The organism is Arthrobacter sp. JUb119, assembly GCF_024807995.1.
In the GTDB taxonomy this organism is placed as follows: domain Bacteria; phylum Actinomycetota; class Actinomycetes; order Actinomycetales; family Micrococcaceae; genus Glutamicibacter.
The window spans coordinates 1-115343 of the sequence record NZ_JANUFE010000002.1 but is presented as its reverse complement, the minus strand read 5'-3'; the positions used below and the strand labels follow the sequence as shown (position 1 = coordinate 115343).

Sequence of the window (115343 nt, the reverse complement as noted above, 5' to 3'; positions counted from 1 at the left end):
ACGGGAACCTCGTCCGCTTCGCTGCAGAAGATGGCAGTGCAGTCGCCGAAGGGCAGAGCATTGCCATCGTCGAGGCGATGAAGATGGAATCCACCATCACCGCGCACCGTGATGGCATCTTCCGTGCAGCGGACTTGAGCGCAGGGTCAGCCGTACGCCGCGGCGACACCTTGGGCACCATCGGCTAGCGTCCAGGCCATGAAGTCCGTACCCGCAAGCCAGTTGGGATAAATTGGAAGCATGAAAGCCACCAGCAGCACCTCGCATCCAGCCAAGGCCCCTCACGCGCACAGCGGGCTCTGGGCTGCCAATGAGCTGCGCCGCCGCATTGCCGAAGGCGAGCTATTGCCCGGTGACAAGCTTTCCGAACAGACCCTGGCTGAATCGTTGGGGCTCTCGCGCAATACCTTGCGCGAGAGCTTCACCTTGCTCAATAGCGAGCTGATCATCACCCGGATCCCCAACCGGGGTGTTTTCGTGGCTTCTCCGGATGCTGATGATGTGCGGGAAATCTATGCGGTGCGCCGCACGGTCGAGCCTGCATGCCTGGCATGGGGCCAAGACATTGATCTGGACCGGTTGGGCAAAATCATCGAGGAGGCTCGCACAGGTCTGGCTGCCGGCGACGTGCCGCGGATGGCCAATGCCAATCAGGCTTTCCACAAGCAGCTGGTGGCCTCCTCCGACAGCGAACTGCTCCAGGAGCTGATGAGCCGCGTGCTGGCTCGTATGCGCCTGGTCTTCCACGCCATGAGCGACGCCCCGGATTTCCATTCGCACTACGTAGAACGCAATGCGAATCTGCTGGCCATGCTCCGTGCCGGAGAGCGCCTGGAAGCCGCCCAGACCCTGCGCGGCTATCTCGACACCGCTGAAGCTGAATTGCTCAGCCACATCGCCCAACGCCCGGAGTAGGCATGGAGCAGGGACTCGGCCCATTCCGCTTGCGATTTCCATCTCATCCGCGCCGTGCATTCCTCACTGCTTTGCGGCAAATGACAGCCTCCAGCGCATGCCTCATCGGGTTGCGCACTCTTGTTTTCCACGGATGCCCCAGAGGCCAAATCCGGGCTTGCCCCGCGGAATTTCCACTGCGATCACCGATTTTCCGGATCTTTGATGCTATCGCCGCCGCCAGCCTGCCGGTGCGGGCAGCCGCAAGCCCAGCGCCCTGCGGGTTTCCTCGACGCACGGACAAGCCAAGCAAGCACATAGATAGCCAACGTATGGTTTAACGAAACCATTGCGCGCCACGGCCGTTTCATCACGGCCTAGGCCCTCGTCCCCTGCTTGGAAGGTCGCACCACCCGTGAAATTGCCTGTAGCCGAATTGCACATCCACCTTGAGGGAACGCTGGAACCAGAAATGATCATGGCGCTGGCGGCAAAAAACGGTGTTGAGCTGCCCTATGCCACCGTTGACCAGCTGCGTGCCAAGTACCAGTTCAGCAATCTGCAGTCCTTCCTCGACCTGTTCTATGCGAATATGGCGGTCTTGCGCACCGCTGGAGACTTCCACGAAATCACCGTGGCCTACCTGCAGCGCGCCCATGACTCCGGCGTGCGCCATGTGGAATTGTTCTTCGATCCACAAGCTCACATCCAGCGCAGATTGGGCCTGGGCGAGGTCATCGCCGGCATCCGTTCCGGCCTGGCCGAGGGCGCAGAACGCTGGGGGATCTCCCACAAGCTCATCGCGTGCTTCTGGCGCCATGCCCCAGCGGAAGAAGCGATGGACTTGATGAAGGTGCTGGTCGCCGAGAAGCACGATATCGATGGCATCGGCCTGGATTCCTCGGAGGTGGGTTTCCCTCCCGAGCTGTTCCAGGAAGTCTTTGCCTATGCCCGCGCCCACGGCCTGCACGTCGTTGCCCATGCGGGCGAGGAAGGCCCTGCTGACTACATTTGGCAGGCGCTGGACTTGCTGGAGGTTGAGCGCGTGGACCACGGCATCCGTTGCCTGGACGACCCGACGCTGGTTCAGCGCTTGGTCGACGAGCAGATGCCTTTGACTGTCTGCCCGCTATCCAACATCCGCTTGCGTGCGGTGGACACCATGGCCGATCATCCGTTGCCGCAGATGCTCGAAAAGGGCTTGAAAGTTTCGGTGCATTCCGATGACCCTGCCTACTTCGGCGGCTACATGGATGCCAACTTTGCCGCGCTCATGGCAAGCTTCAACTTCAGCACCGGGCAGCTGGCTACGCTGGCAAGGAATTCTTTTGAATCCGCATTCCTGGATGAAGAATCCAAGCAGGTACTGCTTGCCGAAGTCCAGGCCTGGGTTCAGCGGCAAAGCCTTTAGACATGGGAACGCGGCGGCCTCTTGGGGGAAGGCCACTGCGTTCGATCCAGGGCCAAAGGCCCTGGCGGGAACTTGGCGGCCCCCTTGGGGTGAGGCCGCCTCGTTCGGTCTATGGGCTAGGGAACCTGGTATTGGGAATCCCTGATATCCGTAATGAGCATGTGCCCCGGTGCGTGGCCGATGGCCAAAGCCGGGCGGGACTCCATCACGGCTGCCTGCGGCGTGACGCCGCAGGCCCAGAACACCGGAATCGTCCCTTCCGGGATCTGCACTGCATCTCCGAAGTCCGGTGACCCCAGATCTGCTATGCCCAGCTCTTGGGGGTTCCCGATATGCACCGGAGCCCCGTGCACAGCTGGATAGCGCGAGGTAATGCGTACCGCGTCGGCAACCTGCGAGGCAGGAATCGGACGCATGGAGACCACCATCGGACCGGACATCGTGCCTGCCGACTGCGAGCGGATATTGGTCTTGTACATTGGCACGTTCACGCCCTGGTCGATATGCGCGATGGAAATGCCGCTTTCCATCAGTGCGCTCTCGAAGGTGAACGAGCAACCGACAATGAAGGTCACCAGATCATCACGCCAGTACATGGACAGGTCGGTGGGCTCATCCACCTTGACCCCGTTTTCGTAAACCATGTACTTCGGCACGTCGGTACGGATGTCCCCGCCTGCCAGCAACTCGTTGCTGGTCTGCCCCGCCTCCAGGACACCGAGGATCGGGCAGGACTTGGGGTTGCGCTGGGCAAAGAGCAGCACATCGAAGGCCAGTTCCCGTGGAACGATGATCAGATTTGCCTGCGCATATCCAGCGCTGATCCCGGCGGTAGGCAGCACCTGCCCGGCACGGAACAATTCGCGAGCTTCGCTCGGGGCCATCGCCGCACGTTCGGAATGCCCGAGATTCTTCAAGTCCTTCATGGTTGCTTGGCTCCTAGCCGTTCCAGAGGGCTGCCAGACCCGAAATCGAGTTCCAGCCGAGGTACACGCTGAGCAGCCAGGTCAAGGCGCCGATGACCAGCAGGGCCTTGGGGTAGTTGTATCCGTTCATCAGGTCGCGGCGGCGCCATGCGACCCAGAGCAGTATTGCGAAGCCCACCGGAAGGATCAGACCGTTGAAGGCTCCGGCGAAGATCAGCAGGGTTGCCGGCGCCTTGCCCAGGAACAGGTAGATGATCCCGCAGACCACGATGAAAGCCACGGTGATCAGGTTGCGGGTGCGCTCCGGGGTGGTGCGCTTGGTGATGAAGGAAACCGAAGTGTAGGCGGCACCGATCACACTGGTCAGCGCAGCGGCCCAGAGGATGACGCCGAAGGCACGGATGCCGATGGGGCCCGCGGCGTGGCCGAAAGCTTCGGCAGCCTTGTTGTCGCTGGTCAGCGCTACGCCTCCAGCCACAACGCCGAGGATCGCCAGGAAGAGCAGTACGCGCATGACACCGGTGACGATAATTGCCAGCGTCGAAGTGCTGGAGATCGCCTTGACATGCTCCACGCCCGATGTGCCCGAATCGATCATGCGGTGGGCGCCGGCGTAGGTGATGTAGCCGCCAACGGTGCCGCCGATCAGGGTGGTGATGATCAAGAAATCGATCTTCTCGGGGAGCACCACGTTGCGGATCGCATCGCCCACCGGTGGGGCAGCGACAATTGCCACGTACAGCATCAGCAGGATCATGACGGCTCCCAGCATCACCACAATGCGGTCCAATGCCATGCCGGCTTTCTTGGAAAGGAAGACCAGAATGGCGATGGCCGCGGAGATGGCGCCGCCAATTTTGGCGTCAACACCCAGCATGGCGTTCAGCCCCAGGCCTGTGCCGGCGATATTGCCGATGTTGAAGACCATGCCGCCGATGAATACCAGTGCGGCCAGTACCCAACCGATGCCAGGGACGACTTTGTTGCCCAGTTCCTGGGCACGCATTCCGGATACCCCGATCACGCGCCAGACGTTCAGCTGGACCGCGATGTCCACAAGGATGGAGACGACAATGGCGAAGGCGAAGGCCGCGCCAATTTGGACCGTGAACTCTGTGGTCTGGGTGATGAAGCCCGGTCCGATGGCGCTGGTGGCCATCAGGAACATGGCGCCTAGGAGCGCCGTGCGCCGCGCCTTGCTGCTTTGGGATGTTGACTCAGGAAGTGCCATGATGACGTTCCAATGCGATAGTGGTGACAGCTGTCACAGAATCAATGTAACGCACAAGACAATACAGGTTGTTGAACAACTATTGCAACGGGTTGTTCAACAATTTTCGAATTTTTGCGCTTTTAAATTACTGTGGCAGCTCACCCGCATGCCGGTTCAGCTGAAAACGCCAATATGAAGGTGATCAGGGCTCCGTGCGGCGATCAGGCAAATGGGGCCGCGCGGGCCTTCGATTACTCGGTGCCCTGCCCGGCCCCAAAGGTTTCTTGCCGCTGCATCCCAGGAAGCGCAGCGTTCAGGACTGCTTCGAATCGCCAAGCTCCTCGTGCTTGGCCTCGATTCCCTTAGGCGTCGCGGACTCATCGGTCAGTTCCTTTTTCACTTCCACGATATCCAGCACTCCGGTATCCGTGTACCACTCGGTTAGCGCCGGGTCATCGCTTTCGAAGTCCGCGCCCGCACCTTCCTCCTCGGGCACTGCGGCCACGCCGAAGACGAAGTCATCGCCATGCTCGTCGATGCCCCGGCGGACACCGCCGCGGATCGCCTCGACCGCATAGCGGTGGCGGATCATCAGCGGATCATTGCTCAGGTCCATGGCCCAGGAGATCATCACGCCGATCAGGATCACGGTGAACGGCAAGGCGCAGGTTACCATGATCGACTGCAAGCCAGACAGCGCGTTGCGTCCGCCGGCCAGCAGCAGAAACATGGCAATCAGGCCGAGGGCGACAGCCCACACAATGGTCACGGGCTTGGAGGGCTCGGGTCGACCGGACTGGGACATCGAGCCCATGACATTGGCTGCGGAATCCGCTGCCGTCACGAAGAACACCAGAATTGCCACCAGACAGACCACCCACATCACCGGGCTGAAGGGAAGATTCGAGAGCAGATCGAACATGACATTCTCACCTGAGTTCTTCACCTCCATGTCTTGCCCGGTCATCCGCATCCAGATGGCACTGCCACCGAAAACGACGAACCAGATGATGGAAATCGCGGCCGGCACAAAGACCACCACGGTCACGAATTGGCGCAGGGAGCGGCCCTTGGAAATCTTTGCAATGAACATGCCCACGAATGGCGACCACGAGATCCACCATGCCCAATACAGAGTCGTGTAGGCGGTCAAGTATTCCTTCTGCACCTCGCCCTGACTCGCGGCAACGGTAAGCATCTCAGGCAAGTTGCCGATCAGGGCAATCAGTGAGGTAGGAACCAAGTCCAGGATGAAGACCGTGGGTCCGGTGACCAGCACGAACAAGGCCATGGCTACGACGAGGGTCATATTCGCATTAGAAAGCAGGCGAATGCCCTTCTTGATGCCGGCTACGGCCGACAGCGTGAAGACCGCGGTCAGAATGCTGATCACGACGACAACATATCCGTTGCCCAGCTCCAGCCCGGTAATGATGTTCGTTCCGGTACGAATCTGCAGCGCGCCGATGCCCAGCGAGGTTGCAGTGCCGAACAGGGTCACCAGCACCGCGAAGATGTCGATGATCTTGCCCAGGACCTTGTTATTTCCTCCGGGGAATACCGGTTCGAAGAGCGAGGAGATCAGAGGCAGGCGACCGCGACGGTAGGACGCATACGCCAAGGCTCCGCCCACCAACGCATAGATGCACCATGCGAAGCTGGCTTGATGCAAAATCGAGTCGGTCATGGCTGGAAGCACCGCTGCCGCGGATTCCGCTTCGGCAGTTGTCGAAGGCGGCGGCGTGATGAAGTGGCTCAACGGCTCAAGCGGGCCGTAGAAGATCAAGCCAATGCCCAACCCCGCAGCGAAGAGCATCGAAATCCAGGAAATTGTCGAGAACTCGGGAACGCTGTCATCGGCGCCGAGGCGGATCTTCCCCGTCGGACCATAGCCGACCACCAGCATGAAAATGACGATTCCAACCACGGTGAGATTGAAGAGCCAGCCGAAGTTTTCCACGACCCAGCTCTGCATGGTCGTTCCCACCAGGTTCAGATTGCTCGGCGCGAAAATGGCCCAGACCAAGACCGCGGTTGAAACCAGCAACGCCACAACGAAGACGCTGCGGCGCGTCGAAAACTTGATTCCGGTGTCCTCAACGCTGATCCCCGGAATCAAACCTGGGTGGATCCCAAATGCTGGTTCCTTCGCGACACCGCGCAATGCGTTCTTAACCTTGTTGGCCTTCTTCCCCGAACTTTCTTGCATATCTGGAGAAGCCGAAGAAACTTCTCCAGACCTGTCTGCTGAACTTCTTGGACGTGACTTATCAGTATCCATAACTTCACATAATATTGCGTCGGACCCGATTAATTCCATTCCACCTGCTCGACCCCCGAAGAGAACCCTACCCATTAGGCTGTTCAGAAACTGGCATTCTCCCTAGGCAATCAGATGGATTAGTCGATTTGCCGCTTTGCACCGAGGACGGGAGCAGAGCCCGCATACGGCGGCCGTCATAGTGAGCTTGGTGCCTATCTGCTGGCAGCTTGCCAGCAAGCGAAGAAGGCTGCTGCTAAGACATTTGGATGTCTTGGCAGCAGCCTTCCTCACGACGCGGATCGACTAGTGGAAGAAGTGGCGTGCACCGGTGAAGTACATCGTGATACCGGCTTCGTTCGCTGCCGCGATGACTTCCTCATCGCGCACCGAACCACCGGGCTGCACGACAGCCTTCACTCCGGCATCGATCAGGATCTGCAGGCCGTCGGCGAATGGGAAGAACGCATCCGAAGCGGCCACGGAGCCCACGGCACGCTGTTCCGAAGCAGCCGCGTCAGCGTTCTCAGCGCCACCGGCTGCATCCGCGCCGGACTCGACCTTCACGCCCAGGGTGTTGGCACGTTCCACGGCCAGCTTGCAGGAGTCGATGCGGTTGACCTGGCCCATGCCGATGCCCGTTGCTGCACCATTCTTGGCCAGCAGAATCGCGTTGGACTTGGCAGCGCGCACGGCGCTCCAGGCGAATTCCAGATCTGCCAAGGTAGCAGCGTCAGCTGCTTCGCCGGCAGCAAGGGTCCAGTTCCCCGGGTTGTCGCCCTCGGCGTCGATCTTGTCGCCGGCCTGGACCAGCATGCCACCGCTTACCTGGCGGAACTCGTTCTTGTTGCGGCCATAGCCTTCTGGCAGGGCCAGCAGGCGGATGTTCTTCTTGGCGGAGAGGATCTGCACCGCTTCGGCCTCGAAGTCCGGGGCAATGACTACCTCGGTGAAGATGCCCTTGACGGTTTCTGCCATTTCCCTGGTGACCGTGCGGTTGGCGGCGATGACGCCGCCGAATGCGGACACCGGGTCGGTAGCGTGGGCCTTGCGGTGCGCATCAGCGATTGGATCTGCAGCGTCATCCGAAGCGACGGCCACACCGCAAGGGTTGGCGTGCTTGACCACAGCCACAGCCGGCTTCTCGAAGTCGTAGGCGGCACGCAGTGCTGCATCTGCGTCCACGTAGTTGTTGTAGCTCATTGGCTTGCCGTGCAGCTGATCAGCCTGGGCGATGCCGGCTGGAGCGGCTTCGTCAACGTAGAGTGCTGCCTGCTGGTGCGGGTTTTCGCCGTAGCGCAGCACATCGGCTCGCTGCAGGGCCACGCCTGCGTAGGCTGGCCAGTCGATGACGCCGTCGCCGTCCTCATCCAGGAACTGGCTTGCGGTCCACGAAGCTACCGCGGTGTCGTAGGCTGCGGTGTGAGCGTAGGCCTTGGCGGCCAGGCGCTGGCGGGTCTTCAGATCGAAGCCGCCCTCGGCTGCTGCTGAGATGACCTGCGGGTAGAAAACTGGATCAACCACGATGGAAACGGCGGCGTGGTTCTTCGCTGCCGAGCGGACCATGGCTGGGCCCCCGATGTCGATCTGCTCGACGACTTCATCCTGCGAGGCACCCGAGGCGACGGTCTGCACGAAGGGGTACAGGTTCACCACCACCAGGTCGATCTGCTCGATATCCATCGTGGAGAGGGTGTCCATGTGCTCGGTGACGCGGCGGTCCGCAAGGATGCCGCCGTGGATGCGCGGGTGCAGGGTCTTGACGCGGCCATCGAGCATTTCAGGGGAACCGGTCACCTGCTCGACCTCGGTCACGGGAATTCCAGCGGCAGCGATTTTCTTGGCTGTGGATCCGGTGGATACCAGCTGCACGCCTGCGGCGTGCAATCCAGCGGCCAGCTCCTCCAAGCCGGTCTTGTCATAGACGGAAATCAGTGCGCGACGGATAGCGACTTTGTCCAGCACGGTCTTACTCACGAAATTTTTCTCCCGGCGGTGAGAATGAATGGGGCGGGCAGCGCAGAGGCCACCGCCTTCATTCTAACCAAGGAAGGCACCGGAATTTCAGTTCGTGTCAAGCCCCTTCCGGCAATGAGGAAAGGTGCGGGAAATATGAAGAAAGCTGCTTGTCAGTCAGGCAAAGCTGCAGAAGTTTTTCTGCATGTTCTTCATCTGCGACATAGGCCACGAGATCTGCCTTGGTCCGTTCGCCCAACTCTTCGCGCAACGACCGGGCTACCGCAACCAGCGTGTGATAGTAGCGCTTAATAGTAGGTTCCCAGCCATCACGCGCTGCCAGTCCGGTCATCGCCTCGGACCATAGCGTGGCCGCGGGATCTTCGCATAAATCAATGGATGACCAGTGCCAATCGCTGGGTTCCCACTTATCCGAGTAGAAGCTCTCCTCGTCGCTGTCTTCCAGATCCGCTTCCAAGGAGGCCAAGACATCGTCGAGATCTTCCCCGTCGGAATCCTCGTCATCCGGCTCGTCTTCGTCTTCATCATCGGAATCCGTGATCAGCAGCGAATCGTCTTCCAATGTGACGGTTTCAGGTTCAAGGCTTCCATCGCCGTCGGCATCGGGACGGTCCTCGTAATCGGCAGGCTCATCGGCGTCTTCACCGCGTTCCACCAATTGCTCGCGAGACTCCGTGAGGCGATCTCGTTCCAGGGCCTGCACCGAGTTCAAGGCCAGCAACGGCATGGCGATGCTTTCGCTTTCCTCGGTGCTGACTCCATGCAAGGCAATGGCATAGAAGTCCTGGTCGGGGTGTCCAGCTATCACTTCCGCTGCGTGTCGAAGGGCAGTCACCCGTATAGCCTCTTCGAGAGCGGTCCAATCTACTCCCATGTCCAGAGATTACCCCCTTGCCGGCGCAGACAACAGGCCTTGACGTGGCGGGAGAAGAAGCGTAGAGAGCTACACCTGCAACCTGGTTTTCGGCTATGCTTCACGCGGTACAAACCATTTCTGCTCGCACACCGAAAGGTGCACCACTGTGTCTTCCGCACCCCTGCCTTCTGGCACATCGATCGTGCAAGAGCTGCCGTTCAAATGGAAGGTGCAGGGCACCATTTTCATTATCGGCGGACTCGGCTTCATGTTCGATGCCTGGGACGTGACCCTCAACGGCGCGTTGATTCCATTGGTCGCCGAAGAGTGGGGGCTTGACCGTCCCACCGCGGCCTTGCTGGGCACTTCCAATCTGGTGGGCATGGCCCTGGGCGCCTTCCTCTGGGGCGGGATCGCCGACCGCTATGGACGCAAGAACGCCTTCAGCCTGACGCTTCTGATGTTCTCGCTATTCACCATCCTCGGCGCGCTGTCCCCGAATTTCGGCTTCTTCGTCGCCTTCCGCTTCCTGGCCGGCGTCGGCCTGGGAGGCTGCATCCCGGTGGACTATGCGCTCGTCGGCGAGTTCACCCCTGCCAAGCTGCGCGGACGCGTGCTCACCGCCATGGATGGCTGGTGGCCGGTGGGCGCGGCACTGTCCTTCTTCGTTTCCGGGTGGGTGATGGCCACCGCCGATAATTGGAGGCTGATCCTGGCGGTCATGATCCTGCCCGCGTTCATGGTGTACCTGGTACGACGCTCCATGCCCGAATCCCCGCTGTTCTTGGCAGCCAAGGGCCGCGACGCCGAGGCCCGTGCGGTCATCGACCAGCTCGTGGAACGCACCGGGGCCACTGAGCGCGAGTACGTAATTGCACCTGTGGAATTGGAAAAGGCTCCGCGCTGGTGGGAGCAGGTCGCTTCGCTGTGGCGGTACTCCTGGAAGATCACCGCCACCAGCTGGCTGCTGTTCATGACCATTTTGCTGGTCTACTACCTGGCCTTGACCTGGTTGCCATCGATTCTGACCGAGGCCGGAATGGCCCAGTCAGCGTCGTTCTTCGCTACCGCGGTGATGGCCCTGATGGGGCTGGTGGGCGTTGTTCTGGCAGCATTGCTGGTGGAGCGGGTTGGCCGTAAATGGCTGCTGGCGATCTCCGCGCCAATCTCAGGCATCGTGCTTGTGATCGTAGCCCAGAACCTGCATATCCCAGCGACCGCGATCGCCTGGGTGCTGGTCTTTGGCGTGGTGGTCCAGGTCGCTATTCCGGTGCTGTATGCCTACGTTTCCGAGCTGTACCCCACCGAATTGCGCGCCAGCGGTTTCGGCTGGGCCTCGACCATGTCCCGCTTTGCCGCCGGCTTCGGTCCCCTGCTCTTCGCGGCCCTGTGGCCAGTGGTCGGGCTGGGCTGGCTCTTTGCCGGCGCGACTGCGCTGGTGCTGGTAGCCGTCGTCTTCATGTCGCGATTCGCTCCAGAAACCCGCGGCATGAGTTTGGATTAAGGATCATCTGCCAGCGGCGAATGCCAGCACCTTCTGGTGCTGGCATTTGCTAGTCCTGCGTAGTTTGCGGGCGCAAGCCATCGCGCATGATCTGCACGATGCGGTCCTCCAAACCAGGTTGGCTCTTGCTGAAGGCCCGCGGCAGTGGACGGGTCATGGCCCCGATGGTGGCAATCAGTTCTATCTCCGTTACGTCTTTGCGGACCAAATTCGCGTTTTTGGCCAAGTCCAAGGCGGAGTGCAGGGACTGGCCGGCCTGTGCCTGGACCTCCAGAATGCGGGGGCTGATCTTCTTTGGCAGTTGCAGCCCGAGTGCTTCGCTCAGTGCCCCGAGATTCTGCTGGACCAGCGTGCCAAGCAGAACTTCCCAAGCGTCCGTGTCGCCGTCTTCAAGCCGCTGAACCGCTGATTGGGAAGCGATTCGGATATCCCCAAGCGTGCCGAGGGTGACTTCTTCAACCAGCGCATTCCGGTCAGCAAAGTTTCGATACAGTGTGCCGATGCCCACTCCGCTGGCCTCTGCAATAGTTTCCATCGCAATCTGGGCGCCGTGTTCTGCAAATAATTCACGAGCTGCTCGAAGGATGTTCTCACGTCGCCGAAGAGCATCTGAACGCATGAGTGGAATCCGATCTGAAGGAAATTCTGGCGCACGACTTGCCACCTGACGATTTCACGATAGCGGACAGGCAGTGCTCTGACGAAGCGGAAATCAACTTTCCAGAACTAAAAGTTTGCTCCCCGCGCCCGCGCCCAGCCATTCCGCATTTCCAGAAACCGTGCTATCCCTAGGATCTAGAACCTCAAGGCCAAGGAATCCTCGGATATGCGTTTTCAGCTCATCAGGCACGGACAAACCCCATCGAATGTTGCCGGGCAGCTTGATACCGCTTACCCGGGTGCCAGCCTCACTCCGCTGGGGCATCGCCAGGCTCGTGCCCTGCCGCAGGCATTCAGTGGCGGGCAGCTGCAGTCCATCTATGCCTCGACGCTGAACCGCACGCAGCTGACGGCCCAGCCATTGAGCGAATCCACCGGACAGAAGCTGCAGGTCATTGACGGCCTCGAGGAGATTTCAGCCGGGACCTTGGAGATGCAGGCCGACGAGGCCTCACGCTATGCCTACGGCATGTGCCTGCATTCGTGGATGCATGGCGACTGGGAGCAGAAGATGTCCGGCGGGCCGAACGGCTACGACTTCATTGAAAGATATTCCAAGGCCCTGGAAACCATCGCCCGGGCACAGGACTACTCCGGCACGGTCGCGGTATTCAGCCATGGTGCCGCCATTCGCGTCTTCAGCGCATGGGCTACGAAGATGGCGCCTGCCGATGCCGCAGAGCTGCATATCGAGAATACCGGTGGCTCCTTGCTGGAATTGGGCATCGGCGGAACGTGGGCCTTGGAACGGTGGAATCCACAACCGCTCGGTGGCGACTTCGTTCGCGATGTTCTCACCGAGGACGTAACGGGTGGCGAGGACGGCATCCCCTGAGTACCCCGCTCCACCGGGGATCGCGAGTTGCACCAACTCAGCATCTATTTTTTCGGTAGTCTGGCAGGGGAGCTCATTTTCCGCTGAGCGCACAAACGGAAGGCCCTCATGCACGACGACATTTCCCTGACCACCGGACGCGTCCGCCGCGTTCTGACCGAACGTATCCTTCCAGCGATATATTCGGAAACCATGCCATTGGCCCTCTCCTGGCACGAATTGCCAGGAGAGCCGATAGCTCCTGCGCAGGGCCTTGCACTGGACTACCAGCCCACAGAGGTTGGTACCCCGTGGGGCGCGGCCTGGGGCACCACATGGTTCCATTTGCAGGGCCAGGTTCCGGCGCATTGGGCCGGACGCCGGGTGGAAGCCGTGATTGATCTGGGATTTGACGTCAACATGACCGGCTTCCAGTGCGAGGGCCTGGTTTACCGGCCGGACGGCATCACCATCAAGGCGATCAACCCGCGCAACCAGTGGGTGCCCATTGCCGGTCAGGCCGAAGGCGATGAGGTCATCGACTTGTACCTGGAAGCGGCATCCAACCCGGTGCTGCTGGACTACCACCCGTTCCTCCCCACCGAGCAGGGCGATATCCTTACCTCGTCTTCGCGCCGGCTGTACACCACCCGCCGCATGGACCTGGCGGTCTTTGAATCCGTAGTACACGAGTTGTCGCTGGATCTGGAAGTGCTGCTGGATCTGCAAGAGCAGCTGCCGGCCGGCCCGCGCAAGATGCAGATCCTGCAGGCCATGGACAACGCGTTGGACGTGCTCGACCTGCAGCGGATTACCGAGACCGCACAGGCCGCCCGCAAGGAGCTGGCAGAGGTCCTGGCCGCCCCAGCCGAGCACAGCGCGCACCAGATTTCCGCGATCGGCCACTCGCATATCGACTCGGCCTGGCTGTGGCCGCTGCGCGAAACCATCCGCAAGGTCTCCCGCACCTGCTCCTCGATGGTGGAGCTGCTGGGCGACGAGGAAGAATTCCTCTACGGCATGTCCAGCGCCCAGCAGTACAAGTGGCTCAAGACCCATCGCCCCGAGGTCTGGGATCGGGTGAAGAAGGCCATTGCCGACGGGCGCTTCCTGCCGCTGGGCGGCATGTGGGTCGAGTCCGATACCGTGATGCCCTCGGGTGAATCGCTGGTCCGCCAGTTCCTCTACGGCCAGAAGTTCTTCCGCGACGAATTCGGCATCGCTTCAAAGGGCGTATGGCTGCCCGATTCCTTCGGATACTCCCCTGCCCTGCCCCAGCTGATGCGCCGGGCCGGCTTCGAATGGTTCTTCACCCAGAAGATCTCCTGGAACCAGCAGAACAAATTCCCGCACCACACCTTCGATTGGGAAGGCATCGACGGCTCGCGCGTATTCAGCCACTTCCCGTCGATGGACACCTACAACTCGCAGCTCTCCGGGCAGGAAGTCGCCAAGGCCTCGCGCCAGTTCCGCGAAGCCCGGCTTGCCAACAACTCCATCGCACCGGTCGGCTGGGGCGATGGCGGCGGCGGCACCACCCGGGAAATGACCGGCAAAGCCAAGCGCCTGGCCAACCTGGAAGGCAGTGCCAAAGTCCGGTGGGAACACCCGAACGACTTCTTCGACCGGGCCAAGGCCGAGGTGCCCAACCCTCCGGTATGGGTGGGAGAGCTCTACCTGGAGCTGCACCGCGCCACGCTGACCAGCCAGCACCAGACCAAGTCGGGCAACCGCCGCACCGAGCAGCTGCTGGTCGAGGCCGAACTGTGGGCAGCCACCGCAGCCATCCGCACCGGGGCCGAATACCCGTACGAGCAGCTCGACGAACTGTGGGAAACCGTGCTGCTCCACCAGTTCCATGACATCCTGCCCGGCACCTCCATCGCCTGGGTGCACCGCGAAGTGGTGGCACGCTACGCCCAGGTCATCGAGCAGGCCGAGGCGCTGATCCGCGCCGCCCAGCAGCAGCTGGCTGGCGAGGGCTCCACCCCTATTGCATTCAACGGTGCGGCGTTCACGCGCAATAACCTGGCCTTCGGCCAGGCCAAGGAAGTGGAAGCCGTTCCTGTTTCCGCGGTCCGGGCAACGGCAGCCGATGGCGGCTACATCCTGGATAACTCGGTCATCCGGGTGGCGGTCAATGCCCAGGGCCTGATTGCCTCCGCGGTGGATCTGGCTACCGGCCGTGAAACTATTGCCGAGGGCCAGGAAGCGAACCTGCTGCAATTGCACCAGGACTTCCCGAACATGTGGGATGCCTGGGACGTGGACAAGTACTACCGCAACCAGGTCACCGACCTGCGCGAGCTCGATAGCCTGGAGCTGTCATCGCGCGAGGACGGCAGCCAGGTCATCACGATTGCCCGCAGCTTCTCCAAATCCACGCTGGTCCAGGAACTATCGCTGGCGCCAGGCTCGCGGACCGTGCAGATCTCGCAGAGTACCGATTGGCATGAGGCAGAGAAATTCCTCAAGGTCGCCTTCCCGCTGGATATCCGTGCCGAGCATGCAATTGCCGAAACCCAGTTCGGCTACCACAAGCGCGTTACCCACGTGAATACCAGCTGGGAAGCGGCGAAGTTCGAAACTTCCATGCACCGCTTCGTGCTAGCCGAGGAACCCGGCTTCGGCGCGGCACTGGTCAATGATTCCATCTACGGATTCGATGTCACCCGCGATGCCAAGGACGCGGCCGTCACGACAACCATGCGCCTGTCATTGCTGCGCGCCCCGCGCTTCCCGGATCCTGAAACCGACCAAGGCCTGCAGGCCCACCGCTACGGTTTGGTCATCGGCGCGGACGTGGCCCTGGCAACAGAAGCCGGCGCCTTGCTCAACAGCGCAGAGCGCGTCGTCCAAGGCGCCCACGGCGTGGACCCGCTGGTATCGGTCACCGGCGAAGGCCTGGTGATTTCCAGCGTGAAGCTGGCTGCGGACCACTCCGGCGATTTGGTGGTGCGGGTCTATGAATCCCTGGGGCGCCGTGCCAGCGGCAGCCTGTTGGTCAACGCGCAGGCCTTGTCTGCAGCCACCGCGAGCCTGCTGGAAGATGAGCTGGCGGGGCAAGTCCTCGAGCTTTCCGATGGTGCAGTGCCGCTGAAGCTGGGCGCTTTCGAAGTGCGCACCCTGCGCTTCGCCCTGGCCAGGTAACCGCGGGTTCCGGGGCTGGACCTTCGCACGCCATGGCGTGCGAAGGGCCAGCCCCGCTGCAATCCACGGTCCTGGCTTGCGGGAATCACTGGATCAGTCTCCCGTCCGGAGCAACCGCATATCCGACCCCGCCTACGCCCTGGCCGTTGGTATCACCGGGCTTGGCGTCCTAGCCGGGGAGGATTCCGCCGACCCCTACCAGGGCGATGGCTCATAGTCCTTGAGGAAGCAGCCAAACAGGTCAATGCCGCGTTCCCCGTCAACGATCGGCTGGTACACCCGGGCCGCGCCATCAATCAGGTCCAAGGGGGCGTGCCATCCGTCGGCAACTTTCCGGACCTTCGCATCATGCGGGCGCTCATCGGTGATCCACCCGGTGTCCACCGCGCTCATGAGGATCCGGTCGGTCTTCAGCATCTCTTCCGCGCTGGTGCGGGTGAGCATGTTCAGCGAGGCCTTGGCCATATTGGTGTGCGGGTGCCCGGCCCCCTTGTAGCGGCGGGAGAACTGGCCTTCCATCGCCGAGACGTTCACGATGTACTTGCGCCGGGCCCCGCTGGCGGCCAAGGCCGGGCGCAGCCGTGAAGCGAGCAGGAACGGGGCGGTGACATTGCACAACTGCACTTCGAGCATTTCCAGGGCATCAACATCACCCAGGATCTGCGTCCAGGAATTCTCCGTCACCACGTCCGGGATCAAGCCCCCGGCATCGATTGCGGTTCCCGCTGCGATTCGTTCCAGCGATGCGGAGCCGGCCCGCATGGCCAGAACTGCCAGTTGCTGCGCATCGTAGCTTTCCGATGCCGCAGGGGCCAGCAGTGCTGATTCTTCCAGGCTGAAGGCACTGGCCAGGGCCTTGGGATGCTCGGAGGGCGGGTTCGCTTCGCCCCACAGCTCCGGTCCCCCGTTGCCAGGCAGCAACTGCGCGGCCAGGGGCTGCTGCTCGGATTCGACCAGATGCTGGTAGGAGTTGGCCGTGCGCCGCACGGTCTGGGCGGCGTTGTTGATCAGGATATCGAGCGGTCCTTCGGCAGCGACGCGGTCGGCCAGGGAGATGACCTGTGCCGGGTCGCGCAAGTCGATGCCGGCAATGCGCAGCCGGTGCATCCATTCGGCACTGTCCTCCAGTGCCGCGAAGCGCCGTGCGGCGTCCTTGGGAAAACGCGTGGTGATGGTGGTGTGGGCTCCATCGCGCAGCAGCCGCAGCGCGATGTACATGCCGATTTTGGCTCGCCCGCCGGTCAGCAAGGCGCGCTTGCCGCTCAGGTCCGCGCGCGCGTCTCTGCGTTCGCGTCCCTGTGCGGCGCAGTCAGGGCAAAGATAATGGTGGAAGGCATCCACGGTGGTGTAGCGCTGCTTGCAGATGTAGCAGCCACGCGGCTTGCGGAATTCCCCGGCGCTTGCGCTTCCGGTTGAACTGCTCAGGTCCAGGCCGAGGGTTTCGTCATCCAGCCGTTGCGGCGAGCCGGTGGCGGTGCGCTCGATCACTGCCCTGTCCGCGGCACTGATCTCGGCACGCTTTTGGGACTTGCGGTAGCGCTTGGCCGCCTTGAACATATTGCTGGTGGCCCTGCGCACGGCAATGTGCCGTTCATCCTCGGGATCCAGCTGGTGCACCACCGACAGGACCTTCAAAGCGGCGGATAGTTCTGCTTCGGTAAACAGTTCGGTTTCTGGTGCCTGCAAGGGCAGCGGCGTAGGTTCAGTCATCTCCCCACCAATTTTACGCGGTGGGCAGCGCCCTATTTTCCCTTGGCGAGATCGGCGAGCGTGGCAATGAGCAGGCGGCGCTCGACGAGCTTGATGCGCTCATGCAGCGATTCCTCGGTGTCGTGCTCTTCAATCGGCACGGCTTCCTGGCGCAGGATCGGACCGGTATCGACCCCGGCATCGGCAATGTGCACGGTGCAGCCGGTGACCTTCACGCCGTAGGCCAGCGCATCGCGCACGCCGTGGGCGCCGGGGAAGGACGGCAGCAGCGCAGGGTGGGTGTTGATGTAGGTGCCGTCGAAGGCGTTGATGAATTCCTCGCCGACGATGCGCATGAAACCGGAGGAGACAACATAGTCCGGGGCGTAGGACAAGCACTTTCCGGTGAGCGCATGGTTCCATTCGCCGCGATCCGCGTAGTCCTTGAAGTTCACGACGAACGTTTCGATTCCGGCTTCAGCCGAACGCTGCACGCCGTAGGTGCCGTGCTTATCCGCTCCCACGGCCGCAATCTCGACATTGTCCAGCTGGCCGTCGGCCACTGCATCGATGACTGCCTGGAGATTAGAACCGGTACCTGAAACTAAAACCACAATGCGCATGAATTCAATTCTACGGTTCGCCGGGGCCGGCGCTTCATCCCGGACGCAATGTTGCATGGCGTTTCGATCCGCAAGCCTTTTCCCGGCACCGTTGCCGCGCCGGCCCTAGACTGGCCGTAAGAGCGCCATTCGAAGTGGAGAAGTTGATGAGCCAGATAGTTCCCGACGGCAAGGACTGGACCGTTGTCCTGGATGCGGTGTGCGCGCAGTGCGCCGTCGATGTGCGCGGCATCTCGCCCGGCGATGCCATGGCCCAGCTTCCGGTGTGCGTGGACCGCTACATCGAGGTACTCGCGCGCCCCGATGCGCAGACCCGCACGAACCCTGCCCGCTGGAGCGACCAGGAGTACGTGGCCCACGTCGCCGAAATGCTGCAGGTGATGACCGGGCGCCTGGACCTGATGCTTGAGCACGATGACCCGGAGTTCCCCAACTGGGACCAGGACCGGGCCGCCGACGAGGGAAATTACAATTCGCTGCCTGCAGGGCAGGTCGCCGAGCTGTTGCGCGAAAGCGCCGCCCGCTACGCCGCGAAGCTGTCGAGCATCGACCCGGCGCAGTATTCCCGCCGCGGCCTGCGCTCGAACGGTGCCGCGTTTACCATTGAAACGCTGAATCAGTATGCCTGGCATGACGTCATGCATCATCTGTGGGATCTGGCTCCGCAGACCAGCTAGGCGCGCCCGACACAAACGAAGGGGCCAAATGGCAGGTGCACTGCCCTTTGGCTAGACTTCTTGGCGTACGCGCGAAAACAGTTCTACATAAGGAGCCAGGCAGTCATGCCCAAGGCATATTTCGGGAAAATTTCTGCACTGGCTTTCACCGGGCTGCTGTCCTTGACTGCGTGTTCTGCCGGGATTCCGCAGACCGGTGAATCCGCTGCTCCAGTCCCATCGGCTGAAGAATACATGCCGCTTCTGGTGCAAACGCAGGATGATGAAGACAAGCTTCCTGAAGGCTTTGAGGATACCGAGTCCTACGACGCGGAAACCCGCCACCTGCTGGCCACCTCGGACTTCGGCAGGCACTACGTCGCAGTAGGCAGCGAAGGCCAGCTGTGCATGATCGCCGTTCCCAAGCCCGTGGAAGAAGATGGCGATTACGAGATCGCCGGGACCACCTGCCCGACGATGGATTATGTGGTCCAGAACGGTATTCCGCTCAAGGTCGATGGCGGCGAAAACAGCTTCAAGACCGTCACCTACCTGATGCCGGCTGGCATCAGCGACGTGACGGTGGAGAACTCCATCTCCGAGCTTCGCGCCGAGCATCCCGAACTTGAAGCCGAGGATATCCAGGTAGTTGCCGAGAATGATTCGGTGCTGCTGGTGATGGAGGAGTCGACTGCCAGTGTGCTGGGGACGATCACCATCAACCGCCCCGATGGCGATCCGCTGGTCCTGGCCAGCCTGACCTAGGCCAACAGCGGCAAGCCTCTAGCCTTCGAGTACCGGGTCGGTCTCGAACAGCGGGGCAATCAGGTAGCCGATCGCGGTGCCCACGCCGATTTGCAGTGCCAGGGCACCTGCGGTCGCCCACATGTTCGGGCCGATCTCTACCAGTCGCCCAATGGCCAGGGAGCCGGATGACAGCCAGGAACCGATCAGGCTCAGCAGCCCGCAGACAATGCCGGTGAAGACCGCCAAGGACGCGGTCGATGCCGCCAGCGACAGGGCATTGAACGGAATGCGACGGGCAAACCAGTCTTCGAGGTGGTTCTCGCCAACGCGCAAGAAGTACCAGCCGGCCACGATGCCCGCGGCCACGGGAATCAGCAGGAACAGCCATTGATGGGCCATCTCTCCTGAAGGAAGGGAAGCCAGCATCGGAATCGACGGCAGCGGACCCACCGTGGTTTCCAAGGTGGACAGGGTGCTGCCGGTACCGATGCTGAAACCGCCACCGCTGATCCAGGACAAGACCCAGAACACTGCGTTCGGGATGAAGGACAACTGCACCGTGGTCAGCGCGGCCGAGCCGATCGGGCCGGGGCGCAGCTCCTGCGACACGTTGGCGACGTCGGTCCAGTGCACGCCCAGGTTGATGGCCAGCAGCAATCCGGAGATTCCCACGGCAGCGACATAGCCGAGGAACCCGGCCACGATCACATGCCATACGTAGGATCCGGCCCAGCGGCGATGCGGTGAGATCCGCTGGATATAGGCGGCCGTATCGACACCGAAAAGGCGAGCCCAGGAGCCTGCTTCGCGCCGCGCGCCAATGATCAGGCCCACGAGCGCGATGATCAGCGGAATGAAGGTCGCCGCGATGATATTGACCCGCGCATGCGCGTTATTGGCGAGGAACCCGATACCGGTACCGATGGCCCCGTAGGCCACGAAGGCGCCGAGCAGCCCTTGCCAGAGCTGGTCGGTGTAGGAAGCGCGAGCGATGCGCCGTCCTGCACGCAAGCAGAACAAGAACGGCAACAGCGATAGTCCCAACGGGATCAGCGTGACCCATCCGGTCACTGAACTGGGGTCAGCTTCGGGGCCGAGATTCAGGATCTCCACCGGCACGCCGTGGATAAGCAGCCAAATGAGGCCGCCGAACTGCAAGATGGCCTCAAACGAGTCTTCGAGGAAGCCTCCGCTGAAATAGACGGCGACCAGCGGCAGGGTGATCAGGGCAAGGCAAAAGACCACGGATTGCAGTATCTCGAAGACCCCCTGCAACGCCAGGGGCATTGGCCAGCCGTTGCGCAGGCGCAACATCACTGCCTTCATGGGTTTCTTTTCGCGGCTCATCATCTTCAATGTTGCCATCATTGGCGCCGACCGGCCTCGATCGACGCGCAATGATGACCTGAAGGGTTGCCTAGAACACTGGGCTAATAGCTGTCCGGAGCAGCGCTTTGGGCCTCGGAATTGAAGCTTGCAGCCAGTGCTTCGGTGGCACGCGCCAGCAGTGCCACGTCGGCACCCACGCCGACGTAATCCGCGCCGGCGGCCATGTATTCGCGGGCGCTCTTCTGGTCGAAGGCGTTGACCCCGGCATACTTGCCTGCGGCCTTGGCGGCATTGATGGACTTGATCACCGCAGCGACCACGTCCGGGTGGCTCTGCTGGCCGATGACGCCCATGGAGGCGGCCAGGTCCGATGGACCGATGAAAATCCCGTCAACACCTTCGGTGGCAACGATTTCCTCGACGTTCCGCACCGCTTCATCCGCTTCGATTTGAACCATGATGGTGATGGTCTCATCAGCGCGGGTCAGGTACTCGGGGATGCGGTTCCAGCGAGCCGAGCGGGCCAGGGCGGAACCGACACCGCGTACGCCCTTGGGCGGGTACTGGCAGGAGGCGACGGCAGCGGCGGCTTGCTGGGCATCATTGACCATCGGGATGATCAGCGACTGCACGCCCAGGTCCAGGAACTGCTTGATCACCACCGGATCGTTGACCGCAGGGCGGACCACTGGAACGACCGGGTAGCTGCGCACGGCCTGCAGCTGGGCCAAAATGTTCTGCAGGTCGTTGGGCGAATGCTCGCCATCGATGAACAACCAATCGAACCCTGCACCTGCGCAGATTTCAGCGATCAGCGGGGAAGCTGAACAGACCCAGATGCCTGCCAACGAGTGGTCGGCGTCCTTGAGCGCATCCTTCAGCGACGGATCCGCTTCTACTCGAAATGACATGTCACAGTTCCTAGCGGTCCGTAATCGGCAAAGACGGTATCCCCTGCATTGACCCACATCGGGCGGGTGAAGGATCCGGCCAGGATGATTTCCCCGGCCTTGAGCTTGTCGCCGTGCGGGGCAATCTTGTTGGCGAGCCAGTACACGCCAGCGGCAGGGTGGTTCAGCACACCGGCTGCGACACCGGTTTCTTCGACGGTCTGGTTCTTGAACAAGATCCCGGAGACCCAACGCAAATCGATGTTCTCCGGCTTGACCGGGTTGCCGCCGATCACCATGGCACCCATGGCGGCGTTGTCGCTGATGGTATCCACAATGGTGCGGCCTTCCATCTCCACGCGGGCATCGAGGATTTCCAAAGCGGGGATGACGTATTCGGTAGCTTCGAGCACATCGAAAATGTTCGCCCTCGGGCCTTCGATGTCCTTCTTGAGCTTGAAGGCCAGCTCCATCTCCACGCGGGCACCGGTGAAGTCTTCCCACTTCAGCTTCGCGCCGGAGTCGTAGACCATGTCATCGAAGATGATTCCGTAGTCAGGCTCGGTGATTCCGGTAGCCATCTGCATGGCGCGGGAGGTCAGCCCGATCTTGCGGCCGACCAGCACGCGGCCAGCGGCTTCGGAGCGCTGGCGCCACAGGTTCTGGACCCGGTAGGAATCTTCTACCGTCATTTCTGGATAGCGTGCGGTCAGACGCGGCACGGGAGTCCGTGTCTCGCCGGCCTGGACCAGCTCATCGGCAATGGCCGTGATTGTTTCCTCGGATAGCATCGACGGCTACACCTTTCACTACTGTTCAAACCTCTTGGGGCTGCCGCCATCTCGAAGAGATGACTTAGCTCACGGTTCTTGATCGTACCGAGGTTCGAGATTGAAGGCACATCGTACTAACATTCTGCTCGACTTTTCGTGGTCCTTCGGGCTCCTTTTCGCAAAAGATTTGGCCCACCGCCATGCGCCCCGGTGCGGGTGCATGGCCGTGGGCGCAACCTGGCGGAACTGCCGACTCAGGATCCGGATTTGAGGTTTGCCAGCAACGCTTCGAAGGGCAGTGAGGAGAGTTCATCATCGGGGTCGGCGAATTCGCTGACCGAGGGAGCGATGGAACGGGTATCCCCCAAATCCGCATCAGCGGAGAATTCCCCTTCGTTCAGGGACAGCGCCAGGACGACTTCTCGCGCAACCCGGCGAGCGCGATCTGCCAGCGTGCCGGTCAACCCCTGTCCCCCGAAGTCTTCCGAAGCCGCGAAAACCGTTGTCGGCATGATGTGCGCCCTGAGGTAGGAGAAGATCGGACGCATGGCGTAGTCAACCGCGAGCTGGTGCCGCTGGGTTCCCGCGGTGGCAGCGAGCACGACCGGTTTGCCGTTGAGCGATTTAGGGTCCAGGATATCGAGGAAGGACTTGAAGAGGCCTGAGACCGAGGCCGTGAAGACCGGGGTGACGGCAACGAGCACGTCGGCATTCACCACTGCGTCGATAACTTTTTGCAGGCCCGGGGCGGCGAAACCGGTCAGCATATTATTAGTGATTTCACCAGCATGCTCACGCAGTTCGATATTGCTCACGTCGGCTTGCACGCCGGCGGCAGCTAGCTGCGCGGCAATATTCTCTCCGATTTGCTGGCCCAGCAGCGAGGAGCTCGATGGGGTTCCCAGCCCACCGCTGATGACGACTACTGACTTGCTCACTGTTCTTGCCTTTCACTATTTATATGCGTATGCATGTATCAACAGCGGGGGCGCCGGACGTATTCCCGGCATCGGCAGATCTTTTCGCCTCGTCGGCTCAATTCGGTTTTTCACTATTGTGACGGTCGCAATCTTATTGATAATATCTGCATATGAGCACTCCGAAGCCACAGACCGAGAATCAGCGCGCGATTGAAGATGGCGTCCGCACTGACTTCAAAAACACGATGTCCTACGGCGGCTACCTTGATCTGGAACGCATCCTGTCAGCGCAGCATCCGGTCAGCGTTCCCGAGCACCACGATGAAATGCTCTTCATCATCCAGCACCAGACCAGCGAACTGTGGCTCAAGCTCATGCTCCATGAACTCCTCGAAGCACGCCGCCTGCTGGGCCTCGATGACTTCGGCAAGGCCCTGAAATGCCTTGCCCGTGTAAAGCACATCCAGAAGACCCTGACCGAGCAGTGGTCGGTCCTGGCGACCTTGACGCCGCGCGAATATGCACAGTTCCGCGACTTCCTCGGCTCCTCCTCCGGTTTCCAGTCCTTCCAGTACCGCGCCGTGGAGTTCATTCTGGGCAACAAGCATGAAGGCATGCTCAAGGTCCACGAGGCAGATCCAAAGGCCCACGAGCTACTGTCCAAACTGCTTCACGAGCCAGGTCTCTACGATGTGTTCCTGGCCGCCTTATCCCGCCACGGTTACGACATTCCCGAAGAAGTGCTTGCACGGGACGTCACCAAGCCTTGGGCATTCCAGGAGGCACTGGTGCCAATATTCAAGGATATCTACGAGTCCGAGGACACCCGCTGGGGCTTCTACCAAGCCTGCGAGGACCTGGTAGACGTCGAGGACAACTTCCAGGCATGGCGCTTCCGCCACATGCGCGTTGTCCAGCGCACCATCGGATTCAAGCGCGGCACCGGTGGCTCCTCGGGCGTTGACTTCCTCAAACGCGCCCTGGACCTGACCTTTTTCCCAGAGCTGTTCGCGGTGCGTACCGAAATTGGCAAGTAGCACCTCCCTCACGGCTCTGAGCCTCGATGATTTCGAGGCGAGATGCGGAAGCGCCACCTCGATTATCCGCACGATTACCGGCCTTTATATACGGCATGAGAAAACTCCGGTGGCGCGCACCAGAATAGTGGAACTGGCACATGCTGCCGGAGTTTCGGTCCCTGCGGCGCAAACCGCCATCTCCCGACTGATTGACCGGGAAGTGCTGGAAGCAGCGCAATCTTCCACCTTGCGCGTTTCGAGCGCGGCGCAACAGATGTTCGAACGTGGCACCAGAAGAATATTCACCCCGCGCCAAATGTCAGGCAGCGATCCCTGGTGCCTGGTGGCCTACTCGCTGCCGGAGACCTTGCGCTCCCTGCGCCACCAGGTACGCAAGCATTTCGTGCAGCTTGGCGGCGGCACGCTCGGCTCCGGATTATGGATTTTCCCCGAGTACCTGCGAGAGGAAGTATCGGCGGTGCTCAATGCCCTGGGAGTCAGGGAACACGCGACGCTTTTTACCGCCCAGCAACCATACTTCCCCGGAACACCGCAGCAGGCTGCCGGGCAGTGGTGGGATCTTGAGCGCCTGGGCACGTTGCATCGAGCGTTCCTGGAGAGCACCGCTTCCCTGGATTCCAGCGACATTGCTCCGCCCAGTGCTTATCGGGGGTATGTCACGATGGTCGATTCATGGCGTGCTCTGCCCTACCTTGACCCCGGCTTGCCGGAGTTCATGCTGCCCGCCCACTGGCCTGGCGATGAGAGCAGGGAACGTTTCTTGGCACTGTCCACCGCATTCCAGGAATCGGCCTTGCTCTTCGCACGCTCGCTTCTGGCTTCCTAGTTCCAGACTGGTTCATCTTCTCCATACGGAGCAGGCGGACCAGGGTAGTCCAGCCCCTGGCCTGCCATGCTGAAGGGCGGCGGGACATACTCAAGGGTGCCGAAAGTACTTTCCACCCGCTTCAGCCGCACGCCACCGTCGAATTGAGCGGGGCGTTGCGGGGCGTCGAAGGCGAACAGCGCATGAGCGGTCCGAGCCAAGGAGAATCGCACCGACCCGGTACGCCCTTGGACACTGCGCGCCCGAACCAAAGCGATGACGGCAGCAGCGAGCCCGTAGCCAGTGGCGTGGTCCAAAGCCTGCACCGGCAATGCGCCCGGTGATTGCCCGTTACCACGGTAAGCCTCCGAGATGCCGGTGGCAGCTTGCACGATACTGTCGAACCCGCGCCGTTGGGCCCAGGGCCCTTCGAAGCCCCACGCACCTAATTCAGCAACAACGAGCTGCGGGTACCGCTGGGCTAATTCATCCCCGCCAAGACCTGCATTGGCCAAGGCCCCGGGGCGATAGCCCAAGAGGACGGCATCAGCATCCTGCAGCAGTTCGTGGATCCGCGCCTGCCCTGCTGCGTTTTTCAAATCCAGCAGCGTGCTGCGCTTGCCGAATCCGGTATCAACATATTGCCAAGGCAATTCGGGGAGCAGCGGTCCGTCCACGCGCAAGACCTGGGCGCCAAGTGCTGCCAACGTCCTGGTTGCGGTGGGGCCAGCGATGACCCGTGTGAGGTCCAGAACCTTCAACCCTCGAAGGGGCATTGCTGCACGCGGGTCAAATTTCCAGACCGGAGCCGAACCTGTTGGGCGCATGCGGAATTGAGCCCAGTGCCCGCTGCCGGCCGCTTGGCCCTCTGCCGAGCTGAGCCACTGTTGACGGGATCGCACCTGCGCGGCTATTCCACCAGCGGCAATAATGCGTTCTTGGGCATCGTGGGCACAAAGGCTTGCCACTGCGTCGGCGATGTCAATCCCCGAAGATGTTCCCAATGCAGAGTGGAGCGAGCGTTCATGGTGAGGGTAATTCGCGTGGGTTCTGATCCAGCCGTCGGCCGTTCGGTAGAATCCCGAATATCGAGCAAAACCTTGTGGTTTCTGCCCCGCGATGCGCAAGTGGGCAGAGGACGCGAAGGCCGCTGCGATATCCGGCGTCGCTGTGGCGAGCCATGGTGAGGCAGCGGCAAGATCATTAAGGGCGGAACATACCAAGCCAACGGATCGAGCTGCGAGCTTCTCCGCGTTCAAAGGACCAGCCCACCAAACCGCGGGCCCCGTAACAGGGCAATCACCTGCCGTCTCGAGCAATCGGTGCGCGGTGAACCCCGAACCCAGGATATGGCCTTCGGCCACGCGCTCATCTTCGGAATGCAGCATGAACCTCAGCCTATACCCGGAAAATCACCACTTCGATGCAGGCAGTTGGAAAACGGAAAACCCGCGTCGTGTAAAAAATACGCGACGCGGGTTATCTGAAGCTCTGCGGAATTAGTTCGCTGGAACGTTCAGGGTCTGCCCGACCATGATCAGGTCTGGGTTGCTCAGCTGATCGTCATTCAAGACGAACAGGCCACGCCAGTCCTTGACGCCAAGCTGGTCGGCAACCTTAGCCAAGGTATCGCCGGACTTGACGGTGTAGTCCTTGCCCGAATCGGTCACGTCAATGTTGAACACTGGTGCCTTTGGAGCTGGAGCAGCGTGCTTTGGAGCTGCCTGCTGCTTGGGAGCCTGCTTCTGGACCGGAGCGGCCTGCTGCTTAGGTGCTGCCTGCTGCTTTGGGGCCGCCTGCTGCTTAGGAGCGGCCTGCTGCTTTGGTGCTGCCTGCTGCTGAGGAGCCTGCTTCTGAGGAGTCGCGGAACCCGAAGGGGAACCGCTAATGCCCAGCTTTGCGGTACATGCTGGCCATGCGCCCCAACCCTGGGATGCCTGGACCTTGGTTGCAACGCGAATCTGCTCGGCCTTCGAAGCCTGGTGAGGCATGCCCGAACCGCCAAACGCCTTCCAAGTGGACAGCGAGAACTGCAGGCCACCGTAGTAGCCGTTGCCGGTGTTGATGGACCAGTTGCCACCGGACTCGCACTGAGCCAGCTTGTCCCAGGTGCCTGCGGCATTAGCTGGTGCGGAAGCTGCAACGATTGCGGTGCCGGCAACTGCAACGGCGGCCAGCGAGGCTCCACCGCGGCGGATCAAGTTCTTGGTCTTCTGCTGGATCATGATTCTCCAGTTGCTCTTCCCGCGCTCAGGTCTTCCTAGACCATCCTCGTGCACCACTCAGCGTCGCATTTCGACTTTGATTAAATACTGCCCTGGTGAGCGGTTTGGAAGTCCCGGCAGTACCTGTTTCCCCATAACACTGCGAGTGTTATCGAAACGTTATGAATGACCATAACGCACCAACCCACCACCCTCGCAACTCAGGAAACGGTCAGAAACCCCGTAAATACAGGTCAATTGGCCAGAAAAAAATTTTGAATCGGGTCCGAAAATCACCATGATCCCCATATCAAGCAACGAAAATGTTACTTTCCAAAAGTGGAGATTATCCAGCTCGCTGTGATATAGCTTGCAATTCATTTCTGGGCCGTGCCCAGCTCCCTTCAAGGTTGCATTCCGCCTTCGCCAAAGCTGGAATAGCGGCGTCCGAAACCCAAGGCGTCAGGCAATCCGAAGGGGCAATTTTTCCCCGGCAGACGGCCTTTTCCTCGCTGCCACCTGCAAGGCCTCCCGGGCGATGGACACACCGCGGCGTTCAAGCAACAGGACAGCTGAATTGCCCTGAGGTAATTTGTTTCAAGAAGCCAGCGCTGTAGGTTTGATTTCATCAGTCAGACAGGGGAACTCAATGCCAGTACAAGGCAGCACAAGCAAAGACCGATTCATGGAATCCTTGACCTGCTACCCCCGGGCCCTGCGGGAATTCTTTCGCAACGATGGACTAGACGTTGCCGCTTCCCTGTCCTATTTCATGGTTCTTGCCATGTTCCCCGGATTACTGGCATTGATCTCGCTCCTGTCTTTGGCCGGTGCCAGCGAAAGCGGCACCAAATGGATTATGGAGCTGCTAGAGCAGAGCCTCGCCCCGAACGGACAATCTGCAAGTAGCGACTCCCAGCAATTGCTCGACACGGCCGAACAGCTGCTCGCTGGCTTGGCATCCCAAGCTAGCGGAACGTTCTGGGCAATCCTGGCCGGTTCACTCGGCGCGCTGTGGAGTACATCTGGATATGTCACGGCATTCAGCCGCGCGTTGAACCGGCTGTATGGGGCACCGGAAGGCCGCCCCCAGTGGAAACGGCGTCCTCAGATGTTCCTGATTACCGTGCTGATCATGCTGGTTGCCGTCGTGACCCTGGTGCTGCTGCTCGCTTCTGGCTCCGTCGCCCGCGGAATCGGCAATATTATTGGCATGGGCGACAGCTTTGTGCTCGTGCTGAATATCGCCAAGCCGCCATTGATGCTCATTATGCTGCTCCTGGTTCTAGCCTTGCTTTACTACTTCACCCCCAACGTCAAGCCAACGAAATTCCGCTGGTTCTCGCCCGGCACACTGACAGCTCTGGTGATCCTGGGACTGTCGGTATTCGGTTTCAGTATTTATGTTTCGCAGTTCGCCAGCTACTCCGCCACCTACGGAACCATTGGCGGGGTGATCATCTTGATTCTTGCTTGCTGGATCAGCAACATCGCTTTGCTCCTCGGAGCCTTGGTGGATATCGAATTCATCCGCCTCCGCCAGCTTCGCACGGGCATGCCTGCCATAGATGACGTACTTCTTCCACTGCGTGATGACACTTTGGTAGCCAAGCAGGAATTGGCAACATACAAGGATCTCGTCCAGGCCCAGGAAATCCGTATCAAGCACGGTGGCGACCCGCTGCAAGATATGGAGAGGGATCCATCCACGAAGCCTAAGCGCAAGACGAAGCTGCTCCCCATGGGGCTGGTTGCCGTGGCGGCCTGGACCGCTAGCCGCATGAAAACCAAACGCGATCTGCGCAGGGGCTCAGAATAGTCCCGACAAGCTCTGCAGTGCCCACCACAGGCCGCCGGAACCCAGAACAAGAATCACCACCACCCACAATGAGGCGAAGGTCCGGGTAGCCTCGGCGATCAGGTACGCATCGGACTGGGCGATATCGTGGCGTCTCCAAACATGTACCGAAAGAAGCTTGACGAAGTCTTTTAGGCCAGCCAGCAGCAAGAACCCGGCGATAAGCAAAGCCAGGTACAGGTACGCTTCGACCGGCGCAAAGAAGACCACTGCCAATGCCACGAGTGCACTAATAGTGCACACAATAAAGGCCGGCCAATTTCGGACAAAGATCAGCGCCAGCAGGAACAGCAACGCGTAGATGCCGAGCGCCCGCCCGGAATAGCCCGTGGATATGCCCCACAGCATCAAAGCTGAAACCCATATCGGTGCGGGGTACCCGAAAATCCCGGAGATGATGACAGAAATCTTGCCCCGTCCAATGCTCCGCACTTCTCCGGAATGGTCCCAGCCCAGCCGCAAGCCAGCCACGTATCTGCCCGTGAATAAGGCCGCGATGATATGGCCGAGCTCATGAATCAGCGTGGAGTACAAGCCGGTGATCCGCCAGACCGGACGAGGGACCACCAATAGCAGGATCAAGAACGCAACGATCAGCCACTGCCACTGGTTCAGGGCCACGTTCACCGGCTGCGAGAGCCGCTCCCAGGCCTGGGCAATATCTAGATTCATTCCTGCTCCTCATCGGCGTTCGGTATTACTCATTCTTGCAAGCCCCACCGGCCACAAAGTGACCGGCGAGTGCATTTCCCGACTTTCTGGGAAACATCACAGGTGACGGGCATAGTCTGCAAAGCGGAACACTGTGCCGTATATCTGGAGGAGTCTCATGTCTCGCATCGTTTCAACCGCCTTGGCCACCACCGGTTTAGTGGGCGGTTACGCTACCGGTCGTGCCACCAAGAAGCGCCCGCTGGCTGCCGTTGTGCTCGGTGCTGCAGGTGCCGGCGCCTTCCTGCTTTGGAAGAAAGATGCTGGAACCGCTAAAGCCATTGCCTTGATCAGCGCCTATCTCGGAGGCTTCGGCGCTTCGCATCCGCTGGCCAAGAAAATCGGTGCGTGGCCAGCGGTGAACTCGGTGACTGCCGGCGTTGCCATTCTCTCGCTCGTTCTTGGCGGCCCCAAGAAGAACAAAGACGAGCTGTCCTAAGCGGCATCAGCGAATCTGTCGGGGTCTAGTGCTACGTTGACTAGGTAGGAAACAAGTCAACGAAAGGCCCAGGCCCCGTGTTCTTTCTAGATGATCAGTTCATCTTCTCAGCGAGTGACCTGTCAGTCTCCGTTGACTGCAATTACCAGTCCCTGTACCTGCTGGACGTGAAACTCGGCCTGCGTCCCAAGCCTGACAAGGCACGAGACGAAATGCTGGAACGAACAGCGGTGCTCGGCGACGCCCATGAGCAGAACGTCCTCAAAGACCTGATAGCTGCCTATGGCGAATACGACCCGGCGACGGGAACCGGCGTCAAGCAATTCACTGATCGCCCGCAGATGTCTGCGGCCGGTCTTCGGGCAGCCCACGAAGCGACCATGCACGTGCTTCGCAACGGCGCCGATGTCATTTTCCAGGCCACCTTCTTCGATGGGGCTTTCATTGGCTTTGCCGACTTCCTAGTCCGCCAGGAAGACGGCACCTGGGCCGTATGGGATACCAAGCTCGCCCGCCATGCAAGGGTCAGTGCCCTGCTCCAGATCGCAGCCTACGCGGATCAGATGCTGGCAGAAGGGCTCCCCGTGTCCACCTCGGCAACGCTGGTCCTCGGCGACGGGACACATTCGGTGCATCGGGTTGACGAAGTGCTGCCAGTCTTCCGGGCCCAGCGTGAACGATTCGTGAAGATGGTGCAGGAACACCGTGCGGCCAACCAGCCAGTTCGGTGGAACTCCGATGAACTGCGATTATGCGGCCGTTGCGATTATTGCGAAGAGCAGGTCCAGGAAACCCGCGACCTTCTATTGGTCGCTGGCATGTCCATGGTGCAGCGAGAAAAACTTCGCGCCCGCGGCATTTCCACCATTGACCAGCTCGCCGGGCTAGAGGATGGACCAGGCACCTCGCTGCACCGTGCCGCGGAGCAGGCCAGAATGCAGCTGGGGCTGGCCCAGAGCGATGGCGTGGTCCACGGCGTCTCCTACCGGGTGAAGAACGAAGGCCCGATCTCTTCGCTGCCGCGGCCTGATCAAGGCGACATCTTCTTCGATTTCGAGGGCGACCCGCTCTACCAGGAACCTTCCGACGGCTCCTGGGGCCTGGAATACCTCTTCGGCGTCATCGAATATGACACCGGGGTGCCGGTGTTCAAACCCTTCTGGGCCCATAGCCGCGCCGAAGAACGCCAAGCCTTCCTGGACTTCATTGCCTATGTCGAAGAACGCCGCCAGCGGTTCCCGCGCATGAAGGTCTACCACTATGCGCCCTATGAGAAAACTGCCCTGCGCAAGCTCTCGCAGGTGCACATTGCCGGTGAGGACGAAGTCGACCAGTGGCTGCGTGAGAACCTGCTTGTCGATCTCTACGAGACCGTGCGTAACGCCCTGGTGGTTTCCACCCGCTCATACTCCATCAAGAAGCTTGAACCGTTGTACATGGGAGAGCACCTTCGCTCCGGGGATGTCACCGATGCCGGAGCATCGGTGGTCGCCTATGCCCAGTACATGCTGGCGCGGGATTCGAAGAACGACGGGGCCGCTGAAGCGATCCTCGAGTCGATTGCCGATTACAACGAGTACGACTGCCTTTCCACTTTGCGCTTGCGGGATTGGCTGCTTTCGCTCAGCGATGAGGCGCCTGGCACCCTGCCGGATATGCCTGAGCCAGGCCCGGCCGCAGACGAATACGAGCCCACCGCCGAAGAGCTTCGGCTGCAAAACTACCTTGCGCAGCTTCCCCACGCCCACGCGCTGAGCAACGATGACCGCGCGATCGCGATGGTCGCCGCTGCGACCGGTTACAACCGGCGTGAAAAGAAGCAGTTCTGGTGGGAACACTTCGACCGCTTGTCCGCGCCAATGGATGATTGGAGCGACGCCCGGGGAGTGTTCATTGTGGACACTGCGGAAGTACTCGAGGATTGGCATAAGGCCACCCCTCGGGCGCGCACCTCTACGCGCGTGACGAGATTGCAGGGAACCTTGGCGGAAGGATCTCTGCTCTCCCCCGGCTCATCAGTGTTCGCCATGTTTGATGCTCCGTTGCCTGAAGGCATGGCCGTTGACGACTCCGTGCGCGGCGGCGCATTCAACGCCACCGTAGTCGAGCTCGGCCCGGGCTGGATTACCATTGCGGAGAAAACCAGCGGCAAGATCCCTGCCTACGGTGCCCATCCATGCGCATTGGCTCCGGATAAGCCGTTGGCGACGATGAGCATCGATGCAGCGCTCAAGGAGATCGCCCAGCGGGTGGGCTCCACCGTACCGGTGCTTCCGGAACGGCCGGGCATCGACATCCTGCGGCGGATTCCGCCACGCCTGAAAACCCTTGCGGCACCGGTGGATCCAGCCCTGGTTGATGGCCAGGCGCAGATCTATCCTGCCGTGGTCGAGACGTTGAAGGATCTTGATAATTCCTATCTTGCGGTACAAGGCCCTCCGGGGACCGGCAAGACCTTCGTCGCTTCGCATGTGATCCGTGAACTCGTTGATTACGGATGGAAGATTGGCGTGGTTGCCCAGTCCCATGCAGTAGTTGAAAACGTCCTGCGGAAAGCGGTGCAGGCCGGGGTCGATCCCGAGGCAGTAGCCAAGGAAGTCAAGCACGATGATCCGGTCCCCTGGGCCGGCACGTCCAAGGATTCCTTGGCTGAAGTTCTCCACGCATCGGGCGGCGGGCTCATTGGAGGTACTGCCTGGACGCTGACCGGTTCGAAAGTCCCCGCGGATAGCCTGGATTTGCTGGTGATCGATGAGGCCGGGCAGTTCTCACTGGCCAATACCTTGGCGGTTTCACGAGCAGCCCGCAATTTGCTGCTGCTCGGTGATCCCCAGCAGTTGCCCCAGGTCACCCAGGGCACTCATCCTCAGCCGGTGGACGAATCGGCGCTCGGCTGGCTTTCCGGCGGCGAACCAGTGCTGCCAGCCGAATTAGGGTACTTCCTGGCAGCTTCATGGCGAATGCATCCAGCGCTTTGCGCCAAGGTTTCGGCATTGAGCTATGACCACCAGCTATTCTCGGCAGACGCCGCCGGGTTGCGGCAGCTCGAAGGCACACCGGCCGGGGTCGAGACGGTGTTCGTTGAACATCGAGGCAACACGGTCAGCAGCGCCGAAGAAGCCGGGGCTATTGTCCGATTGGTCCGCGAGCATCTGGGTATGATGTGGAGTCCGGGGGCAGGCATGCCTGCCCGTCCATTGGGCGCCGCTGACATCCTGGTAGTTGCTGCCTACAATGCCCAGGTAAATCTGGTGCGCGATGTCCTCGAAGCTGAAGGCCTATCGGCGGTCAAGGTGGGAACGGTTGACAAGTTCCAGGGACAGGAAGCACCAGTTGTGCTGATGACCATGGCATGTTCCAGCGCCACCGATGCATCGCGTGGCATCGAATTCCTGCTTAACCGCAATCGCATCAACGTTGCGATTTCCCGCGGCCAATGGAAGGCCATCATCGTGCGCAGCGAAAGGCTCACCGATTATCTGCCTTCCAACCCATCGGCGCTCTCGCAGCTCGGTGCCTTCATGGCTTTGTAGCTTGATGTTGGATTGGCCCGGTCATTCGCGCGCCGGGTCAATCACATCCTCGACTTTGAAGAAACTTCCCAGGACTGGCCGGTCACCGCGCAGTTCCTTGGCGAACTGCAACCCATCCACATTGATGCGCATCTGCCGCTGGTACTCATCACCCTGCTGCATCCATGTGCGAGTCGTACCGTCAACGCCGTAGAAGTAATCGAACCCCTGGTCCTTGAAGAACTGGTACCGTTCCCCCGCGTAGCGCTGGATCCGGGCAATATCCGATCCAAAAGGATAGATGTAGTGCCCGGTTTTTCCCACGATCGGTTCCACTTCGGCTTTCCACAGTTTCGTGTCCCGCTTGAGCCGATCCATGCTGACCGTCCCGGTGGCAATGTGCCCCCATGAATGGGACGCGAAAACCCAACCGCTGTTCTTCATCGCTTCTGCGATCTCCGCCGCCTTCTTCTGGTCAGCTTCCAGAGTCTTGCTCTGGCGATACTGGCTGGCAGAGGTGCGGTAGCCGAATGCCCCGTTGTATCCGGTCATTGCGATCAGGCCGCGAGCGTCCCGATACGTGAAATCGGGATGTTCCGCTATGAAGTCATCGACCATCGTGGTCACGTCAAAAGCGCCAACCTGCGTTTTTCCCTCCGCATCGACGTATTCGTTGCGGACCTTGCCGTCCTTATCCAGCACCAGTTTGCTGGCGAAGCCATCACCTTCCATGTATTCGTAATAGCTCAGGTCATCGATGGACAGCACCACTGGCTTCTTGCCCTGGGGCAGCATGATATCCCGATACTCCATCTGCCCCTGTTCGTCGAGCGAGGCGAAATCTTCCGGGTTGACCAGGACATAATCACGCGCATACAGCTCGTCGAGGATGGCTGCAAATTCCTTCTGGGTCACCATGTAGTCGGCGTACCCCTGCGAACTGCTGCCTTCGTCAAAGGCCCTGCCGGGATCGACAATCAGCGAGTGGAAGAACAGGTGAGGTATGTTGTTCGGCTCTTCCCAAGCTGAAACCTGCCCTTTCTCTTCCTCTAGGCCGCTGGCCATCTGGTTCAGTTGTTCGGCGCTGTCTTTCTTGGCGAGTTTAATCGCCGCGTCATAGTCGTATCCGTCAGCTAGCCGGTTGATCTCGGCTCTCACGCCGTCCACTCGTGCTTCTTCCTGCTCAGCCTTTTCAACGGCAGCAGGATCCGGGGCCGGCGTTGGCGGCTCCTGTGAAGCACTGCACCCGGCAAGTCCCAGCGCCAACCCGAGCGAAATCACCAATCGTAGATTCTTCAATGGCTTCGACCTCCGTGACCTCCACCGTGCCCGCCAGGCCGGAAGAAAACGAGTTGTCATCTGGTTATTTCGACCCTACACAGGTAGCGCTTGAGGCAACACCCTTTCAGGATGAATTACCGAACTTGAGCGATGTCTAACATTCAGCTTTTAGGGAGCTCACATTTTGGAAGGAGTCCAATGATTTAGAATTGATTGGTTAGGCGTCCCAAAGATCAAGGAAGTACATGCAGCCCTCGCACCGCGCGAATAGTTTGTGGCTTCAGTCCCAGCAGTTCAAAAGCTCGGCAGCGTATCGGCTTCTGACCGCCCAGCCGTGGGCTGTGGCCTTCATCCGCGCAGAGTTCACCGCAGACCGTTCACGGATCGCATTGGAACTTTTCCATGCCTCCTTGGATTCCTTCCTGAAGCAAGCGCGCAAGAGCGATGACCAGATTCCCGCCTCGTATTCGGCCCAGGATTTCGCCGAAACATGGGTCAAACAGGGAATTCTGGCTCGTCCGCTGATTGATGGGCGCTTCGTGTATGAACCCAGTGCGCAGACCCTGCGCACCCTGCGCTACCTGGCGGATTTTTCCACCGACGATTCGCATTTGAACTCGTCGCGCCTGAACACGTTGCTCTCTTCCCTGGAATCGCTGGCCCACGAAACCGATCCGGATCCCGAAGCACGTATCCGTGCCCTCGAATCCCAGATCGCGCTGCGCCAAGCCCAAATCGACCAGCTGCGCAGCGGGGATGACCCGGCGGTGCTTTCTCGCACGACCGCCTTGTCGGCAACTCGTTCCGTACTCGATCTGGCATCGAGTTTGCCAGCAGATTTCCGACGCATGCGCGACGGCGTCCAGGATATGCTCCATTCATTGCGTGAAGGCATTCTGGATGCCTCCACAGCCAAGGGCGTAGCTGTGGGCCAGGTTCTTGAAGCTGACCGTCAGTTGCGTTCCACTGCCGAAGGCGAAACCTTCAGCGGATTCACTGAATTCCTGAACTCCCCGGAAGCGCAGCAGCGTTTCCGCGCCGCATTGGCCGAAGTCCTGGACCGCGACTTCGTAGATGACCTGGAAACGCCCGAACGCCAGATCCTTACTAACCTGTTGCGTGAATTGCGCCGCCAGGCAGCTGAAGTCCATGCCTCCTATGGCAAGCTCTCTGAATCCCTGCACGCATTCGTGCAGTCCGAGGACTACAAGCAGGCCGAGCTATTGCGCCAAGCGGTCCGCGAAGCTGAACTGGCGATCAGCAAGTCCACGAGCCTCAAACCCCGCAGCGGCTTGGCCCCGATGGAGCTCTTCGCTCCGCAGTTCGTCACCCTTTCCGGTCTTGGAATCTACGACCCATCCGAGCATGTGGCTCCGCCTCCGCTGGCTCAAGCGCCAGAATTCAGCGAAGCCGACATTGTGCGTAATCCCTCGACGCCCCAGGCGGACATGCCACTGCTGCGTGCATCGATCACCCGGCATCTGGGCCAGTCCAGTTCCGGTTCGATCCGGTTGGATGAAGTCTTCGAATCCTTGGATGCCGGGCAGCGGCACTTGAACTCCATTCGTGCCCTCGTGGAAATCGGGCGCACCAATGGCGAATCGCTGAACGAGAGCGATCTGCTCAGCATCCATTTCCAGCAACTCGATGGTTCGATGCGAACCGCAATCCTGCCCGCGTTAAGCTTTACGAAGGAGCCGCTATGACCAAGAGCGATTCATACGCCGCACCGATCACCGAACCATTGTTCGAGGGCGATACCGGGAAGTTCCCGCTGCCGCTGCGCCAGCTGCTGGTCCGGTTGTTGCGCGGCCCGTACCTTGATGGGTCCATCGATGCCTCGGCTTGGCAACTGCTGCTGGACCAGCAGCAGAGCATCAGCGATTACTTCTCCGAGATCTTCTTGGCACTGCAGCTGGACATGGACCGCAAGATCGCCATGCTTGCCCCCGTCCAGATTGAACAGGTCCACACCTCCCCTATCGCTCCGCGCCGTCCGCTGAAGCGTGATGAAACCCTGCTCGCCCTGCGGCTGCGGCTGTTGCTCGAACAGCATTCGGGCAGCGGGAGCGATGCCGTGATTTCGCGTGCGGGCATGCACGAGATCCTGGCCGAGCACCGCCAGACCTCAGACCGCGATGACAAGCGCTTTGCCGAGTCCTGCGATGCTGCGGTAACCCGCCTGCAGGCTCTGCGCTTGCTGACCGGCACCGAGCTGGAGAACGAGTTCCGCATTTCCCCGGCCCTGGCGATGGCGCTGCCGATCACCAATATCCAGGACATACCACGCTACATCGCGGCAATCGACGCTAATGATCCAGCTTTCAGCCTGGGAGCCGAAGAAGCTGATGACCTCGCAGAGCAGACCCCCGAGTTGGTGCAGGAGTAACCGATGAGCATTGAAATGACTCTCCCGCTGGGCGGGGCACTCAACCCAGGCCAGCATCGGCTGAGCCGGGTACAAATAGTTAACTGGGGAACCTTCCACGGCTTGCATGATCTGGCCGTGGACCGCGCCGGCACCTTGGTCACCGGCCATCCGGGCGTGGGCAAATCCACCTTGTTCGATGCGATGGGCCACGTCTTCTTTGCAACGCCCCGCCTGAACGAATCGGCCAATGACGCGGCCACCCGCGAGGACCGCCGCACCACGTTCTCCTACATGCGCGGGCGCAAGTTCAAAACCAGCGCCGGCACTGTCTACCAGCGCCCCGGCGCGACGTGGAGCGCCATTGTGCTCAGCTACGACGATGGCATGGGCAACACCGTTACAGCCGGCGCGGTCTTCGATCTGCCCGATGCCGGTCTGGAAGGACAGGTCTCCAAGCACTATCTGTTGTGCGAGGGCAAGGTCAATATTGCGGAGCTGGAAAACCACGGCCCACGCCGCTTTACCGTGTCCTCGCTGTCCAAGGCCCTGGCACCGAGCGAGGCATTCGATACCCACAAGGCTTTCATTGAGCGATTGCGCCGCCGTTTAGGCGTCGAAAGCGACAAGGCCTTTGCCCTGTTGCGCACGTTGCAAAATGGCAAGGGCCTGGCCAAGGGCGTCAACCAGTTCTTCCGCCACGAAGTGCTGGAAGAACCAGCCACGTTGAAGGCCGCGTCCGCAGCAGTGGAAGACTTTGCCCATTTGCGTGGCATCTACCGCCAGCTGGATACCGCCCGCGCCCAGCGTGACGTGCTCGCGCAGGTGCCGGAGCAGGATCAGGCCTACCGTTCCTTGGCTGGACAGATCGCCACCGCCCGGCAATTGCTGGAAAGCGACGTGCACACCCTGGAAACCCAGGTCCGCCAGCTGGTGCTGCGCAATGACCTGAACTCCCACGAAACGGAGCTAGCCAAGCTCAAGGCCGAAGAGGCCGAGCTGCGTAAGCGCAAGGAAAAGCTCGATGACCAGCTCCAGTCGCTGGAGGCTGCCCACGACTCTGCGGGCTCTGCTTCCCTGATGCTGCTGGAGCGCGAGGCCGATGTGGCTCGCAAGGCATTGAGCGAGAAGGAGTACGTCATCCGGACCCTGCAGCAGCAGGCCTCGGATGCTGGCTTGGCCTTCGAATTCTCGGCCACCGGCCTGGATGAGCTGCGGGCCAACGCGGCACGTACCTTGCAGCAGCTCAGCTCGATTACGCATGATGCCCAGACCGTTGAGTACGAGGCCATGGCCACCTTGGTCAACCTGCGCAAGCGCGCAGAAACGTTGGCTGACCAGATCCGCTCCTACCAGCGCCGGGCCAGCAATATCGATGACCGTTCGATAGCCGCCCGCCGTGCCATCGCTTCGGCCTGCTCGCTCAAGGAAGAACAGCTTCCCTTCGCTGGCGAGCTCATGGATGTCTCGGCCGATGCCGGTACCTGGCGTTTGGCCGCTGAAAAGGCCTTGCACTCCTTGGCCCGCACCCTGCTGGTTCCCGGGGAGCTGCTCACCCAAGTCACCCGCGCCATTGATCAACTCGACGGCTTGGGCCGCGTGCGGTGGAGCGACATTTCCCAGCCGCCGCGCACCGCTGAAGCTGGCCCGGCAGACCTGGTGGCCAAGCTGGACTTCGCGCCCGGCGAAGCCGGAACCTGGCTGAAGGCGAAGATCACCGCCGACTACCCATTGGCCTGTGTTGAGAACGATGCAGCCATGCATGTGCACCCCAAGGCGATAACCCCGGCCGGCACCATCAAGTCAGGAACCGGAAGCTTCGAGCGCGATACCCGCACGTTGCCTGCTTCCGAGTACCTGCTGGGCTTCACCAACGAGTCGAAGATTGCCGAGTTGCAGTCCAAGGCGGCACGGTTGGATGAGAAAATCGTCCAGGCCCACCAGGCTGCCGATGAGCGCAGTGCGGCGAAGAACAAGATCGTGGCCAAAACCCAGCTCTTGCAGGCCCTGATTGCCGATGAGCGGACTTTTGGCCAGTTCGACGCGTCCGAGGCACTGGAAGCCTTGCGCCGCAGCGAGCAGAAGCTCGGCGATGACTTGGCATTGTCCGGGGACTCCTCCCGGGTTCGCCAGCAAATCGAAACGGCGAAGGCCGAGGCAGAAACCCTGGTCGGGGACCTCGCACTGGTTCGTTCACGCATTTCAGATCTTGGCTTGCAGGTGCAGCGTGCGCAGCAGATCCTGTCCACCAGCGATGATTTGGGGACCGGATGGGAGCAGAGCATCCCGTCCGCGCTGCGCCAGCATCAGCTGCTTGGCCCGGTTCTCCAGCAAGTGATTGCAGGGAACTGCCCTGCCAGTGAACAAATCAGCGAAGCCTTTGCCGAGGTCAAGCTCCAGCTGGGCAGCCAGGTCAACTCCTTGCAGTCGCAGCGACAGGAAATCGGTGGCGCGCTGAGCGAAACCTTCCGTCGTTTTGCCCGAGAATTCGGCACCTCGCACGCGCAAACCCATGGCACCACCGCTGAAGCAGCTGAGCACTACGCGCAGCTGCACGACCAGATCGTGGCCGACGGCCTGCCGCACCATGAGGCGCAGTTCCGCGAATACTTCGCGAACCGTTCCTATGAACGCTTCAGCGACCTCTTGCAGTTGCTGGATGAAGAGCGCCGGATGATCTCCGAACGCATCAAGCCGCTGAACCAGATTCTGGCAGAGGTGACTTTCGAGCATGGGTCGGTCCTTCGCCTGGAAGCAGTAAATGCGATTCCAGTTGAGGCCGGTACCTTCCGCAAGGACCTGAAGGACGCATTGCAGGAGGCTTACACCACCAAGGACGAATCCACCTTGGCCAGCTCCTACCAAGCGCTGGAGGCACTGGTTACCGCACTCAGCGACCCGGCGATGGCTTCATGGCGTTCGACCGTGCTCGATGTCCGCCAGCATGTGATGATCAGCTGCAATGAGCACAAGCCCAATGGGGAGATTGAGACCGGCTTGGAACCCGGGACGCTCTCCGGCGGCGAAGGCCAGCGCTTCACATCCTTCATCATGGGTGCTGCCCTGGCCTACCAGCTGGGCTTCGCTTCAGCCGGGTTCACTTCCTACGGCACGGTGATGATCGACGAGGCGTTCATTCAAGCCAACTCCGAATATGCAGCGGCAGGCATACGCGCGTTGCAGGAGTTCGGTTTCCATCTGGTGCTCGCGGCCCCCGAGGACAAGATCGATTTGAGCCGCCATCTGGGATCCATCACGGATATCATCAAGCACCCTGGCTCCAATATCTCAGGCTTCGTGACCACCGGCCGTTCCCCGGCCATGGCCACGACGATTACCCTGCGCAGCTGAACATCCAGAACAAGGCACGAGGTCCAGAATTCGCCATAGCGAGTTCTGGACCTCGTGCCTTGGTGCTTCGCCTCTAGACCATGCTGCGCTGCACGCGATCAGGGATCATGACCACCCGCGGGGACAGCTCTTGGGGTGCGAAGCCTGGATCGATGCACTGCTTCCAATACCTGAGGTGCACCTTGTCGATTTCATGTGCAGAGTCCTGCACCGCGGCACCGCCCTCGCCTTGGATGCTGTACCAGTAGAGGTAGTCGACACCATCCAGGGTTTCGCTGAAGATCGTCTCCACGTACATCTTTTCGCCTTCCAGGGTTTCAAGCACCGCGGGCATATTGCTGTTCAGGAATTCCAGCCATTCATTAGCTAGCGCTGATTTGCCTGGCAGAACTCGGAATCGAGTGAGTTCAATTTTCATGTCTACAGCCTATGGGCTTGAGCCGCATCTGCGGAAAAGACAGTGGTCCTGAAAGCCTTGGCTTTCAGGACCACTGTCTTTGGCTGGCTACCGGCTATTCGACGGCCAATCCTTCAACCGGCGACAACTTTGCGGCGCGGCGGCCCGGAGTCACCGATGCCAAGAGCGCTGCCACGATGCTGATCAGCAGGACCAGTGCGAGCTGCCACCATGGGATCTCGTAGGTCATCGTTCCCATGGACGCGAGTGCCGAGCGGGCTCCAAGCAGGCCGTAGGCCACGCCCAGCACCAAGCCGAGCAGGGCTGCGACGCCGCCAATCAGTACCGCTTCGGTCGCCAGCATGCCGCGCAGCTGCTTCTTCTTCAGGCCCAGGGCACGAAGCAGGGAATTCTCCCGGGTGCGTTCCAGGATCGAGAGGCTGAGCGTGTTGGCTACGCCGATCAAGGCGATCAGCACCGCCACTGCCAGCAAGGCAGAGACAATCATCAGCAGCACGTCAATGATCTGGGAGAACATCGACTTCATCACCACACCGCCATTGATCATTGATGATTCAACGCCGGTGATGGCAGAAACCTTGGTGACCAGTTCGTTGACGCCCGCTGCATTGACGTCGGAATCCACCTTGATCAGGATCCCCTCGTACTGATTGGCTTCATCGATTTCCAGCTTGCTGAAAGTCTGCTCGGTGACGATATTTCCTGAGAGCATGGCCTCGGAATTCTTCACTGCCAGCGTTTGCCCGCCAACTTCCACCGTCGGATTTTCGGGACTACCCAGCACATAGACGATTTCGCCATCTGCCGGCACGATATTCGGGTCCAGTGCAACGTCAGCGAAGCTCGTGGGATCAACGGACATGATCTCGGCGTTGAACATTTCATCGGTCCCCATGTCCACATCCGCATATCCGGAGGTGAAGCTGGAGCTGGCGGTAATCCCGTCCACGCCATTGATTTGCTCAAGCATGCTCTTGGTCTCGGCGCCTGAAACTTGGCGGTCATAGAAGGAGACCATCATGTCGACCGGGAATTCTGCGGCCACAGCGTTGTTCAAGCTGGCCTTGGCGGTCTGGCCGCCGACCATGATCATGGACACCAAGGTCACCCCGATCAGCAGTGCCGTTGCCGTCGCGGTGGTTCGGCCCGGATTGCGCACGGCGTTCAGGGCCGCGAGCTTTCCCGCCGTCGATTTGCCAGCCACGGCCTTGCCGATCCCGGAAACGCTGCTCGGCACGAACAGCGAAGCCAGCATCAGGATCCCCGGGAAGGAAACCAGGCCACCCAGGAAGGCGACTACCAGATCCCCCTGGATCGCGCCGTAGGCCAGCAAGCTGGCGCCGGCCACGACGAACAGCGATCCGAAGATGATCCGGGCCTTGCCGGCACGGTTCTTCACGCTGGCAGCGTCGAAGGGGCGCAAAGCCGCCAGCGGTGCGAGCTTCATCGCCCGTCGAGCCGGCAGGCTCGCTGCGACCACAGTCATCAGCACGCCGACGAGAATTGGGATGGCCAATCCCTGCGGGGTCAGGGCCAACGCCGCATAGGACATCTCCGGCACCATCACGTGCAGCAGCTGGATCAGGCCCGCCATCAGTGCGACGGCCAGCAAGACACCGAGAATCGAGGCAAGAATGCCAATGAGCAGTGCTTCGATAAGCACCGAGCTTCGAATCTGCTTGCGCTTGGCGCCCAGGATGCGCAGCAGTGCCAATTCGCGGGTGCGCTGGGCAATGACTACGGCAAAGGTATTGACCACAACCAGCCCGGTGACCACCAGCGCAATCAGTGCGAAGACCAGCAGGATCACGCTGAGCTGGTCGGTGCCGCCGGTGAACTGGGCGACTTCGTTCAAGACCTTCTCATCGGCGGTCACCACCGCCATGTCAGCCATCTTCTTGCCGGCAAACAGCTTCTCCAGCTCTGCCTTCAATGACTCGTCGGAGCCGTCGCCATTGACCACGATTTCGGTGATCAACGCTTGGCCGCCGGAAAAGTGCTGCCACGCTTTCTCGCTCATGCCGGCCAAGGCGTAGGCCGAGGTCCGAGGGTTGGTGGTCGAGCGCTGGATGCCCACGATGTTGTAGTTCGCCGGCGAAATCGCACCATTTTCCAGAGCCACGACGTCCCCGATGGACACGCCCATTTCCTCGGCGTGGGAAGCATCGATGATGATTTCGTTGGAACCTTGGGGCGCCCGGCCCTCAATCAATTCCATGCCGCCCAGCCCCTGGTCGGGATCTACTGGCTGTGCGGACACGCCGTAGCTGTTGTCCGCCGTGCGCAGCAGGCCATCGGCGTAGGCCAGGCCATAGGCGGTGGAAACTTCAGGCAGGTTCCGGACATCTGCGATGTCCTTGAGGCCCAGCTCGGTCAACTCCTCGGCGCCGGGAACCAGGTCCCAATCGGGGTAGGCCACCAGATCGGCGTTCTTGTAGGCGTCTCCGAGCGAGTTCTTCAGTGTCGCCTGGGTGGATGAGTTCACCGAAAGCGTTGCGGCAAGAAAGGCGGTGCCGATGGCCACAGCCAGGATGACGGCGATATATCGACGTGCATAGGTCTTGATATTCGAAAGTGCTACGTGCAGCATTGCTTACTCCGCCAAGGAGGCCAGGGCCTCGGTTACGGTAGCCACGGTTGGCTCCTGGATGGATCCGACAATTGTGCCGTCCTTCATCAGCAAGACATTGTCTGCATAGGACGCGGCCACCGGGTCGTGGGTGACCATGATGATGGTCTGGCCCATTTCACGGGTGGACGTGCGCATCAAGGACAGCACTTCGGCGCCGGTACGCGAATCGAGGTTGCCGGTTGGCTCATCGCCGAAGACCACTTCCGGCCGGGTGAGCAGTGCTCGGGCTACCGCGACACGTTGCTGCTGGCCGCCGGAAAGTTCATGCGGCTTGTGGTTCAGGCGGTCGCCCAGGCCGAGCGCCTGGATGACGGTGTTGAACCAGTCGCGATCGTGCTTCTTGCCGGCCAGCGACAATGGCAGCAGGATGTTGTCCTTGGCGGTGATGGTTGGCACGAGGTTGAAAGACTGGAAGACAAAGCCGATCTGCTCGCGGCGCATCTCGGTCAGCTGGTCATCGCTCAGCTCCAGCAGGTTCTTGCCGCCGATGATGATTTCACCGGAGTCGGCGGTATCAAGTCCGGCCAGGCAGTGCATCAGCGTGGATTTTCCGGAGCCCGATGGGCCCATGATGGCGGTGAAGCGGGATCGTTCGAAGGAAACGTTTACGTCGCGAAGGGCCTCAACACGGGTGCTGTCATGCCCGTAGGTCTTGGTCAAGCCGCGGGCAGCGACCGCATTTTCGGTTTTTGGCAGAGTCTCAGAAGTCATATTAGAAATACTACAAAGCGCCTAGCCAAACCCGCATCCACCATCAGGACCTAGTTTCCCGGGGGTGCGTCATACCAAGGTATGAGCAAATCCGCGGACGCTCTGCCCCCGCAGGTTACCGATTAGCAGCCATGTTCGCGTTCGGTTTCCTGGTGCGATGCCGGCTCAATCTGGAAGGTCGAGTGCTCAACGCTCACGGTGAAATGATCTGCCACGCACTGCTGCAAATCCCGCAGCAGCCCACCGGCTACCCCAGCGGAGAACATCGAGTCCTCGACCACCACATGGGCGGTGAGCACCGGAAGGTTGGAGGCAATCTGGCTGGCGTGCAGATCGTGCACCGCAATCACCCCGGGCAATGCCTCCAAATGCGCTTTGACCCCGAGCAGGTCCAGGCCCCTAGGCGTGGATTCGAGCAGGATGTGGGTGGTTTCCCCCAGCAATTTCATGGCCCGGGGAACGATCAGGGCGCTGATCACCAGGGCAGCCACGGAGTCGGCGCGCATCCATCCGGTGTAGGTGATAACCAGCGCGGCGATGATGACGGCAACCGAGCCCAACGCGTCGTTGACTACTTCCAGGAAGGCCGCACGCATATTGAGGTTGCTATTGCGCCCGGCGGAAATGATCCACATGGAGATGACGTTGCCCAATAGGCCGATGATGCCGAAGGCCAGCAGTCCCTCCGGTTGGACTTCTGCAGGGGTGAAGAGCCGCCGCACGGCGTCGATGGCCGCATAGATGCCCACAGCCAGCAGCAATGCCGATTGGAAGGTGGCGGAGAGGACTTCAGCGCGGCGGAATCCCCAGGTGCGCTTGGTCGTTGGCTTGCGCATGATCAGGTTGGCAGCGGTCAGAGCCAGCAATAGCCCCAGGGTATCGGTCAGCATATGCGCTGCGTCGACCAGCAAGGCCAGCGAGTTGGTGACGATAGCGCCAACAACCTCGGCGACGAGGATTGTAGCGGTGATGGCGAAGGCCCAGGCCAGGCGGGTTCGGTTTGCTCCGGAATGATCATGGGAGTGCCCGTGAGAGTGATCGTGTCCCAAGTTCAGCCTTTCTTCGGATCCATGCTGTGCGCTTCTTCCCAATGGTGATGGGATGCCTCTTGCGGCAGAAGCGCCGAGGCGGCAGCGGTCAATGCGTCAAGTGCTTCACCCTGGCCCAGCGAGTAGATGCTGGCCCGGCCCTGGCTTCGGACGTGCACCAGGCCGGTGTCCTTCAGGCAGGACAGATGCGCGCTGACCGTGCTTTGGGCAAGGCCCAAATGCTCGGTCAGTTCCCTGACCTTATGCTCCCCGGTGCGCAGATGGTCCAGAATCAGCAGCCGCGCCGGGTCAGCGAGCGCGTGGAAGAGCGCAGCGAACTGGAGCTTGCCGCTGCGGATTTCCGATGCATCGATATCTGACTCTATTATCGCCATATAACGATGATAGGTGACTTTGCCGTGAAACGGAACGTTGCATGGCCAACTGCGCATCGCGATGGATGGCAAGATGAAAATATGACTGAAGATCTCATCGTTGGCGAAGACGGATTGGCGCGCCCTCGCTGGGCCGCCTCGAATGACATGCTCCGCACGTACTACGACGCCGAATGGGGCATGCCGATCACCTCCGAAGAGGGACTTTTCGAGCGGCTGAGCCTTGAGTGCTTCCAGTCAGGCCTGTCCTGGGCCATCATCCTTTCCAAGCGCGAGTCGTTCCGCCGCGCTTTCGAGCACTTCAATCCCGAGAAGGTCGCATTATTTACCGAGGACGATTTCAATCGCCTGATGGAAGACGCCGGGATCGTGCGCAATAGGCTCAAGATCCGCGCAACGATCGCCAACGCAGAAGCGACCCTGATGCTGCGCGAAGAGGGCGGCCTCTCGGATTTCGTGTGGTCCTTCAAGCCGGAACAGACCCCGGCTCCGCGTAATTTCACTGAAGTACCCACGCAAAGCCCCGAGTCCAAGGAACTGGCCAAGGCGCTGAAGAAGCGGGGTTTCAAGTTCGTGGGCCCGACCACCATGTACGCGTTGATGGAAGCCATCGGCATGGTCGATACCCATCTGGTCGGATCGCACCGCCGCGGCACTTCCGGCATTTGGGCCTGAGGTCATGGAACTGCGCCTACCGGCAACGGGAATTCTGGACGTCGGCCACGCACTGGCAGTCCTGGAATTGCATTCGCTGCCTGCCCAGGAGCGGCTGGATGCCGCTGCGGCCCAGCTGCACCGCGTCCTGCAGCTGGACGGGAACCTGGTTGAAGTTTCATTGAGCCTGGATCCTGCAGGCGTATCGCTCACCCACGACGCCCCGACTGAATCCATTGCGCGCCTCACGGAGATCATCAACCATTGGCTTGGACTGCAGCAAGACACCACAGCTGCTTATGAAGCGCTCCAGGCCCTTCCTTGCTACCAGCCGCTCGCGATGGCTTACCCCTCCTTGCGGCTCATCAGCTACCCGGATATTTTCGAGGCCCTGGCCACCACGATCATTGGACAGCAGGTATCCTTGGCGGCGGCACGGACCCTCGGCGGGCGCTACGTCGGCGCATTGGGCCAGCAGCATGGCTCGGGCCTTCGGGCTTTCCCCACAGCGGCCTCAACGGCTGCCTGCACGCCTGGGGAATTGCGTGCAATCATTCGCTGCCCGTTGCCGCGGGCAACGGCGCTGCACGCGGTAGCCGAATGGTTCGAGCACAGTGGAAAGTTCCTGCTCGGAGACGTGCCGGCATTCCTGGAGCAGCTCCAGGGGCTGCGCGGCGTGGGGCCATGGACGCGCAATTACCTTGCCCTGCGGGGTTTGCGGGATCCAGAGATCTTCCTGGAGTCGGATCTAGTAGTTCGCCGAGCCATGAGCAAGCTTCATGATCGCGGCGTCACTGTGGCGCCTCCACCGAAGGGTGCGGGCTACCTGGCCACGTTGCTGCTGTGGTCCTTCGACGCCGCCAAGCTGTAGCAACGAGAAAGGGAGCTTATCAAGGTGTGCAATCCTGATAAGCTCCCTTTTCGACGAATCGGCCGACTGAGCAAGTCAGCCGATTCTCCATTCCCCTTATTCAAGCCGGCTACGCCGCTCGCTGCTTCGAGGTGAGCAGCCCCGGCAAGCAGCGAACTAGCCGATAAATATCGGTCAAGCTTGACGCTTCTCCCGACCACACACGGGAGAAGCTCTGGAATAAGCATATCCTAAGAACCAGTAATAACGTCAAGCCCTGTTTGCGTAATTTTTCGATTTATTTCTTAGGTCGCTCTAACTTGCTCGATTTTGTCCGCGCCAAAAGACTAGTCGGCGAAGATCTTGCCAACTTCCGTACGCTTCTCGGCCTGGAATGCATCTTCTGCACGGCCAAAGGCCCAGTAGGCAGATAGCGACATGTCGCGGCGGTCCACGCCATGCTCGTCATAGAAGTATGCGCGCAGCTTCTTCATGACTTCGCGCTCACCGTGGGCAAAGACCTGCACCCGGCCCTCGGGCCATGGAATCCCCCGGACCACGGACTCCAGGATCGTGGTTTCAGGGGAGAATTCGGCACCGCGGTGAATCCAGCGAATTTCCACGCCAGCCGGCGCCTGCAATTGCATTTCGTCAGCCTCGTCGGCAACTTCGATGACCACCAGGCCCCGCATCTGCGGGGCCATGGACTCCAAGGAGGCCGCAATGGCGGGAATGGCAGTTTCATCTCCGGCAAAGAAGTGGAAATCGAATTCATCCTTGGGGACAAACATTCCGCCCGGGCCCGAGAAGCAGATCGATGAGCCGATCTGCGCGTCACGAGCCCAAGGACCTGCTAGGCCCTCATCGCCATGGACCACGAAATCGACCTCGATGGTTCCCGCCTGCATATCGCTGCGGCGCACGGTATAGGTACGGCGAACCGGCAGATCCTCAGGAGCCAGCCGCTCACGCAGCGCTTCCATGTCATAAGGCAATTCAAGGCCCAGTTCCGGCTTCGCGAACAGGAATTTCACGTAGCGGTCGGTCACCGGCTTGTCTGCGAAATCGCAGATGCCTGGACCGCCAAGGGTGAGCCGCACCAGATGAGGTGCGATATTCTCGCGCTTGAGGACCTGCAGGAGGACCTGGGGGCGCGCAGGTCGGCCTCCAGTTTGCGGGCGATCACCAGCCGGCTGGGACACAAAATCACTTCCTGTCTTAATAAGGGTAGATAGATCAATCCTAATTGACGGGAGCGCAAGTGGTTACTTCGGGAAGGTCGGAGGACCTTCATATGCACTGAGCGCCGCGCGTTCTCCGGGGCTCAAACGCTGCACCCGCGAGGACACCGGGTCGAAATAAGCCAACGTAGTGGAGGCCTTGACGCACAAATAGTCCTCCACCGGGTCACGGAACTCGTAGCAGATATCAAAGCTGGCAGGCTTGACATTCGCAACCCAGAGATCGACATTGACCGGCACGTTGCGGTATTCCAACGGGCGGGAATACCGCACCCGATGCTCGACAACGAGGATCTGGGTTCCGGCAGGCACTGCAGAGAAGATATCGGCCTGCGGCTGCGAGCCTGGCGCGCCGGTGCCACCGGGCACGCCAAAGCCGGCGATTCGCGCTTCTTCCATTAACCGGATCAGATTTACATTATTGACATGGCCGTAAGCATCCATGTCGCCCCAGCGCATAGGGACCTGCACCCGCAGAATGCTTTCTTCCATGGCTAATCTTCCTTCAGCAGGTTTGCGCCGTCATTGCCCACGATCCCCAACTTGGCCAGCTCCCGAAGGATCCGGGCTCCGTCCGGCTCGTAGACCCAACGCACCCCGGGGGTGGTTCGGCGCAGCTCATGCGAACGTCCGCCGGCTAGCACCGCTTCCGAAGGGGTCAGCTGGCGGATCACAATAGCCCGGACCAATTCGGGATAGCGGCGCGCGAACTCGGCATAAATGGCCGGATCATGCTGGCCGTCATCGCCGATGAGCACCCACGAAATGTGCGGGAACTCTTCGGCCAGGCGGCGCAGCTGGTCAACCTTGTGCTGCATTCCGCTGCGGAACCAGGAACGGTCTGTTGGCCCCCAGTCGGTGAGCAGCAACGGCCCCTTCGGGTACAGGTTGCGCGAGATGAAGCGCTGCAGGGTCTGCGCGACATTCCATGCGCCGGTGGAAAGGTAGATGGTCGGAGCTCCTGGATGCTCGAGCAGCACCTTCTGGAGCATTACCGCCATCCCGGGGGTCGCCACGCGGGCATGCTCGGAGAGCACAAAGGAGTTCCACGCCGCCAGCATGGGGCGCGGCAGTGCGGTGACCACGACGGTGTCATCCACGTCGCTGATCACCCCGAACTTCTGCGCCTGGTCGATAACGAGAATCTTCGCCTGCGCGGCATCGCCGTTGTGGGCATGAAGCCGGATCTCATTCCAGCCCGCGGGCAGGTCGACTACCAGCTTCACATCAATCACGCCGCCACGGTCAGCCTGGACCTCGAAGCGCTGGTCGCCAACGTCAATGCTGACCTTGCCGCCGGGAAGGATCGGGGAAATGAAATTGCGGAAACCGCGAATGCCATCGGCAATGACCTGGGCTTGGTGCTGCCCGTCTTCAAAGGCGCCGGGCTTGGCCAGGACAACGCGGGCGAAGACGCGAATCCAGCCGCCGCTCGGTCCGGTAGAGCCATATCCCACATAGGGAAGGATTACCGCTTGGTGGCCGTTGGCCAGGGCGCGCCGTGCACGCCAACGATGCACTCCGTCTTCCATTCGCGAAGCTACATGCCGGGCATCGCCATCAGCCGAAATATGACTCATAGCCCCAGTCTTTCATGTCGACCGCCAAGCACGGGAAAACGACAACTTGTGTCTTGAGCCCTTGCCTTTTTCTACAAAGAGTAGAAAACTGGTGCTATGAAATTCGAACACGAGCTCAATAGTCCGGTCCTGGTATTGGATGAGGACCAATCGTGGCAGCTGCTCTCGCACAGCTCCCACGGACGCGTAGCAACTTCGGTTGCAGGGTTGATCGATATTGTTCCGGTGAACTACGCGGTGCACAACGGGAAGCTGTTCTTGCGCACCTCGCCCGGTAATAAGCTTGCGGCCATGGCGATCAATGAAAAGATCGCTTTCGAGGTCGACGGCATCCTTTCCGATGAAGCTTGGTCCGTTGTCGTGCACGGCAGCGCCGAAGTATTGGAGCATGAGGCCGATATCAAGGAGGCCCGCGAAAGCGGCGTCACTCCCTGGATCCCCACCCAGAAGGATTTCTGGATTCGGGTCAACATTGATTCGGTCTCCGGGCGCCACTTCGAGCTTGGCGAGCAACCAGAGGTCGCTGAATAGTTCTCTCCGATCTACACGGCAAACGCCGCCTCCCGCCCAATGGCCATCGGGCTGGCAGCGGCGTTTCCAGCTTTAAGCCGATGCCTGGGAATAAGGGTAGAACCCTTCTCCGCTCTTGCGTCCGAGCTTGCCCGCAGCCACCTTTTCAGTGATCATCGGGTGCGGCTGGTCGGCCTCGTCACCGGTCTCGGCGTAGGTCGCCTGGGCGATGAAATCGATAACATCAAGGCCCACCATGTCCATCAGCTCGAACGGACCCATGGGGTGGCCCAAAGCGGTCTTCGCGGTGGTATCGATATCCTCGATGCTGGCGATTCCCTGGTGAGCCAGGTTCAGCGCCTCGGCGTTGATCGCACCCATCATGCGGTTGGCAATGAAACCCGGAATCTCCTTGTTCACCAGCACCGGGTTCTTCCCCAGCTGGTTGGCTACCTCGGTAACAGCCTGAATCGTGGCATCGCTGGTCTGCCCATGGCGGACTATTTCAACGCACTTCATGACCAATGCAGGGTTGAAGAAGTGCATATTGCACACCTGCGCTGGACGGCCGCTGGCCTGGGCCAGCTTCGAGGAGGGCAGCGTCGAGGAGTTCGTCGCCAGGATGGCGTGGGCCGGTGCATGCTCGCCCAGTTGGGCGAAGATCTGCTCCTTGATGTCCAGGCGCTCCACAGCAGCCTCGATCACCAAGTCGGCTGCGGAAGCAGCCTGGTTCAAGTCGGTGTTCTGGCTCAAGCGCCCCAGCGCCGCAGCTGCCGCGGGCTGGTCGAGTTTGCCTTTGGCCACGCGGCCGGCAGCCCAGGACTCCAGCTCGGTGCGTGCTGCGCCCAACGCGTCGGCAGAGATATCCTGCAGCACGGTGGCGTAGCCGCCCAGCGCGCAGCTCATCGCGATCTGGCGGCCCATGGTGCCGGCACCGATCACCAAAATACGTTCAATCCTCATTGGCCATTCTTTCTCTGGAGTCCTGGCCTGCGCCTTTTAGCCGCGCAGGTAGGTCGTCGTGGTGTGCGTGTAGAACTCGCGAGCTGCTGCTCCCTGTTCCTTCGGTCCGTAGCCCGAAGCTTTCGCACCGCCAAAAGGCACGTGCGGGTCAGCTCCGGCTGACTCCGAATTTACATGCAGAATACCCACGTCGAGAGTTTGTTGCGCCTCCAGGGCCAGCGCAAGATTCGAGGTGAACAATGCCAGGCTCAAACCGTATTCCGAGTCTTCTGCAGCCTCGAAAGCTTCCTTCCACCCGTTGACTCGGCGGACCGCCACGATGGGCGCGAAGAATTCTTCCTGCCATGCGCAGTTGGCTCGCCCGGCTTCCCCCTCCGGAAGTTCCAGAATGGTTGGTGCCAGGAAGCTGCCGGTATCCGGGGCCAGCCCGCGATAGCGCAGTGTTGCGCCCTGTGCCAGCGACCGGTCGATCCCCTGTGCCGCCGAGTTCGCCGCTTTGGCATCCACCAGCGGGCCCATATGCACTGACGGCTCCAGCGGGTCCCCGGTCACCCACTGATCCAGCCTTTCGGTGAGCTTGGCCAAGAATGCGTCGGCGATGGACTCATCGAGGATCAGCCGGCTGGTAGCCGTGCACTTCTGGCCGGTGGAGCGGAAGGCCCCGAAAAGCACCTGCTCGCTGGCCAGGTCCAGGTCTGCATCGGCCAGCACCACCGAAGCATTCTTGCCGCCCATTTCGGCCTGCACCGGAATCCCCCGGGCCGCGCCTGCCGCGCAGAGTTTGCGCCCGACTCCGGTGGAACCGGTGAAAGTCAGCCCGTCCAAATGCTCATTGGCAATGAAGGCATCACCCAGCGCGCCCGGGCCGATGACCAGGTTCAGTACGCCAGCGGGCAGCCCTGCGTGCTCCAGGGCCTGCACAAAGCGCATGGCCAGCAACGGCACCAGGCTGGCCGGCTTGAACACCACGGTGTTGCCGAAAACCAGTGCCGGGGCGATCTTCCAAGCCGGAATCCCGATCGGGAAGTTGAACGGGGTGATCACCCCGATCACCCCCAGCGGCTTGTGGGTAACCAGGATCTGTTCCCCGGCACGCGGGGATTGGAAGACGGTGCCGGCAGCGCGCTCCGCCTCGCCGGAATAGTAGGCCAGGATCTGCGCGGCCCGCAGCACCTCGCCAATTCCCTCGGCTCTGGCCTTGCCCTCCTCGGCGGCCAGTTCCGCTCCGAAGTCCTCAGCATGCTCCGTCAGGTATCCGGCGGCCTTGGCCAGAATCGCCCCGCGGGCGGCCATCGGAGTGGACGCCCAGGATTTCTTGGCCCGGTGGGCGGCGCCGAAAGCGGCGTCCACCTGGTCCACGCTGGCCGCGGTGCCCTCCGCGAGCACGATGGATTCGTCGGCGGCCGCCTTCGAATCGATGCGGCGGCCTTCGCCAGGGACCCATGCGCCATTGATGCAGTGCTCCAGGGTGGCAAGTGTTGTGGAAAGGTTCATTTGCTTGGTTCTCCCGTCTTCCTTGGCTTCGCGGCTTAGCGGAAGGCCGGCACGCCGGTGAGCTTGTTGCCCAGGATCAGCGTGTGCACCTCGTCGGTGCCCTCATAGGTGCGCACCGATTCCAGGTTGTTGGCGTGGCGCAATGGCGAGTAATCCAGCGTGATGCCGTTGCCTCCCAGGATGGTGCGTGCTTCGCGGCAGATCGCGATGGCTTCACGGCAGTTGTTCAGCTTCCCTACCGAGATCATGTGCAGGTCCAAATTCCCGGCATCCTTCAACCGGCCGATGTGCAGGGCCAGCAGGAAGCCCTTGTTGATTTCCAGGGCCATATCCACCAGCTTCTGCTGGGTCATCTGGTATCCGGCCAGCGGCTTGTCGAACTGCAGGCGCTCCTGCGAGTAGGCCAATGCCGCTTCGAATGAATCGCGGGCGGCCCCCATGGAACCCCACAGGATGCCGTAGCGGGCTTCATTCAGGCAGGAGAACGGCCCCTTCAGGCCCTTGGCATTCGGCAATACCGCCGAACCGGGCAGGCGCACATCGACCAGATCGATTTCGCACTGGATGGAGGCGCGCATGGACAGCTTCTGCTCGATGGGGGTGGCGGTGAAGCCCGGGGTGCTGGTTGGCACGACGAAGCCGCGGATGCCCTCATCGGTCTGTGCCCAGATCACCGCCACTTGCGCCACATTGGCCAGCCCGATCCAGCGCTTGGAACCGTTGATCACCCAGTCATCGCCGTCGCGGCGGGCGAAGGTCTTCATGCTCGACGGGTCGGAACCTGCCGTTGGTTCGGTCAGGCCAAAGCAGCCAATGGCTTCGCCGGCGGCCATCTTGGGCAGCCATTGCTGCTTCTGTTCCTCGGAGCCGTGCTTGTAGATGGCGCTCATGGCCAACGATCCCTGGACCGAAACGAAGGTGCGCAGCCCCGAATCGCCGGCTTCCAGCTCGGCGCCGGCAATGCCGTATTCCACGGCCGAGCGGCCGGCGCAGCCGTAGCCTTCCAGGTGCATGCCCAGCAGGCCCAGCTTGGCCATCTCCGGAACGATCTCCAGCGGGAAGACTGCGTCGTTGTACCACTTGGCGATATTCGGCTTGATGTTCTCGTTGACGAAACCGCGCACGGTATCGCGCAGGGCCAGTTCCCCCGCCGAGAGCAGCGAATCGAAATTGATCAGGTCGGCCGGATCCAGAAGGCGTTCTGCGGTGCTCATATTAAGTCTCCTTGAAAGTTCTTGCGATTAGCTATTTGCCAGGGTGCCCAGAAGCGCTTGGTGCTCCCCGTGGGCCGGCGGGATGGTGCGATATTGGGCGCCGGTGCGCGAGAGCCCGATGGGGCTGGCGATCTGCTCGGTCGCTTCCCCGGTGTCCGGATCGGTGATCAGCGCGACGGGATCCAGGCCAAGTTCCTTGGCGAAGTCGATGGCCTCGGCGATGGAGTTGACTTTTCCGGCGGGCACTCCCGCGGACATCAGCGCATTCGCCCAGTGCGCGGCAGTGGCTGAGGCGGTGGCCGCTTCGATGATTGCCTTGAGTTCTTCGCGGTGGGCCACCCGTGCGCTATTGCTGCTGAAGCGCGGATCCTGGGCTAGGTCCGGCTGGCCAAGATGCTTGGCCAAGGCAGCGAACTGGCGGTCATTGCCCACGGCGATGGCCACCACGCCGTCGTTAGCCGCGAAGGTTTCATAGGGGGCAATGCTCGGGTGCGCGTTGCCCATGCGTGCCGGGGATTTTCCGGTAGCCAGCGTGCTGCTGGACTGGTTGGTCAGTCCGGCCAGCAGCGAGCCGAGCAAGTTGACGGTCACCCGCTGGCCGATACCGCTGGCATCGCGTTCGCGCATGGCCAGCAGGATGCCGGCAACCGCATTCTGCGCCGCCAATACGTCCACCAGGGCAACGCCGGCCTTGCTCGGAGGCCCGTCTGGTTCTCCAGTGATGCTCATCAGTCCGCCCACTGCCTGCACCAGCAGGTCGAAGCCGGGCAAGGTTGCACCCTGCTTTTCGCCGAAGCCCGAGATGGAGCAATAGACCAGTGCCGGGTTCAGCTCGCGCAGGCTCTCGTAGTCCAGCCCGAATTTAGCCAGGACGCCGGGGCGGAAATTCTCCACCAGCACGTCAGCGTCGCGGATCAATCCGCGCAGGGCCTGCAACTGGGTCGCGTCCGCGAAGTCGGCGACTACTGCCTGCTTGTTGCGGTTCACCGACCAGTAGTAGGTGCTGATGCCTTGGGCATTGACCGGAGGCTTCCAGCTGCGGGTCTCATCGCCAGCAGCGTTCTCCACCTTGAGAACTTCGGCCCCGAAGTCGGCCAGGGTCATGGAGCACAGCGGCCCGGCCAAGATGCGCGAGAGGTCGATGACCTTGACCCCTTCAAGCGGTTGGCTCATTTGCTTCCACACCTTCAATCCGCACAGAATTGCTTAGTTACATGTTGCATGCAACTCTATGTTGCCCGGATCACCCTTGGCAAGGATTTTCAGGATGTTTCGCTTCTTGGGTCTGCAGGGGGCGCGGAATGCCCTAGGAAATCAAGGCGTCCAGCCGCTCCAGGAACGGTTCTGCGTCCAGTCCCGGGGTCCGCGAACACACCGAGCGGATCAGCATCTGCGCGGTGCGCATGACGTGGCCCCGAACGGCCAGCGCGGCGGCGTCGGGGTCTTTAGCCAGAATCGCCTCCATGATCTCCTCGCGATCCCCGGCCAGGTCCTGGCTGGAGCGGGCGAAGGGCACGGTGGTCTGCCCGTGGGCCAGGACAAGGTTGCGCAGCTCCCCCACCACGCTGTCGAGTTTCGCATTTCCGGCCAGCCCCAGAAGGCACAGGTGGAATTCCTTGTCCGCTTCCAGCGTCGCCCGGCCATCACCGGTTTCGCCGATTGCGAGCATTCGCTGGTGCAACGACTTCAGCTGGTTGATATCAGCCTCGGTCGCGTTCCGCACGCCACGTGCGGCAGCTGGAGGCTCGATAGCCAAACGCAGCTGGAAGACTTCGACAATGTCCTCCAATGAAATCTGATTGACGCGCACCCCGCGGTTTTTCGCCACGGTAACGATCCCCTCTTTTTCCAGCAGCTGCAAGGCCTCGCGCACCGGAGTTCGCGAGACCCCGAGCTTTTCCGAGATGCCAATGGCCGAGTAGTGCTCCCCCGGAGCCATCTCACCGGCAACGATGGCGGCACGGATCATCGTGGTCACCTGCTCGGTAAGAGATACCTTCGGCTTAATCGGTTGCATGCTACTCATGGTCTGAAGCTTATCCTGATTCGACCCGGCGGCAAGGCCAGGTACTAGATCGTCTTGCGCAATGGCACTTCCTTGATGAGCAATACGCAGAAGAAGGCAACCACGGCTACGGCCGCCGAGACGATGAAGACGATCCCTGTCGCCTCGCCATACGCCGATTCCACCACCTGCCGTAACGCATCTGGCATCCCGGAAAGATTCAAGGAATCCCCGGTGGCCGGGGCTGAGGACAGCTGCCCCTTGGCCGCTAATGATTCGGTAATAAGATCTGCCACATTGCGCGAAAGCAGCGCGCCGAGCACCGCCACACCTGCTGAGCCGCCTACAGAACGGAAAAACGCCACCGAAGAACTTGCCGCCCCGATATCGGTAACTTTCACCGTGTTCTGCACCGAGAGCACCAAGTTCTGCAGCATGAATCCCATGCCCACGCCGTTGAGGAACATGCCGCAGGCCAAGAGCCAGTATTCGGTATCCTGGCGCATCAGCCCGAGCAGGCCGAGTCCGGCGATGTTCAGGACCGAACCGATGAGCAGGTAGATCTTCCAACGGCCGAAGCGGGTAATCATCTGCCCGGAGAAGACGGACCCGAAGTAGTTGCCCGCGATCATTGGCAAGGTCATGAGGCCGGCCATGGTCGGTGTCGCTTCGCGGGCGATCTGGAAGTACTGGCCGATGAATGCGCCGGTGCCGAACATCCCCACGCCAATCGAGATCGAGGCGAGAATCGCCAGCGAGGTTGTTCGGGTGCAAATGATCTTCAGCGGAATGATCGGTTCACGAACCCGTGATTCAACAAGCAGCAACGCGGCAACCAGCAATAGGAACATCGAGACCATCGTGTAGGTCTGCCACGAATTCCAGCCGAAATAGTCGGCTTTGCCTACATAGGAGACCCAGATCAGCAGGATCGAGACGGCGGTGGTCAACAGGACCGCGCCGACCCAATCGATATGCACCGGACGCTTGAGGTGCTTCAGGTGCAGGGTCCGGTGGATCAAGAGCATGGAGAGCAGGCTGATCGGGATGCCGAAGAAGAAGCACCAGCGCCAGCCCAGGGGCGAGTCCACGATGAATCCGCCGAGCAGCGGTCCTGCTGCGGTAGATACAGCCATGACGGCACCGAAATATCCCGAATAGCGTCCACGTTCCCGTGGCGGGATGACCGTGCCGATGACTGCCATGCCCATGGCGGTCAGCCCGCCCATGCCGATGCCCTGGATGACCCGGGCGAACAGCAGAACGGGTATGGACCAGGCGAGTCCGGCCAGCAACGAGCCGAGCACGAACACCAGAATTCCGGCTTGCAGCAGCTTCTTCTTGTCGAAGAGATCCGCCATTTTCCCCCAGATGGGAGTGGTGGCGGCATTAGCCAGCAGCGTGGTGCTCAAAACCCAGTTGAAGTCGGTTTGCGAGCCGCCCAGGACATCCATGATGGTCGGCAGCGCAATAGACACAATGGTCGCCGCCAGCATGGCAGCGAAGAAGGATGCCAGGACGCCAGCGATGGATTTGAGCACCTCGCGTTGATTCATCTGCGGCTGGTCTGCCGCTGTCTCGGTGAGGTCAGTGGGACGTTCCTTTTCCGGCAGGCTCTTATCCAAGGTCGGAATTCTCCGCATTGCCGAACTGCTCGGTCCGTTGGGATTGGATGCCGCGGATCATCGTCGCGTTCAATTCGCTCAGCGCGTGCGCGACGCTGGCCAAGCGCTCGGCATCCCAGTCCGGAAGGACATCCCGCATTCGCTCCAGGCGCAAGCGGTCGCGGAATTCAAGCCGCTCGCAACCCGCCTCGGTCACCCAGAGCACGTGGCGGCGGGCGTCGATCTTGCTGGGCTGCTTGGCTACCAGGCCCATTTGCTCCAGTTCCGCCAAATGCCGGCTCATCGCCGCGGTGCCGATCCCCAAGGACTGCGCAAGGTCGGCAGCATGCGTGGGTTCACGGGTTTTCAACGTCTTGAGCACGTGATGGGAGGCGTTTGATACCTCGGGGTCAGTCTGATCCATATGCGAAAACACGCGAAGGATCCTGGAACTGCGGGCCAACTCGTCGAGCAGGACTTTGAGTTCAGAATCCGAAGGGCTATCTGGAGACTTGTCCACGATCTATCGGCTGCCTATCTATTGTGTTTCCACCAATGTAAGTTCGAATCGTTGCTCCAGTCAACGTTTTTGCCTGTTGCCACGGCGGTAAGCTGGTGTTGTGAATGATCAGCGAGTCCAAGCCAGCACGCAATACGCCGAAGAATTACGTCTTTCCGCGCTGAAGGCAGCTCGCCAGTCCGCCGAGCTGCTGCGCGCTTCTTTCCGCGGCAACGTGGTAGCCGAGCATAAAACCAACACCCATGATCTGGTCACCGACATCGACCGGCAGAGCCAGCGGCTCATCACTGCCTCACTGCTATCGGCCCACCCGGATTCCTGGGTTCTCGGCGAAGAGCAGGTCTCTGGCGATCAAGGACGGCAGGCCGCCGGGAAGGTGCAGTGGATTGTCGATCCGATTGACGGCACCAGCAACTTCGTCCACGGCGTGGCATTCTTCTGCATCTCGATTGCCGCAGCCATCGATGGAGAACTGGTGGCCGCCGCAATCCTCGATCCGGTTTCTGGTGATGAATTCAGCGCCAATTCGACTGCCGCGTTCCTCAACGGGCAGGTCCTTGAGCCCGGTGCCCGTCCCGAGCAGTCCCGCGCCAACCTGATGACGGATTACCCGGGAGCAGAATCCATGCTCAAGGACGGGAATCTGTCCTTGGAACTCTTTGGCCAGTGGATCCAGGACTTCGCCACGGTACGCCGCAAGGTCTGCGCGGCGCTGGCCTTAGCCCATGTTGCCGCAGGCTGGTGCGACGCCACCATCGGGTTCGATACCAAGGTGTGGGATGTGGCTGCCGGAGCGCATCTGGTGCGCATGGCCCAGGGCACGTTCCGCGGCTTGTCCTACGGACAGGCAGGACTCGCCGACCACTACTGCCCCGGTTTCATCGCGCAAGGGCCCGGCGCCGATTATCCTTCCTTGGCAACCGCTGCCGAGCGGATCCATCAGCTGCGCACGGGCCGCTGAGCCAACAAATCTGACAATATCGAAGTAGTTGGCCCTGCCCCTCGGCTTTGGCCGCTTTCGGACGTACCATGGCGGCATGGAACCACGATTTCAACGGACCGCGCATTCCGCCGCGCGGCACCATGGAGGCGGAGGTGTGATCCTGGGAGGAATCGGAGCAATTCTGCTTTTCGCTTCCTTCGCAGTGATGTTGGCAGCTCAATCCCTGGATTGGGAGCCACTGCTCATCGGCATTAGCTTGGGCATCTCGACAGTGCTTTTCGGTGTGGTGTTCCATTTCACCCACTGATCCGCACTTTTCCTCATCCACTAATCGCAACGGCCCCGGATCCATCGCTCGTGGGAGCAACAGGTCCGAGGCCGTCCGTGCGTTCGGGTGCTTTACAGGTGGGTAGGCGCAAACATCTTCAGCAGGGTGCGGACCACAATGACATTTGGGCCATCTGCTTCCAAGGCGTCGGCGAGCGCCGAACCGATGCCTTCGGGATCGACCGCTTGGGCGGGGATGCCAAAGGAATGCGCAAGGGCCACGAAGTCCGGCCGGGCCAGTTCGGTGGCGGTGGCTTTTCCGAAGGCTCCCTCCATGTACTCGCGCAGGATGCCATATCCCCCGTCGTCAACGATCAACCAGGTGACCGGTGCATGGTGCTGCTTGGCGGTGGCCAGTTCGGCAATGGAGTACATCGATGAACCGTCGCCGCTGACTGCCAGCACGCGCTGCTTGGAGCCGATGGCGCCACCGATCGCGGCGGGGAAGCCGAAGCCGAGGCCGCCTGCACCCTGCGCGGAATGGAATTCGCCCTCCTTGGCGTCCCAACAGCTCCAGCCCCAGTAGGCAGCGATGGTCATATCCCAGAAGGTCTGCATGCCTGCCGGGACTGCGGCGCGGATATCCGCCATGAACTTCCGTTCCTTGCCAAGATCCTGGGCATCCAGGCGCGCCTGCACCTTTGCCAGGGTCTGGGCCACCACCTGTTGCGGGGTGCTTCCGTGCCATGATGCCTGGGCCTTGAAGCCTGTCTCGCGCATTTCTTCGTCCAGGAATTTCAAGGCTTCACGAGCATCGGCGCGGATACCCAGGGCCGGGGTGTTGGACTCGAGCACGCGCGGCTCGGCATCAATCTGGATCATCTTGCCGCGGGGTTCGAGCGTGAAGTAGTTGCTGGTGACCTCGCCCAGGGCCGAACCGATCACCACCAGCACGTCGGCATCTTCCATGACGTCCGAGACATAGCGGTCTTCCGCCCACGACTGCAAGGACAGCTCATGGTTCCAGCCAAAGGCTCCGTTGCCGCCGGGGCTGCACAGCACCGGGGCCTGCAGTTTTTCGGCCACGGCCAGCAATTCAGCCTGCGCCCCGGCCCGGCGCACACCGCCGCCGGCGATGATGGCCGGGCGCTTGGCTTCGGCCAGCCAGCGCATGGCTTCGCGAATCAGCTCTTCGCGCGGGGGATGCTCGTAGGCTTCGGCCAGGGCATCCTGTACCGGTGGCACCATCACCGGGGCGAGCAGGACATCCTGCGGCACCTCAACCCACACCGGCCCCATCGGCACGGTAATGGCCCGGGCCCACGCGTCCTGGATCGCCGAGGGGATGCCCGATGCATGATGCACGGTCTGCTGGAACTTGGTGACGTTGGCGGCCGAGGCCTTCTGGTCATCGAGCTGATGCAGCATGCCCTTGCGGCGGGCTCCCAGGCCGTCCAGCGGAATCTGGCTGGCCACCACGACCATGGGCACGCCGGTGGCGTAGGCCTCCTGCAGACCCGCTAGCGAGGTCAGCGCGCCCGGGCCGGTGGAGAGGAACAGCACGCCCACTTCCCCGGTAGCGCGGGAGTAGCCATCGGCGGCGAAGGCGGAGTTGTTCTCCACGCGTGAGGAGATGAACTCCAAGCTTGAGCGCGAGAGGGCGTCGAAGAGTCCCAGGGCGTGCTGCCCGGGGATCCCGAATACGGTCTTGGCACCGAGCGCGGTGAGGGTCTCGATGACCAGATCGCCGCCGTTGCGTTGCGGTTGCTCGTTCATTAGCTATTCATCCCCTTGCTGGCGCGGAAGTCGCTGATCAGGCTGATCAAATCATAGGTGACATGCGAGGCGGCCACGCCGGTCAGCTCCGCATGGTCGTAGGCGGGGGCGACTTCGACAATATCCGCGCCGATGATGTTCAACCCGCGCAAACCGCGCAGGATTTCAAGCAGTTCACGGCTGGTGATGCCCCCGGCCTCCGGGGTTCCGGTACCCGGGGCGTGGGCTGGGTCCAGCACGTCGATGTCCACCGAGATGTACAGCGGGCGGTTGCCGATGCGGTCGCGCAGCTTGTGCACGATTTCGCGGACGCCCTGGTAGTAGACATCCGAGCTGGTGACGATGCCGAAGCCGAAGCGCTGGTCGTCTTCCAGGTCCTTCTTGCCATAGAGCGGACCGCGGGTGCCGACGTGGCAGATCGCCTCGGTATCCAGGATTCCCTCCTCGACCGCACGGCGGAACGGGGTGCCGTGGGTGTATTCGGCACCGAAGTAGGTGTCCCAGGTGTCCAGGTGCGCGTCGAAGTGCAGCATCGCTACCGGAGCACCGGCTCGTTGCGAGGCGGCACGCAGCAATGGCAGCGCGATGGTATGGTCTCCGCCCACGGTGACCAGGGTGGAGCCGTCACTGGTCAGCTCCAGTGCGTTGTGCTCGATGGTCTCAATAGCCTCGTTGATGTTGAACGGGTTGACCGCCATGTCCCCCGCGTCAGCCACCTGGCTCTGCGCAAACGGCGAGGTGTCGGTGGCGGGGTTGTAGGGGCGGATCAGGCGCGAGGATTCGCGCACGTGGTTGGCGCCAAAGCGGGCGCCGGGCCGGTAGGAGACACCGGTGTCGAAAGGCACGCCAACAATCTTGATGTCGGCCTTCTCCACCTGATCCAGTCGCGGCAGCCGGGCGTAGGTGCCGCCGCCTGCATAGCGTGGAATCACCGCGGCATTAATGGGTCCCAGATGCCCGTTTTCCTCGATGCGGATTTCCTTCATCGCAACTTCCTCCCCAGACATCCAAGAACGAAAGTCCAAGTTGTCTAATATGAAACTTCAGTTTTCCATTATGCTATTTTGTCTGCTGGGTCACGTCAAGATTCAGTTATCGCACAGCCCGGGAATCCAGGCAGAAATAGCCCATGCCACAACCCGCGAACGGGCTGCGGCATGGGCCGAAACTGCAGCAGGGCGATCAGCTGGCGACGCTGCGAATCTGCTGGGCAAGCACCTCTAATCCATCGCGCAGCAGTGCTTCGCCGATCACCAGCGGCGGCAGCAGGCGCAGCACATTGCCGTGCGTACCGCAGGTCAGGGTCAGCACCCCGGCTCGATGGCAGGCCTTGGAAACCGCCGCGGCTGCATCGGCGCGCGGCGCCAAGCTGCCCCGGTCGGCGAACTCGATAGCCAGCATGGCTCCGCGGCCGCGGACCTCGGCAACCACCGGGCTCTGCTGCATCAGTGGTTCAAGAACCTCGCGGGACACCCGCTCGATGAGCTGGGCGTTATCCAGAAGCGTCCCATCCTCGAACTGCTCGAATACAGCCAGCGCCGCTTCGCAAGCCAGCGGGTTGCCAGCATAGGTGCCGCCCAGGCCGCCAGCGTGAGGGGCATTCATCAGCTCGGCGCGCCCAGTCACCGCGGACAGCGGAACTCCGTTGGCCAGGGCCTTGGCCGTGAGGATCAGGTCACCTGCCACGCCCTCGTGCTCCGAAGCGAATAGCTTCCCGGTGCGCCCCATGCCGGCCTGGATCTCGTCGATGACCAGCACAATACCGTGCTTGTCGGCCAACTTGCGCAGTCCCGGGATGAACCCGGCCATCGGGACAACGAAACCTCCTTCGCCCTGAATCGGCTCGATCACCATCGCGGCGAAAGTCTGGGGGCCGTAGTCCATCAAGGTCTGCTCGACGGACGCCAGGACCGCTTCGACGGTGGCCGCTCCCCCAGAGGGCCGCAACGGGTTGGCCGAGGCGGCGCGCACGATATGCTCGGGCATCGGGCCGAAATTCATCTTGTACGGATTGATCTTGGCAGTCATGCCCATGGTCAGCAGCGAACGGCCGTGGTAGGCCTCGTCGAAGACCAGCACGTTAGCGCGTCCCGTGGCAGCACGGGCGATCTTGACCGCGTTCTCCACGGCCTCGGCCCCGGTGGAGAACAGCGCTGTGCGCTTCTCGAACTCGCCGGGGGTGTGCTGGTTCAACCAGCTGCACACCTGGGTGAAGGATTCGTACTCGGTGACCATGAAGCAGGTATGGGTGAAGTCCGCCAGCTGCTTGGCCACGCGTTCGGCCACGCGGCGGTTCGCGGCACCCAGTGAAGTCACGGCAATCCCCGAGGCGAAGTCGATCAGGCGATTTCCGTCGACGTCTTCGATAATCCCGCCATCGGCGCGGCTGACGAAGACCGGCAAGGTGACGCCAAAACCGCTACTGACCTGTTGCACCCGCTGCTCATGGAGGGCCGCAGAGCGCGGGCCGGGGATGCTGGTGGCAAGGTGCCTGGTCTGGGACAAGGTTGGGGCGTCGGTGGAAGCAAGGGTTTCAGTCATGGCTCAAGCCTAGAAATCCCCGTGACACGCGTCATTGGTCATTGCATCCAAGTCCAGCATCTTTCTTGGATAATTTACCCAATGATTACGCTTTTGCAGCTGGGCGCGGAGTTGGGCACCGAGTTCTTCCCTGCCAGCAGCGGAACCTTCCGTGCCCAGCCGGTCAGCGGGGTGCACGTCTCTGAGCTGGAAGATCCCACCACCTATCTGGATGGCGGCGAGCTGCTGCTGACCACCGGCATGCCATTCGCCGCGAGCGAGGAAGCTTCCCGCGCATACATGCGCCGGCTGCAGGACAAAAAGGTCTGCGCCCTGGGACTGGGGCTGGGTCCATGGCTTCGCACGGTGCCCGAGCACGTCATCGCCGCCTGCGACGCTGCCGGCATAGAGCTGGGGATCGTCCCGGACCAAGTGCCCTTCCAGAACATTTCACGGGCATACTGGCGCCTGGCCTCACGTGATCAGGCTTCGAACCTGATGGGTTCCTTGGGCACGCAGACTGCCTTGGCGCGTGCCGCCGTACGCCCGGATGCCATCAATGCAGTCGTGCGGGGCTTGGCTGAGGCAGTGAACGGCTGGGCCGCCTATCTTTCCGTCGATTCCCGGCCGGCGGCCTGCTACCCGGCATCCGCCGAAGCGTTCCTGGGCGAACTCCGCCACGAGTCCATGCGCTTTCGGCGCAATGGCATGCCCTCAGCGTCCACCTTCGAGGTCCAGGGCCACGAAGTAGCGCTCTATCCCATCCTGTCCGGAACCACGATCCACGGATATCTCGGAGTTGCCGCCGGGCGCAGGCCGACCAAGGCCGACCGGCAGATCATCATGACGGCCTGCACGTTGCTCTCCTTGCGCGCCAGGCAACGGGAATTGGCTGCCAGCACGAATAACGCGCTCAGCTCGGCCACCGCAAAATTGTTGCTGCATGGCCAGCCCGAGGCGGCACGCCTGGTCGGGGAAGAAGCCGGATTGGGCAGAATACCTGTTCGTGTGCGAATCCTGCTGTACCGGGCAGGTGCCGATACCGATGCAGCAACCGCACTTCATGCGCTGCCCTCGCTGGCGCGCCCCGCCGCCTTGCCCGATGTCGCCGCAGCGGTACGCGAGTGCCAGCTTCACTATGAGGACGGCGCCGAACATTATTTGATACTTCCCGAACCCGCAGACAGTTCCGGCAATGGCGAGGCAGTGGCACCGCAGGCTGCAACCGCAACGGGCCCGATGGCGTGCGGGCGATTTGATTCCCCCGCACCCGAAGTCCACGCCGTACTCTCCCAACCATTGAATTTGGCCGAGATCCCTGCCAATTTGCCTGCCCTGCGCCAAACGCTGGACGCTGTCCCGTTCGGGACCATGGCCTGCGGCGCCCCGGGCTTCGATGCCAGCGCAGAGACCTGGGTCAAGGCCCTCGCAGCGTACGCGCGCGCCGATCTGCTCTCCGCGGTCACCTCCTACCTGCGCCATCGCGGCCATTGGGAAGAAGCCTCCCGCGAATTGGGCATCCACCGAAATTCCTTGCGCCACCGCATCACCGTGGCCCAGGAATTGCTTGGCGCCAATCTCGATGATCCCGATGCCGCCGCCTCGCTCTGGCTGGCCCTGCGCCGGGCACAGAAATAGGCACGCCGCAGTCTCTGCAATAGCCAGATCCCGCGGCGTGCCCTAGGTACAGCCGTCAGCCCTTGAGCCGAGTCCGGCTATCGTGCGGCGCACTGGCGCGTCGCGCTGCTGCGGCGTCCGGGCCGGTGGCACCGAGCTTGGCTTGCTGGCGGATGCTCAGCTTCTGCAGCAATTCCTCTTCCGCGAATTCGCCCGGCGCAATCCCGCGTGGCACCCGCAGCAAGAAGGCCATGCCCAGGATCCACCAAGCGGCGAAGAGCAGCCACGGCTGCCACCCGATGGCCGCCGGCATTCCCGGAAGATACAGCGAAATCAGGCCGGCGCAGAAGACCACCGACAGTACGCCGATGACCTTGCCGCCGTTTCCCGCACCGCCCACGCGCAGCGGGCGTTGCATCTGCGGTTCGCGCTGGCGCAGAATCAAGAACGCCACGCCCACCAGCAGGTAGGCGATCACGATCGACGGCGAACCGGAATCCACCAACCATCCGAGCATGGCGGTGCCGAAGAATGGAGCCAGAATGGAGAGGCCGCCAATGAACAGCAGTGCATGGCTCGGTGTGCGGTACTTCGGATGCAGGTAGGCAAACCAGCGTGGCAGCATCCCGGAACTGGCCATCGCGTACATCAGCCGCGAAGCACCCATCAGCAACGAATTCCACGAGGTGAGAATGCCGGCAATGCCGCCGGCGATCAGCACCTTTGCCATGATTTCGGAATTGAACAGTGCCCCCATCGCGTCGGCAGTGGCAAGTTCGGATCCGGCGAGCGCCGAAGCGCCCATTCCCGAGGCGGTGGCCAGGATGATCCCCACATACCAGGCGGTGGCGATCAGCACCGAAATCACCACATACTTGCCAATTTTTCGCGGGGCGATGTCGCATTCCTCGGCGGACTGCGGGATCACGTCGAAGCCGACGAACATGAACGGCACCACGATCATCACGCCGAAGAAGCCGGCCACCCCGTTTTCGAAGAATGGTTCCATATTCCGGCTCTCGCCTCCGGTGAATGCGCCAGCAAGCAGCATTGCGCCGATGACGAAGAGGAAGAGCACCACGAAGGTCTGCACTACACCGGCGGTCTTGATGCCCCGGATGTTAATCCAAGTGATCGCTATCGCACCGGCGACACCGACCAGCGCCCAAGTCAGGTAGACCTCTGAGCCAGCGATCTCCCATAATCTGATCTGCGAAAGCTCCGGGAAGAGATAGAGCACGGATTTGGGCAGTGCCACTGCTTCAAAGGCCACGATCGTGATGTAGCCGCCGACGATGGCCCACGAACCGGCAAAAGACCAGCGGGCGCCCATGGCGCGCAGCAAGTAGTTGTGCTCACCGCCTGCTTTCGGCATGGCCGCAACTAGTTCGGCATAGGTCAGGCCAACTACCGCCATGATGCCACCGCCAACCAGCATGGCCAGCGTGGCTCCGAACGGGCCGGCGGTGGTGATCCAGTCGCCGGTGAGCACGACCCAGCCAAAGCCGATCATCGCGCCCACGCCTATGGCCAAGGCGTCCCAGCGGCCGAGGACCTTCTTGAGGCCTGGTTCTGCGGTGCGGTTCTTCGCGGTTTTTCCTGACATGGCAACCCCTTCTGGAAAGTTGGTCAGGATCACACTATGCAAAAACGCGCTTAAGGGTATTGGATGTTTTGACTACATTTCAGGCTATTTTGCCCAAATCAGGAGGCTAGGCCTCGCCGGAGCGCTTCTTGCTGGCTTTCACCAGCGCGCGGTCGACCTCGTGAATGCCCAGGCAGAAGCCTGCGGACATGACCAGCGATTTGATAGTCAGTTCGGAAAGGTCATCAGCTACGTACACCAGCTGGATCGGTCCGGCCAGGACCAGCAGGACACCTGTCCACAGCACATACGCCCACGAGGTGCGCGCCTGCGCCATCACCGGGAAGCGTGCCCGTCGGCGAATCGTCCGCACGCCAATGGTGACAATGACGACGGCCAGAATCGCGGCGCCAATGAAGAAGAAATTGCGTTGGGTGCGGATCCAGGTCAAGGTGGTGCCAATAAGAACGCCGAAAAGTATCGAAGCCCACCAGCTGATACTGCGCAGTTGATCTTGCGCAGCGGTTGGTTCGCCTGTCCTCACGCCTCTCCCATCACTGATTGTCCCGAGCGCCCGGAACAACGCATCGTTCCTAGAATACGCGGTTCATCTCCCCGCAGACGAACGCGCAGCCGCACTGCGCATGCCGTGCCATGGCAGCAAGCGCAAGGGATTGGCGTCATGAGAGGATCAGCGTCCAGGTAACCACGGCAACCTCATCAGAATCGTTTTCCCAGCTATGCGGTTCACGCCCGGGGAAGGTGATCGTATCGCCTGCTTCGAGTTCTACGCGCTGATCAGGCAATACCAGGATGAATTTTCCAGCGATCACGTGCAGCACTTCCAGCTCGCAATCCACCGAATACAGCTCCGCTTCACCGGTGCCCTTGGGCGCAATCTCGGCGCGAATCATCTGCACCCGCTTCTCGCTGCGCGGCGTGACCAGCTGCTCCGTGATGCCGTCACCGCCCAGGGAAACACGGGGTGCCTGCTCCAGTCGGACCAGTTTCGTTTCAGGAACCTCGAAGAGGGTACCGACCTCCATGCCCAGCACTTCGCACAACCGCAAAAGAGTGGAAACCGAAGGGCTGGTCAGGTCGCGCTCCACACGCGAGAGGAAACCCTTGGTCAGTCCGGATAGCTCGGCGACCTGGTCAATGGTCATACGCTGGGTCTGGCGCACCCCGCGCAGCCTCGCACCGATATTGATCGCGGCACCGGTTGGTTCAACTGGCAAGGTTTTCATCGTTTGGCTCCTCGACGTTTTCTGCAGCAACAACCGCAACCACTTTGGCTTCAAGGCCTGCGGGGCAAGTTTACCAATGGTAAACACACCGCGCCCTCTACCGCGAGACTGCAGCGCTCACTAGACTCTGCCCATGGACAGCACCAAGGACAAGCTCTGCGGGTACCTGAACGACGCGCGCGAGAATGCGATCTACAAGGCAGAAGGCCTCGCCGAACACCTGGCACGCACTCCGCTCACCCCTACAGGCACCCATATCCTGGGAGTACTGCACCATTTGGCGATCAATGAATACGAATATTTCGGCACCTGCCTCAAGCGCAGGGCCGATGACCGCTACGTTCGCGAATTCATTGCGCCGCATGATCCCGACGCGGATTTCCTCCCGCCAGCAGATATGGATGCGCAACAGCTGATCGGCCTGTATCGGAAAGCCATCGCCTTCGCCGATGAAGCCATCAGCGATCTGCCCCTGGACTGTCCCGTAGAGGTACCGTGGTGGGGGCCAGCTGGCAAAACCACCTTGGACCACCTGCTCATCCATGCGCTCGCCGAAACCTCCCGGCATGCAGGGCATCTGGATATTATCCGCGAGCAGCTCGATGGCCGTGCTGGCTGGACCGCGCAACTGGATCTGCTGCCCGGCTACACCGCGGGGCAATGGGCCGAACAACGCGAGAAGCTGCAGCAACTGGCCAATGCCTTTGCCCCGGGCAGCTGAGCCGCAGTCATATTACGCATTCGGACTTCACCGGGCCCTACCGCCGGCGGTACCATCGGAAATGTTGCTTCACGAGACGCGGCGCCAAGCTCCGACTGGCCGCGCACCAACCCCAAGTTCATGGGTGGTTCGGATGAGGAAGCGGTCCGCGCATCAACAGGTGCACGGGCAAGAGCTCGCAAGAGAGTTGACCTCCATGGCATATCCGATTCTGCCCGTCATCGACCGCCAGACCGGCCAAGTGCAGTTCAAGGCCGAGGGGCGCTGGCGCACCCGCTACGTTGCAGATCCGCTCAGGCTTGAACGGCTCATTGCCCGTTGCGCCCGCAGGCCGACCTATGATCCGGCCACTTCTGAATTGCAGCTGGTGCTGCCGGTAGCCGGAAATCCCGCGGGCAAGAGAATTGCTTTTAGCCTTGCCAAATTCCCAAGTGCAGGAGCCCTGACTAAACTGGGTGGTTGATCCGATCCACGGGTTTCATTGGAAAATCCATGTTCCAGGAGAGTCATCGTCGCGATGCCACAGCACCCAGAAACCGAACCTACCAAAGCGCAGATCCAGCGATGGCGCAAGTATCTCGCAGATGAAGTCGCCGAAGGCTCCATCTACAGGGCCCTCGCGGAAAAGAAAACCGGTCAAGAACGGCAAATCCTGCTGGGCCTTGCAGAGGCGGAAGCCCGCCACGAATCCCACTGGCGCGTCCTGCTCGGCGAGCATTTCAAGGAAGTCCGCCCGTCGCTGCGACGCACCATGCTGCGTTTCCTGGCATTGCATTTCGGTTCGGTCTTCGTGCTGGCCATGGCCCAGCGCTCCGAAAGCAGTTCGCCCTACCGCGACGACAAGGACGCCACCGCGCAGATGGCGGCCGACGAACAGGTCCACGAAGAGGTCGTCCGGGCGCTGGCTACAGCAGGCCGTGCGCGCCTTTCGGGCAACTTCCGCGCTGCGGTCTTCGGCGCCAACGACGGGCTGGTTTCCAACCTGGCGTTGATCATGGGTATCGGTGCGACCGGTGTTTCAGCGACCTTCGTGCTGTTCTCCGGTGTTGCCGGTTTGCTGGCCGGCGCACTGTCCATGGCAGCTGGCGAATACGTCTCGGTGCGTTCCCAGCGCGAGCTGCTGACCGCCTCGCGACCAACCCAGGTCACGCTGACCGCCGCCCCGAACCTCGATCTGGACGCCAACGAGCTGGTGCTGATCTACAAGGCCCGCGGCATGAGCGATGAAGATGCAGCGCACCGGGCCGCAGAACGCATGGGCCTGTTCACCTGCGATTGCAACCCCGACTTCTCGTTGAACCCGGAAGGCCGCGGCGAAGAACTCGAGAAGGAGCACCAGGAACTGGGGTCGGCCACCGGCGCGGCGGCCACCTCGTTCATCCTTTTCGCTTCCGGCGCGGTCGTGCCGATCCTGCCTTATATCCTTGGGCTCTCCGGCATGACCGCGATCCTCGTCTCGGTAGTCCTGGTAGGCGTGGCCCTGATGATCACCGGAGGGATCGTGGGACTGCTTTCCGGTGCCTCCCCGCTCAAGCGCGGCCTGCGCCAGCTAGCCATCGGCTGGGGCGCAGCGGCCATCACCTACTGCTTGGGCCTGATCTTCGACGTCAGCATCGGATAGCAGCCTGCTGCGATTCGAATGCCGGTACAGCTTTGGCTCTACCGGCATTTTCCATGCCGTGCTCTAGCTGTTCTCCGGCCGCCGGGTACGCCGGCGCAGGGTTTGCATGCTCTGGATGAACTCCATCGCTTCTTCGGCGGTTTCCACCAGAGCAATCTTCTGTTCCATGACACGGTCCTTGGCCAGGGCCTGAAGCAGCGGCCAAGCAGGCAGATCCCTCGTCCAATAGTCCTTGCCGATCAGCACCATCGGCACCACGCGAGCACCGGTAGCGTAGTAGTTTTCGCAGGCATCCTGGAAGATTTCCTGCACCGTGCCGGCGGCCCCGGGCAGAACTACCAGCCCGCCGTTGGACTGCTCCAGCAAACTCGCTTCACGAATGGAATTGGTGAAGAACTTGGCAATCTGGGTGGCAAACAGATTCGGCGGCTCATGGCCGTAGAACCAGGTTGGCACGCCCAGGGACTGCCGCTGGCTCGGGAAACGCTCCTTGACCATCAGCGCAGTTCTCGCCCAGCCGGTGCGCTGATGGATCGCATCTGGCGCTTCGGCCAGCATCTGCAATGCCGTAGCGACATCTTCTTGCCCGTAATCGGCCAGCCACGCACCGGCGTTGGCGGCTTCCATTGCGCCGGGGCCTCCACCGGTGGCGACCGCGTAGCCGGCCCGGGTAATCATGCGCCCAAGCTCCAAAGCTTGCGCATACTGCGCAGTGCCCCGGCTCATCGCATGCCCGCCCATCACCCCGATAATCGGGGTTTCCTTGAACGTGCCCTCGTACACCGCCGAGACCAGCGCCTGGCCAATGTGGTGATCATGCAGGGTTCTTGCCAGCGCATTGCTATCGCTATCGGAATTCACCGCTGCATGCTGCTGGGAGTACGCGTAGATCTTCGCATCAGGCACATGCTCGTAGGTCTGCGTCCGGATCCCCGAGTACAACTCATGCGGCGAATACAAGCCGCGAGCCACCGTCTCGAAGGGAACCTCCTCCCCCGAGCTCATGCACAGCCCGCCAGTGGCTTGCACGATCTGCGCTCCTTGCGCGGAATACTGGCAATCGATGAATAGCGCTTCGGAAAGATCCAAGGATTCCAGCACGGTATCCCGTTCGCGCAGATCAACACGGTGCACTCGCCAGCCTTTTCCGCGTGCGCGGTGGGAAGCCAGCGCTTCGGCTGCGAGACGGTCGAATTCAACGAGCGTCGTTATGTTCACTGCGCGTGCTGGAAGGTAGGGCCACACTTGGGACATGCGTCAACGCTACGTCATAGATAGTGATTATTCACAGAAAGGCCCTTCAACTTTCGCGAAGGCCCGGAACGTGAAACGATGAGAGGATGATTGAATCTGTTCCACCAACCATTGATGCCCGCCACTTATTGGCTTTTCTGGGCAACGTTCCTTTCTTCTATGGAAAGAACCTGGCTGCAGAAGCAAATTCCGTGGTTGACGTGGAATTCGACGAAAGCACCCACCAGATCGAAGGCACCGTCACCGATTCTGGCGAAGAATATTCTCCGATGATCCAGGTCCTCATGGACGGTGGAGAGTGGAAGATCGAATCGTGCGAGTGCACCTGCGACGCACCGGGCATCTGCTCGCACATCGCGGCACTGGCTATTGTCTCCAACAAGATCGCTTCCCAGCCACGCCCCGTGCCTGCCCGGGAAGAGAAGCCGAACACAGTTTGGTCGCAGCAAATCGATTCATGGTTTGAAGAGTCCGAGCCGGGCCCGGCCGATGGCCTGCTTGGTTCGCAGCACGATCCGGTAGTGCCGATGGCGCTTCAGTTCCTGCTCTTCGATTCGAAGGACGCCACCCAGCAGCAACAATGGATGCCGACCGGAACCATCCCGCACCCGACCCGCAATAAGCGCTTCCGCTTGGGAGTGCGCCCAATGGTTCGCAACACCGAAGGCCGTTGGGTTCGTGGCCAGCTTCGCTGGACCACCCTGGGCTTCAAGACCTACGGCTGGAACCTGCTGCGGGCGCAGCACCACTGGTTTACCCGCTTTGCCTCCATGGCGCGCAGCGACAGCCAGCTGCAGTTCAAGGTGGATGAAGACTGGCTGTTCCTGGACGAGTACGCTTCCGAGCTGCTCTGGCCACTGCTTGACCAAGCTGATGAGCTGGGAATTCCGCTGATCACGACCCGATCCGAGCAGCGCGTGCGCATCGTTGCTCCAGCCAGCTTCAGCATGCAGGCCTCCCTGGATGAGCAACGGCTGCAATTGGACGGTGTCCTGCACATTGCAAACCAGGATCTCATTCTCGATCCGGAGGCACCAAGCGGTGTCATCGCCGAGCATGGTTTCTATGCCCAGTTGGCTCAGCCTGATGAGATTTGGCTCGCGCCAAGTGTTGAGCCGATTCCTGACGCGCACCGCCGCTGGTATGTTGACCGCCGTCCGGTCACCGTGCCTAGGCCGGAGATCAACGATTTCTTTGAATCCTCCTACCCGCGTTTGGCCCGCCGTTTCGAGCTGCGTAGCGTTAGCGACGAGCTGGAATTGCCTGCTTTGAAACCGCCCTATGTGCAGGCGACCGTGGTCTACAAGCGTGAATTCAACGAGAATAACGAACCAAACGACACCGCCGCGCTGGACTTCCAGATCCTCTACCCGGGGATCCCTGGCGACCAGGAAGTGTATGACCTTGAGGCCGAGGAACTGCTTCAGGCCGCAGTGCATGAAGTTTTCCTGGTCCATGAAGAAAGCGGCAATCCCAACTTGTCGCCGAAGTTCTACGCCCGCGATGACACCATCGATTTCGTCACCGAGATCCTCCCCGCGCTGGAACGCATTCCTGAAGTCAAGCTGGTTGAGAAGGGTACCCGGCCGAAATTCCGTCAGCTGCGTGAACTTCCTCAGCTGAAGATCAATGCCGTGAATCATGAACGGACCGACTGGCTGGACCTTGGCTTGCTGATCACCGTGGGCAACCACGAGGTTCCTTTCTCGCAGATCGTCGAGGCCATGAGCAATGGCCAGATGAAGCTGCGCCTGCCGGATAACACTTGGTTCTCGTTGAACCACCCCATGTTCGCCAAGCTCAAGGCGCTCGTTGACGAGGCGCAGGCAATGAATGACAAGCCGAAGGAGGGAGACCTGAAGCTTACGGTCTTCCAAATCTCATTGTTCGAAGAACTTGATGAGATGGCTGAAGGCATTGACGGCGCGGACTTGTTTATCGCACGCATGCGTTCACTGCTCAAGGTCGCTGAAGCCTACCACGCGCAGGTGCCGAACACGCTGAACGCCCAATTGCGCCCTTACCAGGTTGAAGGGTTCCACTGGCTCTCTCGCCTGTACGAAGGCGGATTCGGCGGAATCCTCGCCGATGACATGGGCTTGGGCAAGACCTTGCAAACGATTGCCCTGATTCTCCATGCCCACAAGCTCTGGGCCGATCCGCAGGCATGTGCTCAGCTGCCCGCAACCCAGCGCACCCGTCTGCCATTCTTGGTTGTCGCCCCGAGCTCGGTGGTTTCCAACTGGGAAATGGAAATCAACAAGTTCGCCCCATCCTTGCGGGTAGTCAGCGTCGAGGGCACCTTGCCTTCGCCACGGCAGCTGAGGGACCTGTCCGAGAATTACGATGTCATTCTCACGACCTATACCCTGTTGCGTCTGAACGACGAGATTTACGAGGCGCAGCGCTTTGCCGGCTTGATCCTCGATGAGGCGCAGTTCGTGAAGAACAAATCCACCAAGGCCCACCGCACCGCGGTGAACCTGCAGACCAATTTCAAATTGGCTGTCACTGGTACCCCGATGGAAAACAACCTTTCCGAGCTCGGTGCTTTGCTGTCGCTGGTTGCTCCGGCATTGTTCCTGAACACAACACGCTTTAATCGCCAATTCGCCCGCCCCATCGAAGTGCTGGGCGACAAGGACACCCTTGCATTGCTGCAGCGTCGCATCAAGCCATTCATGCTGCGCCGCACCAAGGAATCCGTGGTGCTGGATCTTCCGGCCAAGCAGGAGCAACAGCTTCTGGTGCGCCTTTCCGAAGAGCACCAGCATGTCTACGACACCCATCTGAACCGCGAACGCCAGAAAATCTTGCACCTGGTTGAAGATCTGGATCGCAACCGCTTCACCATTTTCCAGTCGCTGACCCATCTGCGCATGCTGGCCCTGGAGCCTTCATTAGTGGATCCAGCGCTGTCGGACGTACCTGGTTCAAAGCTGGAAGCACTCTTCGACCAGCTCGATGATGTGGTGGGCGAAGGCCACCGTGCGCTGATCTTCAGCCAGTTCACCTCGTATTTGAAAGTGCTGGCCGACAAGCTGACCGAGCGTGGCGTGAAGTTCGTTTACCTGGACGGCAATACCCGCAACCGCGCCAAGGTCATCGAGCAATTCAAGGAAGGCGAAGCGCCGCTGTTCTTGATCTCCTTGAAGGCCGGCGGATTCGGCCTGAACCTGACCGAAGCGGACTACTGCTTCTTGCTGGATCCATGGTGGAACCCAGCCGTGGAAGCCCAGGCTATCGACCGTACGCACCGCATCGGCCAGACGCGACAGGTGATGGTGTACCGAATGATTTCGCAGGGCACCATCGAAGAGAAGGTTGTGGCGCTGCAGGAAAGCAAACGCAAGCTGATCTCGACAGTGATGGATGAAGCCGATGGATTCTCCAAGGCCTTGACCGCCCAAGATATCCGAGGACTGCTTGAGTAACAGGTTGATTAAATCCGCCGTATTAGCAGGCGGCGCTCAGTAAAACCCTGTATATTCGAAGTGACCGATGATGTGCGCTACGCCACACATAGTGCGTTCATCGGACAAGCGCCCAGACGGATCCTCGTCCGGGCGATACGAACGACAAAGGCGGTAATAACCGTGTCCCTGATTAAATCGGAGACTCTCAGTACCCCCGATGATGACTGGATGAGTGCATCGGTGAGTATCAACAACGATCGTGTGGTGATTGAAACCGAACAGGAACGCCTGTCCCTGGAAAACGACCGGCTCCTGGAAAAGATTCGCAGAGTTCTGGCGTCTCCGCTCGAAGAGATTTTCTATAACCCGAAGCACCGAATGCTCCTGATTCCGGGCGCGTTCGCTGCCATCGGTTCTTCATTCCTGAGAGTTGATACTGAAGCTGCTGCCGGCCTCCGCGGCTAGCCTGCTTCGACTACATGCCCCAAGCTGCCCACCAGCAATCTTGGGGCATTTTTGTGCCCTGTGGACTGAGCGCCAACCTCTGCTGAACAGCGTGCGTTTTTTTACCGTCGGAAGCCCTCATTTGCCACCGGATTCAGGACCTTTAAGGGCACCGTTTTCGCGTTGTTTCGCTGTTTTGAAACCCCTGACGCTCCGAGTCCTTCGACACAATTTCGGCTTTTCGCGCACCGCGATCCACAACTTGGCCAATGGCTCGTTTGCCCCATGCTTCCGTGGGTATTCGGCGGTAGGTCCACGCAGGATTCGACTGATCCCATGGGCATGCATACGCCCCTGGAGAGCCCCTCGATCAGGGAATTAATCCAATTTTTGGTAAACTTAATGATTGTCCGCTTAAGCGTTTCATCGCTCAATGCCGGTTTTTCGCCGGATTTTTGAGTAGAAATCTATCGATTTCGACGAGTCACACGGCGACCGCAACCAGCTCAAGGAGCAGCTATTTCGCTCCTCATTCTTGTGGATGAATATGGTCGCCGGCACCGGGACAAGATCAAGAAAGATATGAGGAGTGAAACTATGGAAGCAAAAAACACACGGAAGCAGCGATTCCTGAGGAAACGCCGCCTGAAGGTAGAAGACGTCAACGTCGTCGATAATTCGATGCTCAAGAAAGCCATCGGCGGTACCGTCGTTGGCAATTTGATGGAATGGTACGACGTAGGTGTCTACGGCTATCTTGCAGTAATTATCGGCAAGCTCTTCATGCCCGACACCGTCGAGCCTGCAATCCAGACCCTGTTCAGCCTAGGCGTATTCGCTGTCACCTTCGTCGCGCGCCCGCTTGGTGGCGTGATCTTGGGCCAGCTGGGTGACCGAGTAGGACGCCAGAAGATTCTGGTCTTCACCCTGCTCATGATGGCAGCGGCCACGTTTGGCATCGGAATCCTCCCGGATTACTCGGTATGGGGTGTAGCAGCACCAATTCTCCTGGTCGTGTTGAAGCTTGCCCAGGGCTTCTCCACTGGCGGCGAGTACGCCGGTGCTACTACGTTCATTACCGAATACGCCCCGGACAAGCGGCGTGGATTCTTCGCCTCGCTGCTGGATCTAGGTTCCTACATGGGCTTCGCCCTGGGTGCCGCCTTCGTCTCCATCCTCCAGCTGACCCTGAGCGACGACGTCATGGAAGGCTTCGCATGGCGCATTCCATTCCTGGTGGCCCTTCCACTGGGTGTTATCGCACTGTGGTTCCGCGCCAAGATCGAAGACACTCCAGCCTTCAAGGAAGCCCAGGAAGCCGCTAACCGCGCTAGCGAGGACGCACGGAGCGCTGCTGATGCCCCGAAGGGCGTCATCGACCTGGTGAAGACCTACTGGCGCGAATTGCTCACCGGCTTCGTACTGGTATCGGCGGCCAACACCGCCGGTTACGCACTGACCAGCTACATGCCTACCTACCTCACCGAGACGCTGGAATACGATCCGGTGCACGGCAATCTGCTGACCCTGCCGATCCTGGTGGGCATGTCCTTGTGCATCCCCTTGGCGGGCAAGCTTTCCGATAGCGTGGGCCGTCGCAAGGTCCTGTTCATTGGTTCGGTTTCGGCCATCGTCCTGGCTATCCCTGCCTTCCTGTTCATGATGCATGGCCAGATCTGGTCCACCCTGCTTGGCCTTGCGCTGCTGGCAGTCCCGGTAGTCTTCTACGTTGCCAATCTGGCTTCGTCGTTGCCAGCGCTGTTCCCAACCGCCTCGCGTTACGGTGGCATGGGCATCTCGTACAACTTCGCCGTAGCCATCTTTGGTGGCTTCGCGCCGTTCATCATGCAGACGTTGGTGACCCTGACCAAATCCTCTCTGGCTCCGGCCTTCTGGGTTATGGGCACCTCGGTCGCGGGTTTCGTTGCGGTCTGCTACCTGCGCGAATCCGCTCGCAAGCCATTGCCCGGCTCGCTGCCTTCGGTCGCGTCGGAAGCGGAAGCCATTGAGCTAGTTGAAACCCAGGACGAGAACCCTGACCTCGATGTCGAAGCGCTCTTCGAGCAGGTTCCTGAATTGGAAATGAACTACCAGCAGGAGATTGCAGACGCCGAGGCGGAGCAGTCCCAGGCTAGATAGCCTCGCAAAAGGGTTAAGCGATGGCGGAGCCGGTTCCAAGCGGAACCAGCCCCGCCATTGTTGTATCCGGCTCAACGGCTAGGAGGATTGGCAGTAGGATTCATAGGCTGCTTGCGCAGCCCATTGAGCCATCGCATCCAGCCTCAGCTTGCAGTCAAGGATTCCGAATTCGGAGTCGGACCAGGTCTCGAAGACCAGCGTGTAGCGGCTCTGCTGCTCGTTGAGGCATTGAACGCTATACGTGTAGGTCACGGGACGCGCTGCCCAGTAGCCCAGAAGCCCCGCAGACTGGTCGGAGCTTCTGATCAACGATTCCAGCCCGTCACTGGCATCGTAGGACTCTTCGGCGACAGTGGTTTCGGAGACGGCGCTGGCTGCCATGAGCACTTCATTGACGTTGTCCCACTTGGGACGAGGGCTGAAGCTGATAGTCGAGCCGACGGGTGCATCGATCAGAGTTTGGCGCATCTGCTGATCATGGAACCGGTCGACCCGGATCAGCTGCGGTGCACCACGCAACTGACCGCCACTGGCAATGTACGGTCGATCGCAGGAACTTGCCTTTTCGGGGCTCAAAGGCAACGGCCCCGCACTTTCGCCGGCCTCCGGGCTCGTGCATGATGCCAATGCCAGGGATAAGCACGCTAGTGTTGCCCAGTAGCTTCTCCGCATCATCGGCAATCCTTTTTCAAGACCCTGGAACCATATATTCTAATCAGCTTATGAGTGCATCAGCGATTTGACTAGAAGATTTCAATTAAATGCGAAACGGTCGCCGCTTCTCCTGAAGATTCAGGAGAAGCGGCGACCGTTCATTTCCGGCGTATGCTCCAGGGCGTCAGCCCTGGTTCAGCGTCAGCTTAGAGAGCTGCGTAAACTTCGCGCAGCAGCACAGCAGTCTCCGAAGGAGTCTTGCCGACCTTGACGCCTGCAGCTTCCAGTGCTTCCTTCTTCGCCTGGGCGGTGCCAGCCGAACCGGAAACGATGGCGCCTGCGTGGCCCATGGTCTTGCCCTCAGGAGCGGTGAAGCCAGCCACGTAGCCAACAACTGGCTTGGTGACGTTGGCCTTGATGTAATCAGCAGCGCGCTCTTCAGCGTCGCCACCGATTTCACCGATCATGACGATGGCCTTGGTCTCTGGATCAGCTTCGAAAGCAGCCAGGGCATCGATGTGGGTGGTGCCGATGACTGGGTCGCCGCCGATGCCGATTGCGGTCGAGAAGCCCAAGTCGCGCAGTTCGTACATCATCTGGTAGGTCAGGGTACCTGACTTGGAAACCAAGCCGATTGGGCCCTTGCCGGTGATGTTGTTCGGGGTGATGCCAACCAGTGCTTCACCTGGGGTGATGATGCCTGGGCAGTTAGGGCCGATGATGCGGGTGATCTGGTTGCCGTCGGCGTCAACCTTCGACTGTGCCAGAGCCCAGAACTCAGCGGAGTCCTGTACTGGAACACCTTCGGTGATGACTACAACGAGGCCAACTTCGGCCTCGATAGCCTCAACGACTGCGTCCTTGGTGAACTTAGGTGGGACGAAGACGATCGATACGTCTGCGCCGGTCTCGGCCTTGGCCTCAGCCACGGTGCCGTACACCTTGATGTCCTGGTCACCGTGGGTCACGGTGGTGCCGGCCTTGCGGGCGTTAACGCCGCCAACAATGTTGGTGCCAGCCTTGAGCATCAGGGCGGTGTGCTTGGTGCCTTCGCCGCCGGTGATGCCCTGGACGATGACCTTGGAGTCCTTGTTCAGGTAAATGCTCATTGTTCGCTTATCCCTCTTACTTCGCTGCGTTGGCGAGCTCGGCAGCCTTGTCGGCGCCCTCATCCATGGTTGCTGCCAGGGTGACCAACGGGTGGTTGGCCTCGGCCAAGATGGCGCGACCCTCTTCAACGTTGTTGCCGTCCAGGCGGACAACCAGTGGCTTGTTCGCTGCGTCACCCAGGGTGTTCAGCGCGCCAACGATGCCGTTTGCGACAGCGTCACATGCGGTGATGCCACCGAAGACGTTGACGAAGACCGACTTGACCTGTGGGTCATTCAGGATGACGTCAAGGCCGTTAGCCATGACCTCAGCCGATGCGCCACCGCCAATGTCAAGGAAGTTAGCAGGCTTGACCGAACCGTGGTTCTCGCCAGCGTAGGCAACAACGTCCAGGGTCGACATGACCAGGCCAGCACCGTTGCCGATGATGCCTACTTCGCCGTCCAGCTTGACGTAGTTCAGGCCAGCGGCCTTTGCCTTGGCTTCCAGCGGATCGGCTGCGCCCTTGTCCTCGAGCTCTTCGTGAGCCGGATGGCGAACCTCAGATGCGTTGTCGTCCAGGGAAACCTTGCCATCCAGTGCAACGATGTCACCGGCACCGGTCTTCACCAGTGGGTTTACCTCTACGAGGGTGGCGTCTTCTTCCTTGAATACAACCCAGAGCTTCTGGATGGTGTCTGCAACCTTTGCGCGCAGCTCTTCAGGGAAGTTAGCTGCCTCAACGATTTCAGCGGCCTTCGCGGCATCAATGCCGACGATTGGGTCAACGGCAACCTTCGCCAGAGCATCCGGGCGCTCAACTGCGAGCACCTCGATCTCCATGCCACCTTCTACCGAGCACATGGCCAGGTAGTTGCGGTTTGCACGGTCCAGCAGTACGGAGAAGTAGAATTCCTCAGCAATGTCGGCGCCCTGAGCGATCATGACCTTGTTTACGGTGTGGCCCTTGATGTCCATACCGAGGATGTTGGAAGCGTGCTCAAAAGCTTCGTCGGCGGTCTTAGCGACCTTGACGCCGCCAGCCTTGCCACGGCCACCAACCTTGACCTGTGCCTTTACTACAACAACGCCGCCGATCTTCTCAGCTGCGGCTTTTGCTTCTTCCGGGGTGTAAGCGACGATACCGGCAAGCACGGGAACGCCGTGTGCCTCGAATAGATCGCGCGCCTGGTACTCATACAGGTCCACGGGTTTGTGTCCTTCGTTCGAAGTTCATGCTGACTCGCGGCACGGCCACAGACCGAAATCCATGCCATGCCAAAGAGAGCGCACCGCAACTACCGGGACGTCGTTAGGCGCCGTAGCCCGTGCGCACCTCTCAGACTATCCCGACTTTCGCAAACTTCCCACTTTTACAACACGTAGAGAAACTCGCGGGTCCTGCAGCAAAGCAGCCGAATGTGACGCAGGAAACACGGAGGGCCGGTTGGCTAGTCCACGATTTCTAGCGGTGCATAGCGCAGCAACAGCCTCTTCTCAGAGTCCGGGAACTGCACCTTGGCCACCGTCTTGTCGCCTGCGCCTTCTAAAGCAATAACAGTGCCCAAGCCAAACGAGGAATGCTTAACATTCTGCCCGACTTCTGGGATGGTAATGTCCTTATTCTGCACAACTCGCGTCTTGGAAATAGGGGCGGCGTTGTGCCCTCGCACCGGTTGCGCCGATGCCGAACCTGCACCCCAGTGGCTGCCACGTTCATATCTGCTCGTGGCGAAATTCACCGCTGCGTTACCGAAACCGAAGCCCATTCCACCGCCAGAGCCCTCGCTCTTCCAGTCGATCAGCTCGCCCGGAACCTCTTCCAGGAACTGGCTCGCAGGGTTGTACTGGGCCTGCCCCCAGAGGCTGCGCTGTTCGGCACGGGTCAGGTACAGGCGTTCACGGGCACGGGTCAGTCCGACATAGGCCAGGCGGCGTTCCTCGGCCAGTTCCTTTTCGTCGGTCATGGAACGCTGGTGCGGGAAGACACCGTGCTCCATGCCCGTCAGGAAGACCACCGGGAATTCCAAGCCCTTGGCAGTATGCAGGGTCATCAAGGTGACCACGCCTTCCTGCACGGCCATTGCTGCTCCCTCATCATCGCTGGGAGCCTCTGGAATCTGGTCGGCATCGGCTACGAGCGCCACGCGCTCCAGGAACCCTTCGAGACCGCCTTCCGGCTCTTCGTTCACGTAGTCCCGGACCACGGCGACCAATTCGGCGAGGTTCTCCACCCGCGACTCATCCTGCGGATCCGAGGAGAGCCGAAGGGTCTCCAGGTATCCGGTCTGCTCCAGCACTGCTTCAAGGGCCTCTGCCGGCCCTGAGCCTTCCGCCACGGTCTTCAAGTCATCCATCATGGAGACAAACGCAGCAGTCATCTTGATTCCGCGGGTTCCCAAGCCTGGTGCTTCATCCGAACGGCGCAATGCGTCCATGAAGGAAACGCGATCCCGTTCAGCCAACGCTGCCACGGCGCCTTCGGCACGGTCGCCGATGCCGCGCTTGGGCTCGTTGAGGATTCGGCGGACGTTGATGTCATCATCCGGGTTCACCAAGGCGCGCAGGTAGGCCAGTGCGTCCTTGATTTCCTTGCGGTCGTAGAACCTGGTGCCGCCGACTACGCGGTACTTCAGGTCCACGCGCATCAGCTGTTCTTCCAGTGCACGCGATTGGGCGTTAGTGCGGTAGAAGATCGCCACGTCGCCCGGGCGGACATCCTCGTCATCGTTCAAGCGAAGTATTTCTTCGGCAATCCAGCGTGCTTCGTCGGATTCTGACTCCCCAACATAACCGGTGATCTTCTCGCCGTCGCCGCTGGCAGTCCACAGCTTCTTGTCATTGCGGTCGGGGTTTCGCTTGATGACCTCGTTGGCCGCGGACAGAATCGTCTGGGTGGAACGATAGTTCTGTTCCAGCTTGATGGTTGCCGCGTTCGGATAGTCCTTTTCGAAGTCGACGATGTTGCGGATATCGGCACCGCGGAAAGCGTAAATCGACTGGTCGGAGTCGCCGACAACGGTCAGTTCGCCTGGGACGGTATCACCTTCGGCACCGGTGAGTTCACGCACCAGCGAGTACTGGGCGTGGTTAGTATCCTGGTATTCGTCAATGAGCACATGGCGGAACCGGCGGCGGTAGTTATCGGCCACTCGCGGGAACGCACGGAACATGTAGACGACCTGTCCAATCAGGTCGTCGAAGTCCATGGCGTTGGCAGCGCGCAGGCGGCGGGTGTAACCGCGGTAGACCTCGGAAACGGCTCGCGAGAACGGATCATTGGTATTGATCGTCGCCGCGTAGTCTTCATCATCTATCAGCTCATTTTTCAACGAGGAGATCTTGTGGGCAATTGCCTTGGGCGTGAAACGCTTCGGGTCGATCTCCAAAGATTTGGCGACTAAGGTGATCAGGCGCAAGGAATCCGTGGAGTCGTAGATTGAGAAGTTGGATTTCATTCCAATGGTGGCCGCCTCGCGACGCAAAATACGCACGCATGAGGAGTGGAAAGTAGAGATCCACATCTTCTTCGCTTGCTCGTCGCCAATGAGCTCAGCGGCTCGTTCGCGCATTTCGGCAGCGGCCTTGTTGGTGAAGGTGATCGCCAGGATTTCGTGCGGCCGAGCACGTCCGGTCGCCAGGAGGTAGGCAATGCGGTGCGTGAGCACACGGGTCTTTCCTGAACCAGCGCCGGCCACGATCAGCAACGGACCCCCAGCATAACGAACTGCTTCTTCCTGCTGCGGGTTCATGCCGACCAAAAGCTCCTCAGCAGTGGGCATGACCTGCTGTGCGGTATCCGGGGCGAAATCGTCAAAAAGGAAATCCATGATGTAGCCAGTCTACGTGGAGCGCCGGACACTTTCAGTGTGAGCGGGAAAGCCCACGCTATTGGCCGGGCATAATAGAAGATATGGCAAAGAAGGTCAGGAAAACCAAGGAATACCGCAAGCCCCAGCAGTTCGCCCAGGCGCCGAACGCGCCGCGCGGCATGAACATGGGGCCAGGCAAGGTGCAAAGCACCTCCCACGAGAACAGTTCGAACCCGATGCTGCTGATCTCGGTGGGCTTGATCATATGCGCTGCGCTATTCGCGTACTACCATCTGCTCACGATGGTGCAGATGCAGGACCTCAGCGATTCCCTGGCGATGCCCGATCAGCGTATTTTCGGCTACACCGTAAGCGACATAGAAGCATTGCGTGGCGCCATGGATGAAGATGCTGTTGGCCAGCTCAACTACTTGCACAAGACCGCTGGTTTCCTCTTCCCGATGTTTACTGCGGTCTTCTCCATGCTGTTGTTCATCCGCTGGATTCCTCACCGCCAGACACGTTGGCTGGCTTGGGTTGCTCCGCTGGGCTTCGCGGCAATTGATATTTGGGAGAACTTCGCAATTGATGCCCTGTTCACTGGAGACCTCAGTGAAGGAGCTGTCGTTTTGGCATCGATCCTCACGACCATCCGCTGGGCACTGCTGATCATCACTGCGGGTCTTGTTGTGGGTCTTGGCGCTATCCGTGCCAATCGTGCGCTCAAGGCAAAGATGCTCGCAATTCGTGAGGGTACTGCCTAAGCCAGTGCGTGGGAATTACACCCGGGACATCCTAGTAAGATAGTGTTGTTGGTGTTTTCACGCCCATGCCCCTGTAGCTCAGTAGGATAGAGCGACCCTCTCCTAAAGGGTAGGCCGTCGGTTCGATTCCGGCCAGGGGCACAACTAGAGCCTTGTTTCCAGTCCTCGGACGGGAAACAAGGCTCTTGTCGTTACTACGGAGTTAAGCACTGCGGGTACGTTCCATCTGGAACGTACCCGCAGTGCTTAGTATGAGTCTCGCTTAACGCAGCAGCAATGCGGTCGCCTTTGGCGACAGCGAAGCGTCCATGACCACGCAAGCGCCACCGATGGCGCCGACGTTGGAGCCGAGCTCGGAGGTGCGGGTTTCGATTTCATGCACTCCGCGCAGGGCGAAGCGGCGGCCAATGGCGTCGCGGACTTGATCGTCGACCAGTTCGGATACCTTTTCCCACTGTGGACCGCCGAAGACGACTTCGCGAACGTCCAGCGAGTTGGCAAGCTGGCCGGCAACTTCGCCAACCTTGATCATGGCTTCGGTGACCAGTTCCTTGGCGACCTTGTTTCCTTCGTGAGCCAGCTCGTAGAGGCGGTTCATTCCGGCAGCCCGCTGTTCCGGGCCAACGATTTCGTAGCTTGGCAGTTCCAGCCCGCGTTCCTTGGCCTGCGCAGCGATGAATTCGTAGGAGGTGCCGGAAGCGAGGCAATCCTCCGCACCGCATTGTTCGCAGGCCACAGATTTGTAACCGGTTGAGTAGTGGCCGATTTCGCCAGCGTTGTTGCTTGCACCGTGGTGGACATCGCCGTTGAATACCAGGCCAGCGCCGAAGCCGTGACCGCAGTAAATGAAGACGAAGTCGTTGTTCTTCTCTTCCTTGGACTGCCACAGTTCGCCAACTGCTGAAGCGATGGTGTCCTTTTCGATGATGACCTGCAGGCGCAAGAGCTTGCGCAGTGGGTTCACCAGTTCAACATCTGCCCAGCCATCGAGCAGTGGCGGGTTCAGCACCACTCCTTCTTCGACGTTTACTGGACCCGGAACAGCAATGCCGACACCGACGATGTGCTTCTTCGGCACGCGGATCTCGGCAATGAGTTCCTTAACGGTAGTTGCCATGAGCTGGACAGTTTCGGTAGCTACTTCGAGGTTGGGAACTTCGATGCGGCGTTCGCGCAGGACCTCGCCGCGCAGGTTCATTGCGACGAAGGTCAGCACGCTGGGGTCCAGGTGGATGCCAATGGAAACAAGACGGTTGCCTTCGAGCTCCAGAACGGTGCGAGGCTTACCTGGTCCGGAGACGATCGTGCGGTCTTCTCGGACGATTCCGTCATCCAGCAAACGGCGGACAACATTGGAAATGGTCTGTGGGGACAGACCAGTCGAACCGGCCAGTTCAACGCGGCTAATTCCTTCTGGTGCCCGTCGAATTGACTCAAGAATTACAGCTTGGTTGAAGTCTCCCAAGCGTCCTAGATTTGTACCCCGTCGCATTTATTGCTCCATAGATCTGTAAAGTTGATGGATCGATCTTTCAATTCCAACGTTTTCGGTAGTCATCAATACTTCGGTTAGATACTGCGAGTAAAGTAACCATGGTGAACTAGAACTAAAACCGTTGGAGATCCAATTAAGCACGTTACCATCTCTAACTCCTGTAAACACGCGATATTGTGTTTTAGTGAAGAAAAATTTGACGATCTCAGCGGCGTGTTTAATCAACAACCAAGGAGAAATTCTCCTGGTTCGCAAGCGTGGAACGACGAAGTTCATGCAACCTGGCGGCAAACCCGAAGCCGGGGAAACAGCGTTACAAACTATCATTCGAGAAATTCGTGAAGAATTGGGCCTCAGCTTCACCGCTGACGAGCTGCAATACGACGGCGAATGGATCGGACCGGCTGCCAACGAGGCGGAGACGATGATCCGCGCCTCTTTATACAGCGCAGCCTTCGATGGCGAACTCGTCCCGTTAGCGGAATTGGAGGAGCTGCTGTGGATCGACCCGCAGGTGGCCCTGGAACGCGACGATCTAGCTCCGTTGCTTCGCGACCGCGTCCTGCCGCTAGCCATTGAACGCAGCAAAAAATAGGCGCCGCTGGGTTCCTCCCAGCAGCATCAGGCCAGCGGCTAGCTTGCGTGCAAGTATTCGTCCCATGCCGCATCAACGTGCTGCAGTCCCGAAACCAGATGGCCAGCAACGCGTGGACGATGAGGTGTAATACGCAGTTGCCAGCCCAGTTGCGAGAGCATCTTGTCCGCTTTGCGGCTATTGCATAGCAGGCAAGCGGCCACGAGGTTCTCCCAGGTGTTCTGGCCTCCCCTGCTGCGGGGAATCACGTGGTCAATCGTATTGGCAGCTTTGCCGCAATACGCGCAGGTAAAAGCGTCTCTACGCAGAACGCCCCTACGAGTGACATGTTGCATGTCCCTGTAGGGGCGTCGTACATAGCGTTTCAGAACGATGACAGTTGGCCGAGGTAGATCTCCATGAGAACTGCGGATGGGGGCGAGATCATCTTGGAGAACGATGCTCGCTTTTTCGGTCATGACTAGCACTAGTGCTCGACGGAACGTCACAACTGCTAGTGGTTCGTATCCTGCGTTTAATACCAAAGTTCGCATTGCTCGTACTACCTTCATGAACCGATGGCCACCATCTGGCATTGATGGAGCTCGCGTTCTGCTCGGAGTGTCTCTAAGCGCTAGCCTATGCGATGCTTCGGATTATTGGTGGGTACCTAACCAAGAAATTGTCTTCTTTTCATCGTTCTGATGCCCAGAGTTCAACTGGTTAAACGAACATAGGCCATCGGATGTCTTTCTCATCCGATGGCCTATGAAAAGCTTTGAAGCTTAGCCAGCTAGGGTGTAGTAGCCGTACAGCGGGTTGCGCGAAACCGAGTGGATCATGGTGTCCACGGTTGGGTTCTGCGCGCCGATCATCTGGCCGCCGCCCAGGTAGATGCCGACGTGGCCGCCACCGTTCTGGAATACCAAGTCGCCTGGCTTAGGGTTGCTGGTGCGGACGAACTGGCCGGATCCGAGGATGGCCGAGGTGCCGCGAGCAATGTTGATGCCGTGCTGCGCGTAGACGTACTTGACGAAGCCGGAGCAATCCCAGCCGCTTGGACCGTTGCCACCCCATACGTATGGAACGCCCACGTACTTGGCAGCGGTGCCTGCGATGCCGGAAAGGTTGGAGGTCTGAACAGGAGTTTCAGCCTTTGGCTGAGCCTTCTGCTGCGGAGCCGATTCCTGTCCACCCGAACGGCTCTGACGAGTCATCGGGGCCATCGAATCAGAGTTACCCGAGTTGCTGCTGCGGGTAGTTGGGGTGATGTCATTCGAAACTGCAATGACAACAGGCTCTGGCTTCTCTTCAGCGGTGAAGCTGGCGCGCTCGATTGCGACATCAGCCTTCTTGTCAGCAGCTACCTTTACTGCCTTGACTGCAACACGCTCTGGATTGATGGTGTCAACAGGCGATGCAGAAACGTCACGTGGTGCAGTTGCCTGGCCAGGCACGCCCAGAGTGACGATCAAGCCGGATGCTGCAGCGACAACGGCGGCCTGGCGGCCTACCGAGCCAGCGTTGGATGCTACGGCCTGTGAAATCGCCTGTAGCGAGTTGGTGCGTGGAACGTCGGCGCGGCGACGTCCGCGTGCATGACTCTTGGTCAAAATATTGCCTCTCCTTGATACCTACGAGGTAAGCTGTCGGGTTCGAAGTGGAGTTACCTCGGTGGATTCGAAGTTGCCTTCTCTATCCACTTCACCCCTAGGGTTGTTAGCCAAAACTAACGACCCGATATTGGTTCCCCCGCCACTGCCGTACGAGTTGTGTATAACTACTCATTGCGTGTTGGCAGTGCTCGGTTCTCACGCAATGATGCCCAGGGATCCCCATGGCACGCATACAAGACTATAGGAAGTTTTTTGAAATGTCACGTTTTGATCACGGAATGGTGACGAACGTCGTTATAACCAACCTGCTGGGTCTTTGAACTGACCGTCAACGATCACTTCGAAGTGCACGTGAGGACCGGTTGAGTTGCCAGTGCTGCCGGCCAACGCAACAACGTCACCGCGCTTAACTTTCTGGCCAACCTTCACAACCAGCTGGCTGTTGTGGCTGTAACCGGTCTCCAGGCCGTTGCCGTGGTCAAGGGTGATGCGGTTACCGGAGTGCCCAGCCCAACCCGAGACAGTCACAACACCGTCAGCTGCCGCGTAGACCTTGGTACCGCTTGGCACACCGTAGTCGGTGCCGCTGTGAATCATGAAACCTGGACCGGTTGGATTCTTGCGGTGCCCGAACGTGGAGGTGATGCGCTTCGTGGTGACCGGTGCGCCGAGCAATCCCGAGGTGTCCTTGATGGCCGTAACGCTACCGCCCGAAGCGGTCATGATCTCGGCGAACTTCTCTTCCTTGGCAACTTCGGTGTTCAGCTCGGAAGTCAAAGCTGCACGCTCCACGGACAGTTCCGCATTGCCGGTAGGTGCAGTTACATCTACAACTGCGGAAGTGGCGGTGCGCTGAGCTGCGACCTCAACGGCCTTGTTCTCCTCCGCGCTGCCGGAGAGCTGTGGAGTTACGGCGGCAAGCGCCAAACCCGAAACGGCGGCTACGGCTGCCACCTTGTGGGCGAATCCACGGTGGGTGGATTTCTGAACCTTGGACTTGAGGCTATAAATGAACTCGACATTGCCTACTGCTTCGATCGGGGCAGGCTTGCTGGCAGGGGCTTGAACAGCTCCTGGCAATGCAACGACGTTGCTCGCGGTATCCTTGCCGGCCAGCAGGGTCTGGTTAGGAGCAACACCGTAGCGCTGCATGGAGTCGAATCGTCGACCAACGAAATCTTCATGTACCGGCTTGACCGGTGCAATCATAGGGACGGTGGCAGCAGCACGTGCTGCTCGGCGCCCGCCGTTACGCTCAGCAGTCGAAGCGGTGACTTCTGCAATCACATCTACTTCGACGCCGGCAGCGCGGCGACGTCCCGCAGTCTTGGTTTCTACCAAAACATTCCTCTCACTGTTGCGCCTACGAAGTTAGCTGTCGGGTTCGGCTATTGAGAATCAGCCGGCCTGCTTGTCGCAGAACTTCACCCCAAGGCGTTTGCACGCCGGAAAGTGGGTCCCCCGTTATTGCCCTCAAGATTTGGTGACCGTTTCTGGCGCAGGGCAACACTAGGCGGTCGCACCAAAAATGGATAGAGCTAACTAGATCACTAGCTCCAAGGCTTAACGCTACCTGTCAACGCCGAAAGTTACAATTTCGTTATCTTTTCTGAGACTTTACAAATACGTGTGCGCTGACCTCGACCGGCAGCTCCAGGGCGCCTTCGATGCCGTCCACGCGCACTACAACGTAGTCGTCGGCGCGCTCCAAGGTGACAATCGCACCTGGGCGGATTCCACCTTCGTTCAGTTGTCCGAGCAGGATTGGGTCCGTTTGGATCGGTTCGGCCAGGCGCTCAATTGCCACTGGGCCGATGTTTCCGGACAGCAGGGCATCATCCAAGTTCTCTACTTCATGTGAGATTTCGCCCACATTGGGGCCACCGAGGACTTCCAGGCCCGGAATTGGGTTGCCGTAGGGCGACACTGTTGGCTTGCCCAGAAGATCAAAGAGCCGACGCTCGACGCGTTCGCTCATCACGTGTTCCCAGCGGCACGCCTCATCGTGCACGTACTCCCAGTCCAACCCAATGATGTCCGACAACAGGCGCTCCGCCAAGCGGTGCTTGCGCATCACGCCCGTAGCCAGCTCGTGACCTTTTTCGGTCAATGCAAGGTGGCGATCGGTCGATACGATAACCAGGCCGTCTCGTTCCATGCGAGCAACCGTCTGCGACACGGTTGGGCCCGAGTGGCCAAGACGCTCTGCAATTCGGGCGCGCAATGCCACGATTTCCTCTTCTTGAAGCTCAAGAATGGTACGCAGATACATCTCAGTTGTATCGATAAGATCAGACACGGCAGTCGCTCCTGGAAGTCACAACAATTAAGTTCGCTCGAAATTTACGTGGCGTCGATATCCCACTCTACTTGGTCGGAGCTGCAGAAAGCCCTGTAACCCGCCAAGCCCTCGGCGTAACCGACCGACGCGCTTTTCTCACGACACCCCGCTATTTGCGAAGATATCTATTGAAACGCCAAGGCTATCTGTCAATATTCCAAACCATGGGTAATGGTGGCCGTTATGGCACTTCAATCTATCGCTACAAGAGGAGCGCGATGAGCACGGATATCAACATTCCAGAAAACCTTCTGCCCGCCGATGGTCGATTCGGTGCAGGACCTTCCAAGGTTCGCGCAGAACAGATCCAGGCCATCGTCGATGCCGGCGCCGAACTGCTAGGCACCTCCCACCGCCAGGCTCCGGTCAAGAACCTCGTAGCTTCGGTTCAGGACGGCCTGAAGGAAATGTTCAGCGCACCAGAGGGTTACGAAGTTCTTCTCGGCGTGGGTGGATCCACCGCGTTCTGGGATGCCGCTGCATTCAGCCTGGTCCGTTCCAAGGCGCAGCACCTGTCCTTCGGCGAATTCGGCTCGAAGTTCGCCAAAGCCACCGACAAGGCTCCATTCCTGGAACCTTCCTCCATCATTGTCGGCGAGCCGGGCACCGTACCTGAACCCGTAGCCGAAGCCGGCGTAGACCTCTACGCGTGGCCGCACAATGAGACCTCAACCGGTGCCGCGGCGCCGATCAAGCGCGTTGTTGGCGCCAACGACGATGCACTGGTAGTCATTGACGCCACCAGCGCCGCCGGAGGCCTGGACGTGGATCTGTCCGAGACCGACGTGTACTACTTCGCTCCGCAGAAGAACTTCGCTTCCGACGGCGGCCTGTGGCTGGCCTTCGTTTCTCCCGCCGCGATTGCCCGCATCGAGGAAATTGCAGCAACCGACCGCTGGATCCCCGACTTCTTGAACCTGGCGACCGCGCTGGATAACTCCTTGAAGAACCAGACCTACAACACGCCATCGCTGACCACTCTTGTGGGCCTGGATGCGCAGATCAAGTGGATCAATGCCAACGGCGGCCTGAAGTGGGCGGCAGCGCGCACGGCACAGTCCGCAGGGATGATCCGGGCTTGGGCCGAGGCTTCCGAAATCGCTTCCCCTTATGTGGCCGACCCAGCGCACCGCTCGAACGTCATCTCCACCATTGACTTCGATGACTCGGTCGATGCCTCGGCAATTGCCAAGGCACTGCGCGCTAACGGCGTTGTCGACGTGGAACCATACCGCAAGCTGGGCCGCAACCAGCTGCGGATCGCCACCTTCGTTGCGATCGAGCCAAGCGACGTCGAAGCACTGCTCAAGTGCATCGACTACGTGATCGAGCAGCTCTAAGAACCCTCGATTAAAGCCAAAGACCTTCGCACAACGATTCATCATCGTTGTGCGAAGGTCTTTGCCGCTATTGCCTAGTTTTCCTTGCGCGTGCGATTACGCTGCGCTGCCCGGCGACGGGCTGCGGTGCGCTGCGCCGTGCGACGGCGGCGTACCTGGCGACGTGCCGGCGACTTATGCTGCTGCACAGCGTCATCGTCATTTTCGGCGCCGTCCGCTTCGACTTCGGCCTGCGGATCCTGAGCCTCGGCGCCTGGATCCGATGGATCCGGCTCCTTCGCTGGCTCCGTGGCTTCAGGACCGTCGGCTTCCCCGCCGGTCCCGGCCAAGTCCTCTGCGGCTTCGGCGGCCTTGGCCGCTTCAATCTCTTCCTTTGCCAGGCGGTCGGCCCATGGCACCCATGCCGGAGCGAGCAATGACTGCTCCCCTGCAATAATGCCTACTTCGCAAACCGTCAGGTCCTTGGATTTTGCCCGTGAGACCCGCGCAAGCGTGGCGAACCAGGTCCATCCTTGATATCCCGACTTATGGGAGACAAAACGATGGGTGACAAGTCGCTCACCTTCCGCCGTGACGCCTAGGTGTTCGCCGATTTCTGACGCACCGGCAATTTCTGCGAGCGCGCCGCGAGCAGTATCCACTGCCTCGGCGAGGATGGTGTCCAACTTGGGTTTACGGGCCATTATTTATGCGTCCAGATCGTCGGCTACCGCACGAAGTACGGTAGCAACCTTCTTGCCATATGCCTGTTCAGGATAACGCCCATTGCGCAAGCTATTGGAAACGTTGTCGAGCAGCTTAATAAGATCTTCGATCAGCACTGCCTCGTCTTCGGGCTTCTTGCGCTTGGCACGTGCGACCGATGGAGCGGCTTCGAGCAAGCGCAGGCTCAGTGCCTGTGGACCGCGGCGGCCTTCGGCAACGCCGAATTCCAGGCGGGTTCCGGGGCGCAGGTCATGCACGCCTTCGGGCAATGCCGCGGCATTGACGTAGATCTCTTTGCCATCTTCGGCGGTGATGAAGCCGAAGCCCTTGGCCTTTTCGTACCACTTAACCTTGCCGCTAGGCATGATCATTTACCTCGTTCGTTCTTGTAGCTAAGCTGCATGGCCGAGGCCTGCTCAGCGCCATGCATATTCATATGTGCGATCCGGCGGAGCCACTGCCGGAATTCTTCTCTGCTTCTTGCCGGGTGCTCAATCTGCTGGATCGCTTCAAGTCCTTTATCTAAGATTATGTCATCTCTCGTGCGGTGAATTCATCTTTGCCCGGCAATCTTCGCATTCCGCCTGTCGCCCATGGCTCCGGGGCTAAACTTGGTAGCGTGAGCGATTCATCCAAAACCATGACTGCACTTTCCCGATTGGCGATCATCATCGCCATCCTTTCCGCCTTGGCGCTGGTCGGAACCCTCGTCTTCTACTTCCAGGAGATGGCCATCCCGACGCTGCTGATGCTCTTTGCGCGCTTGGGCTTGCCAACGGCATTCATTCTGGCCGCCATCGTGGTCTTCGGAAACGTCGCCAGGCGCCGAAAAAGCTAGCCACTCGCTTCAGCATTCACTCAGCGGACTCCCAGACTTCTTCGGCACACTGTAATCCATGAGTCCAAAAACTGCTGAGGCAAAACTTCTCGTTGTCGATGACGAGCCGAATATCCGCGAACTGCTCTCCACTTCCCTGCGCTTTGCAGGCTTCGAAGTTGTCGCTGCTGCCAACGGACGCGAAGCCCTCGCCGCCGTTGAAGCCGAAGAGCCGGACCTGGCCGTCCTGGACGTCATGCTTCCTGACATGGACGGTTTCACCATTACCCGGAAATTGCGCGCCGCTGGCCGCCACTTCCCGGTGCTGTTCCTGACCGCGCGCGACGACACCAGCGACAAGGTCACCGGCTTGACCGTCGGCGGCGACGACTACGTCACCAAGCCATTCAGCCTGGATGAAGTCGTCGCCCGCATCCGTGCCGTCCTGCGCCGTACCGCCAATGGCGAGGACGAGAACGCGACCATCATCGTGGCCGACCTGGAGCTGGATGACGACGCCCACGAGGTGCGCCGTGCCGGGGAGATCATTGACCTGTCCCCCACCGAGTTCAAGCTGCTGCGCTACCTGATGATGAACCCGAACCGCGTACTGTCCAAGTCGCAGATCTTGGACCATGTCTGGGAATACGACTTCAACGGCGATGCCTCGATCGTGGAATCCTACATTTCCTACCTGCGTCGCAAGGTCGACCGCCCGGAGTGGCCTGCACTGATCCAGACCAAGCGTGGCGTGGGCTACCTGATGCGCACCCCAGACCGCCGCTAACGGCACACGTAACGGTCCGCGCCAATAATTGAAGGCCTTGTAAAGTCAGCATATGAAGTCATTTCGAGCCCAGTGGCGTCGCACCTCGTTGCGGACCAAACTGGTCGCGGTCATGTTTGGACTGATGATCGTCGCGATCTTCGCTACCGCTATCGGTTCAGCGCATACGCTGAGGATCGCGATGACCAGCCAGATCGACAAGCAGCTGAACGTGTCCAAGTCGACGATGGCCTACGGGCTCAACAAGGCCTACCTCTACTCCTTGAACGAGGACAACGGCAGCCATGACGCCTTGGATGTCGATGCCACGCTGCTCGGGCTCAGCAGCGCCTACGCTGACATTCGCGACCAGGACGGCGAGATCGTCTACGTGATGCCGCGTTCGCGGGTCGGTCCTTCCAACGGCACGGATCTGCCGCTGCTTAATATGGAACAGATCCAGCAGCTGGCAGCCCACCCGAACTCCCCTGCTACGGTCCCCGGCGCCTTCCCCACCTCCGCTGGTTGGCGTACGGTGATGATCCCGTTGAAGAGCAGCGAGCTGAACCTGTTCTTGTCCATGCCGCTGGATAATGTGAACCGTACCGTCAGCCAAACTGCGGTGCTGGTGCTCTCCACCGGCACGCTTGCGGCCCTGCTGATGTCGATGATCGCCTACGGGCTCACCGGGCGTTCGCTCAAGCCGCTGATCAATGTGGAGCGCACCGCGTCGATGATCGCCGATGGCGATCTGTCCCAGCGCGTGAAGGACTATCCCGCTGAGACCGAAGTGGGCAGGCTCTCGCGCTCGCTCAACGCCATGCTGGCCCAAATTGAAAAGGCGTTCAACGACCGCGAGGCTTCCGAGCAGAAGATGCGCCGCTTCATCCAGGACGCCTCGCATGAGCTGCGTACCCCGCTGGTCACCATCCAGGGCTATTCGGAGTTCTACCGCTACGGCGGGCTGGCGGATCCGGAGGCCATGGACTCGGCGATGGGCCGCATCGAAAGCGAATCCAAGCGCATGGCCCGCCTGGTTGAGGACCTCTTGATGCTCGCCCGCCTGGACGAGCAACGCCCCATGGAAAAGCAGCCAGTGGATTTGCTGGTCCTGGGCCAGGACGCGGTGGAAGACACCAAGGTCCGTGCACCGGACCGTACCGTCAAACTTGTGGGGCTCGTGTCCGAACGCCCCAGCCCAGCGAGCACCGTCGGTGATGATGCCCGCATCCGGCAGATCATCGCCAACCTGCTCACCAACGCGCTGCGCTACACCCCGGAAGGTTCCCCCTTGGAAATTGCCGTCGGCGTGCGTTCATTGGTGGCTGGAACGCTGGACGCGGTCGTTGAAATCCGCGACCACGGCCCGGGCATCCCGGCCGAGGATTCCAAGCGCATTTTTGAACGCTTCTACCGCTCCGATAGCTCGCGCCAACGCGAGACCGGCGGTTCCGGCCTGGGCTTGGCCATTGTTGCGGCCATCGTCCAGCAGCACGGAGGTTCGGTGGCGTTGGCAGATACCCCTGGCGGTGGCGCCACGATGTCCATCTCCATGCCCTACGTGCCGCTGCGCGAACCGAAAGCACCGGAAGTCGACGATACGGAAGACTAGCGCCGATGGCTTTCTCCACACCCCGTGCCGGTTTTGCCCGGCACGGGGTGTGGTGTTTCTAAGGTGAGTGCATCAGTGATCAAACCGCTCATTCCAGAAAGGACGATTCCAGTGAGTACGTTCTCCACCAACACCGGCGAGATGCAGGTTAAATCCCAGGCCGTCATGAACACCATTGACCGGCTACGCAATGAGGTCTCGACCATGCAAATGAACTTGGACCAGTTGCAAAGCACCTGGCAGGGTTCCGCCGCGGCCTCCTTCCAGTCGATCGTGGCCGAATGGCGCTCAACCCATGTGCAGATCGAAGAGGCGCTGAGCAGCATTGCCACGGCCTTGAACCATGCCTCCATGCAGTACGAAGAGGTCGAGCAGGTCAACACCTCGCTGTTCCGTTACTGAAAACCGCAGACGCGACGGCCGGTTGATCAGTAGGCTTAGCCTTATGAGCATTCTGATCGACCCGCCGCGCTGGCCTGCCCACGGCACGCTCTTTGCCCACTTGGTGTCGGATACTTCATTGGCTGAACTCCATGAGTTCGCCGGGCAGCAAGAAATCTCCCGCCGCGCTTTCGACCGGGATCACTACGATGTGCCTCGCGAACGCTACGATCGGCTCGTGGCAGCTGGCGCCCTTGAAGTCTCCGGATCCGAGCTGGTCCGCGCACTGGTCAAGTCCGGGATTCGGATACCAGCCAAATACCGTCCGGAGAAGCTGGGCACCGTCCTCACCCGGCGTTGGTCCCGCACCTTGCCCACCGAGCCTCAGCTCGGAACCGAGCTGTTGGGCTATTGGTCCGAGAGCCATCGCCACTACCACGACCGGGTGCATCTGCTCTCGGTGCTCGAAGCCATCGACTGGCTGGCTGAAGGCCAGGCCGATCCCGAAGAGCTCATGCTGCTCCAACTCGCTGCGTGGTTCCACGACGCCGTCTACGCTGGAACCAGCGAGGACGAGTTCAAGTCGGCCACCTTGGCCCGTGAACGGCTGTGGGGAGTCCTCTCCCCTGGTGCCGTCTCGAAGGTCAGCGGGCTGGTCATGCTCACCGCCAAGCATGCCCCGGCAGAAACCGATCGCCTGGGCCATATCCTCTGCGATGCCGATCTGGAGGTCCTGGCCCGCCCCGCTCCGGCCTACCAGCGCTACGCCGAGGCGATCTACAAGGAGTACGGGCATCTTCCCCGCCATGTGCTTGCTTCCGGGCGCAGCAAGATCCTCAGCGGCCTGTTGGAGAAAGAAATGATCTACGGCACCCAAGCCGGATCCCGGCGCTGGGAGCAGCGCGCGCGGAACAATTTGGGCACCGAGCTGGAGCTGCTGCACAGCTGGCTATAGTGCAACGCTTGGCCCACGTTAAACGGCCGATGGCCCGGATCCCTCGAAAGGATCCGGGCCATCGGCGCGATAACTGCGTGCTTAGTGCGTGCGGGAAGCTTAGAAGCCGCCCATTCCGCCCATGCCACCCATGTCATCGCCACCGGCTGGGGCAGCGCCAGCAGGAGCTGGCTTATCTGCGACAACAGCTTCGGTGGTCAGGAACAGGCCAGCGATCGATGCCGCGTTCTGCAGTGCCGAACGGGTCACCTTCACTGGGTCGTTGACACCAGCTTCGAGCAGGTTCACGTATTCGCCGGTTGCAGCGTTCAGGCCGTGGCCTGCTGGCAGGCCCTTGACCTTGTCAGCGACAACGCCTGGCTCCATGCCAGCGTTCAGGGCAATCTGCTTCAGCGGGGCTTCGATGCCAACGCGAACGATGTTCGCACCGGTAGCTTCGTCGCCTTCCAGAACCAGCTTCTCGAATGCTGCAGCGCCAGCCTGGATCAGTGCAACGCCACCACCGGCGACGATGCCTTCTTCAACAGCTGCCTTGGCGTTGCGCACGGCATCTTCGATGCGGTGCTTGCGCTCCTTGAGCTCTACCTCGGTAGCAGCCCCGGCCTTCAGCACAGCGACACCGCCGGAGAGCTTTGCGTGGCGCTCCTGCAGCTTCTCGCGGTCGTAGTCCGAGTCGGTGTTCTTGATCTCGGCTGCGATCTGGGCCTTGCGTCCCTCGATGGCGTCGGCTTCGCCGCCACCTTCAACGATGGTGGTCTCGTCCTTGGTGATAACGACCTTGCGGGCGGTACCGAGGACTTCCAGGCCTACGTTGTCCAGGGACAGGCCGATTTCCTCGGAAACAACCTGGCCGCCGGTGAGGATAGCGATGTCGGTCAGCATGGCCTTGCGACGGTCGCCGAAGCCCGGAGCCTTGACAGCAACGGACTTGAACAGGCCGCGGATCTTGTTCAGGATCAGGGTAGCCAGGGCTTCGCCCTCGACATCTTCGGCGATGATCAGCAGCGACTTGTTCGACTGCATGACCTTCTCCAGCAAGGTCACCATGTCCTTGACCGAGGAGATCTTCGAGTTCACGATGAGGACGTAAGGGTCCTCGAGAACGGTTTCCTGGCGCTCAGCGTCGGTGACGAAGTAAGCGGAGATGTAGCCCTTGTCGAAGCGCATGCCCTCTGCCAGCTCCAGCTCCAGGCCGAAGGTGTTGGATTCTTCAACGGTGATAACGCCCTGCTCGCCGACCTTGTCGAGAGCTTCAGCAATCAGTGCGCCGATTTCCGGATCGCCAGCAGAGATCGAAGCGGTAGCAGCGATCTGCTCCTTGGATTCGACCTTCTTCGCAGCGGCGAACAGTTCAGCGGTAACAGCTTCTACGGCCTTGTCGATACCGCGGCGCAGTGCGATTGGGTCAGCACCTGCGGCAACGTTGCGCAGGCCTTCCTTGACCAGTGCCTGTGCCAGCACGGTTGCGGTGGTGGTACCGTCGCCAGCGACGTCGTCGGTCTTCTTGGCAACTTCCTTGACCAGCTCTGCGCCGATCTTCTCGTAAGGCTCTTCGAGGTCGATTTCCTTAGCGATGGACACGCCGTCGTTGGTGATAGTAGGAGCGCCCCACTTCTTTTCCAGAACAACGTTGCGGCCGCGTGGGCCCAGGGTGACCTTCACCGCGTCAGCAAGGGTGTTCAGGCCGCGCTCAAGTCCGCGGCGTGCTTCCTCGTCAAATGCAATCATCTTAGCCATTGTGGCGTACGGTCCTTTCGGGACGATTTTGCGAAAATGCAACCGACAGACAGCGCCCGCGACGGACGAGTGGACCGGTGCGGCATCGGGCCAGCAACCGTTTCAGCTCTCGCTATCTGAGGTATTTTCCACGCCCACGCCCTGCGTCCGCTGTCCGGTGCTTCATGGAGTTCTTGGAGAACGCAAAAGCCGACCGGCGTTAGCAGTCGCAACGCATGAGTGCTAATACAAATATTGGCACTCTCGCATGGCGAGTGCAAGCCGATCGGCTCTGAGCGAATGGAATTATGAACGAATTATTCGTTTAGCCCCAGGGTGTCATCGGAGCCCAGAACCACGGTGACCCGGTTCGGAATGTTGCTGGTCTGCAGAACTTCGTCGATATTCAGGATTTCTGCAGCTTTTTCAGCGGTAGTGCGGTAGGACTCGGACATGTAATAAACCGTGGAGACTTCTGCGGGCCTGGTCCAGTTGTCGGCCACAATGCTGGTGAACCCGGCTTCGGCCATGGCGTCTTCGCCTTCATTAGCCAGACCGGCAACACTTGCCGCGTTGTACACGCCAATCAGCTGGCCGTAGAGCACGTCTTCGTCATCGATGGTGCTCGTTGGCGATGCGGATTCACTAGGTGTGGGTTCCACGGAGGGCTCGGCGGTGACTTCCTGGGTTTGCGAGGTGTCGCTTCCCGTGGAAGTCGCGAGGGTCTCCTTGAGCTGAGGGCCGAAGATGAAGGACAAGGCACCGATCACCAGCACGAGTACAGCGGTCAGCACTACCCAGCGCAATTTCCCACCGGTTGACTTCGACGCGGCGGACTGCGCCCATCCGTGGGCGTGGTGCGAACCCACACGGGTGCTGAACTCCGGAACGCGATCAAATTCGTCACGCGGGTAGTTGGTCATTCTTGTCCTTGCTCGAGGTCTGATTGGTCACGGCAGGCAGGGTTATCGTCCCGTGCCGACCTTACCGCCCACGCGACGTTTTGTGGAACGTGCTCTGCGCAGGCGCTTGACCAACATCGGGTCGTAGGCCAGTGCCGCGTCGGTTTCAATCAGCTGGTTCAGCAGCTGGTAATAATTCGTCGGCGACATCGAAAACTGCTTGGTAATGGCTTGTTCCTTGGCCCCGGCATACTTCCACCACAACTTTTCCAGGTTGAGGATCTGTTGCGAACGCTCGTCCAATTCCGAATCCGGGTTCATGACGAAATCCACCAGCAATTCATTCTCAGCCATACGTTCTCACCTCTGTCCTTGGACCAGTTTTCTCAGGTTTCGGTTTTGCATGTAATCCACCATCGGTAGACATACCACCGATATTCTAACCAATCTGCTTGCCTAACACCGTGTGGCCGAGCACAGGCACGCCAGAAAAACGGCACAATTACCCCTATGGACGATTTGCAGCCAGCACTTTTCGATGCACCCCAGCCAGCTCGGACACCAGTGTACGAAGCGGCTGATTTCCCGTTCTACCATGGTGCCCAATCCATGGCCGACCACGGGTTTATCGCTGCAGACTGGGTACCGGCACTCTGCGAGCAGGACTCGTTGCTGCGTTCCCTGGCCACCGATTTGGCGGCCCGTTCGGCGGCCGGTGAACAGATCCTGCCGGCACCGGAGGTGATGTTCCGCGCACTGAGCCTGCCATTGTCCGAAGTCAAGGTCCTAATTGTTGGCCAAGACCCATATCCGACACCCGGCCACGCAAACGGTTTGGCCTTCGCGGCCAACAAGCAGGTGCGTCCGCTGCCGCGCTCCTTGGCCAATATCTACAAGGAATTGCAGTCCGATCTGGGGCTGGAGCCGGTCGCGCATCCAGACCTCAGTCCATGGCTTTCCGAAGGCGTCTTGCTGCTGAACCAGGTGCTCTCCGTAGCCGCTGGCAATGCCGGCTCGCATCAGAAGCTGGGTTGGGCGCCAATTCTGCATGCCATCCTCACCGCGCTCAATGACCGTCCGCGGCCTCCGGCGGCTTTGCTCTGGGGCAAGCATGCGCAGAAACTCTCCGAGTCCCTGTCCAACGCCGTGCAGCTGCAAAGCTCCCACCCCTCGCCGCTCTCAGCCTCGCGCGGGTTCTTCGGCTCCAAGCCCTTCTCAAGCATCAATCGGCTCCTGTCCGACAGCGGACAGAAGCCGATTGACTGGTCGTTGCCGAAAGCCTAGCGTCGGCGGATCCGCCGGCGCTCACGCCGGGCGCTGGAGGTCAATGGACGGCACAGCGTATCGCCGAAGACGACGCCGCCAGCGATGGAGAGCATGATCGCCATGGCGTTGAACATCTCCACCAGTCCCGTGGCGGTGTCATTGACGTTGATGACGATGCCGTACATTGCGCGGAAGATCATCAGGCCCGGAAGCAGGAACATGACCGCAGGAGCCGCTAGCACCAGCTGCGGGGAGCGGAGTTTGTCCGCCGCCAGCCGCGCGGCGAAACCGATCACCGTGGCGACCAGCGCCGGGGTAGCCCGGTCTCCGAGTCCAATGCTTTCGGCCAGCAGCTGCACCAGGTAGCCGCCGACCGCAATGCCGGCGGTAGGCAGCAGCAGGCGCAGCGCGCTCTGCTCGGTGACCGCACCGGCGACAATGGCCACGCCCACCAAGACCACCAGCAGCCAGGCCGGATAGTCGGTTTGGACGATCTGGTGAACGTCGACCTTCTCTCCCCCGAGCAGATCCGAGATCACCAGGGCCGTAGCAATTCCGCAGAGGATCGCCCCGTAGATCAGGCTGGCCGAGAACAACCGGCCTACCGCTGTCACCGGGAAGCCGTTGATGGCATCCTGCAATGCCGAAACGAATCTGCCCGACGGAAGCAGCAGCAAGATGCCGCCAGAGACCACCAGCGCCGGATCCAGCGGAGCGTGGAATTGATGCCCCAGCAAGGCAATGCCGGTGACCACCAATGTCGAGGCCGCGATAGTGAAGAACTCGGGCACTCTCCAGCGCGAGCCGTATCGGCCGATCTGCGTCACGAGGCTCGAGGACAGCATCGCCACCAGCGCACCAGCCCACGAGCCGCCAATGAAGAGCACGAACGCGGCCGCGAACACGGCCCGGCCGCAGGCGACGATCCAGCGCGGGAACGGCTTGGGCTGCCGCGTGATGTCCTTCAGCCGCTTCGCTGAAACGGATCGCGATACGCCGCCGGCAATGATATCCGAGACGAGTTCGTGCACCAGCACCATGCCGGCGTAGTTCGAGGTGTAGGAGCGGACCACACGCAGCACCGAGTAGCTTTCGGCGTCCGGCGGGCTGTAGTTCAAATGCAGGGACTGGTTGGTGATGTCCACATCCAAGTGGCTCAAGCCCAGTGCCGCGGTCACCGCGATCACGCTGGTTTCCACTTCCAAGGCGCCTGCGCCGTAGCGGATCAAGGTCTCGCCCAAATCCAGCGCGAACTCCATGGTGCGCCGGTTGGACGCGTCCTGGTCCACATTGACCTTGGGGTTGGCGTAGGGGGTGCCCTGCAGGCGCTCAACGATGTTCAGCGCCTCGGTGGGAGGGGTATCCGAGATCCACATTTTCGCCAGCAGCCGACGGGCCACCGGGTTGGCGCGGGTAGGCATGAGGGTAATGCCCTCATCGGTGGTGTGGACCTGGCCGGTGCGCCACTCGATATCCGAGACATCGGCAGCCGCCACGTTGGCGCTGACCGCCGTATTGAGCGGTAGTTCAGATGCCGTTGCCGGCTCTTCGGCGGGCTCTGCCGGATGGAAGCCCATGTTGATCTCACTAGTGGCAATGCGGGGCAAGACGCCAGCTAGCGGAGCCGGATCCTCGCCTACGGCATTCGACGAGGCGGCCTGTTCCTCGCTAGATCGATGCGCCACGAATCATGCCCCCTCATCCAAAGTTTTTCCCATGGGATTCACCATACAACCCGTGCATGAAAAGTTGTCGGGAACGTGGCGAATTCGGGAGGTATCGCCGAACACATTTAAGGGTATTTTCGGCCACTGGAATACCGGCGCTCGGCAGTTGGTTGCACCATGCAGAAGTTAGATGTGTTTGCATATAATCCGGAGGATCCAATGAATACGCAGTTCCCATTGCCAGAAATCGGAGCCGAGACCTTCGGCGACATCACCGAGGATGCCCAGGGCAACCCGCTGAGCCATGCCCAGGTGATCCGCAATGTCATCGCCGAGGGGCAGCAGGCCGAAGCATCGGGCCTTGATTTCTTCGGTGTCGGCGAGCACCACCGCGATGACTATGCCATCTCCTCCCCCGAAATGGTTCTGGCCGCCCTGGCCAGCACTACCCAGCGCATCAAGCTCGGCACCGCGGTGACCGTGCTCTCCAGCGACGACCCGGTGCGCGTCTACGAACGCTTTGCCACCTTGGACGCGATCTCCAACGGGCGAGTCGAGATCATCGCAGGCCGCGGCTCCTTCATCGAATCCTTCCCGCTCTTCGGCCTGGATCTTGAAGACTACGAGGACCTGTTCGAAGAGAAGCTGCATCTGCTGGCCAAGCTCCGCCACGGCACCCCGGTTTCCTGGCAGGGAATGCACCGCGCCGCCTTGCGCAACCAGCAGATCTACCCGCTGCTGGAAGACCAGCCCTTGACCACCTGGGTGGGCGTGGGTGGCAGCCCGCAGTCGGTCACCCGCGCGGCCCGGCATGGCTTGCCGTTGTGCTTGGCCATTATCGGCGGCCAGCCCTCGGCCTTCGAAGGCTTGGCAACCCTCTACCGCCGTGCGCTGAAGGAGTTCGGCTATGGAGAATTGCCGGTCTCGGCGCACTTCCATGGCTTGGTGGCTTCCACCGACCAGGAGGCCCTGGAAACCCTCTGGCCGCATTACCAGCGCACCATGAATCGGCTGGGCGCCGAACGAGGCTGGCCGCCGGCCAGCAAGATGCGCTTGCAGGCTTCCATGGGGCCCGAGGGAGCCATGATGGCCGGCAGCCCGGAAACTGTGGCACGGAAGATGGCCAAGGTGGCCCAGCAGCTGGGCTTGTCGCGCGTTGACATCAAGTACTCTGCCGGTTCCTTGCCGCACGAGGCGATGATGAACAGCATCAAGTTGCTCGGAGAAGAGGTCAAGCCCATGGTGCACCAGCTGCTTGGCGCCTAGGATCCTGGCTGTCCCGGAAACAGCGAAAGCCACCGCATTGCGGTGGCTTTCGTTCTTGGTGGATCTTACTGGACTCGAACCAGCGACCTTTCGCGTGTGAGGCGAACGCTCTAACCAACTGAGCTAAAGATCCATCTGCGCCCTGACTTGCAAGCCAAGCGCATAAGCAATCCTACCGGGCCGTGGACCTCACTCCAAATCGGCCACCGGTTCCAGCGCCCGGAATCCGTCCCCGGAACACGCCGAAATGCCGCTTCCAGCGCAGGTTCGAACAGTCGCGGTTCAGGCAATGAGTAGAGCAGAAAAACAGCGCCGAATAGTTTATTTGCGATTCACCTAAAAGTACCCATTTCCACTTGTCAAAAAGGGACTTTAGACTCCATAATTTTTCTAGCTCATCGAGCTCAAACTGGACCCTACAAGGAAGTTGCCGGAAGCCGCCGGCATCGGTCCCCTCAAGGCCAACGAAACCGCGCAGTGGATTTTTCCACCGCGCAAAAGCCTCATCTTTCGTTCGTTCTTAGAATTTAGGACCGTACCCAGTGTTTGAAAACCTGAACTTTTCCTTGTCATCCCTATGCGTTCAGCCGGCCCAGCGCGCCGAATTAGCGACCCTTTACCCCCTGGTCGACCAGCGTTGGAACCAGAAGTTCGACCGGCTCTCGCTGCTTGTGACCGTGCGCGACCAGGGCACCTTGGTTGCCGCAGGCCTCGTGCATGATTCCATCATTGCCCCGACTTCTTCGATGAACGCCGTGGAGCTCGGTTGCATGGCCGTGCGCCCGGACTACCGCCGCCTGGGCATCCGCCAGCATGCGACGTCGCTGCGCCTTGCCCACGCGCTGCGTTCGGGCAAAACTCCGATCAGCGTCATCGATTCGCAGAACCCGGCATCCTGGGCCTTCTACGAGCGCTCGGAACTGTGGCAGCGCGAGCGCAGCTTCGAGCACGATGGGCAGCTGAAGTTCATCTACCGGGCCACCGAGGCCGCATGGCAGTGGGCCGCGCAATTGCCGCAGGCCTCCGAGGACCACGTGGCCATCCACCTTCCCGAAAGTGCGATGCCAGCCCCGAGCCTCATGGCCGGCCCGGCCCCGGTCCAGGGATTCGCCGCGCAGTTCGGATCCGATGATCCGGCCTCCGCCGTGCCGGTGATGTGACCGCCTAGAACAGGGCGTCCTGCTGTTCGTCCACGGAGCCGTGGCCCGGCAGCGGGGCAACTTCTCCGGCCCGGCGAGCGCGAGCGGCCTCGTGCAGGTCGATCGGGGTGACCTTCAGGACCGCATCGACCATGGCGTTGAGGAACTGCGGCGCGGCAATATCCGCGGGCACCGGAGCGTGGACGCATTTCACTTCGGGATGCTCCGCGCTCTCATCCCAATCCACCAGCAGCAGGCCGGTGGCGGTGTACCCGAAGCCGTCGCCGAAGTCGCGCAGCTTGCGGATCATGTCCACGGTGCGGCGGAAGGCGGCCGGCTCGGATTCCAGGATCGTGGCACGCTGCACGAAGAAGAACCCGACGGCTGCCAGCGGGTAGCGGGCCCGCAGGTTAGCCGCATCCCCATAGGCCTCTTCATAGCGGTTGGCCAGGTTCTTGCCGAAGGATGAGGTCATCGCCTTGGTGCTGAGCAGCAGTTCGGGACCGGTGGACCAATGGGTCATCACCACGTCGGTTTGCTTCATGTAGGCGCGGCCCAGGATGCGCGCGTCGATGCTGCCCGCCTTGCCCGCCATGATGGACTCGTGCACCTCGTCGGCCAGCCGCTCCGGCAGCTTGCGCAGCAGTTCCAGTATGTCGCTGGACAAGACCCGGGGCGCCTCGGGACGCGGCCACACCAGATCCGCATCGAATCCGGCACGGCGCAATTCATGGGCCAGCCATGCGTCCACGCCCTGGGCAAAGCGGCCCGATCGGGTGACCGCCTTGTTGCGGACCGGGATGCTCAGCAGGCGTTCGAGCACCGGGAAGGACGGGTTGAATTCCTCGGTTACCGCGCCATTGCCCAGCCAGGGCGAATCCTTCGCCGCTGACATCAAGGTGGTATCGAATTCGGCAAAGGCCAAGGTCTTTTCGATCGCAGGATTGGCCACGTTCATCCCCTCACGGCTTTGCTTCTGGCCTTGCGGCGTTCGAGCATATTCATTCGCGCAGTGCGGACCGCCTCCAGCGCATCCGGCTCCAAGGCGAGCAGCTGCTCGAGCACCACGCCGTCCACCAGGTCGGTGGCCTCTTGCTTGCGCCCCTGCACCAGCAGTTCACGCACCGCCGGCTTGATGGCACGCAATTGCCGGGCATAGCGCTGCACCATGCCGATCGCCGGGACCGGCAGCTGGTCGGCTTCACGCGGTTCCAGCTTCAGGATGCCGCCGCCGTAGGAGCGGCCCACCATTTCGGCTCCGAGCATGGTCAGGGTATTGAGCGATGCCACCGGGAGCAGCTCGCGGCCCAGCTCGCGCGCATCGGCGCCGAGGTACACCCCATGGATCGAGTTGATGTGGTGCACCGCGGCCTCGTTGGCGGTCAACCGCGGGGTGTCGGCGTTCATGTAGGTCATGAACAGGTCCGGCACCGAGAGCACCGGCACCCGCCACCATGGCGAGCGCACCTTGCACTTGTAGGCCTGGTCGACGTTCTGCAGTTCACCGCTGGCCACAAAGCGCGCACCGGCGCCGCTGGGTTCCGCGCCGGGGCGGAACATGTAGGCAGCTGCCCCGTGCTCGGCGAGCTTTTCCCAGCCGTCCTCGCTCAATTCCAGCCCGCGCAGGTGGCGCGAGCCCGGAGGCGAGATCCGGATCAGGTCCTCGCGGGCCAGCCCCAGGTCCTGGATCTGCTGGGCCGAGAGGGTGAACCACTTATTATTGCCGGTGACCGCGCCCAGCGAGGTTTCGCCCCAGGACTGCAGCGGCGCCATCCGGCCGGCGGCCAGTGCCGCCGACAAGATCCCCTGGGCTTCGAGGCCGACCAGGGAACCGGTCCAGCGCTCGTTCATGCGCACCGGGGTGTGGCGGGTGCCTTCGCCCAGGGCTTGCAGATCCAGCGCATTGCGGAATTGGTGCAGGTTGAAGGAACCGCTAGCCCCTTCGCGGAAGCCCTCGGCCAGCAGCAGCACCACTTCTTCCTGCGCGTCGGCGAACAAGCGCTCTTCGAAGACGGCCAGGTGCACGCTGGCGAAGCGTTCAAGCAGCATCTGGCGGACAGGCCCGGCATAGTTCACGAACATCAGCTCTGCCGGAAGCACCAGGGCCAGGCGCCCGCCGACGGCAAGGAAGCTGGTGGCATGCACGACGAAAGCGGCCCAGATGCTGGCAAGTTCATTCAGTTCCACGCCCGAGGCTTTGGCCGCGGCGCGCGAGAGCTGCCGGTCAGCCCCGCGGTGCAGCTGGTAGCGCACGTAGGGAGGGTTGCCGATGACAGCGTCGTACTCGGCGTTGCCGGTGACCTCGAAGAAGTTGGCGTGCTCGATGCGCGCGTCGATCCCGGCGGCGCTCATCCGTTCACGGGCGGCCTGCACCGATGGTTCGTGCAGTTCCAGGCCCACCAGCTCGACCCGCTCTCGGCCATCTGCGAGCACCGGATGGGCAGCGGCAAGGAATTGCGCTTCACCGCAGGAGGGTTCCAGGACCTTGGATCCTTGCTCCCCCAGCGCCCACTGCGCCATGAAGCTGGCGACGGGTTCCGGGGTGAAGTAGGCTCCGCGCGCATGGCGGGCGGTGGCCTGATCTGTCAATTCTCTACTCAACACGCATCGATCTTTCCACGTAGGCCAGACAGTTGGGCTGGACCGGTAGACCGAGTCCGGGCGGCAACTTCTCTATTCTACGTGCGCGGGCATCTGGCTGATTCCTGTTCCTAGTGGTCTGCTTCGGCTTTGCCCTTGTGGCGCAGCTTCTGGATGCCCAGGATGATGACGGTAATCACGGTACCCATGATGAAACCGGCAAGGCAGGAGAAGGCGGTGTTCACCAGCCAGCCCAGCACGGCGCCGGCCTGGCCGGTCGCGTCGTGGACCAGCAGTTCCACGTGGTGCACGAAGCCGTACGGTGCGTGCCAGCCCAGTTCGTCCATGCCGACCAGCAGCAGGTGCCCGCCGACCCAGAGCATCGCGATCACGCCGACCTTGCTCAGGATGGACATCACGATGGGCATCGCCTTGACCAGGCCGCGCCCGATCTTCTGCGTGAGCTGGCGCGGCTTGGCGGCCATGTGCAGTCCGATGTCGTCCATTTTGACGATCAAGCCCACGGCGCCATAGACCACGACGGTCATCAGGATGGCGATCACAATCAGGATCAGCGCGCGATTCAAGAATGGCTCGTGGGACACCTCGTTCAGCGAGATGACCATGATCTCCGCGGAAAGCACGAGGTCTGTGCGCACTGCCGATCCGATGATCGCTTTCTCGTCGCGCACTCCCTCCTTGCCGCCCGGAGTGTGGTGCTTGATCGCGCCCATCGCCTCAAGCAGCTTCTCGGCGCCTTCGAAGACCAGATAGGCGCCACCGATCATCAGGATCGGGGTGAGCGCCCATGGAGCGAACTGCGATAGGATCAGCGCCACCGGAAGGATGAACAGCATCTTGTTCCGGATAGACCCAACGGCGATCTTCCAGATGATTGGAAGCTCGCGCTTGGGCGAGAGTCCGGCCACGTACTGCGGGGTGACTGCCGCATCGTCGATGACGACGCCTAGCGATTTGGTGCTGGCCTTGCCAGCGCCCAGCGCGATGTCATCAAGCGATGCCGCGGTGACTTTCACCAGCGCCGCCACGTCGTCCAATAGTGCTGCAAGGCCTCCGGCCATGGTCGGCTCCTCAAATATAGGTTCTGCGCAAAATTCTACCGGCGGGATCTTTGAGCCTGCCATAGGCGCGACGCTGGCTCGGGCAAGATCTGGGGCTAAAAAAAGAAACCGCGCCACGAAGATTCATGGACACGGTTCCCGTTGCTGGTCCAGGACCAGGTCAGAGCCCCCTACCGGATTCGAACCGGTGACCTTCAGTTTACAAGACAGACGCTCTGGCCAGCTGAGCTAAGGGGGCGTACCGAATAAGAATATCCGAAAACCCTGCGGCACTGCGAATTGGCGATGCTCCGAGTTAAATGCCGATGGGAAGGAAGCCAGCATTGGCTTCCTTCCCATCGGTCGGGGTGCGAGATCAATAAGGATACTACCGGATCCCGAACAATTGTCCAGAGGCTACCGGTTCGACTTACTTGTTGGCAGCGATTGCTTCCTTCACTGCGGTTGGGAAGTCTTCCTTTGCCAGATCGACTACCTTGCCCTGGACGAAGATCGATGGGGTGCCAGCCACGCCATCGTACTGGCCGGCAGTAGTGGTGTACTGGACGAATGGACGGAACTTGTCATCTGCGATGCAGCTTTCAACGGACTGCGCAGCGCCATTCTGGATCGCCAGATCGGCCAGCTCGGCGTTCTTCATCTCGCCCTCTGGGTAGTGGCCCCACAGTGCCTTGACGAAGCCCATGTAGGCTTCTGGGCTTTCGTCGGCGACGCAAGCCAATGCGTTGGCGCCGCGCGAGGAGAAGTTAGTTGCTGAACCACGGTCAAGGTAGCCGACGTTGCGGTATTCAACGGTGACGTCGCCGTTGGCCAGCCATTCCTCGATCTGGTCCCCGTAGGTAGCCTCGAAGTCTGCACAGTGAACGCAGTTGGCGTCAACGTACATGGCGATGTTGATCGGTTCGCCCTTTTCAGCCACCGTCAGGTCGCGTGGGGTAGCAGGCGATGGCGCCTCGGCAGGTGCTTCGAGCGTCTTGATATCCACATTCTCGATGGACTTCTCTGCGACAGTGTCCGGCGAGGTGACCATGATGCCACCGGCTGCGGTACCGCCCTGCGGCACGGCGCCGGAGTCTGCCACCTTTGCGTTGTTGTTCTGCACGATCAAGGTAACTACCAGTGCGATGACCACAATGACTGCGGCCAATACGCCCAGCTTCACGAAAAGCGACTTGCGCTTCTGAGCGGCATCTTGAGCGGCACGCATCTGCGCCGCCTTCTCTCGGGCACTCGCGGTTCGCTCTGCCTTCGATGGGCGCGGGTTATTTGTAGACATAAATTTGGCGGTTCCTTGGTCAGCGGACAACTATCATCTGGAGTCAAGCTTAGCCAACTCCGAGCGCCAATATCCTTGAAAACTCAAGATTCCGCCACCTTCACAGGACTCACATATCTTTCGCATACAGCACCCAAAGTGCTTCGAAAACCTTAAGTTGAGCGTTAAACCAAGTCATCGGCGGATATCGTTTCTTTGCTGCCGGTCCTTAGCTGACCACGCGGCACATGCGCAGAAGTAGCCCATATGACGGAGAAATCCCTCCCTTCGTTCCCTTAGCAGTCAGTTTTCACTAGGCTAAATAGCAAGAGCGAGGAAATTTGACGAGAAGTCATTCACTCAGAACCGACGAATCTGCACCACGCCGGTGAACCAGATTGAACAAACCAGGAGGTTTGCAGTGGGTACCCCAGCGCCGAGTACAAAGACCGAAAATTCCTACGATTTTGTGGTTGTAGCCAACCGCCTTCCGGTGGACCGCATCACCAATCCTGACGGATCGCAAGGATTCCAGCGTTCGCCCGGTGGTTTGGTTACCGCTTTGGAACCGGTCATGGCTGCGTCCGAAGGTGCCTGGGTAGGCTGGCATGGCGGTATCGGCGAGAAGCTGGAGAGCTTCGACAAGGATGACATCCATCTGGTTCCGGTCCCCCTGGATGAGGATGACCTGACCCTCTACTACGAGGGCTTCTCCAACTCGACGCTTTGGCCGCTCTACCACGACGTCATCGTGCCACCGGAGTACCACCGCACCTGGTGGGACCGCTACAAGAGGATCAACCAGCGATTCGCCGATGCCGTACTGGAAATCGCTGCTCCGAACGCTACCGTGTGGGTCCACGACTACCAGCTGCAGCTGGTTCCGCAGATGCTGCGGCTGGCGCGACCCGATCTGAAAATCGGCTTCTTCCTGCACATACCGTTCCCGGCGGCCAGCCTGTTTTCGCAGCTGCCCTGGCGCACCCAGATCTTGCAGGGACTGGTCGGCGCGGACCTGGTCGGGTTTCAGCGCGAAACCGATGCGAGCAATTTCCTGCGCTGCTTGCGCCGTTTCACCGACTACTCCACCAAGGGCGATGTGGCTTCGCCCCCAGCCGGTAACGACATGCAGAATCTCTGCCGTGCCAATGCGCATCCGATTTCCATCGATACCGAGCAAATCGCCAAGCTCGCACGCGATCCGCAAATCATTGCCCGTGCCGCCCAGATCCGCCATGAGCTGGGCAATCCGAAAACCATCATGCTGGGCGTGGACCGCTTGGACTACACCAAGGGCATTCGCCACCGCCTGAAGGCCTATGGCGAGCTGCTCTCCGACCAGACTCTGCGCGCCGGTGATGTCTGCCTGATCCAGGTAGCCAGCCCCAGCCGGGAAAACGTGGACAGCTACATCGAGCTGCGTGACCAGGTGGAGCTCATGGTCGGGCAGATCACCGGCCAGCATGACACCCTGAGCCACACCACCCTGCGCTACCTGCACCAGTCCTATCCGCTGCGCGAAATGATCGCCATGTATCTGGCAGCCGATGTCCTGCTGGTCACGGCCCTGCGCGATGGGATGAATCTGGTGGCCAAGGAGTTCGTCGCTGCGCACCAGGATGGTCGCGGTGTACTGGTGCTCTCGGAGTACACCGGCGCTGCCGATCAGCTGACCCAGGCTGTCCTGGTCAACCCGCACGACATCGACGGGATGAAGGCCAAGATCGTTGAAGCGGTTCAGATGAATGAGGCAGAGCAGGAACGCCGGATGAAACGCATGAACCGCCACTTGGCGCTCAACGACGTCTCGAAGTGGTCCGAGGATTTCCTAGCCGAGCTGGCCGAGATCAACGCGGCCACCTCCGTGCACGAAATCGTTCGCTAGAAGATTCCGACAGGAATCCTGATCTCCGATGAGGAATACCATTGCCTGACCTTGACCCTGCCCTGCAGGCCGCGCTCGCTGAATTTGCTGCCCATCAGCGGGTACTAGTTGCTTTGGACTTTGATGGAACGATGTCCCCGCTGGTTGACCGGCCCCAAGAGGCCCGGCCGCTGGAAGAGTCTGCTGCTGCCTTCGAGCAGCTGGCTTCCAGTCCCGGGGTATACACCGCGGTGGTGTCGGGGCGTAACCTGCAGTCCTTGAGCGAGGTCTATCCTGAACCTCGTCCAGAGATTCGCATTGGTTCGCACGGTGCCGAGCGCTTGGTTCCGCCACAGCTGGGCGCGATCTGGCACGATGAGCCGCTGACCGCTAGGCAGTCCGAGCTGCTCGGGCAAATTACCAAGCGCCTGGAACGAGTTGCTGCGATGCACGCGAACGCCAGCGTGGAGTACAAACCGTCGGCCACGGTCCTGCACGTCCGCCAGGCAACACCTGAAGTTGCCGCCAAGGCCCTGGCACAGGCGCGGCAGGCGCTACGTGATTTGGACGGCATCAAACTGCTTGAAGGCAAAGCGGTGCTAGAGGCCACCGTGCATCACGGCGATAAGGGCCAGAGCCTGCAGTGGTTGCGTGAAGTACTCGACGTCCAAGCGGTCCTTTTTGTCGGTGATGACGTGACCGACGAGAACGGATTCAAGGTTCTTGGCGCAGCGGATCTGGGCATCAAGGTGGGACCTGGACCAACTGCGGCCGCGCATAATATCCTTTCGCCAAGTGAATTACCACACCTTTTGAAAAGTCTGATTTCCATGCGACACTGAAGTGTCCCAACTCACTTTCACTACGGATCGTCGGGCACGTACCTGCCCGTGAAAGGATTGTCATCATGGCAACTGTGACCTTTGAAAAGGCCACCCGCATCTACCCGGGCGCACTTGTGCCTTCCGTCGACGCTATCGACTTGGAAATCCAAGATGGAGAATTCCTTGTCCTGGTCGGCCCCTCGGGTTGCGGCAAGTCCACCACCCTGCGCATGCTCGCGGGCTTGGAAGAAGTAAACTCCGGTCGTATCCTCATTGGCGATAAGGATGTGACCAACGTTCCGCCTAAGGACCGCGACATCGCCATGGTCTTCCAGAACTACGCGCTGTACCCCCACATGACCGTTGCCGAGAATATGGGATTTGCCTTGAAGATCGCCGGCGTCGACAAGGAGGAACGCAAGAAGCGCGTGCTGGAAGCAGCCAAGCTTCTCGATCTGGAGAAGTACTTGGACCGCAAGCCCAAGGCCTTGTCTGGCGGCCAGCGTCAGCGTGTGGCCATGGGTCGCGCCATCGTTCGTTCACCCCAGGTGTTCTTGATGGACGAGCCGCTGTCCAACCTCGATGCAAAGCTGCGCGTGCAGACCCGTACCCAGATTGCGTCGCTGACCCGCCGACTCGGTGTCACGACCGTGTACGTGACCCACGACCAGGTGGAAGCCTTGACTATGGGTGACCGCGTTGCCGTACTCAAGGACGGCGAGTTGCAGCAGGTAGGCACTCCTCGTGAGCTCTACGATCGCCCACGCAATGTCTTCGTCGCAGGCTTCATCGGGTCCCCTGCCATGAACCTGGTGCAGTTGCAGTCTGCCAATGGACAGGTTGCTTTCGGTTCAGCTGTTATCGATGCGCCTGGGGCACAGGGTGGAGTCACCTTGGGCTTCCGTCCAGAGGACATCGAGATTGTCGGTGCCGGCGAAGGTGTGGAGATTGTTGTCGACGTTGTTGAAGAGCTCGGCGCAGATGCCTACATCTACGGTTCGGCAGAGCTAGGCGGCGAAACTCAGATAGTCGTGGTTCGTGTTGACGGCCGTACGCCTCCCGCACGTGGACAGCGCATCAATATTGCACCAAATCTGCAGCACGCGCACCTGTTTGATACGGAAAGCGGTCTGCGCTTGGACAACGCCTAATACTGGCTAGCGCCAATGGCGGCTTGGAAATTGAACTCCAAGCCGCCATTGGCTTTAAGTCCGCTGCGCGAGAGTCCGGTTAAACATCGAAGGCCCCGAACAAAAGTTCGGGGCCTTCGGCAAATTATGCCCGGCGATGACCTACTCTCCCACACCCTCCCGAGTGCAGTACCATCGGCGCTGTGGGTCTTAGCTTCCAGGTTCGGTATGGATCTGGGCGTTTCCCCCACGCTATGATCGCCGTAACTCTATACCTCATGGCTAGCCATGGGAAAACTACGGTGTCATTCGCGATTGCGACAACTCCATAACTATATCAAGCACGCAGTGGATGCGCCACTTCAGAACGCGTTACCAATAGTGTCCTTCGCCATACCCGGCTAATTGGGCTAGCTCCAGATATCGTCCCCGCGGAGCGTAGCCTCGGCACCGCCATCGCAGCAAATCGTTTGCCCGGTGACGTGAGTATTTTCTGCACTCGTTAGCCACAGCAGTAGCTTGGCAATTACCACGGCTTCAGAGTGGTAGTTCAATGGCATCGGCACATTCTGGTCAACCATCGATTTGCCTTCTTCTGTCGCCAATAGGTCCCGAGTCATGTTGGTGATCACGGTGCCAGGAGCCACAGCGTTCAATGGGATCCCTGCGCCGGCCCACTTCTCCGAGATGCACTCGCGGCGAACCCAGCGGCTCAGCGCACGCTTGGAGGACGGGTAATTCAGGTAACCGGATCGCGGGCCAGCGGATTCCAAGGCTGCACCAATGGCCAGGGCTGCTTCCTCGTCGCCTGCAAGCAACGCATCAACGAGTTCAGCGGAATTCTGCTGGATCGAGGCCATCGAGGAAACCACGGCCACGCGTGGTGACTGCGAGAGTCCCAATGCAGGCAGCAGGCCTTCCAGATACCTGGTTACGCCGAAGTAGTTTACCGAGACGGTAATCGCCTTAGGAGCCGAGATGCCTGCGGCCGCGATGACCGCGTCAATCTTGCCTTCGGAATGCTCTAGGGTCTGGCTGATGGCGCTTAGCCGGCCCGCCTGCGTCGATAGGTCAGCAGTGACCTCGGCATCGCGTAGATCAACTCCAATGACCTTGTGCCCACGTTCTCGAATCAATTCTGCAGTGGCCGCGCCAATACCGGAAGCAGCGCCAGTAACGACATAAGTTCTCACGTTCGGTTTCCCTCTTTCGCAATTGGAAGACGAGTCGAGTCACCGTCGATGAGTCAGTCGCAGCCTCGCTCATATCCCACACTATGCCCATTTCGAGTGGCCCCTTGAACAATGATGCCTAAGTCAAGTGTTTGGGGTTGCCTTAGTCGCTTAGCAGCTATCGAGGTTAAAGCAGAAGGGGAGGAGGAACCAAGCAGCACCAGCTGCCCAATTCCCCTCCCCTTCCCGTTAAACAGGTGAGGCCCCGGCACCAAACGGTACCAGGGCCTCAAACCATCTACTCAAGTTAAGTCCGGCGGTGACCTACT

Annotated in this window: 100 protein-coding genes, 3 tRNA genes, 1 rRNA gene and 3 riboswitches (1 of these 107 running past the window's edge); of the genes, 43 read left to right on the top strand and 61 right to left on the bottom strand. The window is 60.6% G+C overall.

Features of this window, described 5'->3' with window-relative positions; all coding sequences use genetic code 11:
* The 3 genes from M2368_RS06570 to M2368_RS06560 all read left to right on the top strand — a co-directional run.
* On the top strand, positions 1–188 hold the final stretch of the coding sequence (locus M2368_RS06570; protein ID WP_498724222.1) for an acetyl/propionyl/methylcrotonyl-CoA carboxylase subunit alpha. The gene continues 1552 nt to the left of window position 1, outside the view; the window shows 188 of its 1740 coding nt (coding positions 1553–1740); the start codon falls outside the window, past its left edge; the stop codon is at positions 186–188.
* Between the two features lie 52 nt (positions 189–240).
* Positions 241–915, top strand: a complete 675-nt coding sequence (locus M2368_RS06565; protein WP_400343564.1) for a GntR family transcriptional regulator — start codon at positions 241–243, stop codon at positions 913–915.
* 394 nt (positions 916–1309) lie between these two features.
* The gene (locus M2368_RS06560) at positions 1310–2305 is read left to right on the top strand and encodes an adenosine deaminase (RefSeq protein WP_498724221.1); all 996 of its coding nucleotides are present in this window, start codon (positions 1310–1312) and stop codon (positions 2303–2305) included.
* 116 nt (positions 2306–2421) lie between these two features.
* Here M2368_RS06560 and M2368_RS06555 read toward each other — a convergent pair whose 3' ends face one another.
* The 5 genes from M2368_RS06555 to M2368_RS06535 all read right to left on the bottom strand — a co-directional run bounded on the left by M2368_RS06555 (position 2422) and on the right by M2368_RS06535 (position 9555).
* On the bottom strand, positions 2422–3231 hold the full coding sequence (locus M2368_RS06555; RefSeq protein ID WP_105657372.1) for a putative hydro-lyase: 810 nt from the start codon (positions 3229–3231) through the stop codon (positions 2422–2424).
* Between the two features lie 13 nt (positions 3232–3244).
* Entirely contained in the window at positions 3245–4462 is a 1218-nt protein-coding gene (locus M2368_RS06550; RefSeq protein WP_105657371.1) for an NRAMP family divalent metal transporter, read from the bottom strand.
* Positions 4463–4757: 295 nt separating this feature from the next.
* On the bottom strand, positions 4758–6653 hold the full coding sequence (locus tag M2368_RS06545) for a BCCT family transporter (RefSeq protein ID WP_181148832.1): 1896 nt from the start codon (positions 6651–6653) through the stop codon (positions 4758–4760).
* Between the two features lie 357 nt (positions 6654–7010).
* Complete coding sequence (gene purH / locus M2368_RS06540; protein ID WP_498724220.1) at positions 7011–8681, bottom strand: bifunctional phosphoribosylaminoimidazolecarboxamide formyltransferase/IMP cyclohydrolase; 1671 nt, start codon at positions 8679–8681, stop codon at positions 7011–7013.
* A gap of 97 nt (positions 8682–8778) precedes the next feature.
* Entirely contained in the window at positions 8779–9555 is a 777-nt protein-coding gene (locus M2368_RS06535; protein ID WP_498724219.1) for a hypothetical protein, read from the bottom strand.
* A 148-nt stretch (positions 9556–9703) separates the two neighbouring features.
* Here M2368_RS06535 and M2368_RS06530 point away from each other — a divergent pair, with 148 nt between their 5' ends.
* Positions 9704–11041: an MFS transporter gene (locus M2368_RS06530; protein WP_402735694.1), complete on the top strand. Its 1338-nt coding sequence runs from the start codon at positions 9704–9706 to the stop codon at positions 11039–11041.
* 49 nt (positions 11042–11090) lie between these two features.
* Here the strand turns inward: M2368_RS06530 and M2368_RS06525 are convergent, their stop codons facing one another.
* Entirely contained in the window at positions 11091–11660 is a 570-nt protein-coding gene (locus tag M2368_RS06525) for a TetR/AcrR family transcriptional regulator (protein ID WP_498724217.1), read from the bottom strand.
* A gap of 207 nt (positions 11661–11867) precedes the next feature.
* Between M2368_RS06525 and M2368_RS06520 the strand changes: the two genes are divergently transcribed.
* Positions 11868–12536, top strand: a complete 669-nt coding sequence (locus tag M2368_RS06520; protein WP_498724216.1) for a histidine phosphatase family protein — start codon at positions 11868–11870, stop codon at positions 12534–12536.
* A gap of 108 nt (positions 12537–12644) precedes the next feature.
* Positions 12645–15665 carry an alpha-mannosidase gene (locus tag M2368_RS06515; RefSeq protein ID WP_498724215.1) on the top strand — a complete coding sequence of 1007 codons (3021 nt, stop codon included), beginning with the start codon at positions 12645–12647 and terminating at the stop codon, positions 15663–15665.
* Positions 15666–15860: 195 nt separating this feature from the next.
* On the opposite strand, the gene M2368_RS06510 is transcribed toward M2368_RS06515, so the two are convergent.
* Together M2368_RS06510 and purN are read right to left on the bottom strand one after the other, a co-directional pair.
* Positions 15861–17375 carry an SDR family NAD(P)-dependent oxidoreductase gene (locus tag M2368_RS06510; RefSeq protein ID WP_498724214.1) on the bottom strand — a complete coding sequence of 505 codons (1515 nt, stop codon included), beginning with the start codon at positions 17373–17375 and terminating at the stop codon, positions 15861–15863.
* Positions 17376–17407: 32 nt separating this feature from the next.
* Positions 17408–17977 (bottom strand): phosphoribosylglycinamide formyltransferase, encoded by a 570-nt coding sequence (gene purN / locus M2368_RS06505; protein ID WP_133833195.1) that lies wholly within the window; start codon positions 17975–17977, stop codon positions 17408–17410.
* A gap of 146 nt (positions 17978–18123) precedes the next feature.
* On the opposite strand from purN, the gene M2368_RS06500 reads away from it, so the two are divergent.
* Together M2368_RS06500 and M2368_RS06495 are read left to right on the top strand one after the other, a co-directional pair.
* A complete protein-coding gene (locus tag M2368_RS06500) occupies positions 18124–18654 on the top strand; it encodes a DinB family protein (RefSeq protein ID WP_498724213.1) in 531 nt (176 codons plus the stop codon).
* Between the two features lie 105 nt (positions 18655–18759).
* Complete coding sequence (locus M2368_RS06495; protein ID WP_498724212.1) at positions 18760–19398, top strand: hypothetical protein; 639 nt, start codon at positions 18760–18762, stop codon at positions 19396–19398.
* A gap of 18 nt (positions 19399–19416) precedes the next feature.
* On the opposite strand, the gene M2368_RS06490 is transcribed toward M2368_RS06495, so the two are convergent.
* The 4 genes from M2368_RS06490 to M2368_RS06475 form a co-directional block, all read right to left on the bottom strand.
* Positions 19417–20748, bottom strand: coding sequence for a cell division protein PerM (locus tag M2368_RS06490; protein ID WP_286172070.1), 1332 nt, complete (start codon positions 20746–20748; stop codon positions 19417–19419).
* 62 nt (positions 20749–20810) lie between these two features.
* Positions 20811–21620, bottom strand: coding sequence for an aldolase/citrate lyase family protein (locus tag M2368_RS06485; protein ID WP_105657358.1), 810 nt, complete (start codon positions 21618–21620; stop codon positions 20811–20813).
* Complete coding sequence (hpaH, locus tag M2368_RS06480) at positions 21605–22390, bottom strand: 2-oxo-hept-4-ene-1,7-dioate hydratase (protein WP_105657357.1); 786 nt, start codon at positions 22388–22390, stop codon at positions 21605–21607. Before hpaH ends, M2368_RS06485 begins: the two co-directional genes overlap by 16 nt.
* A 236-nt stretch (positions 22391–22626) precedes the next feature.
* Positions 22627–23310, bottom strand: a complete 684-nt coding sequence (locus M2368_RS06475; protein WP_105661633.1) for a CE1759 family FMN reductase — start codon at positions 23308–23310, stop codon at positions 22627–22629.
* 152 nt (positions 23311–23462) lie between these two features.
* Between M2368_RS06475 and kynA the strand changes: the two genes are divergently transcribed.
* Positions 23463–24329, top strand: coding sequence for a tryptophan 2,3-dioxygenase (gene kynA / locus M2368_RS06470; RefSeq protein WP_400343604.1), 867 nt, complete (start codon positions 23463–23465; stop codon positions 24327–24329).
* 109 nt (positions 24330–24438) lie between these two features.
* The gene (locus M2368_RS06465; RefSeq protein ID WP_498724211.1) at positions 24439–25158 is read left to right on the top strand and encodes a PaaX family transcriptional regulator; all 720 of its coding nucleotides are present in this window, start codon (positions 24439–24441) and stop codon (positions 25156–25158) included.
* Here M2368_RS06465 and M2368_RS06460 read toward each other — a convergent pair.
* Entirely contained in the window at positions 25155–26525 is a 1371-nt protein-coding gene (locus M2368_RS06460) for a CoA transferase (RefSeq protein ID WP_498724210.1), read from the bottom strand. The two genes, M2368_RS06465 and M2368_RS06460, sit on opposite strands and share 4 nt — an antisense overlap.
* A 111-nt stretch (positions 26526–26636) precedes the next feature.
* Positions 26637–27362 carry a LysM peptidoglycan-binding domain-containing protein gene (locus M2368_RS06455; RefSeq protein ID WP_105657352.1) on the bottom strand — a complete coding sequence of 242 codons (726 nt, stop codon included), beginning with the start codon at positions 27360–27362 and terminating at the stop codon, positions 26637–26639.
* A 664-nt stretch (positions 27363–28026) separates the two neighbouring features.
* Here M2368_RS06455 and M2368_RS06450 point away from each other — a divergent pair.
* A complete protein-coding gene (locus tag M2368_RS06450) occupies positions 28027–29160 on the top strand; it encodes a YihY/virulence factor BrkB family protein (protein ID WP_166650682.1) in 1134 nt (377 codons plus the stop codon).
* Here the strand turns inward: M2368_RS06450 and M2368_RS06445 are convergent.
* Positions 29152–29871 carry a M50 family metallopeptidase gene (locus tag M2368_RS06445; protein WP_105657350.1) on the bottom strand — a complete coding sequence of 240 codons (720 nt, stop codon included), beginning with the start codon at positions 29869–29871 and terminating at the stop codon, positions 29152–29154. The genes M2368_RS06450 and M2368_RS06445 overlap by 9 nt on opposite strands.
* A gap of 157 nt (positions 29872–30028) precedes the next feature.
* On the opposite strand from M2368_RS06445, the gene M2368_RS06440 reads away from it, so the two are divergent.
* Positions 30029–30349, top strand: coding sequence for a hypothetical protein (locus M2368_RS06440; RefSeq protein ID WP_105661629.1), 321 nt, complete (start codon positions 30029–30031; stop codon positions 30347–30349).
* Between the two features lie 77 nt (positions 30350–30426).
* Entirely contained in the window at positions 30427–33882 is a 3456-nt protein-coding gene (locus M2368_RS06435; RefSeq protein WP_498724209.1) for a TM0106 family RecB-like putative nuclease, read from the top strand.
* A 21-nt stretch (positions 33883–33903) separates the two neighbouring features.
* Here M2368_RS06435 and M2368_RS06430 read toward each other — a convergent pair whose 3' ends face one another.
* Positions 33904–35142 (bottom strand): polysaccharide deacetylase family protein, encoded by a 1239-nt coding sequence (locus M2368_RS06430; protein WP_498724363.1) that lies wholly within the window; start codon positions 35140–35142, stop codon positions 33904–33906.
* A gap of 245 nt (positions 35143–35387) precedes the next feature.
* Between M2368_RS06430 and M2368_RS06425 the strand changes: the two genes are divergently transcribed.
* The 3 genes from M2368_RS06425 to M2368_RS06415 are packed head-to-tail and all read left to right on the top strand — an operon-like array spanning position 35388 to position 40861.
* Positions 35388–36848, top strand: a complete 1461-nt coding sequence (locus M2368_RS06425; RefSeq protein ID WP_434693657.1) for a DUF3375 domain-containing protein — start codon at positions 35388–35390, stop codon at positions 36846–36848.
* Complete coding sequence (locus tag M2368_RS06420; protein WP_105661625.1) at positions 36845–37531, top strand: DUF4194 domain-containing protein; 687 nt, start codon at positions 36845–36847, stop codon at positions 37529–37531. Before M2368_RS06425 ends, M2368_RS06420 begins: the two co-directional genes overlap by 4 nt.
* Before the next feature lie 3 nt (positions 37532–37534).
* Entirely contained in the window at positions 37535–40861 is a 3327-nt protein-coding gene (locus M2368_RS06415; protein ID WP_498724208.1) for an ATP-binding protein, read from the top strand.
* Positions 40862–40934: 73 nt separating this feature from the next.
* On the opposite strand, the gene M2368_RS06410 is transcribed toward M2368_RS06415, so the two are convergent.
* The 5 genes from M2368_RS06410 to M2368_RS06390 all read right to left on the bottom strand — a co-directional run bounded on the left by M2368_RS06410 (position 40935) and on the right by M2368_RS06390 (position 46045).
* Positions 40935–41279, bottom strand: coding sequence for a DUF6176 family protein (locus M2368_RS06410; protein WP_332487655.1), 345 nt, complete (start codon positions 41277–41279; stop codon positions 40935–40937).
* Between the two features lie 94 nt (positions 41280–41373).
* On the bottom strand, positions 41374–43869 hold the full coding sequence (locus M2368_RS06405; protein WP_498724207.1) for an ABC transporter permease: 2496 nt from the start codon (positions 43867–43869) through the stop codon (positions 41374–41376).
* Between the two features lie 3 nt (positions 43870–43872).
* Positions 43873–44622, bottom strand: coding sequence for an ABC transporter ATP-binding protein (locus M2368_RS06400; protein WP_105657341.1), 750 nt, complete (start codon positions 44620–44622; stop codon positions 43873–43875).
* A gap of 122 nt (positions 44623–44744) precedes the next feature.
* Complete coding sequence (locus tag M2368_RS06395) at positions 44745–45671, bottom strand: cation diffusion facilitator family transporter (protein ID WP_105661620.1); 927 nt, start codon at positions 45669–45671, stop codon at positions 44745–44747.
* 2 nt (positions 45672–45673) lie between these two features.
* The gene (locus tag M2368_RS06390; RefSeq protein WP_105657339.1) at positions 45674–46045 is read right to left on the bottom strand and encodes an ArsR/SmtB family transcription factor; all 372 of its coding nucleotides are present in this window, start codon (positions 46043–46045) and stop codon (positions 45674–45676) included.
* An 81-nt stretch (positions 46046–46126) separates the two neighbouring features.
* On the opposite strand from M2368_RS06390, the gene M2368_RS06385 reads away from it, so the two are divergent.
* Together M2368_RS06385 and M2368_RS06380 are read left to right on the top strand one after the other, a co-directional pair.
* The gene (locus M2368_RS06385) at positions 46127–46720 is read left to right on the top strand and encodes a DNA-3-methyladenine glycosylase I (RefSeq protein ID WP_105657338.1); all 594 of its coding nucleotides are present in this window, start codon (positions 46127–46129) and stop codon (positions 46718–46720) included.
* Between the two features lie 4 nt (positions 46721–46724).
* Positions 46725–47570: a DNA-3-methyladenine glycosylase family protein gene (locus tag M2368_RS06380; RefSeq protein WP_402741907.1), complete on the top strand. Its 846-nt coding sequence runs from the start codon at positions 46725–46727 to the stop codon at positions 47568–47570.
* A 326-nt stretch (positions 47571–47896) separates the two neighbouring features.
* Here the strand turns inward: M2368_RS06380 and M2368_RS06375 are convergent, their stop codons facing one another.
* The 3 genes from M2368_RS06375 to M2368_RS06365 form a co-directional block, all read right to left on the bottom strand.
* Positions 47897–48751, bottom strand: a complete 855-nt coding sequence (locus M2368_RS06375) for a siderophore-interacting protein (protein ID WP_105657336.1) — start codon at positions 48749–48751, stop codon at positions 47897–47899.
* Between the two features lie 63 nt (positions 48752–48814).
* Positions 48815–49282 carry an acyl-CoA thioesterase gene (locus M2368_RS06370; RefSeq protein WP_105661618.1) on the bottom strand — a complete coding sequence of 156 codons (468 nt, stop codon included), beginning with the start codon at positions 49280–49282 and terminating at the stop codon, positions 48815–48817.
* A gap of 2 nt (positions 49283–49284) precedes the next feature.
* Positions 49285–50370: an App1 family protein phosphatidate phosphatase gene (locus tag M2368_RS06365; RefSeq protein ID WP_105661617.1), complete on the bottom strand. Its 1086-nt coding sequence runs from the start codon at positions 50368–50370 to the stop codon at positions 49285–49287.
* Positions 50371–50466: 96 nt separating this feature from the next.
* Here M2368_RS06365 and M2368_RS06360 point away from each other — a divergent pair, with 96 nt between their 5' ends.
* On the top strand, positions 50467–50901 hold the full coding sequence (locus tag M2368_RS06360) for a pyridoxamine 5'-phosphate oxidase family protein (protein ID WP_105657333.1): 435 nt from the start codon (positions 50467–50469) through the stop codon (positions 50899–50901).
* A gap of 72 nt (positions 50902–50973) precedes the next feature.
* Here the strand turns inward: M2368_RS06360 and M2368_RS06355 are convergent, their stop codons facing one another.
* From M2368_RS06355 to M2368_RS06325, 7 genes are all read right to left on the bottom strand, one after another.
* On the bottom strand, positions 50974–51843 hold the full coding sequence (locus tag M2368_RS06355; protein ID WP_400343632.1) for a 3-hydroxyacyl-CoA dehydrogenase family protein: 870 nt from the start codon (positions 51841–51843) through the stop codon (positions 50974–50976).
* Between the two features lie 36 nt (positions 51844–51879).
* Positions 51880–53337, bottom strand: coding sequence for an aldehyde dehydrogenase family protein (locus M2368_RS06350; protein ID WP_498724206.1), 1458 nt, complete (start codon positions 53335–53337; stop codon positions 51880–51882).
* A 35-nt stretch (positions 53338–53372) separates the two neighbouring features.
* A complete protein-coding gene (locus M2368_RS06345; RefSeq protein ID WP_498724205.1) occupies positions 53373–54551 on the bottom strand; it encodes an acyl-CoA dehydrogenase family protein in 1179 nt (392 codons plus the stop codon).
* Positions 54552–54578: 27 nt separating this feature from the next.
* Complete coding sequence (locus tag M2368_RS06340) at positions 54579–55724, bottom strand: CaiB/BaiF CoA transferase family protein (RefSeq protein WP_332594651.1); 1146 nt, start codon at positions 55722–55724, stop codon at positions 54579–54581.
* A gap of 133 nt (positions 55725–55857) precedes the next feature.
* Entirely contained in the window at positions 55858–56577 is a 720-nt protein-coding gene (locus M2368_RS06335; protein ID WP_105657328.1) for a GntR family transcriptional regulator, read from the bottom strand.
* 44 nt (positions 56578–56621) lie between these two features.
* Entirely contained in the window at positions 56622–58181 is a 1560-nt protein-coding gene (locus M2368_RS06330; protein WP_332731380.1) for an MFS transporter, read from the bottom strand.
* Positions 58174–58680, bottom strand: coding sequence for a MarR family winged helix-turn-helix transcriptional regulator (locus M2368_RS06325; RefSeq protein WP_498724204.1), 507 nt, complete (start codon positions 58678–58680; stop codon positions 58174–58176). Before M2368_RS06325 ends, M2368_RS06330 begins: the two co-directional genes overlap by 8 nt.
* Before the next feature lie 100 nt (positions 58681–58780).
* On the opposite strand from M2368_RS06325, the gene M2368_RS06320 reads away from it, so the two are divergent.
* A complete protein-coding gene (locus M2368_RS06320) occupies positions 58781–59641 on the top strand; it encodes an inositol monophosphatase family protein (protein ID WP_498724203.1) in 861 nt (286 codons plus the stop codon).
* Positions 59642–59717: 76 nt separating this feature from the next.
* Positions 59718–59930: a hypothetical protein gene (locus M2368_RS06315; protein WP_133833215.1), complete on the top strand. Its 213-nt coding sequence runs from the start codon at positions 59718–59720 to the stop codon at positions 59928–59930.
* Positions 59931–60022: 92 nt separating this feature from the next.
* Here the strand turns inward: M2368_RS06315 and M2368_RS06310 are convergent, their stop codons facing one another.
* The 3 genes from M2368_RS06310 to M2368_RS06300 form a co-directional block, all read right to left on the bottom strand.
* Complete coding sequence (locus M2368_RS06310; RefSeq protein ID WP_105657324.1) at positions 60023–61666, bottom strand: thiamine pyrophosphate-binding protein; 1644 nt, start codon at positions 61664–61666, stop codon at positions 60023–60025.
* Positions 61666–62652, bottom strand: a complete 987-nt coding sequence (gene speB / locus M2368_RS06305) for an agmatinase (RefSeq protein WP_332487687.1) — start codon at positions 62650–62652, stop codon at positions 61666–61668. Before speB ends, M2368_RS06310 begins: the two co-directional genes overlap by 1 nt.
* Before the next feature lie 196 nt (positions 62653–62848).
* Positions 62849–64207 carry an aminotransferase class III-fold pyridoxal phosphate-dependent enzyme gene (locus M2368_RS06300; protein ID WP_332728151.1) on the bottom strand — a complete coding sequence of 453 codons (1359 nt, stop codon included), beginning with the start codon at positions 64205–64207 and terminating at the stop codon, positions 62849–62851.
* Positions 64208–64288: 81 nt separating this feature from the next.
* Here M2368_RS06300 and M2368_RS06295 point away from each other — a divergent pair, with 81 nt between their 5' ends.
* Positions 64289–65824: a PucR family transcriptional regulator gene (locus tag M2368_RS06295; protein WP_498724202.1), complete on the top strand. Its 1536-nt coding sequence runs from the start codon at positions 64289–64291 to the stop codon at positions 65822–65824.
* A 55-nt stretch (positions 65825–65879) separates the two neighbouring features.
* Here the strand turns inward: M2368_RS06295 and M2368_RS06290 are convergent, their stop codons facing one another.
* From M2368_RS06290 to M2368_RS06280, 3 genes are all read right to left on the bottom strand, one after another.
* Positions 65880–67409 carry an APC family permease gene (locus tag M2368_RS06290; RefSeq protein WP_332487693.1) on the bottom strand — a complete coding sequence of 510 codons (1530 nt, stop codon included), beginning with the start codon at positions 67407–67409 and terminating at the stop codon, positions 65880–65882.
* A 106-nt stretch (positions 67410–67515) separates the two neighbouring features.
* Positions 67516–67932 carry a hypothetical protein gene (locus M2368_RS06285; protein WP_133833221.1) on the bottom strand — a complete coding sequence of 139 codons (417 nt, stop codon included), beginning with the start codon at positions 67930–67932 and terminating at the stop codon, positions 67516–67518.
* 136 nt (positions 67933–68068) lie between these two features.
* Positions 68069–68635, bottom strand: coding sequence for a cupin domain-containing protein (locus M2368_RS06280; protein WP_105661607.1), 567 nt, complete (start codon positions 68633–68635; stop codon positions 68069–68071).
* A gap of 133 nt (positions 68636–68768) precedes the next feature.
* Between M2368_RS06280 and M2368_RS06275 the strand changes: the two genes are divergently transcribed.
* From M2368_RS06275 to M2368_RS06265, 3 genes are all read left to right on the top strand, one after another.
* Positions 68769–69356 carry a DinB family protein gene (locus M2368_RS06275; RefSeq protein ID WP_133833222.1) on the top strand — a complete coding sequence of 196 codons (588 nt, stop codon included), beginning with the start codon at positions 68769–68771 and terminating at the stop codon, positions 69354–69356.
* 67 nt (positions 69357–69423) lie between these two features.
* Positions 69424–69537, top strand: a riboswitch (SAM riboswitch).
* 15 nt (positions 69538–69552) lie between these two features.
* Positions 69553–69819 carry a hypothetical protein gene (locus M2368_RS06270; protein ID WP_105657317.1) on the top strand — a complete coding sequence of 89 codons (267 nt, stop codon included), beginning with the start codon at positions 69553–69555 and terminating at the stop codon, positions 69817–69819.
* Positions 69820–69873: 54 nt separating this feature from the next.
* A complete protein-coding gene (locus M2368_RS06265) occupies positions 69874–70977 on the top strand; it encodes a VIT1/CCC1 transporter family protein (RefSeq protein WP_105657316.1) in 1104 nt (367 codons plus the stop codon).
* A 63-nt stretch (positions 70978–71040) separates the two neighbouring features.
* Here the strand turns inward: M2368_RS06265 and M2368_RS06260 are convergent, their stop codons facing one another.
* Entirely contained in the window at positions 71041–72231 is a 1191-nt protein-coding gene (locus M2368_RS06260; RefSeq protein WP_498724201.1) for an LOG family protein, read from the bottom strand.
* A gap of 86 nt (positions 72232–72317) precedes the next feature.
* On the opposite strand from M2368_RS06260, the gene M2368_RS06255 reads away from it, so the two are divergent.
* From M2368_RS06255 to M2368_RS06245, 3 genes are all read left to right on the top strand, one after another.
* Positions 72318–75665: an SNF2-related protein gene (locus M2368_RS06255; RefSeq protein ID WP_498724200.1), complete on the top strand. Its 3348-nt coding sequence runs from the start codon at positions 72318–72320 to the stop codon at positions 75663–75665.
* A gap of 60 nt (positions 75666–75725) precedes the next feature.
* Positions 75726–76112: a hypothetical protein gene (locus M2368_RS06250; RefSeq protein WP_483561548.1), complete on the top strand. Its 387-nt coding sequence runs from the start codon at positions 75726–75728 to the stop codon at positions 76110–76112.
* A gap of 576 nt (positions 76113–76688) precedes the next feature.
* Positions 76689–78230, top strand: a complete 1542-nt coding sequence (locus tag M2368_RS06245) for an MFS transporter (RefSeq protein WP_498724199.1) — start codon at positions 76689–76691, stop codon at positions 78228–78230.
* Positions 78231–78308: 78 nt separating this feature from the next.
* Here the strand turns inward: M2368_RS06245 and M2368_RS06240 are convergent, their stop codons facing one another.
* From M2368_RS06240 to pcrA, 4 genes are all read right to left on the bottom strand, one after another.
* Positions 78309–78698: a hypothetical protein gene (locus M2368_RS06240; RefSeq protein ID WP_498724198.1), complete on the bottom strand. Its 390-nt coding sequence runs from the start codon at positions 78696–78698 to the stop codon at positions 78309–78311.
* 392 nt (positions 78699–79090) lie between these two features.
* A complete protein-coding gene (gene sucD, locus M2368_RS06235) occupies positions 79091–79993 on the bottom strand; it encodes a succinate--CoA ligase subunit alpha (RefSeq protein ID WP_105659138.1) in 903 nt (300 codons plus the stop codon).
* Between the two features lie 16 nt (positions 79994–80009).
* Positions 80010–81182 (bottom strand): ADP-forming succinate--CoA ligase subunit beta, encoded by a 1173-nt coding sequence (sucC, locus tag M2368_RS06230; protein WP_105659137.1) that lies wholly within the window; start codon positions 81180–81182, stop codon positions 80010–80012.
* 242 nt (positions 81183–81424) lie between these two features.
* The gene (pcrA, locus tag M2368_RS06225) at positions 81425–83803 is read right to left on the bottom strand and encodes a DNA helicase PcrA (protein ID WP_105661600.1); all 2379 of its coding nucleotides are present in this window, start codon (positions 83801–83803) and stop codon (positions 81425–81427) included.
* A gap of 83 nt (positions 83804–83886) precedes the next feature.
* Between pcrA and M2368_RS06220 the strand changes: the two genes are divergently transcribed.
* Positions 83887–84549 (top strand): hypothetical protein, encoded by a 663-nt coding sequence (locus tag M2368_RS06220; protein WP_133833228.1) that lies wholly within the window; start codon positions 83887–83889, stop codon positions 84547–84549.
* Between the two features lie 67 nt (positions 84550–84616).
* A tRNA-Arg gene (locus M2368_RS06215) sits at positions 84617–84690 on the top strand.
* Positions 84691–84811: 121 nt separating this feature from the next.
* Here M2368_RS06215 and M2368_RS06210 read toward each other — a convergent pair.
* Positions 84812–86041: an ROK family transcriptional regulator gene (locus tag M2368_RS06210; RefSeq protein WP_105661599.1), complete on the bottom strand. Its 1230-nt coding sequence runs from the start codon at positions 86039–86041 to the stop codon at positions 84812–84814.
* A 187-nt stretch (positions 86042–86228) separates the two neighbouring features.
* On the opposite strand from M2368_RS06210, the gene M2368_RS06205 reads away from it, so the two are divergent.
* Positions 86229–86639, top strand: coding sequence for an NUDIX hydrolase (locus tag M2368_RS06205; RefSeq protein WP_105659133.1), 411 nt, complete (start codon positions 86229–86231; stop codon positions 86637–86639).
* A gap of 38 nt (positions 86640–86677) precedes the next feature.
* Here M2368_RS06205 and M2368_RS06200 read toward each other — a convergent pair whose 3' ends face one another.
* From M2368_RS06200 to M2368_RS06185, 4 genes are all read right to left on the bottom strand, one after another.
* Complete coding sequence (locus M2368_RS06200; protein ID WP_105659132.1) at positions 86678–87172, bottom strand: HNH endonuclease; 495 nt, start codon at positions 87170–87172, stop codon at positions 86678–86680.
* A 231-nt stretch (positions 87173–87403) separates the two neighbouring features.
* Positions 87404–88231, bottom strand: a complete 828-nt coding sequence (locus tag M2368_RS06195) for a C40 family peptidase (RefSeq protein WP_105661598.1) — start codon at positions 88229–88231, stop codon at positions 87404–87406.
* A 3-nt stretch (positions 88232–88234) separates the two neighbouring features.
* Positions 88235–88405: riboswitch (cyclic di-AMP (ydaO/yuaA leader) on the bottom strand.
* Positions 88406–88528: 123 nt separating this feature from the next.
* Positions 88529–89575, bottom strand: coding sequence for a M23 family metallopeptidase (locus M2368_RS06190; protein ID WP_498724197.1), 1047 nt, complete (start codon positions 89573–89575; stop codon positions 88529–88531).
* Positions 89576–89579: 4 nt separating this feature from the next.
* Positions 89580–89730, bottom strand: a riboswitch (cyclic di-AMP (ydaO/yuaA leader).
* 104 nt (positions 89731–89834) lie between these two features.
* Complete coding sequence (locus tag M2368_RS06185; protein ID WP_105659129.1) at positions 89835–90533, bottom strand: iron-dependent transcriptional repressor DtxR; 699 nt, start codon at positions 90531–90533, stop codon at positions 89835–89837.
* 260 nt (positions 90534–90793) lie between these two features.
* Here M2368_RS06185 and serC point away from each other — a divergent pair, with 260 nt between their 5' ends.
* Positions 90794–91915 (top strand): phosphoserine transaminase, encoded by a 1122-nt coding sequence (gene serC, locus M2368_RS06180; RefSeq protein ID WP_332730830.1) that lies wholly within the window; start codon positions 90794–90796, stop codon positions 91913–91915.
* Positions 91916–91989: 74 nt separating this feature from the next.
* Here serC and M2368_RS06175 read toward each other — a convergent pair whose 3' ends face one another.
* Together M2368_RS06175 and M2368_RS06170 are read right to left on the bottom strand one after the other, a co-directional pair.
* Complete coding sequence (locus M2368_RS06175) at positions 91990–92598, bottom strand: DUF3027 domain-containing protein (RefSeq protein ID WP_105659127.1); 609 nt, start codon at positions 92596–92598, stop codon at positions 91990–91992.
* A gap of 3 nt (positions 92599–92601) precedes the next feature.
* On the bottom strand, positions 92602–92985 hold the full coding sequence (locus M2368_RS06170; protein ID WP_038990235.1) for a cold-shock protein: 384 nt from the start codon (positions 92983–92985) through the stop codon (positions 92602–92604).
* 254 nt (positions 92986–93239) lie between these two features.
* On the opposite strand from M2368_RS06170, the gene M2368_RS06165 reads away from it, so the two are divergent.
* The 5 genes from M2368_RS06165 to M2368_RS06145 all read left to right on the top strand — a co-directional run bounded on the left by M2368_RS06165 (position 93240) and on the right by M2368_RS06145 (position 97151).
* Positions 93240–93458 (top strand): hypothetical protein, encoded by a 219-nt coding sequence (locus M2368_RS06165; RefSeq protein ID WP_498724196.1) that lies wholly within the window; start codon positions 93240–93242, stop codon positions 93456–93458.
* Positions 93459–93516: 58 nt separating this feature from the next.
* Positions 93517–94224: a response regulator transcription factor gene (locus M2368_RS06160; RefSeq protein WP_105659125.1), complete on the top strand. Its 708-nt coding sequence runs from the start codon at positions 93517–93519 to the stop codon at positions 94222–94224.
* 52 nt (positions 94225–94276) lie between these two features.
* Complete coding sequence (locus M2368_RS06155; protein ID WP_105659124.1) at positions 94277–95815, top strand: sensor histidine kinase; 1539 nt, start codon at positions 94277–94279, stop codon at positions 95813–95815.
* A gap of 111 nt (positions 95816–95926) precedes the next feature.
* Positions 95927–96217: a WXG100 family type VII secretion target gene (locus M2368_RS06150; protein WP_038990044.1), complete on the top strand. Its 291-nt coding sequence runs from the start codon at positions 95927–95929 to the stop codon at positions 96215–96217.
* Positions 96218–96260: 43 nt separating this feature from the next.
* On the top strand, positions 96261–97151 hold the full coding sequence (locus M2368_RS06145) for a DUF4031 domain-containing protein (protein WP_332487728.1): 891 nt from the start codon (positions 96261–96263) through the stop codon (positions 97149–97151).
* Positions 97152–97250: 99 nt separating this feature from the next.
* On the opposite strand, the gene groL is transcribed toward M2368_RS06145, so the two are convergent.
* The 3 genes from groL to M2368_RS06130 all read right to left on the bottom strand — a co-directional run bounded on the left by groL (position 97251) and on the right by M2368_RS06130 (position 100123).
* A complete protein-coding gene (gene groL / locus M2368_RS06140) occupies positions 97251–98888 on the bottom strand; it encodes a chaperonin GroEL (protein ID WP_105659122.1) in 1638 nt (545 codons plus the stop codon).
* Between the two features lie 296 nt (positions 98889–99184).
* The gene (locus tag M2368_RS06135) at positions 99185–99790 is read right to left on the bottom strand and encodes a LytR C-terminal domain-containing protein (RefSeq protein WP_105659121.1); all 606 of its coding nucleotides are present in this window, start codon (positions 99788–99790) and stop codon (positions 99185–99187) included.
* Positions 99791–99832: 42 nt separating this feature from the next.
* Positions 99833–100123: a DUF3263 domain-containing protein gene (locus tag M2368_RS06130; RefSeq protein WP_105659120.1), complete on the bottom strand. Its 291-nt coding sequence runs from the start codon at positions 100121–100123 to the stop codon at positions 99833–99835.
* Between the two features lie 156 nt (positions 100124–100279).
* On the opposite strand from M2368_RS06130, the gene M2368_RS06125 reads away from it, so the two are divergent.
* Complete coding sequence (locus M2368_RS06125; protein ID WP_332731160.1) at positions 100280–101053, top strand: uracil-DNA glycosylase; 774 nt, start codon at positions 100280–100282, stop codon at positions 101051–101053.
* On the opposite strand, the gene M2368_RS06120 is transcribed toward M2368_RS06125, so the two are convergent.
* On the bottom strand, positions 101050–102720 hold the full coding sequence (locus tag M2368_RS06120) for a threonine/serine exporter family protein (protein WP_105659118.1): 1671 nt from the start codon (positions 102718–102720) through the stop codon (positions 101050–101052). The genes M2368_RS06125 and M2368_RS06120 overlap by 4 nt on opposite strands.
* A gap of 201 nt (positions 102721–102921) precedes the next feature.
* Here M2368_RS06120 and M2368_RS06115 point away from each other — a divergent pair, with 201 nt between their 5' ends.
* Entirely contained in the window at positions 102922–103968 is a 1047-nt protein-coding gene (locus M2368_RS06115; RefSeq protein ID WP_498724195.1) for an LLM class flavin-dependent oxidoreductase, read from the top strand.
* A 56-nt stretch (positions 103969–104024) separates the two neighbouring features.
* Here M2368_RS06115 and M2368_RS06110 read toward each other — a convergent pair.
* A tRNA-Val gene (locus M2368_RS06110) sits at positions 104025–104101 on the bottom strand.
* 409 nt (positions 104102–104510) lie between these two features.
* Between M2368_RS06110 and M2368_RS06105 the strand changes: the two genes are divergently transcribed.
* Positions 104511–105128: a GNAT family N-acetyltransferase gene (locus tag M2368_RS06105; protein ID WP_105659116.1), complete on the top strand. Its 618-nt coding sequence runs from the start codon at positions 104511–104513 to the stop codon at positions 105126–105128.
* 4 nt (positions 105129–105132) lie between these two features.
* Here the strand turns inward: M2368_RS06105 and M2368_RS06100 are convergent, their stop codons facing one another.
* The 5 genes from M2368_RS06100 to M2368_RS06080 all read right to left on the bottom strand — a co-directional run bounded on the left by M2368_RS06100 (position 105133) and on the right by M2368_RS06080 (position 110045).
* Entirely contained in the window at positions 105133–106065 is a 933-nt protein-coding gene (locus tag M2368_RS06100) for a hypothetical protein (RefSeq protein ID WP_105661589.1), read from the bottom strand.
* The gene (locus M2368_RS06095; protein ID WP_498724194.1) at positions 106062–107696 is read right to left on the bottom strand and encodes an HsdM family class I SAM-dependent methyltransferase; all 1635 of its coding nucleotides are present in this window, start codon (positions 107694–107696) and stop codon (positions 106062–106064) included. The genes M2368_RS06100 and M2368_RS06095 overlap by 4 nt, the downstream gene beginning before the upstream one ends.
* 122 nt (positions 107697–107818) lie before the next feature.
* Positions 107819–108769 (bottom strand): DUF808 domain-containing protein, encoded by a 951-nt coding sequence (locus M2368_RS06090; RefSeq protein WP_105659113.1) that lies wholly within the window; start codon positions 108767–108769, stop codon positions 107819–107821.
* Positions 108770–108933: 164 nt separating this feature from the next.
* A tRNA-Thr gene (locus M2368_RS06085) sits at positions 108934–109007 on the bottom strand.
* 171 nt (positions 109008–109178) lie between these two features.
* Complete coding sequence (locus tag M2368_RS06080; RefSeq protein WP_133835107.1) at positions 109179–110045, bottom strand: DsbA family protein; 867 nt, start codon at positions 110043–110045, stop codon at positions 109179–109181.
* A 400-nt stretch (positions 110046–110445) separates the two neighbouring features.
* Here M2368_RS06080 and M2368_RS06075 point away from each other — a divergent pair, with 400 nt between their 5' ends.
* From M2368_RS06075 to M2368_RS06065, 3 genes are all read left to right on the top strand, one after another.
* Positions 110446–111909, top strand: coding sequence for an alpha,alpha-trehalose-phosphate synthase (UDP-forming) (locus tag M2368_RS06075; RefSeq protein ID WP_388024933.1), 1464 nt, complete (start codon positions 110446–110448; stop codon positions 111907–111909).
* A gap of 41 nt (positions 111910–111950) precedes the next feature.
* Complete coding sequence (gene otsB, locus M2368_RS06070) at positions 111951–112730, top strand: trehalose-phosphatase (protein ID WP_146112911.1); 780 nt, start codon at positions 111951–111953, stop codon at positions 112728–112730.
* 65 nt (positions 112731–112795) lie between these two features.
* Positions 112796–113863 carry an ABC transporter ATP-binding protein gene (locus tag M2368_RS06065; protein ID WP_105659109.1) on the top strand — a complete coding sequence of 356 codons (1068 nt, stop codon included), beginning with the start codon at positions 112796–112798 and terminating at the stop codon, positions 113861–113863.
* Between the two features lie 128 nt (positions 113864–113991).
* On the opposite strand, the gene rrf is transcribed toward M2368_RS06065, so the two are convergent.
* Both rrf and M2368_RS06055 read right to left on the bottom strand, forming a co-directional pair.
* Positions 113992–114108 (bottom strand): 5S ribosomal RNA (gene rrf, locus M2368_RS06060).
* A 144-nt stretch (positions 114109–114252) separates the two neighbouring features.
* The gene (locus M2368_RS06055; protein WP_498724193.1) at positions 114253–115035 is read right to left on the bottom strand and encodes an SDR family oxidoreductase; all 783 of its coding nucleotides are present in this window, start codon (positions 115033–115035) and stop codon (positions 114253–114255) included.
* Positions 115036–115343 lie beyond the last annotated feature (308 nt).

Coding starts and splice junctions, on each gene's coding strand:
- groL (WP_105659122.1), bottom strand. CDS start 98,888: ATGGCTAAGATGATTGCATTTGACGAGGAAGCACGCCGCGGACTTGAG.
- M2368_RS06450 (WP_166650682.1), top strand. CDS start 28,027: ATGGAATCCTTGACCTGCTACCCCCGGGCCCTGCGGGAATTCTTTCGC.
- M2368_RS06295 (WP_498724202.1), top strand. CDS start 64,289: ATGATTACGCTTTTGCAGCTGGGCGCGGAGTTGGGCACCGAGTTCTTC.
- M2368_RS06535 (WP_498724219.1), bottom strand. CDS start 9,555: ATGGGAGTAGATTGGACCGCTCTCGAAGAGGCTATACGGGTGACTGCC.
- M2368_RS06135 (WP_105659121.1), bottom strand. CDS start 99,790: ATGACCAACTACCCGCGTGACGAATTTGATCGCGTTCCGGAGTTCAGC.
- M2368_RS06345 (WP_498724205.1), bottom strand. CDS start 54,551: ATGAGCACCGCAGAACGCCTTCTGGATCCGGCCGACCTGATCAATTTC.
- pcrA (WP_105661600.1), bottom strand. CDS start 83,803: ATGGATTTCCTTTTTGACGATTTCGCCCCGGATACCGCACAGCAGGTC.
- M2368_RS06425 (WP_434693657.1), top strand. CDS start 35,388: ATGCAGCCCTCGCACCGCGCGAATAGTTTGTGGCTTCAGTCCCAGCAG.
- M2368_RS06390 (WP_105657339.1), bottom strand. CDS start 46,045: ATGGCGATAATAGAGTCAGATATCGATGCATCGGAAATCCGCAGCGGC.
- M2368_RS06065 (WP_105659109.1), top strand. CDS start 112,796: ATGGCAACTGTGACCTTTGAAAAGGCCACCCGCATCTACCCGGGCGCA.
- M2368_RS06260 (WP_498724201.1), bottom strand. CDS start 72,231: ATGTCCCAAGTGTGGCCCTACCTTCCAGCACGCGCAGTGAACATAACG.
- M2368_RS06525 (WP_498724217.1), bottom strand. CDS start 11,660: ATGCGTTCAGATGCTCTTCGGCGACGTGAGAACATCCTTCGAGCAGCT.
- serC (WP_332730830.1), top strand. CDS start 90,794: ATGAGCACGGATATCAACATTCCAGAAAACCTTCTGCCCGCCGATGGT.
- M2368_RS06550 (WP_105657371.1), bottom strand. CDS start 4,462: ATGGCACTTCCTGAGTCAACATCCCAAAGCAGCAAGGCGCGGCGCACG.
- M2368_RS06275 (WP_133833222.1), top strand. CDS start 68,769: ATGGACAGCACCAAGGACAAGCTCTGCGGGTACCTGAACGACGCGCGC.
- M2368_RS06090 (WP_105659113.1), bottom strand. CDS start 108,769: ATGGCCGGAGGCCTTGCAGCACTATTGGACGACGTGGCGGCGCTGGTG.
- M2368_RS06415 (WP_498724208.1), top strand. CDS start 37,535: ATGAGCATTGAAATGACTCTCCCGCTGGGCGGGGCACTCAACCCAGGC.
- M2368_RS06495 (WP_498724212.1), top strand. CDS start 18,760: ATGCCCAAGGCATATTTCGGGAAAATTTCTGCACTGGCTTTCACCGGG.
- purN (WP_133833195.1), bottom strand. CDS start 17,977: ATGCGCATTGTGGTTTTAGTTTCAGGTACCGGTTCTAATCTCCAGGCA.
- M2368_RS06245 (WP_498724199.1), top strand. CDS start 76,689: ATGGAAGCAAAAAACACACGGAAGCAGCGATTCCTGAGGAAACGCCGC.
- M2368_RS06500 (WP_498724213.1), top strand. CDS start 18,124: ATGAGCCAGATAGTTCCCGACGGCAAGGACTGGACCGTTGTCCTGGAT.
- M2368_RS06515 (WP_498724215.1), top strand. CDS start 12,645: ATGCACGACGACATTTCCCTGACCACCGGACGCGTCCGCCGCGTTCTG.
- M2368_RS06170 (WP_038990235.1), bottom strand. CDS start 92,985: ATGCCTAGCGGCAAGGTTAAGTGGTACGAAAAGGCCAAGGGCTTCGGC.
- M2368_RS06340 (WP_332594651.1), bottom strand. CDS start 55,724: ATGAGCCAACCGCTTGAAGGGGTCAAGGTCATCGACCTCTCGCGCATC.
- M2368_RS06335 (WP_105657328.1), bottom strand. CDS start 56,577: ATGAGTAGCATGCAACCGATTAAGCCGAAGGTATCTCTTACCGAGCAG.
- M2368_RS06290 (WP_332487693.1), bottom strand. CDS start 67,409: ATGTCAGGAAAAACCGCGAAGAACCGCACCGCAGAACCAGGCCTCAAG.
- M2368_RS06355 (WP_400343632.1), bottom strand. CDS start 51,843: ATGAGGATTGAACGTATTTTGGTGATCGGTGCCGGCACCATGGGCCGC.
- M2368_RS06455 (WP_105657352.1), bottom strand. CDS start 27,362: ATGATCCAGCAGAAGACCAAGAACTTGATCCGCCGCGGTGGAGCCTCG.
- M2368_RS06385 (WP_105657338.1), top strand. CDS start 46,127: ATGACTGAAGATCTCATCGTTGGCGAAGACGGATTGGCGCGCCCTCGC.
- sucD (WP_105659138.1), bottom strand. CDS start 79,993: ATGAGCATTTACCTGAACAAGGACTCCAAGGTCATCGTCCAGGGCATC.
- M2368_RS06125 (WP_332731160.1), top strand. CDS start 100,280: ATGGACGATTTGCAGCCAGCACTTTTCGATGCACCCCAGCCAGCTCGG.
- M2368_RS06410 (WP_332487655.1), bottom strand. CDS start 41,279: ATGAAAATTGAACTCACTCGATTCCGAGTTCTGCCAGGCAAATCAGCG.
- M2368_RS06220 (WP_133833228.1), top strand. CDS start 83,887: ATGGCAAAGAAGGTCAGGAAAACCAAGGAATACCGCAAGCCCCAGCAG.
- M2368_RS06510 (WP_498724214.1), bottom strand. CDS start 17,375: ATGACTGAACCTACGCCGCTGCCCTTGCAGGCACCAGAAACCGAACTG.
- M2368_RS06545 (WP_181148832.1), bottom strand. CDS start 6,653: ATGCAAGAAAGTTCGGGGAAGAAGGCCAACAAGGTTAAGAACGCATTG.
- M2368_RS06370 (WP_105661618.1), bottom strand. CDS start 49,282: ATGGAAGAAAGCATTCTGCGGGTGCAGGTCCCTATGCGCTGGGGCGAC.
- M2368_RS06565 (WP_400343564.1), top strand. CDS start 241: ATGAAAGCCACCAGCAGCACCTCGCATCCAGCCAAGGCCCCTCACGCG.
- M2368_RS06145 (WP_332487728.1), top strand. CDS start 96,261: ATGAGCATTCTGATCGACCCGCCGCGCTGGCCTGCCCACGGCACGCTC.
- M2368_RS06485 (WP_105657358.1), bottom strand. CDS start 21,620: ATGTCATTTCGAGTAGAAGCGGATCCGTCGCTGAAGGATGCGCTCAAG.
- M2368_RS06115 (WP_498724195.1), top strand. CDS start 102,922: ATGAATACGCAGTTCCCATTGCCAGAAATCGGAGCCGAGACCTTCGGC.
- M2368_RS06420 (WP_105661625.1), top strand. CDS start 36,845: ATGACCAAGAGCGATTCATACGCCGCACCGATCACCGAACCATTGTTC.
- M2368_RS06460 (WP_498724210.1), bottom strand. CDS start 26,525: ATGCTGCATTCCGAAGATGAGCGCGTGGCCGAAGGCCATATCCTGGGT.
- M2368_RS06490 (WP_286172070.1), bottom strand. CDS start 20,748: ATGATGGCAACATTGAAGATGATGAGCCGCGAAAAGAAACCCATGAAG.
- M2368_RS06380 (WP_402741907.1), top strand. CDS start 46,725: ATGGAACTGCGCCTACCGGCAACGGGAATTCTGGACGTCGGCCACGCA.
- M2368_RS06155 (WP_105659124.1), top strand. CDS start 94,277: ATGAAGTCATTTCGAGCCCAGTGGCGTCGCACCTCGTTGCGGACCAAA.
- M2368_RS06100 (WP_105661589.1), bottom strand. CDS start 106,065: ATGAACGTGGCCAATCCTGCGATCGAAAAGACCTTGGCCTTTGCCGAA.
- M2368_RS06240 (WP_498724198.1), bottom strand. CDS start 78,698: ATGCGCCAAACTCTGATCGATGCACCCGTCGGCTCGACTATCAGCTTC.
- M2368_RS06265 (WP_105657316.1), top strand. CDS start 69,874: ATGCCACAGCACCCAGAAACCGAACCTACCAAAGCGCAGATCCAGCGA.
- M2368_RS06555 (WP_105657372.1), bottom strand. CDS start 3,231: ATGAAGGACTTGAAGAATCTCGGGCATTCCGAACGTGCGGCGATGGCC.
- M2368_RS06360 (WP_105657333.1), top strand. CDS start 50,467: ATGAAATTCGAACACGAGCTCAATAGTCCGGTCCTGGTATTGGATGAG.
- M2368_RS06200 (WP_105659132.1), bottom strand. CDS start 87,172: ATGCGAACTTTGGTATTAAACGCAGGATACGAACCACTAGCAGTTGTG.
- M2368_RS06255 (WP_498724200.1), top strand. CDS start 72,318: ATGATTGAATCTGTTCCACCAACCATTGATGCCCGCCACTTATTGGCT.
- M2368_RS06315 (WP_133833215.1), top strand. CDS start 59,718: ATGGAACCACGATTTCAACGGACCGCGCATTCCGCCGCGCGGCACCAT.
- M2368_RS06440 (WP_105661629.1), top strand. CDS start 30,029: ATGTCTCGCATCGTTTCAACCGCCTTGGCCACCACCGGTTTAGTGGGC.
- M2368_RS06445 (WP_105657350.1), bottom strand. CDS start 29,871: ATGAATCTAGATATTGCCCAGGCCTGGGAGCGGCTCTCGCAGCCGGTG.
- M2368_RS06160 (WP_105659125.1), top strand. CDS start 93,517: ATGAGTCCAAAAACTGCTGAGGCAAAACTTCTCGTTGTCGATGACGAG.
- hpaH (WP_105657357.1), bottom strand. CDS start 22,390: ATGCTATCCGAGGAAACAATCACGGCCATTGCCGATGAGCTGGTCCAG.
- M2368_RS06520 (WP_498724216.1), top strand. CDS start 11,868: ATGCGTTTTCAGCTCATCAGGCACGGACAAACCCCATCGAATGTTGCC.
- M2368_RS06310 (WP_105657324.1), bottom strand. CDS start 61,666: ATGAACGAGCAACCGCAACGCAACGGCGGCGATCTGGTCATCGAGACC.
- M2368_RS06175 (WP_105659127.1), bottom strand. CDS start 92,598: ATGGCCCGTAAACCCAAGTTGGACACCATCCTCGCCGAGGCAGTGGAT.
- M2368_RS06080 (WP_133835107.1), bottom strand. CDS start 110,045: ATGTCTACAAATAACCCGCGCCCATCGAAGGCAGAGCGAACCGCGAGT.
- M2368_RS06210 (WP_105661599.1), bottom strand. CDS start 86,041: ATGCGACGGGGTACAAATCTAGGACGCTTGGGAGACTTCAACCAAGCT.
- M2368_RS06300 (WP_332728151.1), bottom strand. CDS start 64,207: ATGACTGAAACCCTTGCTTCCACCGACGCCCCAACCTTGTCCCAGACC.
- kynA (WP_400343604.1), top strand. CDS start 23,463: ATGAGCACTCCGAAGCCACAGACCGAGAATCAGCGCGCGATTGAAGAT.
- M2368_RS06405 (WP_498724207.1), bottom strand. CDS start 43,869: ATGCTGCACGTAGCACTTTCGAATATCAAGACCTATGCACGTCGATAT.
- M2368_RS06365 (WP_105661617.1), bottom strand. CDS start 50,370: ATGAGTCATATTTCGGCTGATGGCGATGCCCGGCATGTAGCTTCGCGA.
- M2368_RS06400 (WP_105657341.1), bottom strand. CDS start 44,622: ATGACTTCTGAGACTCTGCCAAAAACCGAAAATGCGGTCGCTGCCCGC.
- M2368_RS06350 (WP_498724206.1), bottom strand. CDS start 53,337: ATGAACCTTTCCACAACACTTGCCACCCTGGAGCACTGCATCAATGGC.
- M2368_RS06130 (WP_105659120.1), bottom strand. CDS start 100,123: ATGGCTGAGAATGAATTGCTGGTGGATTTCGTCATGAACCCGGATTCG.
- M2368_RS06270 (WP_105657317.1), top strand. CDS start 69,553: ATGGCATATCCGATTCTGCCCGTCATCGACCGCCAGACCGGCCAAGTG.
- M2368_RS06280 (WP_105661607.1), bottom strand. CDS start 68,635: ATGAAAACCTTGCCAGTTGAACCAACCGGTGCCGCGATCAATATCGGT.
- speB (WP_332487687.1), bottom strand. CDS start 62,652: ATGAAGGAAATCCGCATCGAGGAAAACGGGCATCTGGGACCCATTAAT.